The sequence below is a fragment of the Methanothermobacter sp. genome, assembly GCF_030055425.1.
Taxonomy (GTDB): domain Archaea; phylum Methanobacteriota; class Methanobacteria; order Methanobacteriales; family Methanothermobacteraceae; genus Methanothermobacter.
On the sequence record NZ_JASFYE010000001.1, the window covers coordinates 348953 to 434582 of the forward strand.

General features: G+C 48.9%; 83 protein-coding genes and 7 tRNA genes. 55 read left to right on the forward strand and 35 right to left on the reverse strand.

All coding sequences use genetic code 11. The annotated features are described in order from the left end of the window. Positions 1-81 precede the first annotated feature (81 nt). Positions 82-765, forward strand: a complete 684-nt coding sequence (locus tag QFX39_RS01915; RefSeq protein WP_300476919.1) for a TfuA-related McrA-glycine thioamidation protein — start codon at positions 82-84, stop codon at positions 763-765. Next, positions 728-1840, forward strand: coding sequence for an ATP-dependent sacrificial sulfur transferase LarE (gene larE / locus QFX39_RS01920; protein WP_300476921.1), 1113 nt, complete (start codon positions 728-730; stop codon positions 1838-1840). Before QFX39_RS01915 ends, larE begins: the two co-directional genes overlap by 38 nt. 112 nt (positions 1841-1952) lie before the next feature. Here the strand turns inward: larE and QFX39_RS01925 are convergent, their stop codons facing one another. The 8 genes from QFX39_RS01925 to rimI all read right to left on the reverse strand — a co-directional run bounded on the left by QFX39_RS01925 (position 1953) and on the right by rimI (position 11144). Next, positions 1953-2369 (reverse strand): hypothetical protein, encoded by a 417-nt coding sequence (locus tag QFX39_RS01925; RefSeq protein WP_300476923.1) that lies wholly within the window; start codon positions 2367-2369, stop codon positions 1953-1955. After that, positions 2362-3207: a CBS domain-containing protein gene (locus tag QFX39_RS01930; protein ID WP_300476925.1), complete on the reverse strand. Its 846-nt coding sequence runs from the start codon at positions 3205-3207 to the stop codon at positions 2362-2364. Before QFX39_RS01930 ends, QFX39_RS01925 begins: the two co-directional genes overlap by 8 nt. A gap of 40 nt (positions 3208-3247) precedes the next feature. Beyond that, positions 3248-3679 carry a universal stress protein gene (locus QFX39_RS01935; RefSeq protein ID WP_013296175.1) on the reverse strand — a complete coding sequence of 144 codons (432 nt, stop codon included), beginning with the start codon at positions 3677-3679 and terminating at the stop codon, positions 3248-3250. 4 nt (positions 3680-3683) lie between these two features. Beyond that, a complete protein-coding gene (locus QFX39_RS01940; protein WP_300476931.1) occupies positions 3684-4832 on the reverse strand; it encodes an amidohydrolase family protein in 1149 nt (382 codons plus the stop codon). Between the two features lie 121 nt (positions 4833-4953). Continuing rightward, entirely contained in the window at positions 4954-6282 is a 1329-nt protein-coding gene (locus QFX39_RS01945) for a PKD domain-containing protein (protein ID WP_300476933.1), read from the reverse strand. A gap of 67 nt (positions 6283-6349) precedes the next feature. Next, complete coding sequence (carB, locus tag QFX39_RS01950) at positions 6350-9529, reverse strand: carbamoyl-phosphate synthase large subunit (protein WP_300476935.1); 3180 nt, start codon at positions 9527-9529, stop codon at positions 6350-6352. Between the two features lie 23 nt (positions 9530-9552). Then, on the reverse strand, positions 9553-10635 hold the full coding sequence (gene carA, locus QFX39_RS01955; protein ID WP_300476937.1) for a glutamine-hydrolyzing carbamoyl-phosphate synthase small subunit: 1083 nt from the start codon (positions 10633-10635) through the stop codon (positions 9553-9555). 41 nt (positions 10636-10676) lie between these two features. Beyond that, entirely contained in the window at positions 10677-11144 is a 468-nt protein-coding gene (gene rimI, locus QFX39_RS01960; protein WP_300476939.1) for a ribosomal protein S18-alanine N-acetyltransferase, read from the reverse strand. Between the two features lie 18 nt (positions 11145-11162). Between rimI and QFX39_RS01965 the strand changes: the two genes are divergently transcribed. From QFX39_RS01965 to cobK, 3 genes are all read left to right on the forward strand, one after another. Continuing rightward, positions 11163-11549 carry a UPF0146 family protein gene (locus QFX39_RS01965; RefSeq protein ID WP_300476941.1) on the forward strand — a complete coding sequence of 129 codons (387 nt, stop codon included), beginning with the start codon at positions 11163-11165 and terminating at the stop codon, positions 11547-11549. A gap of 257 nt (positions 11550-11806) precedes the next feature. Continuing rightward, positions 11807-14305 carry a calcium-transporting P-type ATPase, PMR1-type gene (locus QFX39_RS01970; RefSeq protein ID WP_300476943.1) on the forward strand — a complete coding sequence of 833 codons (2499 nt, stop codon included), beginning with the start codon at positions 11807-11809 and terminating at the stop codon, positions 14303-14305. Between the two features lie 3 nt (positions 14306-14308). Beyond that, a complete protein-coding gene (cobK, locus tag QFX39_RS01975) occupies positions 14309-15094 on the forward strand; it encodes a precorrin-6A reductase (RefSeq protein ID WP_300476946.1) in 786 nt (261 codons plus the stop codon). Positions 15095-15180: 86 nt separating this feature from the next. Here cobK and glp read toward each other — a convergent pair whose 3' ends face one another. Then, on the reverse strand, positions 15181-16407 hold the full coding sequence (gene glp, locus QFX39_RS01980) for a gephyrin-like molybdotransferase Glp (protein ID WP_300476949.1): 1227 nt from the start codon (positions 16405-16407) through the stop codon (positions 15181-15183). 140 nt (positions 16408-16547) lie between these two features. Between glp and eif1A the strand changes: the two genes are divergently transcribed. The 8 genes from eif1A (at position 16548) to QFX39_RS02020 (ending at position 24810) form a co-directional block, all read left to right on the forward strand. After that, a complete protein-coding gene (gene eif1A, locus QFX39_RS01985) occupies positions 16548-16847 on the forward strand; it encodes a translation initiation factor eIF-1A (RefSeq protein WP_300476952.1) in 300 nt (99 codons plus the stop codon). Positions 16848-16871: 24 nt separating this feature from the next. Continuing rightward, on the forward strand, positions 16872-17723 hold the full coding sequence (locus tag QFX39_RS01990; RefSeq protein WP_300476955.1) for a serine protein kinase RIO: 852 nt from the start codon (positions 16872-16874) through the stop codon (positions 17721-17723). Positions 17724-17911: 188 nt separating this feature from the next. Further along, positions 17912-18478: a KH domain-containing protein gene (locus tag QFX39_RS01995; RefSeq protein ID WP_300476957.1), complete on the forward strand. Its 567-nt coding sequence runs from the start codon at positions 17912-17914 to the stop codon at positions 18476-18478. A gap of 189 nt (positions 18479-18667) precedes the next feature. Next, complete coding sequence (gene top6B / locus QFX39_RS02000; protein ID WP_300476959.1) at positions 18668-20242, forward strand: DNA topoisomerase VI subunit B; 1575 nt, start codon at positions 18668-18670, stop codon at positions 20240-20242. Continuing rightward, entirely contained in the window at positions 20235-21296 is a 1062-nt protein-coding gene (locus QFX39_RS02005) for a DNA topoisomerase IV subunit A (RefSeq protein ID WP_300476961.1), read from the forward strand. Before top6B ends, QFX39_RS02005 begins: the two co-directional genes overlap by 8 nt. A gap of 257 nt (positions 21297-21553) precedes the next feature. Next, the gene (locus tag QFX39_RS02010) at positions 21554-22567 is read left to right on the forward strand and encodes a phosphorylating glyceraldehyde-3-phosphate dehydrogenase (protein WP_300476963.1); all 1014 of its coding nucleotides are present in this window, start codon (positions 21554-21556) and stop codon (positions 22565-22567) included. 42 nt (positions 22568-22609) lie between these two features. Then, positions 22610-23437: a deoxyribonuclease IV gene (locus QFX39_RS02015; RefSeq protein ID WP_300476966.1), complete on the forward strand. Its 828-nt coding sequence runs from the start codon at positions 22610-22612 to the stop codon at positions 23435-23437. Positions 23438-23694: 257 nt separating this feature from the next. Then, on the forward strand, positions 23695-24810 hold the full coding sequence (locus QFX39_RS02020) for an AAA family ATPase (protein WP_300476969.1): 1116 nt from the start codon (positions 23695-23697) through the stop codon (positions 24808-24810). A 115-nt stretch (positions 24811-24925) separates the two neighbouring features. Here the strand turns inward: QFX39_RS02020 and hemA are convergent, their stop codons facing one another. From hemA to QFX39_RS02090, 14 genes are all read right to left on the reverse strand, one after another. Beyond that, on the reverse strand, positions 24926-26122 hold the full coding sequence (hemA, locus tag QFX39_RS02025) for a glutamyl-tRNA reductase (RefSeq protein ID WP_300476971.1): 1197 nt from the start codon (positions 26120-26122) through the stop codon (positions 24926-24928). Further along, positions 26112-26729, reverse strand: a complete 618-nt coding sequence (locus QFX39_RS02030) for a bifunctional precorrin-2 dehydrogenase/sirohydrochlorin ferrochelatase (protein ID WP_300476973.1) — start codon at positions 26727-26729, stop codon at positions 26112-26114. The genes hemA and QFX39_RS02030 overlap by 11 nt, the downstream gene beginning before the upstream one ends. Before the next feature lie 11 nt (positions 26730-26740). After that, positions 26741-27208: a methanogenesis marker 9 domain-containing protein gene (locus QFX39_RS02035; protein ID WP_300476976.1), complete on the reverse strand. Its 468-nt coding sequence runs from the start codon at positions 27206-27208 to the stop codon at positions 26741-26743. A 133-nt stretch (positions 27209-27341) separates the two neighbouring features. Then, entirely contained in the window at positions 27342-28934 is a 1593-nt protein-coding gene (gene atwA / locus QFX39_RS02040) for a methyl coenzyme M reductase system, component A2 (RefSeq protein WP_300476979.1), read from the reverse strand. 94 nt (positions 28935-29028) lie between these two features. Further along, positions 29029-29790: an MJ0144 family RNA dihydrouridine synthase-like protein gene (locus QFX39_RS02045; RefSeq protein ID WP_367185374.1), complete on the reverse strand. Its 762-nt coding sequence runs from the start codon at positions 29788-29790 to the stop codon at positions 29029-29031. Positions 29791-29834: 44 nt separating this feature from the next. Next, complete coding sequence (locus QFX39_RS02050) at positions 29835-30584, reverse strand: GTP cyclohydrolase III (protein ID WP_300476982.1); 750 nt, start codon at positions 30582-30584, stop codon at positions 29835-29837. Beyond that, complete coding sequence (gene cofD, locus QFX39_RS02055) at positions 30581-31486, reverse strand: 2-phospho-L-lactate transferase (protein ID WP_300476985.1); 906 nt, start codon at positions 31484-31486, stop codon at positions 30581-30583. Before cofD ends, QFX39_RS02050 begins: the two co-directional genes overlap by 4 nt. An 8-nt stretch (positions 31487-31494) precedes the next feature. After that, positions 31495-32253 (reverse strand): coenzyme F420-0:L-glutamate ligase, encoded by a 759-nt coding sequence (locus QFX39_RS02060; protein ID WP_300476988.1) that lies wholly within the window; start codon positions 32251-32253, stop codon positions 31495-31497. 14 nt (positions 32254-32267) lie between these two features. Further along, positions 32268-32876, reverse strand: a complete 609-nt coding sequence (gene purO / locus QFX39_RS02065; RefSeq protein WP_300476991.1) for an IMP cyclohydrolase — start codon at positions 32874-32876, stop codon at positions 32268-32270. A gap of 17 nt (positions 32877-32893) precedes the next feature. Next, positions 32894-33280, reverse strand: a complete 387-nt coding sequence (locus QFX39_RS02070; RefSeq protein WP_300476994.1) for a biopolymer transporter ExbD — start codon at positions 33278-33280, stop codon at positions 32894-32896. Positions 33281-33284: 4 nt separating this feature from the next. Next, positions 33285-34124 (reverse strand): MotA/TolQ/ExbB proton channel family protein, encoded by an 840-nt coding sequence (locus QFX39_RS02075; protein WP_013296203.1) that lies wholly within the window; start codon positions 34122-34124, stop codon positions 33285-33287. A gap of 78 nt (positions 34125-34202) precedes the next feature. Continuing rightward, the gene (rnhB, locus tag QFX39_RS02080; protein WP_300477000.1) at positions 34203-34826 is read right to left on the reverse strand and encodes a ribonuclease HII; all 624 of its coding nucleotides are present in this window, start codon (positions 34824-34826) and stop codon (positions 34203-34205) included. Positions 34827-34843: 17 nt separating this feature from the next. Next, positions 34844-35917 carry a rod shape-determining protein gene (locus tag QFX39_RS02085; protein WP_013296205.1) on the reverse strand — a complete coding sequence of 358 codons (1074 nt, stop codon included), beginning with the start codon at positions 35915-35917 and terminating at the stop codon, positions 34844-34846. A 1-nt stretch (position 35918) separates the two neighbouring features. After that, the gene (locus QFX39_RS02090; protein WP_300477003.1) at positions 35919-36551 is read right to left on the reverse strand and encodes a hypothetical protein; all 633 of its coding nucleotides are present in this window, start codon (positions 36549-36551) and stop codon (positions 35919-35921) included. A 267-nt stretch (positions 36552-36818) separates the two neighbouring features. Between QFX39_RS02090 and QFX39_RS02095 the strand changes: the two genes are divergently transcribed. From QFX39_RS02095 to sucC, 11 genes are all read left to right on the forward strand, one after another. Next, on the forward strand, positions 36819-37496 hold the full coding sequence (locus tag QFX39_RS02095) for an archaetidylserine decarboxylase (protein ID WP_300477005.1): 678 nt from the start codon (positions 36819-36821) through the stop codon (positions 37494-37496). A gap of 44 nt (positions 37497-37540) precedes the next feature. Continuing rightward, a complete protein-coding gene (locus QFX39_RS02100) occupies positions 37541-38224 on the forward strand; it encodes an archaetidylserine synthase (RefSeq protein ID WP_300477008.1) in 684 nt (227 codons plus the stop codon). Further along, complete coding sequence (locus QFX39_RS02105; protein WP_300477011.1) at positions 38217-39527, forward strand: DUF515 domain-containing protein; 1311 nt, start codon at positions 38217-38219, stop codon at positions 39525-39527. The genes QFX39_RS02100 and QFX39_RS02105 overlap by 8 nt, the downstream gene beginning before the upstream one ends. A gap of 53 nt (positions 39528-39580) precedes the next feature. After that, positions 39581-40507 carry a hypothetical protein gene (locus QFX39_RS02110; protein ID WP_300477014.1) on the forward strand — a complete coding sequence of 309 codons (927 nt, stop codon included), beginning with the start codon at positions 39581-39583 and terminating at the stop codon, positions 40505-40507. Between the two features lie 31 nt (positions 40508-40538). Then, positions 40539-41261, forward strand: a complete 723-nt coding sequence (locus QFX39_RS02115) for a sortase (RefSeq protein ID WP_300477017.1) — start codon at positions 40539-40541, stop codon at positions 41259-41261. Positions 41262-41281: 20 nt separating this feature from the next. Continuing rightward, on the forward strand, positions 41282-41647 hold the full coding sequence (locus tag QFX39_RS02120; protein WP_300477019.1) for a dihydroneopterin aldolase family protein: 366 nt from the start codon (positions 41282-41284) through the stop codon (positions 41645-41647). A 164-nt stretch (positions 41648-41811) separates the two neighbouring features. Further along, complete coding sequence (locus QFX39_RS02125; RefSeq protein WP_147671569.1) at positions 41812-42015, forward strand: ferredoxin family protein; 204 nt, start codon at positions 41812-41814, stop codon at positions 42013-42015. Continuing rightward, positions 42008-43135, forward strand: coding sequence for a 2-oxoacid:acceptor oxidoreductase subunit alpha (locus QFX39_RS02130; protein ID WP_300477024.1), 1128 nt, complete (start codon positions 42008-42010; stop codon positions 43133-43135). Before QFX39_RS02125 ends, QFX39_RS02130 begins: the two co-directional genes overlap by 8 nt. Before the next feature lie 66 nt (positions 43136-43201). Continuing rightward, positions 43202-44059: a 2-oxoglutarate synthase subunit KorB gene (gene korB / locus QFX39_RS02135; RefSeq protein ID WP_300477027.1), complete on the forward strand. Its 858-nt coding sequence runs from the start codon at positions 43202-43204 to the stop codon at positions 44057-44059. Position 44060: 1 nt separating this feature from the next. Then, positions 44061-44621, forward strand: a complete 561-nt coding sequence (locus tag QFX39_RS02140; protein WP_300477162.1) for a 2-oxoacid:ferredoxin oxidoreductase subunit gamma — start codon at positions 44061-44063, stop codon at positions 44619-44621. Beyond that, positions 44618-45718: an ADP-forming succinate--CoA ligase subunit beta gene (sucC, locus tag QFX39_RS02145; RefSeq protein ID WP_300477029.1), complete on the forward strand. Its 1101-nt coding sequence runs from the start codon at positions 44618-44620 to the stop codon at positions 45716-45718. The genes QFX39_RS02140 and sucC overlap by 4 nt, the downstream gene beginning before the upstream one ends. A gap of 63 nt (positions 45719-45781) precedes the next feature. On the opposite strand, the gene cdhB is transcribed toward sucC, so the two are convergent. Next, entirely contained in the window at positions 45782-46291 is a 510-nt protein-coding gene (gene cdhB, locus QFX39_RS02150) for a CO dehydrogenase/acetyl-CoA synthase complex subunit epsilon (protein WP_300477031.1), read from the reverse strand. Between the two features lie 81 nt (positions 46292-46372). Between cdhB and cdhA the strand changes: the two genes are divergently transcribed. After that, on the forward strand, positions 46373-48724 hold the full coding sequence (gene cdhA, locus QFX39_RS02155; RefSeq protein WP_300477033.1) for a CO dehydrogenase/acetyl-CoA synthase complex subunit alpha: 2352 nt from the start codon (positions 46373-46375) through the stop codon (positions 48722-48724). 4 nt (positions 48725-48728) lie between these two features. Beyond that, a complete protein-coding gene (locus QFX39_RS02160; RefSeq protein ID WP_300477035.1) occupies positions 48729-49109 on the forward strand; it encodes a 4Fe-4S dicluster domain-containing protein in 381 nt (126 codons plus the stop codon). 200 nt (positions 49110-49309) lie between these two features. On the opposite strand, the gene QFX39_RS02165 is transcribed toward QFX39_RS02160, so the two are convergent. The 3 genes from QFX39_RS02165 to twy1 all read right to left on the reverse strand — a co-directional run bounded on the left by QFX39_RS02165 (position 49310) and on the right by twy1 (position 52467). Further along, entirely contained in the window at positions 49310-50395 is a 1086-nt protein-coding gene (locus QFX39_RS02165) for a hypothetical protein (RefSeq protein WP_300477037.1), read from the reverse strand. Between the two features lie 135 nt (positions 50396-50530). After that, on the reverse strand, positions 50531-51391 hold the full coding sequence (locus QFX39_RS02170; RefSeq protein ID WP_300477040.1) for a DUF1002 domain-containing protein: 861 nt from the start codon (positions 51389-51391) through the stop codon (positions 50531-50533). A 164-nt stretch (positions 51392-51555) separates the two neighbouring features. Then, positions 51556-52467, reverse strand: coding sequence for a 4-demethylwyosine synthase TYW1 (gene twy1 / locus QFX39_RS02175; protein ID WP_300477042.1), 912 nt, complete (start codon positions 52465-52467; stop codon positions 51556-51558). 586 nt (positions 52468-53053) lie between these two features. Between twy1 and QFX39_RS02180 the strand changes: the two genes are divergently transcribed. The 22 genes from QFX39_RS02180 (at position 53054) to QFX39_RS02285 (ending at position 70169) form a co-directional block, all read left to right on the forward strand. After that, a complete protein-coding gene (locus QFX39_RS02180) occupies positions 53054-53704 on the forward strand; it encodes a transglutaminase domain-containing protein (protein ID WP_300477044.1) in 651 nt (216 codons plus the stop codon). Positions 53705-53942: 238 nt separating this feature from the next. Next, positions 53943-54611, forward strand: coding sequence for a triose-phosphate isomerase (tpiA, locus tag QFX39_RS02185; RefSeq protein WP_300477165.1), 669 nt, complete (start codon positions 53943-53945; stop codon positions 54609-54611). A 10-nt stretch (positions 54612-54621) separates the two neighbouring features. Then, positions 54622-55842: a phosphoglycerate kinase gene (locus QFX39_RS02190; protein ID WP_300477047.1), complete on the forward strand. Its 1221-nt coding sequence runs from the start codon at positions 54622-54624 to the stop codon at positions 55840-55842. A gap of 92 nt (positions 55843-55934) precedes the next feature. Further along, a tRNA-Thr gene (locus QFX39_RS02195) sits at positions 55935-56008 on the forward strand. Positions 56009-56015: 7 nt separating this feature from the next. Then, positions 56016-56090, forward strand: a tRNA-Pro gene (locus QFX39_RS02200). A 44-nt stretch (positions 56091-56134) separates the two neighbouring features. Then, a tRNA-Tyr gene (locus tag QFX39_RS02205) sits at positions 56135-56207 on the forward strand. Positions 56208-56335: 128 nt separating this feature from the next. Then, positions 56336-56407 (forward strand) — tRNA-Asp (locus QFX39_RS02210). A gap of 8 nt (positions 56408-56415) precedes the next feature. Then, positions 56416-56489, forward strand: a tRNA-Lys gene (locus QFX39_RS02215). A 42-nt stretch (positions 56490-56531) separates the two neighbouring features. Next, positions 56532-56765 carry a DNA-directed RNA polymerase subunit H gene (locus QFX39_RS02220; RefSeq protein WP_013296229.1) on the forward strand — a complete coding sequence of 78 codons (234 nt, stop codon included), beginning with the start codon at positions 56532-56534 and terminating at the stop codon, positions 56763-56765. Between the two features lie 60 nt (positions 56766-56825). Beyond that, positions 56826-58370 (forward strand): DNA-directed RNA polymerase subunit B'', encoded by a 1545-nt coding sequence (locus QFX39_RS02225; protein ID WP_300477050.1) that lies wholly within the window; start codon positions 56826-56828, stop codon positions 58368-58370. A 23-nt stretch (positions 58371-58393) separates the two neighbouring features. Continuing rightward, entirely contained in the window at positions 58394-60205 is a 1812-nt protein-coding gene (gene rpoB / locus QFX39_RS02230; protein ID WP_300477052.1) for a DNA-directed RNA polymerase subunit B, read from the forward strand. Positions 60206-60243: 38 nt separating this feature from the next. Then, complete coding sequence (gene rpoA1 / locus QFX39_RS02235) at positions 60244-62856, forward strand: DNA-directed RNA polymerase subunit A' (protein WP_300477054.1); 2613 nt, start codon at positions 60244-60246, stop codon at positions 62854-62856. A 9-nt stretch (positions 62857-62865) separates the two neighbouring features. Further along, on the forward strand, positions 62866-64221 hold the full coding sequence (gene rpoA2 / locus QFX39_RS02240; protein WP_300477057.1) for a DNA-directed RNA polymerase subunit A'': 1356 nt from the start codon (positions 62866-62868) through the stop codon (positions 64219-64221). Between the two features lie 10 nt (positions 64222-64231). Beyond that, on the forward strand, positions 64232-64528 hold the full coding sequence (locus QFX39_RS02245; protein WP_300477060.1) for a 50S ribosomal protein L30e: 297 nt from the start codon (positions 64232-64234) through the stop codon (positions 64526-64528). Between the two features lie 6 nt (positions 64529-64534). After that, on the forward strand, positions 64535-64966 hold the full coding sequence (locus tag QFX39_RS02250) for a NusA-like transcription termination signal-binding factor (protein ID WP_013296235.1): 432 nt from the start codon (positions 64535-64537) through the stop codon (positions 64964-64966). 18 nt (positions 64967-64984) lie between these two features. After that, positions 64985-65410, forward strand: a complete 426-nt coding sequence (locus QFX39_RS02255; RefSeq protein WP_013296236.1) for a 30S ribosomal protein S12 — start codon at positions 64985-64987, stop codon at positions 65408-65410. Positions 65411-65415: 5 nt separating this feature from the next. Continuing rightward, positions 65416-65976: a 30S ribosomal protein S7 gene (gene rpsG / locus QFX39_RS02260; RefSeq protein WP_300477066.1), complete on the forward strand. Its 561-nt coding sequence runs from the start codon at positions 65416-65418 to the stop codon at positions 65974-65976. 17 nt (positions 65977-65993) lie between these two features. Next, positions 65994-68186: an elongation factor EF-2 gene (locus tag QFX39_RS02265; RefSeq protein ID WP_300477069.1), complete on the forward strand. Its 2193-nt coding sequence runs from the start codon at positions 65994-65996 to the stop codon at positions 68184-68186. 110 nt (positions 68187-68296) lie between these two features. Then, positions 68297-69538 carry a translation elongation factor EF-1 subunit alpha gene (gene tuf / locus QFX39_RS02270; protein ID WP_147671537.1) on the forward strand — a complete coding sequence of 414 codons (1242 nt, stop codon included), beginning with the start codon at positions 68297-68299 and terminating at the stop codon, positions 69536-69538. Positions 69539-69572: 34 nt separating this feature from the next. Further along, positions 69573-69881 (forward strand): 30S ribosomal protein S10, encoded by a 309-nt coding sequence (gene rpsJ, locus QFX39_RS02275; protein WP_237779397.1) that lies wholly within the window; start codon positions 69573-69575, stop codon positions 69879-69881. An 82-nt stretch (positions 69882-69963) separates the two neighbouring features. Further along, positions 69964-70048 (forward strand) — tRNA-Ser (locus tag QFX39_RS02280). A gap of 36 nt (positions 70049-70084) precedes the next feature. Beyond that, a tRNA-Ser gene (locus tag QFX39_RS02285) sits at positions 70085-70169 on the forward strand. Positions 70170-70242: 73 nt separating this feature from the next. On the opposite strand, the gene mtrA is transcribed toward QFX39_RS02285, so the two are convergent. Continuing rightward, the gene (gene mtrA, locus QFX39_RS02290) at positions 70243-70788 is read right to left on the reverse strand and encodes a tetrahydromethanopterin S-methyltransferase subunit A (protein ID WP_300477078.1); all 546 of its coding nucleotides are present in this window, start codon (positions 70786-70788) and stop codon (positions 70243-70245) included. 142 nt (positions 70789-70930) lie between these two features. Between mtrA and QFX39_RS02295 the strand changes: the two genes are divergently transcribed. The 4 genes from QFX39_RS02295 to QFX39_RS02310 all read left to right on the forward strand — a co-directional run bounded on the left by QFX39_RS02295 (position 70931) and on the right by QFX39_RS02310 (position 73011). After that, a complete protein-coding gene (locus QFX39_RS02295; RefSeq protein ID WP_300477080.1) occupies positions 70931-71584 on the forward strand; it encodes a TetR/AcrR family transcriptional regulator in 654 nt (217 codons plus the stop codon). Between the two features lie 81 nt (positions 71585-71665). Then, the gene (locus QFX39_RS02300) at positions 71666-72139 is read left to right on the forward strand and encodes a TIGR00288 family NYN domain-containing protein (RefSeq protein ID WP_300477082.1); all 474 of its coding nucleotides are present in this window, start codon (positions 71666-71668) and stop codon (positions 72137-72139) included. Further along, positions 72139-72585 (forward strand): universal stress protein, encoded by a 447-nt coding sequence (locus QFX39_RS02305; protein ID WP_300477083.1) that lies wholly within the window; start codon positions 72139-72141, stop codon positions 72583-72585. Before QFX39_RS02300 ends, QFX39_RS02305 begins: the two co-directional genes overlap by 1 nt. A gap of 18 nt (positions 72586-72603) precedes the next feature. Beyond that, the gene (locus QFX39_RS02310) at positions 72604-73011 is read left to right on the forward strand and encodes a GyrI-like domain-containing protein (protein WP_300477084.1); all 408 of its coding nucleotides are present in this window, start codon (positions 72604-72606) and stop codon (positions 73009-73011) included. Positions 73012-73092: 81 nt separating this feature from the next. Here QFX39_RS02310 and pscS read toward each other — a convergent pair whose 3' ends face one another. The 6 genes from pscS to hypD all read right to left on the reverse strand — a co-directional run bounded on the left by pscS (position 73093) and on the right by hypD (position 78831). Then, positions 73093-74229, reverse strand: a complete 1137-nt coding sequence (gene pscS, locus QFX39_RS02315) for an O-phospho-L-seryl-tRNA:Cys-tRNA synthase (RefSeq protein ID WP_300477085.1) — start codon at positions 74227-74229, stop codon at positions 73093-73095. A gap of 2 nt (positions 74230-74231) precedes the next feature. Next, the gene (locus QFX39_RS02320; protein ID WP_300477087.1) at positions 74232-74741 is read right to left on the reverse strand and encodes an NTPase; all 510 of its coding nucleotides are present in this window, start codon (positions 74739-74741) and stop codon (positions 74232-74234) included. Positions 74742-74752: 11 nt separating this feature from the next. Beyond that, positions 74753-75745 (reverse strand): radical SAM protein, encoded by a 993-nt coding sequence (locus QFX39_RS02325; protein ID WP_300477090.1) that lies wholly within the window; start codon positions 75743-75745, stop codon positions 74753-74755. Positions 75746-75812: 67 nt separating this feature from the next. Next, positions 75813-77105, reverse strand: a complete 1293-nt coding sequence (locus QFX39_RS02330; protein ID WP_300477093.1) for a TldD/PmbA family protein — start codon at positions 77103-77105, stop codon at positions 75813-75815. After that, entirely contained in the window at positions 77105-77776 is a 672-nt protein-coding gene (locus tag QFX39_RS02335) for a phosphoglycolate phosphatase (RefSeq protein WP_300477095.1), read from the reverse strand. The genes QFX39_RS02330 and QFX39_RS02335 overlap by 1 nt, the downstream gene beginning before the upstream one ends. Beyond that, entirely contained in the window at positions 77776-78831 is a 1056-nt protein-coding gene (hypD, locus tag QFX39_RS02340; protein WP_300477097.1) for a hydrogenase formation protein HypD, read from the reverse strand. The genes QFX39_RS02335 and hypD overlap by 1 nt, the downstream gene beginning before the upstream one ends. 92 nt (positions 78832-78923) lie before the next feature. Here hypD and QFX39_RS02345 point away from each other — a divergent pair, with 92 nt between their 5' ends. Further along, positions 78924-79865: a calcium/sodium antiporter gene (locus QFX39_RS02345; RefSeq protein WP_300477099.1), complete on the forward strand. Its 942-nt coding sequence runs from the start codon at positions 78924-78926 to the stop codon at positions 79863-79865. A gap of 23 nt (positions 79866-79888) precedes the next feature. Here QFX39_RS02345 and QFX39_RS02350 read toward each other — a convergent pair whose 3' ends face one another. Next, a complete protein-coding gene (locus tag QFX39_RS02350; RefSeq protein ID WP_300477100.1) occupies positions 79889-84328 on the reverse strand; it encodes a DUF11 domain-containing protein in 4440 nt (1479 codons plus the stop codon). Positions 84329-84557: 229 nt separating this feature from the next. Here QFX39_RS02350 and QFX39_RS02355 point away from each other — a divergent pair, with 229 nt between their 5' ends. Beyond that, on the forward strand, positions 84558-85217 hold the full coding sequence (locus QFX39_RS02355; RefSeq protein ID WP_300477102.1) for a hypothetical protein: 660 nt from the start codon (positions 84558-84560) through the stop codon (positions 85215-85217). Between the two features lie 20 nt (positions 85218-85237). Then, positions 85238-85591, forward strand: a complete 354-nt coding sequence (locus QFX39_RS02360; RefSeq protein WP_300477105.1) for a hypothetical protein — start codon at positions 85238-85240, stop codon at positions 85589-85591. The last annotated feature ends 39 nt before the right edge of the window (positions 85592-85630 follow it).

An 85630-nucleotide genomic window follows, 5' to 3' on the forward strand; every position in this document is an offset into this window, starting at 1 on the left:
AGGCACTAGATAATCCATATGCACAGCAGAGATCATAATCAGATGAAATGATTAAGTGACCCGAGGCACTAGATAATCCATATGCATGGAAGAAAAATCATAATATTTACAGGGCCATCACTTTCCCACAGTGAGGCATCGGATATCCTCAGGGCAGATTACAGACCCCCTGTAAGGCGGGGTGACGTCCATGAGGCCCTCTCTGAGAAGCCAGACATAATAGGAATAATTGACGGTGTATTCCATCAGAGTCCGGCGGTGGGGCACCGTGAGATCATTGAAGCACTCAGGGCGGGTGTTACCGTTGTTGGGGGCGCCAGTATGGGTGCCCTAAGGGCTTCTGAACTCCATGACCTGGGGATGGTGGGAGTCGGCCGTATATTCAGGGCCTACCTGAATGGTGATCTGGAATCTGATGATGATGTTGCAGTTGCCTTCAACCCTGAAAACCTTGAGGCCCTCTCTGATTCCCTTGTGAGCATTCATTTTAACTTTAAAAGGGCCCTTGAAAGGGGCATCATCGGTGAAGATGACTTCATAGAACTCATGAAAATCGCTAAGAACCTATTTTATCCCCTCAGGAACTACCAGAGGATTCTGAATGATGCAGAGATACCTGAAAACAGGAAGGCATCCCTCATGTCATTCCTTGAATCTGAAGGGAGGGATATAAAAAGGGAAGATGCCCTTGAGGTTATAAAATACATTAAAAGACTTTTAAGCTCTGATGATCACGATCATGGATGTGAAACTCATGGATCTTGAATCAAAGATAAAAAAGGTGAAGGATGCCCTTAAGGGCCGAAGGGTTGCTGTCGGATTCTCAGGTGGGGCTGATAGCACAGCACTGCTTGATATTGCAGGGGATTCTGCTGATGAGGTTGCTGCATTCACAGTTGACACAGGTGTTATGCCCCGTGGCTTCATAGAAAATGCATCATCAATTGCCAGATCCCTTGGGGTGGAGCACTTTATAATAAACAGGCCGCTCCTTGAAAATCAGGAGTTTGTGAGTAACAAACCAGAGAGGTGCCTTGTATGCAAGAACATCATATACAGTTCAATACTCCATGAGGCCAGAGAGAGGGGTTTTGAGGCGGTCCTTGATGGTACAACCGCAAGTGACATGTTTGAGGACCGTCCTGGCACCCTGGTTAACCATCTGCTGGGTATAGAGACCCCTCTACTCGATGCGGGGATTACACGGAGTGACGTCCTTGAATATCTCAAAAAAAGGAACCTTGAATACTCAGAGAATACCACATGCCTTGCAACAAGGATAAAGGATCAGGAGATAACGCCTGAACGGATAAACAGGGTATCATATGCTGAAACCCTCATCAGGGGACTCTACGGTGAGGGCACCGTGAGGGTCAGGCATGAGGGGGGCTCTGCAATAATAGAGGTTGATGAACCTGAGAGGCTCCTCAATGCAGCAAATCTGCGGCATATAGAGAATGAGTTGAGGGCCGTCGGGTTTAAGAGGGTGCTCCTGGACCTCACAGGCTACAGAAGAGGTAAAGATGACATTGTACTCTACAGGCCCTGCAGGGATGCTGAATCAAGGATAATGTTCGAGGTTAAGCTACCCTACCACATCGATATAAAAGAAACCTGTGAAAAGCTGGAGGAGAGAAACCCCCGATGCTCAGAGAAGATGGGTGTTGTCATGGTTGAGGTGGGTGACAGTAACGTGACCATCTTCAGGAACGGAAAGATAGTGGCAAGAAAGGTGAGGGACAGGGAAGATGCTGAGGAGGTGCTCCTTGAAGTGCTGCCACACATCATAAGGGCGCATGAGGACATGCAGTCACAGAATCACTCTCAATCAGAAGCATGATTGTCCAGTCATAATTCATCCAATATCCTGTGAATATGTGGCTGACTGGATCAGATATGATAGTCCAGCCATAAGGTAATGTGGGGCCATACAGGTGCATTGGATTGCCCAGTCATAGAACCCTCTGGACATTCTCATTAACCCTCCTTCTGAAGGAGGTGATCTTCTGAAGAAGGCCCCTTGAATCATCACCCCTTAAAACAAGTCCAGAGGGGGTGCTGAACTCAATCCCATCGGCACTTATCCCATTGAAAATTATCTCAACCTCACTGGAGTCATCAGGGAGGTCATTTGTCCTCACCGTGTAATCAACCAGAAGCTCATCATGGGGGAGTACCTCAGAGATGGACCCCTTCAGTGCCATCTCAAGTACATCCAGCAGTGTCTCAATAACCGGCAGGTCATACCACCAGCAGTAGCCTAGTAGCATCTTGATCTCTATATCCCTTATTGAGACCTCACCATGGTTCTTAGCCGCCATCCTCAGAAGACCCTTTGAGGCCTTCAGTGTTATCCTCTGGTCACTCATTTGAATCAATCAGAGCATTTATAAGGTCATTGGCCCTTGCAAGCCCGGTGAGGTTTCCCTCATAATCTATGATGGGTATCTGTTCAATGTTCCTCCTCTTCATCTTCCTTGCGCAGGAGGTGACCGTGGTTGAGGTGGTTGCGGTGACTATATCTGTGGTTGCAACTTCCCTGACCTCCTTGTCAGGGAATTTGAGCTGGTTTTTTATGACATAGAGCACATTTTTGCTGTCCCAGGACCACCTGTCCCCCTCTGTACCCACGGATGTATTATGAACCGTGCTTTCAGAGACAACCTCGCTTTCATTTATGAAGTCTGTCTCTGTGAGGACCCCTGAGAGTTCACCGCTGTTGTTGAGGGTCAGAAGGACCTTCAGCCCGAAGTACCTCATTATCTCAAATGCCACACTGAGGGGTGTTCTATCCCATGTTGTGGGGATGTTCCTTGTCATGTAGTTCTCCACTGGTTCATCGATTTCCATCTCTGCAATTGCACCTGCGACCAGATCATAGCTTGTCACTATACCCACAAGCCTGTCCTGGTCCACAACAGGGACCCTCCGGATGTTTCGCTCAAGCATCCTCTCTGCAGCCACCCTGACGTCATCGTCTGGGGCTACTGTGACGGGATTCCTGGTCATTATCAGCGCTATCTGCTCCTCATCCGGATTCTCAACAAGGTCTGATCTTGTTATTATCCCCACAAGTTCCTCTGTCCCCTTCTTAACTACTGGAAGCCCTGATACATTCTCCTTTCTCATGAGTTCAAGGGCTGTTGACCTGTTTCCTGGAACAGTTACATAGTGTATTTTCTCTGACATTATCTCCTTTACAAGCATGACCAACACCAGAAGAGAGTCGGTTAAAAAAAAATGGATTTCAGTGAACAACAAGGACCGGGCAGCCTGCGGACCTTACCACCTTCTCTGCCACGCTGCCCAGCAGGAACCTGTCAAGGCCGTGCTTGCCTGAGGTTCCCATGACCACGAGATCCACGCCCTCCTTCTCCACTGTCCTCAGTATGGCCTCTGCAGGTGAACCCTCATCGGTCCTGAGTGTCAGTTTAACACCTGCCCCTGATTCCTCAACAAGCTTCTTAACGGCTTCAAGGGACCTTGATGCCTCCTCCTCAAGCATTTCCCTCAGCCTTATTATAAGGTCGTCTGCCGGGAGACCCACGAGGGATGATGTCTCCATAACTGTTAAAGCAATTATCTCGGCTCCGCTTTCCCTGGCAATCCATATAGCATGTTCAGCTGCCTTGTTGGCATGTTTTGAGCCGTCGGTTGGGAGCAGGATTTTACTGTACATAGCCTCACCTCTTAACTAGTTTACCTTTTATTATTAAATATATTATATTTTTCGATTCAGTACGGTTTATGATGGAGAGGTGGGGGTCAGCGGATAGTTTCTCGGTGATCATGAGGTCCGCCGGAAATCCCTCCTCAATAACACCCCCACCTGTTATCTCCGATGCGTTAACGGTTGCCATCCTCAGCACCTCAAGTGGTGGGAAGTAATCACCTGTGGATCCCCTTGTAACCTTCAGGGTGTACTCCATCTCCCTGAGGAGATCCGGTGAGTTGAACATGACGTTGTCTGTGCCGAGAAGGAGATTTATGCCCATCTCATGCATCCTCTTAACTGGGGGTATACCTGCTGAGAGCGCCCCGTTGGATCTGGGGCACAGCACAACCGAGGCCCCGCTTTCCCTTACAATTTCAAGGTCATCCTTGACTGGGTTTGTGAGGTGCACCAGAAGCTTAAATCCAGCATCCACAGCCCTTTCAACCTCAGTCCTCCCTGTCTCCTCAAGTGACCTCCTCTGGGATTCCGGGTGCTCTGCAACGTGAATCGATGCAACCTTACCCATCCTTTCACATTCATCAACGATTATGCGGGCTGCCTCATCGGTTATCTCGCCCATGCCGCTTGGTGCAAACCCATCAGATACTTGCAAGATCCTCCTCACAGCACGCCTGACCTCAGAATCTGATGCTTCAGGGTCAAAGACGGCAGGGTCCCTTCCAAGTATCATCCCCCTCAGTGGGAGATCAGCCATTGCCTCAGTGAGGAGTTCAGCACCCTCAACACCACCCTCCCTGTAGTCAATGAATGATCCTGTGCCATGTGCCATCATGTCAGCCATTGCATCCTTCATGGACATCTTAAGTTTCCACTGTGGTGATGATTCAAGTATCCTGTGTTTCAGGCCATTTGGGGGTCTCACTATATCCTCAAGTGGCCTCCCATCACCAACATCCATTGCAACTGAATCTCCAAGGTGCACGTGGGAGTTCACAAGGGCCGGTGCAACCATGAGGCCTGATGCATCAATCCTGTTGCTTCCCGGGATCCTATCAGGGGTTATCTCGGTTATGGTGTCGTCCTCAATGAGGAGGTTTGTCCTTTCGGGTCTCAGACTTGCACCGCGGAGGACAGTCCCGTTTTCAACAACAAGCATATTTGATTATTGGTTTTTGCCCTATTTTATTATTTGTGAGTAAGGATAAGAATAAAAAAATGAAGTTTAAATTCAGACGTCTGCTGTGAGTTAATGAAGAAAGAATTAATGGAATAATTGTTCAGAATTTCCTGATGTTGTTTGTTTCTGATTTCTCAGAGACCTTGCCGTAGTAGTCGACCTTAACAGTGCCACGTGAGTATTTGTAGTAGGTCTTTAGTGTGACCGTCGCGCCCGGGTTCAGTGTGCCTGTGTACACCTGTTTATAGTTCCTTGTTGAGTATCTGCCATACCACACCCTTGTATAGAAGTTTCTGGCTGCAGCTGTCCCCTGGTTCTTAACGTATATGTAGAGTGTGCTTCCAGATTTTCTTGTCCCCGTTACCACAAGGTCGGGTTTTGGGTTTCCAACCGTGATTGTCTTCTTCTTAACTGAGATTAATCCATTGCTATCCGTTGCTGTCAGTGAAACTGTGTAGTAGCCCTCCCTTGCATAGGTGTGGGTTACCTCTTCACATGTTGCTGTTGAGCCGTCACCGAAGTTCCATTTGAGTGTTAATGTGTCGTTATCAGGGTCATATGCCGTTGACCTGAAGGTGAATGTTCGAAGTGATGTTGAACCGCTGTAGGTGTATGTGAAGTCCGCCACAGGTTTGCTTCCTGTGAAGTTGGGTTTGACCTTGGTTCTGTACCACTCCTCTGCGGCGGCATCATCATATGGTGTTGTATTGCTGGCCCCTGGGAAGGTGCCGTTCCAGTCCCCCACAAAGGCCGCATATCCATGGTCGTTGCGCCAGATGGTTGTGCCATTGTAAACTGTGCTCTTATTTATAACCTCAAAGTTCTTCTGGTTGGCCTCATAGAAGTTCCTGGAGCCGTTCAGGAAGTCGTAGATTATCTCCGCACCATCCCATGCTGTTGCATAGTAATTGGCGCCTGAACCTGTGAACATCCTTGAGAAGTGGTAGATGGTCTCTATGGGGTTTTTAACCTCGTATTGATCGACCCATCCAGTTGAGAAGCATGCGTGGAGTAATATTACAGGTATTCCTTCCTTGAAGGGCAGGTAAAATGTCTGTCCATTGACCTGCACCATATCCCCTGCACCCCATATGTAGCCGTCACTTGCAACCAGTGAGAATGGGGGGCTGGCATAACCCCCACGGCAGTCATAGTTCCCTGACATGTATCCTCCGTGGCCCGCATATATCACAGCATCTGCACCGTACATACCCTTGAGTATATTCTTAACGGTTGCATTTCCCTTGTAGAGCTCAACTACCTGGTAGCCCCTGTTCTTGAGGGTTGTTGCAACCTTCTTTGCCTCATCATACATGCAGCTGCTATCTGAGAGGCTGTCTGCAACTATGAGTATGTGGGCCTCTGATAGGGGTAATGCAGTGAGTGATAATATTATGAATGCAGCGAGCATGAGTTTTCCATATCTCATGTCCTTCACCGCTACATTCTATAATATCACAATAGTTTAAAATTTAAAAGAAAATTGGTGCCATGGGTCACATCCCATGGTATTCGTCAAGGGACTTCACAGTTATCCTCCCAAGTCGAACAGCCTCAATGGCATTGAGGGCCGCCCTTGCCCCAGCCAGTGTCGTAACATAGGGTATTCCAAGTTCAACCGCCATTCTCCTTATTAGATAGCCATCGTCGGCTGACTGCTTCCCTGATGGTGTGTTGATTATGAGACCAACTTCACCATTGAGTATGGAGTCCCTTATGTTTGGTGACCCCTGGCTCACCTTCCTCACAACCTCTATATCGGCTATGTCACTGACCGCCCTTGCTGTCCCACGGGTTGCCATGATCCTGAAGCCCAGGTCACTGGCCTTCTTAACGATGTCTGCTATCTTGTCCTTATCCTGGTCCCTGACGCTTATGAATACCTTGCCCTCTGTGAGGAGGTCCATGCTGGCAGATAGCTGGGACTTGTAGTAGGCTATCCCAAAGTTCTCATCGATACCCATTGCCTCGCCGGTGGATTTCATCTCAGGACCCAGCACAGAGTCTGCCCCTGGCAGTTTTATGAATGGGAACACTGACTCCTTCACCGCCACATGGTCTATCTCCTTCTCCTCTGTTAATCCAAGGTCACTGAGCTTTGCCCCCATCATCAGCCTGGCAGCAATCTTGGCAAGTGGAACACCGGTGGCCTTGCTGACGAATGGAACGGTACGGCTGGCCCGGGGGTTTGCCTCGAGTATGTAAACTGCCGGGTCAGAGTCGGGTTTCACAGCGTACTGAATGTTTATTAAGCCCACAACATCAAGTTCAAGGGCCAGTTTCCTTGTGTACTCCTTTATGGTTTCAATTATCTCCTGTGGGATGCTCTGGGGTGGTATCACACATGCCGAGTCCCCTGAGTGGACACCTGCCTCCTCTATGTGCTCCATTATCCCCCCAATGTATACGTCGGTTCCATCGGAGAGTGCGTCCACGTCAACCTCTATTGCATCCTCGAGGAACTTATCCACCAGGATGGGATGTTCGGGGGATACCCTCACAGCCTCCTTCATGTACTCCTCAAGCTCCCTCTCATCGTAGACTATCTCCATTGCCCTTCCCCCGAGGACATATGATGGCCGTACAAGTACAGGGTACCCTATGCGTTCAGCCACCCCCCTTGCATCCTCAAAGGATTTGGCAATCCCATAGGGTGCCTGGGGTATCCCCAGCTTATCAAGGACGCGGGTGAACCTTTCACGGTCCTCAACCCTGTCTATGCTCTCATGTGGTGTCCCCAGTATCCTGACACCCTCCTCTGCCAGGGGTACGGCAAGGTTTATGGATGTCTGGCCACCGAACTGTACCACGACGCCCTCAGGTTTCTCCTTATCTATCACAGCAAGGACGTCCTCCAGTGTGAGGGGTTCAAAGTAGAGCTTATCAGATATGTCATAATCTGTACTCACGGTTTCAGGGTTGTTGTTAACCATTATGGTCTCGTAGCCCTCTTCACTTAGTGCCATTGCTGCATGTACACAGCAGTAATCGAATTCTATGCCCTGACCTATCCTTATTGGACCTGAACCTATGATGAGGACCTTCTTCCTGTCTGAAACCTCAGCCTCATCTTCAAGGTCATAGCAGCCATAGTAGTAGGGTGTTTTAGCCTCAAATTCAGCTGCACATGTGTCAACCATCTTGTAGACAGGTTTTATATTATTCTTGAGCCTCAGGGACCTTATTTCGGATTCTGTGAGCCCTGTTATTGATGCCAGCCTTGAATCTGAAAAGCCCATCCTCTTTGCTTTGAGGAGGACCCTGGGATCCCTCAGGGATTCTCTGTTGAGGGATGACTCAAAGTTCACTATGTTCCAGATCTTCTCCAGGAAAAAAGGGTCTATACTCGTAAGTTCATGTATCTCGTCTATACCCATACCTTCCTTAAGGGCTGTGTAGATCTGGAACAGCCTGAGGTCGGTGGGGTTCTCAAGGTCCTTCCTTGTGTAGGGTATCTCCATGAAGCCCTCAGCGCCTATATCAAGGGATCTTATGGCTTTGTTAAGGGACTCCTCAAGGGTTCTTCCTATGGCCATGACCTCCCCTGTGGATTTCATCTGAACCCCTATCTCCCGGCTTATCCCCCTGAACTTATCAAAGGGCCACCGTGGAATCTTTGTCACAATGTAATCAATGGATGGCTCAAAGGATGCCGGTGTCTCCTTTGTTATGTCATTCTCTATCTCATCGAGGGTCATGCCCACGGCGATCTTGGCGGCAATCTTGGCTATGGGGTAACCTGTGGCCTTTGATGCCAGTGCACTGCTCCTGCTCACCCTCGGGTTCACCTCTATGACCTTGTACTCCCCGGTCTCCGGGTGGACTGCGAACTGTATGTTGCAGCCCCCCTCAATCTTGAGGGCCCTTATGATCTTTATTGCCGCGTCCCTCAGTCTCTGGTTGTCCTCGTCACTGAGGGTCTGGGCCGGTGCAACCACCACGCTCTCCCCTGTGTGTATGCCCATGGGGTCGATGTTCTCCATGTTACAGACGATTATGCAGGTGTCGTTGCGGTCCCTCATGACCTCATACTCGAATTCCTTCCAGCCCATGACAGACTGGTCTATGAGGACCTGGTTGATGAAGCTCATCTCAAGGCCCCTGGTGGCTATCTCAATGAGCTCATCACGGTTGTGGGCCACCCCGCCACCGGTACCTCCCAGGGTGAATGCGGGCCTCACTATAACAGGATAACCTATCTCCTCAACAGCTTCAAGGGCCTCTTCAACTGAATTTACCGCTCTTGCTGAGGGTACTGGCTCGTTGAGTTTCTTCATGAAACTGTCAAAGAGGTCACGGTCCTCAACGTTTCTTATGGTCTCAATGGAGGACCCTATAACCCTCACTCCCTCGAGGGCCCCCATCTCTGCAAGGCCCGTTGCAACGTTGAGGCCTGTCTGTCCACCCATGGTTGGGAGTACCGCGTCGGGTTTCTCCTTCTCGATTATCTTTGCAACTATCTCAGGTGTGAGGGGCTCCACATAGACCCTGTCAGCCATTTCCATGTCAGTCTGGATGGTGGCAGGGTTTGAGTTCACGAGTACTGTCTCAATCCCCTCCTCCCTCAGTGATTTGCATGCCTGAGAACCTGAATAATCAAATTCAGCAGCCTGCCCTATCTGTATAGGGCCGGATCCTATGATAAGTACCTTGTTGATGCTTTCATCCCGCGGCATTTTATCCCCATCTTCCTCTTATCCTAGTATTCTTTCATAACACTTACAAGACGATCAAAGATGTTCATGGTATCATGTGGCCCTGGTCCTGCCTCAGGGTGGTACTGGACACTGAAAACCGGGAGTTCCCTGTGCTCTATTGCCTCGGGTGTCCCGTCGTTGAGGTTCAGCTGTGTGATCTCAATATCCGTCCCCCTGACTGAGTCCGGGTCGATGGTGAACCCGTGGTTCTGGGATGTTATTGAGACCGTACCTGTCCTGAGGTCCTTCACCGGCTGGTTTATACCCCTGTGCCCGAATTTCATCTTATATATGCTGGCCCCGAATGCAAGGCCGATTATCTGCTGTCCTAGACATATCCCGAATATGGGAAGCTGTTCTGATAGTGTTCTGACCGTGCTTATGGCCTTCTTCACCCTTGTGGGGTCACCAGGTCCGCTTGATATCAGGAGTGCGTCAGGGTCATATTCCATTATTTCCTCTGGATCCATCCTGTAGGGTACAACAGCAACACCAACATCCCTTTCAAGGAGGGCCTTTATGCTGTTTCTCTTGATTCCGCAGTCAACTATAACAACCCTCCTCTCTGCGTCCTCATTCATGGTGACCGGTTCGGTGACACATACCTGGTCCACAAGGTCAATCTCGGTTATGTCTGGCTGGTTCACTGCCAGTTCAAGGAGTTCATCATCATCAATCTCCTCTGTTGCAAGGGCACCCTTCATGGTACCCCTCTCCCTTATCTTTATGGTGAGGGCCCTTGTGTCAACACCCGCTATGCCAGGGATTTCATATTCCTCCAGAAACTCTGAGAGTGTCTTTTCTGATAGCTGGTGTGAGGGTTTCTGGCATTCCTCCCTCACTATCAGGCCCTCGGCCTTTATACCATCTGACTGGTACCATTTCTCAGATATTCCATAGTTACCCTGCAGGGGGTAGGTTGGCATGAGTATCTGGCCCTTGTATGAGGGGTCTGTGAGCGATTCAACATAACCCGTCATCCCGGTTGCAAATACAACTTCCCCCGTCTTCACTGTTTCAAATCCAAATGCCTCTCCTTTTATTATTGTACCGTCTTCCAAGGCTAATTTTGCTTCCCTAAACATTTCACCACCGTGATCATGACTTCTGACTGGTTAGAGTTAATTTAATATTCATGACCATAAGGAGAATCCCCTCCAGAGTGGAGATCCATCCTCATCACCACAGCGTCCTCTCCATCCTCATAGTAGTTGGCTATAACATTCTCCTCACTGAAGCCAAGGGCCCTGTAGAAATTTATGGCCCCACTATTCTTTGCCCTTACCTCCAGTTTAATATTTTTAATATGAAATTTTTCAAATATACCTATGGCTGTCCTCACAAGTTCCGCCCCGACACCCTGGCGGCGGTAATCTTTATCAACTGCAAGTGAGATAATATGACCTTCATCCTCAAATCGGATCCAGAATATTATGAATCCAACGACCCTGCCATCCTCCTGGGCCACGAGGAAACCCGCTCCAAGGTTGTATATATCCCTCAGGAGGTGTGCCGGGTAGGGATCAGCAAATGATTCCCTCTCAATCTTCAGAACCGTTTTAAGGTCCTGCGGTCTGAATTCCCTTACTATCATCTCTATCTCCGTGGTACAATGTGGAAAGATCTTGCACTTTACATAATCAGGAGTTCGCAGCCATCCGACCGTGTTGTTGAGGTTGGTGCCGGTAGATTCCTGTATGTTTCAGATTATATCATGAAACATTCAAAAGTTGATTTGGTTCTAACAGATATTAAACCTTCCCGTGGAGACATAATTTACGATGACATCACATCACCGGACATGGATATCTACAGGGATGCCGTCATCATATACTCCATAAGACCCCCATCTGAACTCCACAACCCCCTTATGATGGTGGCAGAGGCAGCTGGTGCCCGGCTGATCATAAAACCACTCACCGGGGAAAATATTGCCACAGAAAAGCCCATGAAACTTGTAAATTACAGAAAAACCTTTTTCTACGAGTACAGTCCATAAAACATTCCAATTCTATGATGTCTCAAGTGGCTTAACCTGAGATAATTTTGATTCAGAGGTGATCCCACCACAATCACACCAGTCTACTAAACCAGTCTACTAATGTGATCCCACCACAATCACACCAGTCTACTAAACCAGTCTACTAAATATATACTTTATAAACTGGATAGAATGTCACTGGGTAATCCAATTCAAAAATATCATGATCTAGAGCTTAAGAAAGAATTACCAAAATAAATTGAAAAGTGTTAAAAATGAAATGGGGCAGGATGAGTGTAAAGGAAGTCTTGAAGGAACTTAAAACGTCAGAAAATGGTTTAAATTCAGATGAAGCAGCCCGAAGACTTGAAGCTTATGGGAAGAACGAACTGGTTGAGGAGAAAAAGGCAGGTCCCCTCAGAATGTTCCTTGCCCAGTTCATGGATATACTCATCATACTACTCATACTTGCGGCTGTGGCATCCTACTTTGTTGGTGATGTGCTCGATTCTGCAGTAATACTCTTCGTGGTGGTTGTGAATGCCACAGTTGGATTCATACAGGAATACAGGGCCGAGCAAGCAATGGAGAAACTCAAGGGCCTGGTATCAACTGAGGCCACGGTTATAAGGGACGGCATGACCCAGAAAATACCCGCCTCTGAGCTCACAATAGGAGATATTGTAATCATAGAGGAGGGGGACAATGTACCTGCGGACATCAGACTCATAGAATCCTATGACCTCCGCATAGACGAATCCACCCTTACAGGAGAATCCATACCCGTCCAGAAGACACATGAGAACCCTGAGGATGAAAGGGATGTTATCGCATTCATGGACTCTGACGTTGTATCAGGTCGCGGTAAGGGCGCCGTCATAGCCGTGGGCATGGATACATCGATAGGCAGGATAGCCGAGATGATACAGGAGGATGATGGTAAGACCCCCCTGCAGGAGAAGATAGCCTCCCTTGGAAAAAGTCTTGGGCTCATAGCGGTGGTTGTATGTGCCATGGTATTCGCCATACAGTTCCTCCGCGGACTTCCACTGGTTGACACCTTCATGACCGCTGTTTCACTTGCAGTTGCCTCTGTACCTGAGGGCCTTCCCGCCATACTTACACTGACCCTTGCACTTGGTATGCAGAGGATGGCCAGGAGCAATGCCATTGTAAGGAGGCTCCTTGCAGTTGAAACCCTGGGTTCATGTTCGGTGATCTGCACCGACAAGACAGGTACACTCACCCATAACCGGATGACCGTGAGGGAATCAGAGCTCACCTCACCAGAGATGGCACTCCTTGTATCAGCACTCTGCAACAACGCCACAATCTCAGATGATAGGGTCATAGGTGACCCAACCGATGCAGCCATACTGAGCTTCGCAGAAGAAAATGGATACAGTAGAAAGGAGCTTGAGGAGAAATACCCCCGTCTCATGGAGATACCCCTTGACAGTAAAAGGAAGAGGATGACCACCATAAACCAGCTGGCTGACGGGCGATACCTTCTCATCAAGGGGGCCCCTGAGATAATACTCGGCAGATGCAGTTACGTGAATTATAACGGATCCCTGAAGGCAATGGATGATGATGAAGTGGCTAAATGGATGTCCAGGCTCAACGATATGACATCAAGGGCCCTCCGTGTCCTCGCCCTTGCATACCGGAAACTGCCCGATGGCGATGAGGAGGAGAGGGACCTTGTGTTTGCTGGCCTCGTCGGTATGATGGACCCTCCACGAAAGGAGGCTGCCGAGGCCATAGAGACCTGCAGGAAAGCAGGTATAAAGGTTGTTATGATCACAGGCGACCACAGGGACACCGCGGTTGCCATAGCACGCGAACTGGGACTCATGGATGATGGTCTAGCCCTCACCGGAAGGGAACTCGATGAACTCTCTGATGATGAATTCGAGGAGATGGTGGAGGACGTGAGGGTCTATGCCCGTGTCTTCCCTGAACAGAAGGTCAGGATAGTTGAGGCCCTCCAGAGGAGGGGCCATGTGGTTGCCATGACAGGTGATGGTGTCAACGACGCCCCCGCCCTCAAGAAGGCCGCTATAGGTGTTGCCATGGGTAGCGGGACGGACGTTGCAAGGGAATCCTCTGACATGGTGCTCCAGGATGATAACTTCGCAACGATAGTTAAAGCTGTGAGGGAGGGGCGGACCATCTTCGATAACATAAGGCGCTTCGTTAAGTTCCAGCTTTCAACAAACGTCGGGGCCATCCTCACAATCGTATCGGCATCACTCATCAACCTCCCTGTGCCCTTCAACCCGATACAGATACTCTGGATAAACATAATAATGGACGGTCCCCCTGCACAGTCCCTGGGGGTTGAGCCCCCTGAATCCGATATAATGCTCAGAAAACCCGAGAGGGAGGATATAATGCCAAGACGGAACCTGCTGCGTATAGTAATTGCAGGTGCTGTCATGGCAGGGGGGACACTTGGGCTCTACATGTACATGCTCTCCTCAGGAAACGGTGTTGAGCGGGCGATGACAGTTGCATTCACGGTCTTTGTGATGTTCCAGATATTCAACGTATTCAACTGCAAGTCAAGGACCGGGCTTTCCAACAGGACCCTCATTGTTGCTGTTGCAGCCTCACTCCTTCTGCAGATCCTTGTGGTCTACCTTGCACCCCTGGAGGGCGTGTTCAGGACCGTACCCCTCACGGTTACAGACTGGGTCCTAATAGTCGCAGTGGCTTCCCTCATACTGATTGCAGAGGCCCTCATGAGGTTTGCTGACGGGCGGGAATGACCTATGAATGTTATTGTGATGGCGGGAACCAGGGATGCGAGGAGGATCATAGAAGAACTCTCAAGGGATCCGCGAATTGATATAACCGCCACAGCAACCACCGAATACGGTGCTGAGCTTGCTGAAAGTTCAGGGGCATTAAGAACCGTCAGAGGTCCCCTTGACAGACTTGGACTGGGCGAACTGATAGATGAAATCGGCGCTGAACTCCTCATAGACGCCACCCACCCCTTCGCGGCAAGGGCCACCGAAAACGCACTCCTTGCATGCCGGGATACAGGCATAACCTACCTGAGGTTCCAAAGGCCACGGCTGGATGTTGAGGGTGCCATAAGGGTTGACTCATTCAGGGAGGCCGGGGAGGTGGCCTCATCACTCCTCAGGGAGGGTGAGGTTGCGATGCACCTTGCAGGGGTCTCAACACTACCTGAGGTTCTTGAGTCACTGGATCCAGATAGGGTTGCCGCCAGGGTCCTGCCACGGACCTCATCAATTGAGGCATGCCACAGACTCGGGGTGCCCCCCGAACAGATCATCGCAATGCAGGGCACATTCTCCCCAGAGATGAACAGGGTGCTCATGAAGGAATACCATGCAGGCGCGGTTATCACAAAGGACAGTGGGGAGACAGGGGGCCTCCGTGAGAAGGTTGCCGCTGCATCAGAGCTTGGAATACCAATCATCATCGTTGAGAGGCCAAGGGTTGACATGAAAGGCGAGAAGGCATTCCATGACATTAATGAACTTGTGGAATATGTCAAAGAGATCATGAATAAAAAACACCAATAACTGCTTTTAAACCTTAAAAAATATGCTATAAAAAGATTCAGAATAAAAAAGAACCTAATAAATGCTTTTAAATCTTAAGAATGAGTTCACCGGTTCTCAAAGAGGACAACCTCAACCTTCTCTCCCTCATTGATTATCTCAACGTTCTTAGGCACCTCAATGTATCCATCGGCCCCTGCAAGGGCTGCTATTGCACCGGAATCCCTGAATATTGGCCTTGCATACTGGCCATCAACCCTCACAAGGGCATACTGGACCCTGCCCCTTGATGAGTGGAATCTCTCGGCAAGTTTAAGTGTCTTCACAGAACCCTCAGGGGCTTTTATTCCCGAAAGTTCCCTGAGGAATGGTTCTACAAGTGACCTGAAAACCAGAAGGGCTGCAACCGGAAAACCAGGGAGCCCAACCACCATCTTACCGTCAACCACCCCCACTATGGTGGGCTTACCCGGCTTCATGGAGATGCCGTGAATGACCACCTCACCAAGATCCTCAAGCACATCCGCCAGGACATCGCCCGCCCCTGCAGAGGTGCCACCTGAGGTTATAACGAGGTCCGCTTTACCCAGCCCCTCAATGAGGGCACTTCTGAGTTCATCGTAATCATCCCTAACTATACCCCCACGGCTGACACTGCAGCCGGCATCCCTGAGGGCCGCCGATATTCCCAGAGAATTTGAATCAAATATCTTTGCAGGTTCAAGTCTCCCTGAGGGCTCAGTGAGTTCATTACCCGTTGATATGACATGTACCAGAGGTCTCGATACAACCTCCACCGAGGTGACCCCTGCAGCTGAAAGCGCCGCGATCTTGTCGGGTGAGAGTACCTTCCCGCCCCCCACAAGTACACTGCCCGCATCAATATCAGATCCCGCCGCCGCGATATGCTGCGAGGGGTATGCCGGCCTATGGATGTAGACGTCCTCACCACTAACCTCGGTGTACTCAACCATGACAACTGCATCGGCACCCTCTGGCACCGGGGCCCCGGTGCTTATCCGGGTGCATGAACCGCTTTCAACTCTCCCTGAGGGCAAAGAGCCTGCCTCAACCGTCTCGATACACCTGAGCCTCACAGGTTTCTCATCGCTTGCCCCGAATGTATCTGAGGCCACCACCGCATACCCATCCCTGGAGGCCCTGTCAAATGGTGGCAGGTCAATGGGGCTTTCAACATCCTCTGCAAGTAACCTCCCGAGGGCATCATCAATATTAACGGTTTCAGAACCTCTACTGTAAAGTTCCCTGAAGAGATCAGCCATTATCCTCCTTGCATCGTCCAGATCGATTATATCAAGAAATTCGACTCCCATTGGATCACCATGAAAAGCAGTCTAAGCAATTTATTTATATCTGCACCGGTAATAAATTATACTGTCTATTTCTTTGATTGCTGAATGTGTAATCGCATTAGAATCAAAGTTAATCAACGAAAAAAAGAGGAGGAGAGTATTTGAGTAGAGGACATCAGACACAGGAAGTTAGACGTGTGAGGACGCCCAGGAAGGGCGAGATACCTGGAGTTGTTGAGCAGATAATGGGGCACGGGAAGCTCAAGGTGAGGTGTGCCGATGGCCATATAAGGCTCGGCAGGATCCCGGGCAAGATGAAGAAGAGGATATGGATCCGTGAGGGTGACGTTGTACTAGTGAAGCCATGGGAGTTCCAGAGCGATGAGAAGGCCGATATAGTGTGGAGGTACACCCGTACAGAGTCCAACTGGCTTGAGAGGAAGGGCTACCTCAAACTCTGATTGTCCCGAGAGAAGTTGATTTTAATGGATCCTGAAGAAACAGGGCAGGCCCCTGAACTCAGGGCACTTAAATCAGGGGCTGTGGATAGGGTAGACTCTGATCTTGGACGGATGGAGGCCGTCAAGAGGTTGAAGGGTGTTGAGGACCGAAGGGTGGGAAGTGAGGTCTTTGATGAGCTTACCCTCAAAACACTCTACAAGCTTGCCAACTCAGGTTACCTTGCGGTGCTCAATGGTGCTGTGAGCACAGGTAAGGAGGCGAATGTCTTCAAGGGCATAACAGATAAAGACGAATTTGTTGCTGTCAAGATCTACCGTGTCGCCACATCTGACTTCAAGAAGATGCAGTACTACATACAGGGCGACCCGAGATTCAGGGTGAGGACAACCAACAGACGCCAGCTTGTCCAGGCCTGGGTTAACAAGGAGTTTCGGAACCTTAAAAGGGCCCTTGAAGCAGGTGTCCGTGTGCCAGAACCCGTGGTTGCAAGGGACAACATACTCATAATGGAGTTCATCGGGAATGACGGTGAACCGGCTCCCACCATGAGGGAGGTTCCACCTGATGACCCTGAGAGGGTCCTTGAGTTGATAGTTGAGTACATGCACCGCCTCTACACTGATGCAAGGCTTGTGCACGGTGATCTATCCTTCTTCAACATACTGAACCATTCAGGAGAACCAGTTATAATCGACGTATCCCAGGCAATGGTCCTTGACCACCCACTGGCCATGGAACTCCTTGAAAGGGATATAAAAAACGTGGTCCGTGACTTTAAAAGGCTGGGGGTCAGTGTAAGTGAGGATGATATAAGGAAAAAAATTAAAAAAGAACCGGAGCCCCCTACAAAAACCAGCACCAAGGAAAAGAATTAAAGAACCACGGAAACCAAAACCTTACAGAAAGAATTAAAAAATAAAACCTTAAAACATTATCTGGAACCTGAAGAGAAGGATCCATCCCAGATAACAGAGCAGAAATAGAAACTCCACTGGATACTTTACAGAAAGTTATTGTAGGTTTTATAAACGTTTATCCTTATTTATTCATTGAGGTGAATCAGATGCCCGCCGAGGAATATCTCAAAATACCCCGAGAAAGGGTTGGAGTTCTGATAGGTAAGAACGGTGAGGTCAAGGCACAGATTGAGCGTCTAACGCAGACAGACCTTGAAATTGACAGCGAAACAGGTGCAGTTACACTCATACCCCATGATGAACTCGACGACCCCCTGTCACCATGGAAGGCAAGGAACATAGTTAGGGCCATAGGACGTGGCTTCAACCCGGAGGTTGCCCTAAGGCTCCTGGATGACGATGTTGCCCTTGACATCATCAAGATAACCGACTATGTCGGTAAATCCAAAAAGGCCATAGCAAGGCAGAAGGGCCGTGTAATAGGTAGGGGTGGTATAACCAGACGCATAATTCATGATATGACCGGGGTGGATATATCGGTCTATGGAAAAACCGTTGCACTGATAGGTGAATTTGAAAAACTCTCTGTTGCAAGGGAAGCCGTTGAAATGATACTTAATGGCGCCAGACACAAGTCTGTGTACGCATTTCTTGAAAAGAAGAAACAGGAAATGAAAATGAAGGAGTTTCAGGAAGGCGTTAAATTCATGTAAACTCCGCCATAAACCTGTTTTTTGTGAGGGCGAATTTCAATTATTTCACATCTATCGCCCAACCTATGCTTTCTGTAATAGTTACATCTAGGGGTATAAGTTTATATGCTATAAGTTACACATATGTGTATATGAGCATGGTATCCCATGTGTATTATCCTGTGAAAAATTATTTAAGGAGGCGAACTTTTGGCTAGGCAAGCTTTGGATCTATTTGACGAAGGATTCCAGGAACTCACTCCCTCAGAATTCTTCAGAAAAAACAAGCAGATGCTGGGTTTTACAGGGAAAATAAGGTCACTGACGATAGTTTTTCATGAACTCATAACAAACAGTTTTGACGCCGCAGAAGAGGCAGGCATACTCCCTGAGATCAAAATAGATCTCAAAAGGATTGGTAAGGACCACTACATCCTCAGACACCAGGACAACGGCCCTGGGATACCTGAAAAGTACATCCCGAAAGTATTCTGTACCATGTTCGCCGGGTCCAAATTCAGGAACATCCAGTCCAGGGGGCAGCAGGGACTTGGATGCAGTGGTTGCGTGCTATTATCACAGATGACCACAGGTAAACCCATAAAGGTCATATCAGGGACCAGGGAAAACGGTGAACTCAAGGGGGTCAAGATGACCCTCAAGATGGACGTTAAGAAGAACCAGGGCCTCATACTCGAAAAGGAGGATGTGGCGGTTGAGGACACAGGGGTCTGCATAGAACTCCACTTCAAGGACGTCTCCTACTCACTATCAGAGCAGGGGGCCTACGAGTACATAAGGAGGACAATGATAGCCAACCCCCATGCAAAGATAATATTCAATGACCCCACAGGGAACCGCTACGTCTTCAACAGAGCATCAGACGTCATCCCCCCAATGCCAAAGGAGGTCCTCCCGCACCCATGGGGTGTCACAGCCGATGACCTCATATTCATGGCAAAGCACACCGACAAGAGACGCTTCAGAAGTATGCTCACAAGTAATCTCTCAAGGATGTCCTCCAAGAAGATAAAGGAACTCGAGGAGCTCACAGGCATAGACCTCAACAAGCGCCCCAAGGACATGAAGTGGGAGGAGGCCGAGAAGATAGTTGAGGCCTTCAAGAAGATGAAGTTCATGTCACCACCAACCTCAGGCCTCATACCCATCGGGGAGGAGCAGATTGAGAAGGGTATGAGGGAGATACTCCAGCCAGAATTCACCGCCACCGTGACAAGGAAACCCAAAACCTACCGTGGGGGTATAGCCTTTGTGGTTGAGGCAGGTATAGCCTACGGCGGAAACTCAGGTAGAATGGTCGGTGACCAGAGGAAGGCCGAGATAATGAGGTTCGCCAACAGGGTCCCCCTCACCTTTGACGCAGGTAGCTGCGCAATAACCGAGGGTGTTAAGAGCCTTGACTGGAGGCGTTACGGCATAAGGGACCTTGAAAATACACCGCTCACCATATTCGTGAATATCGTATCAACCAACGTCCCGTACCTCTCAACAGGTAAGCAGAGCGTGGCACCCGAACCTGAAATACTCCATGAGATCAGGCAGGCCACCATGATAGCTGCAAGGAAACTATACAAGTACCTCAGGAAGAAGAAGGCCGCCAAGGAGGAGGCCGAGAGGGCCAAGGTATTTGAAACATACGTTCCGGTGATCATAAAGCAGGCGGCTCTCCTGGCAGAGAGGGAGGCACCTGATTACAGGAAACTCCTGGACACAGTTACAAGAAGGGCAAAACTTGAAATTCTGGGGGAATCACTAGATGAATAGAAGGGAAATAGCCATTAACAAACTTAAAAGTCTTGGAGACGTCATACTCGACGATGTGAGCCGTGGGAAGATCCCCAGGATAAAGGTTCCATCAAGGGGTACATCCAACATAATCTACGATGAAGAAAAGAGGCACTACATCCTGGGTGACCGCTACGGTACACGTTCAATGGGTAATGTGAAGCAGATAAAGAAGATAGGTCAGATGCTATACACCGCCAACTTCTGCAAGGACCTGGTGGCCAGGGAGAAAACCGCGACCCTCAGGGAACTCTACTACATCTCAGAGGGATGGGAGGTGGACTTTGCAGACCAGCAGGAATCCAACATCGTTGGAGAGGACCTGGAGGTTACCCTGGGAATGACCAGGGAGGAGCTGGGCCTCATGCCAGAGGAAGACGGCGCATCTGTCTACGGTGCCCTGACGGTCCGTGAGGGTGATATAGAGATAAACGCCCTCAGATCTGGCAAATCAGGTTATAACATATCACCCACCATAGATGAGGTTGAATTTGTGGATCACGATGTTGAACGTGTAATTGCGGTGGAGACAATGGGTATGTTCCACCGTCTCGTGCAGGAGAAGGCCTACAAGAAGTTCGACGCCCTCATCGTTGGGCTTAAGGGTCAGGCCGCAAGGGCAACCAGGAGGTTCATAAAGAGGGTCAACGAGGAACTGGACCTTCCAGTGTACATCTGTAACGACGGAGACCCATGGGGATTCCATATCGCCATGGTCATAATCTCAGGGAGTGCGAAGCTCGCCCATGTGAACCACCAGCTTGCAACCCCGGATGCAAAGTTCCTGGGGGTTACGGCAAGTGACATCATAAACTATGACCTCCCCACAGATCCCCTCAAGGACATCGATGTAGTGAGGCTCAAGGAACTCCTGAACGATCCAAGGTACAGGGATGAGTTCTGGAAGACCGAAATAAAGAAGATGCTGAAGATCGGTAAGAAGGCAGAACAGCAGTCCTTCTCGAAGTATGGTCTTGAGTACGTGGTTGACACGTATCTTCCAGAGAAACTTGAAGCCGTGGAGAACCAGTAGAAATGTTCTCCATTATGTTTTTTATTTATTTTTCTTATTTAGGATAACAGAATTCCTCATGTCTTAAACTCAACTGGTTTTTAATTGTTATCCACCCAGTCACTCCTTCTTCAGAGATAACTATAAACCCAAAGTCCCCACTCCCCTCAGAGATAACTATATAAAATAATCAATGAGAAATAATATCAGATCACACCTTTAAACTTAAGAGGTTCCTCTGGAAACAAAAGTTTTTCAGGGGATAGGAGGTTTCTTTAATGATATCTGTAGCCATTAACGGGTATGGGACAATAGGAAAGAGAGTCGCCGACGCTGTGGCTGCCCAGGACGACATGAAGGTCGTTGGTGTCAGCAAAACAAAACCTGATTTTGAGGCGAGGGTTGCAATTGAAAAGGGCTATGACCTCTATGTAAGCATCCCTGAACGTGAAAAGCTCTTTGATGATGCTGGAATCCCTGTGAGCGGTACCGTGGAGGACATGCTGGAGGAAGCAGACATCGTGGTTGATGCAACACCCGAGGGCATCGGTGCGAAGAATCTTGAACTGTACCGTGAAAAGGGGATAAAGGCCATATTCCAGGGTGGTGAAAAGCACGACGCCATTGGACTCTCATTCAACTCCTTCACAAACTACGAAGAGTCACTGGGGGCCGACTACACAAGGGTTGTTTCCTGCAACACCACTGGCCTCTGCAGGACCCTCAAACCAATAGATGACCTCTGCGGAATAAAGAAGGTGAGGGCAGTGATGGTCAGAAGGGGTGCTGACCCTGTACAGGTGAAAAAGGGTCCAATAAACGCCATTGTACCAAACCCCCCAACGGTCCCCTCACACCACGGACCCGACCTCAAAACCGTCATGAAGGGTGTCAACATCCACACAGTTGCACTCCTTGTCCCCACAACACTGATGCACCAGCACAACATAATGGTGGAACTGGAGAACCCTGTGGACGCCGATGAGATAAAAGCGAAGCTGGACGAGACAACCAGGGTCATGCTTGTAAGGGCCTCAGAGGGCCTTGCATCAACCGCAGAGATAATGGAGTACGCCAAGGAACTTGGAAGGTCAAGGAATGACCTCTTCGAGATACCTGTCTGGGAGGAATCCATAAATGTTGTCGAAGGGGAACTATTCTACATGCAGGCGGTCCACCAGGAATCCGATGCCGTCCCAGAGAGTGTGGATGCAGTAAGGGCCCTCCTTGAACTTGAAGAGGACAACATGAAGTCCATAATGAAGACCAACAGGGCCATGGGCATACTCTAAAAACCAATTTTTTTCTATTTAACCCTTTAACCGGGTGTTTTTTTGATAAGGGTTGGTCCTGCAGGGAACCCCGTGGGTTACCGTGGCAGTACAGTCAGTGTTTTCAGAAAGATCAGGGCCATGGGACTTGACGCCTATGAGTACCAGGCAACCTATGGTCTCAGGTTGAAAAAGGAAAACGCCCTTAAGATTGGTGAAAATTCAAGGAAGAATGATATACTCGTCTCAATGCACGGCCCATACTATATAAACCTTTCATCATCCAACGAGGAAACCATAAAGAAGTCAATTGACCGGCTCTTTGACTGTGCAGTTGCAGGGGAGTGGATGGGTGCCTACCGTATTGTATTCCACCCCGGCTTTTACGGTGCCCTGGGGAGGAGAAGGGCATTTGAGCTCTGCAGGAAGTCACTTGAAGAACTCATCTCAAGACTTGAAAGTGCCGGTATCAGGGACTTCACACTTGCACCTGAGACCACCGGTAAGAGGTCACAGGTGGGAAGTCTGGAGGAGATTATAAGATTCTCAGAGGAATTTGATAACGTCATGCCCACCGTGGACTTTGCACACATACATGCAAGGGGTGGTGGGTGCATAGGGGGCGCCAGTGATTACAGGAGAATACTTGAGGAAATTGAGGGAAGAGTAGGAGTAGAGCACCTCCACTGCCACTTCACAGGGATAGAGTACACAGATGAGGGAGAGAGAAAGCACCACACCCTATCCGAAGGCTTTGGCCCTCCTGTTGAGCCCCTCCTTGAGGTGCTGGTTGATGGTGGATGGGATGCCACCATAATCTCCGAGACACCCAGAAAGGATGATGATGCAAGGAGGATAAAGGCCCTCCTTGAGGAGTACCTCAGCAGGTGATGCTGGTCCAGAGAAATAAGTGTTCCGACTGTGTCAAAATCCACAACCCAAGTTTTTATATGGCTGCATGAAGTTTACCAGGGACCTAACGGAGGTTCCAGGGTTTCTTGAATTAACTGCATGGAGTGTACCGAAAGTATAGATCCGCGGAGTGTACCTAAAACTTTATACACCCCCATGCACAATTTACCTATGATGAGTTTATTTCTTGAGTATATCACAGTATCAGAACTTGTTTCTGAAGAACAGGTGATGTGGTGAAATTCAATAACATAGTCTATGACCCCCAGCTATCCGATAAAAAGTTTCCTGTGAAGGCCTCTGATCCTGAAAGGGAGGCGAAACTTGTTGTTCTCCAGCCGGTTGGATACCCCTTCGTATGCAACCTGATGGAGTCCCCAAGGATAGATGCCGTTAACAAGGAACTCTTTGAGATCTATGCAAGGGACCAGTGGGAGGGTTTCAGTGCAACTGAGGGTTCCTATCTATTTGACCAGAAACTGCTCCCTGACTATGCATTCAAGATAATAAGGGCCCACCCTGACGGTTCAAAGATAACCAGGAACACCTCCATTATACTGCTGGAGAACGAGAGGGAGGAGTTCCATGAGGTGAAAAGTGATATAACCATGGACGATGTTATCGGTCAGGAGGACGCCAAGATAAAGTGCAGGATAATCATGAGGTACCTTGAGGACCCGGACAGATTCATGGACTGGGCGCCCAGGAACGTCCTCTTCCATGGAAGCCCCGGTACAGGTAAGACAATGCTTGCAAAGTCCCTTGCAAATGAACTCAGGGTACCCCTCTACCTTATAAAGGCCACAAGCCTCATAGGTGAGCATGTGGGTGACGGTGCAAGGCAGATACATGAACTCTATGAACTGGCATCAAAAACTGCCCCATCCGTTATATTCATAGATGAGATGGACGCAATTGGCCTAGACCGGAGATTCCAGTCCCTCCGTGGGGACGTCTCAGAGGTGGTTAACGCACTCCTAACCGAGATGGATGGTATAAATCAGAACTGGGGTGTTGTAACCATAGGCGCGACCAATAACCCTGAACTTCTTGATAATGCCATAAGAAGCCGTTTTGAGGAGGAAATAGAGTTCAGGTTACCCGGAGATGATGAGAGGCGGATGATGCTTGAGAAATACATTGAGACCATGCCCCTGGATGTGGATTTCTCTGTGGACAAACTTGTTAAACTGACAAAGGGAATGTCCGGAAGGGACATAAAGGAGAGGGTGCTTAAAACAGCCCTCCACAGGGCACTGGCAGATGAAAGTCCAAGGGTGGAGCGTGAACACATAGAATATGCTCTTAAGGAGCGTGATCTGAAGGGCGAACCCAGGCACATGTTCGCCTGAATCCATTTTTTATTTATAGAATCCGTTTAAGCTTTGATTTTTCTGGTTAAAGAACTCTGTGAATACAAAAACCAGATTCTCTACAGTTGGAGATATCAGAACACATCCCAAAAACCTAAAGTTCCTCACAATCAAAGAGCTCAGAACACATCCTCAAGAACTCTTTATCATCCCTCTCTGCGGCATCCCTGATTTTGAGTGCGATATCATGGAATATCTTATCAACTATTGACCTTGTGAGACCCTCAACAACCCTCTCAGGGTCCTTGCTGTTTTCAATTTTCTTAATTGCCTTACCTGCCTCCCTCTGTCGGAGGGACTCCATGCGCCCCCTTATTTCAGCAAGAAGTGGCTCCACCTCCCTGTGCTTCATTGCCCTCAGGAGGAGTTCAAGTTCAGCCCTTACTATCCCCTCTGCCTCCCTTGCCTCGGCCTCCCTCCTCTTCCGGTTCTCCTCGGCCACGCCCCTGAGGTCATCGATTGTGAATAGCCTGACTCCAAGTTCCCTCACGGATTCCTCTATATCCCTTGGGTTGGCTATGTCCACCATCACAATGCTGGACCTCCTTTCAGGGGGCACCGCCTCCATGACACGCTCACGGGTGAGTATGTAGTGTGGTGAGCCTGTGGCACTTATAACAACATCTGCATCCCTGAGGGCCCTGTTGAGCCTGTCGAAGTGTATTGCATCACCACCGAGTTCGCATGCAAGCTGGTAGGCCCTCTCATATGTTCTGTTTGCCACCATTATTGCCTTGAGGTGTTTTTCGGCGAGGGCGCGGGCAACCAGTGTCCCCATTTTACCTGCCCCTATAACAAGGACATTCTTGCATTTGAGGTCTCCGTGTATTGACTCTGCAAGATCAACGGCAGCTGATCCTATTGAGACGGAACCCCTGTTTATCTTGGTCTTCCGCCTCACGGTCTGTCCCACATGGACCGCCTTGGTGAACACCATATCAAGGAGGGGCCCACAGGTACCCTCACGTAGGGCCTGTAGCCTTGCAGCCTTTATCTGTCCAAGTATCTGGTCCTCCCCGATTATCATGGACTCAAGGCCTGAAGCCAGCCTCAGAAGGTGCAGAAGGGCATCATCATCTTTTTCAACTGTAAATCCGTTAAAATCAAATTCAGGTGGAACCCATGTGAGATGAAGGTAGTACTCAACCCTGTTGCAGGTCACGAGGGGCACCTTCTCGTTAACGGCTCCAAGGGCCTCAAGTTCACCTACAATCTCCTCTATTCTGCCTGATGCTGTCTCCATTGTCTTCACATCAGAGGTCTTGTGGTCAAGCCTTATGTTAAGAATCACCTGAAGGCCCCCTATCCATGATTATGTCCCGCGCCCTCCTTATGGCACCCTCCAGGTCGCCGGCTTCAAGTTTTTCATGTACCCTTTTATCCTCTGAGATCTCATAGAGAATTCTGCGCCTCTTTCTGTGATCCGGAACCTCTTCCATGAGCACGCGACGGGATACATCCTGAACCTCAATCATTAGTATATCCTCTGGTTTTATGGCCTCCTGGATCCTCCTGCGGAGGTATTTTGCCATCAGTGGACTCTTTTTTCCTGTGAATACTGAGATTGAAACATCCGCTATTTTGAATGTCGATGGAACAACCACGTTACCCCTTGATGGGTCATCTGCCCGGTTAAGGAGTTTACCCCCTGCAAGTTCAGTTACCCTTTCATTGAGGCTTCTATCGGGACTTGCGGCAACTATGAGGTCTGCCTTCTTAACCCACTCCCCGAGTTTTTCCTCGGCTATTGAAACAGCGCCTTCAACTTCCTGTCCAAGAACCGCAACCTCTGCACCGGCCTCGATGAACCTCATCGCCCTTCTTCTTCCAACTTCACCTGAACCCACCACCAGTACCCTCTTACCTTGCATGTCAATGTAGAGGGGTGTGAGGGACATTTTACCATCCGTCAGAGGGATTTCATTCTGAGTATCTTCATGGCTGTTCTGAGGTCATTATCTGCCTCGACAAGGGCCTCCCTGGCCTCCTCAATGGATACCTCAAAGGCTTCTGCCAGGGCCTTCACACTGTCGGTGTCAGGTTTAGAGGTACCCACAAGTTCCTCTGAGAGCCTCTTTTTGAGTTCCATGTACTCCTCGGTTGTCATGTTGATCCTCTTCATGGCCATGTCCCTGAGTGGACAGGGCTTTGAGGGCTTGCAGCACCAGACAAGTGAACCGAAGCATGTCCCCTGGCCCTCGCCGAGCCTCGTATTTCTTGCGAATGACTCCTTGATTTCAATGTAATCCTGTGGTGTCAGTCCCGCCTCCTCGAGTGCTATCATTATTGGGCAGGGCTTCACCGGTGGGCAGCAGAATGTAAGCGCCCTTTTATCACCACCCCTGCAGACATGGGATGGTGCGTCGCTCCATACCAAACACAGTCCTCCTTTATTAATTATGTTTATTCTGTTAATAATAATTCGTTACATTGTGGCTGAAATATACCACTTAATGCCTTTAACAGCTTTTTTGATAAATAAATTGTGGTTTTGCAGATAATAAAGGGGGTTATTCCCTGAGCATCCCCCTCTTCTCATCGGGTGTGAGGTCCCCGACGATTGACTCAGGTTCACCTGTCTTGAGGATCCTGCCCCCCCTCATGAGGGATGCCCTGTCACAGACATCAAGCACGAAGTCCATGTCATGTGAAATTATCAGGAAGGTCTGATTCAGCTCCTCCCTTGCCTTAAGTATTGAATCTGTAACCTGCACCCTGGTTATGGGGTCCATGGTACCTGTGGGCTCATCAAGAATTATTATCCTTGGCTCCCTGATGAGGACCTGGGCAAGGGCAACCCTGTGTCTCTCACCACCTGAGAGCTCATCGGGGTACTTGCCAAGGAGGTTCTCTGCGTACTCCTCATCAAAGCCCACGGCCTTGAGGACATAGATTGCCTTCATCCTGGCAAATTCAGCCGGGAGTTCAAGGCTGATTGCCTCTGTGAGGTTACCCAGCACATCCCTGTGGGGGTATAGGCTGTACTCCTGGTGGAGTATCCCAAGGTAGGGTGTTACACGGCCACGGCCAAGGGGTCCCTTCTCGGTCATGTCTATCCATTCATCACCCAGCCTCACGCAGACCTTCCCGCTGCTTGGCTCGGTTATTCCAATTATTATCCTTGAGAGAGTCGTCTTACCGGCCCCGCTGAGCCCCACTACACCAAAGATTTCCCCCTCATAGACTGTGAGGTCAACACCGTCAACAGCCTTTACAACACCCCTGTCAATGGAGTAGTAGTGCTTCTTAACATCAACCATCTTTATGATGGGGGTTTCCCTTTCAAACTCCTTCACCTTCTCAGGTGCGGGCACCTGATCCATGAAACTGGCAACAACGTCATCAGGGTCTCCCTCCTCAATTATTTCACCCTTCTCAATCCATATGGCATAATCAGAGAGGTCCCTCATGACCTCAGGCCAGTGGGAGGTTATGATCATGGTTATTCCCTTATCCTTGACACCTTCAAGGAGGGCGTCGTGTATGAGCTCCGCTGTCTGGGGGTCGAGGGTACCGGTTGGCTCATCAGCCAGGAAAACCATTGGCTCCTTGGCCAGTTGCCTTGCAAGGACAACCCTCTGCTTTTCACCACCACTGAGATCCCTTGCAATGTGGGTTATCCTGTGGCTCATCTGAACCATTTCAAGGAGGTCAAGGGCATGGTAGAGGGCCGTTTCATATTCAACATCAGGCATTGACTTTATGACGTTATCGATTACCGTGTCGTCCTCATAGAGGGCGAATGTCCTCTGGAGCATTATGGCTATTCTTCTCCTGACGGCGGCGAAGGTCTTCTTGTCACAGTTCCAGAAGTCCACCTCCCTGAGTGAAAATTTTGAGCCGCACCCGCATAACTTACCCTCAAAGGAGGGGGGTTCAACCCTGAGGCATTCAGGGCAGATTGCCACGTTGTAGATGACACGGCCAGAGTCTGGCCTGTATTCCTTCATACCCCTCAGCATGTTTATGAGAACAGATTTTCCTGCCCCACTTCTTCCCAGTATCCCCAGGACCTTGCCCTCATCGATTTCAACGCTGATGTTTTTTAGAACCTCAACACCCTTAAACTTCTTTGTGACATTTTCCAGCTTTATGAAAGACATGTGCTCACCCTCAGTTGCTAAAATTAACGTTACCAGTGAAAGATGAATCTGTATTATTCTTTTGATAAAGGGACTATTAAAATTTTCTAAATTTTTAGTCCAGATTAAATCTGATTTCCCTGAGATTGAAGTCTATCCTGCCAGGCATTGCAGCTCTTGCAATTGATACCGCATCTGCACCTGCAGCAAGCATTGCATCGGCGGATTCAAGGTCTCTCACAGAATTGTTACCTATTAGGACCGCATTCTTTAAGCTCTGTGAAACTTCACCCACAAGTTCAAGGTCGGCCCTATCCTCACCGGGCTTCATGGCGTCCAGGTGAATGTAGCCTACCCCAAGGTCATCAAGCATTTCTGTAATTGCAACCGTATCAACTCCAGGCACATTTCCCCGTATCTTGACAGAGACCTCTGCATTGGCACCCTTCACGACCTCAGATGTGAAGTCCTCAAGAAACTCAGGGTAATGGAGCATCGCCTGTCCGGCACCCAGGGATGTTATCTCTGGCTGTCTGCAGTGTGCATTTATCTCAACAATATCCACTTCCCTGATGGATGATATCTGCATGATGGGTTCAGGGTAAAGGGCCCTGAGGTTCACAGAGACCAGCACCTCAAAACTGTCCTTTATCCTTGATGCCTCAGATTCTACTATGGATTTAAGTTCAGAAGAGTCAAAATCAAATTCAGGTCTGCCCCTCCCGGCTATTAGCCTTCCAGCCCTGGATGTTTCCTCATCTGCATTGTAGCCGCCCAGTGTAACAGCATCGAAACCATAGGGGATAAGTTTCAGGCAGAATTCTGCATCGGTTATACCTGCCATTGGGGCCAGGACAATTATGCTATCAGCAACCATGGGTTTTTGGTTAGAAAATCTTGATAATGCAGGACCTCATCCAGCTATTCCTTCATCACATGGACCAGGTCATATGTGAAGCCGCCCCTTATCTCCTCGAGGGCCAGGTCTGCCAGGTTAGCGGCCTTCTCAGCTGTTGGTGCCTTTCCGATACCCGCCTTGAGTGCAACGTTTATCTCGTCATCTATCTCATTGAGTATGCGAAGCAGACCCTGCGGTTCAAGGCCATTGCAGGGTGACATGAAGTTATCCCCGCCTATGAAGAATAGAAGGGCGCCCTCCTTTATGAGTTTCTTCATCAGGAAGTGCTGGACCCTGTTAACAATGAATGATGTGTCATAGGCCGGCACAATGTCGGTCATGGTCTCTGTGATGCCATTTATATCAATATGCGCAATCTGCACATGGCCCTCTTCCACAAGACCATCTATGGCAAGGACCTCCTTTCTTTCCTCTGACTGGGCTCCCCCATGGCTCTGAAGAGCCCTTGAAGCATTTCTCTGGGCATCATAGGGTGTCTCAGCGGCCCCCACGCCCATGCTCACGGTTATGGGGTAACGGTTACCTATGGACCTCTGTATCCTTCTGTGGTCCTCCACCCCTATACCATTGGTGATGGCGAGCATATTATCGAATCTTGTGAAAAAAACAAGTCCCTGACGGGCAGCAAACTGGCGCTGAAGGTCAGCGTAAAGTTCTGCCTGGAGTATCTGAAGATCAGCCTCATTACGTGGGGCTGGTGTCACTGTCCATGGCCCATAATTGTCTATCTGAATTAAGGTCATCTGTATCATAATATTTCACCCAAAAGTATTCTGGCCAACATTATTTTATCCCCTGTGTTTTCCATGATGGTCTTTGTTATCGTTACCTCTTTTATTAGTTTTTCTATTTCCGTCTTGAGGTTTGAGTCGGCCTCATCAATCACCAGCATGTCAAGAAAATCACTGTACATCTCTGCAAGGCCGAGACTTGAGGCCTCATAGCCTTTAGCTTCCATGAATTTCCCGGCGGGCCCGCTGAATGGTCTCCTGCCTATAAATGGTGATACTGCAGATACCTCTGCATCTCTGAGGGCATCCCTAACACCCTCTGTTTTGAGGATGGGCCCTACGGATGTCACAGGATTGGATGGTCCCACTATGACCCTTTCGGCAGATTCAATCGCCTCTAAAACCCCAGGTGCCGGTTTAACCCTGCTGAACTGAACATCCAGGACCTCGGGCTCTGACCTCCTCTCCACAAGAAACTCGTGGAATCCCATCTCACCCTCATCTGTAATTATCCTGATATCGGATTCCTGGTTGCTCATGGGGATAACCCTTGATTCCACACCAAGGGCCCTGCACTGGTGTTCCACAACCCTGTGGAGTGGCATGTCCCTTAAAAGGAGGGTTTTCTGTATCTTGAATGCCCGGTCAAGGTCGCCTATCCTCAGGAGCTCCGGGCATCCAAGTTCACCAAGCCTCTCATGGGTTATGAATGTGTCATCCCGGACCCCATACCAGGTCTCCTCGTTTATTATCCCTGCAAGGGTGTAAATAACTGTGTCGATGTCAGGTGCGACATATACTCCAGAAAAATAGTCATTCTCAACCGTATTAACTATCACCGTAACCTCAGAGGGGTCCACAACCCTCACAATGCCCTGCAGGAGTTTCGGTGTGCCTGTACCCCCAGAGAGGACTGTTATCATTGAACCACCTAATCCCTGAAGACGTCAAGTTCCCGGGGCCTTAAGAGTTCCCTTGCGCTGCCAGTGGCGCGGAGGTGCCCCCATGGGTAACCCCTTACTATGACGGCGGGTACGCCCTCATCTGCCTGTCCCATCACAAGGGAGGCTGCGGCTGCCAGTTCATCTGCAACCGCCACCCTGGTTGTCTGGAGGCTCCTGCCATAAAGGTCCAGTTCACCCTTCCGATCCCACACCGGTGAAATACCGGCAACTCCAACTGCAACACCGACAGCCCCCTCCCTGAAGGGCCTTCCCTGTGTATCGGAGATTATGACAGCTATTTCCCTCCCTGTGAGTTCATGAAGACCCTCAAGTATCCTTCTGGCGCTTCTGTCAGGGTCCTCTGGGAGTGGGGTTGCCAGTCCATCCTCAACATTTGACTCGTCAATACCTGCATTGGCGCATACAAAGCCGTGCCGGGTTTCGGATACTATGAAGTCATGGCCAACCTTCAGTATCTCACTGGACTCCTCAAGGATTGCCTCAACTAGTCTGGGGTCCTTACCTGTCCTTGATGCTATTTCAAGTGCCTTTCTGGATGGTTCAATCCTCCTGAGGTCAACGGTGTTTCCTTCTGCCTTTGCCACCAGTGTTTCAGCGATTACCAGTATGTCACCATCAAGGAGTTCCATGTTTGAGGACTTCACTGCGTCCACTATGAGGGCTGCTATGTCATCACCCTCTGAGACAAGTGGTAGGCCCTCCACTCCAGTTAGGGTTATCTGCATTTAAGCACCGGACTTCATTTTTCTCCCGTAGCCAGCTTCCAGCCGTCTCCTCTGTTGAATGCTGCTGCCGAGGTAACAGGGTGTGTGAATGTTGCAAAATCTCCTCCACCCAGTATGAACTCTGCCGCCTCCTCTGCATTTCCGGCTTCAAAGGTGGTTTCTGCTGGTTCTGTCTGCTCATAGGTTGAGATGTACATTGAAACGCCTTCAGGGACCCTTCTGATGTTTATCCCATCCTCTGTAACTATTCCTATGAATGCATCCGAGTCATTGATTGCCGCTGCGATTCGTGGGGTGTTTAGTTCATCCTTCTCATAGTCCATTGTAAGGAGGGAGAAGCCCAGGGCGTCCTTCAGGTTCATCCCGAGGGATATCTTATCTGCAATGGTATCGGTATGGGAACCGTTGGATACAACCGCAGTCCCATCAACTATCCTTATACAGTTGTATGCTATGTAGGGGTTTTTGAATACGTCACCCTCACAGCCCTCAACTGGTACAATCGCAACCCTTTCCTCAAGGAGCCTTGCAGTCCTGTTTGGGAAGGATCTGCTGGAGACCCTGTACGCCACGAAGGATCCGCTGCTGTTTCTCCCAACTGCCAGTATTCTTCCAAGATACATCAAATCACCTGCACAAATTATGACGGTGTTTTAACCGCCCTATCGACCGGGAGGTCTGGTGGTGCTGTTATGATTATTGCCCCCTCCCTGGGCCTTATTATTATTTCACCCTCATCTATGACCCGGGTGTGGACTGCCACCGCACTGTTCTTTATGTGGCTGGACATGTCAATGCCATTAACCGTTACCCGCCTCAGGCCTGCGACAGGTATTAGGTAGTACTCTGATGGCCCGGTGTTTTCACTTATCTGGGGCTTTCCTGATGCCTCACCTGCCCCCCCTGAAAAGGTGGTTGTCACCACAAGGAAAATCAGTATTGTGAACAGTATATCAATGAATGGGACCATGTTGAACCTTGGCCTCCCATGAACCTTGTTCCTGTACCTCTCTGTATCCAGGACCATTTTATCACTGCCGCAGCTTACTTTCAATTATCTCGGCGCTCTTACCGCACCTTTCAAGTATTATGTTGTTTATGCTCTTCTCAAGCATGCTGGGCTTGAATGCCACCACAAGGTTTGCCTCAGGGTCATCAACCGTCCTCACGCTGACAACACCATCTGACTCCATGAGGGCCTCGACCACATCATCAACATCTCCATCGACCCTTATCCTCATGATGGCGTACCCCCAGTTTGTCATCTTCTTTATGAGTTCAATCTTGTCTATCTCATCGTCTATCCTGCCTGTTATGTAGGAGTAGAGGGGCATGAGGATTATGGCAACTGCCAGTCCAAGTATTGTGGTTATCAGTGCAACATAGATTCCCTCAGCCATTGCAGCGGGGTCAGCGTTAACACCGAGGGCCCTGAATGTGTACCATATCCCTATGACGGTCCCTATAAGACCCAGCATGGGGGCGACCTCTATTATTGTCCTTAGCGTCCCAAGACCCTTGGTCATGTTGCTCATCTCAACAATGAAAACACGCTCCATTGCATCCTCAACCTCTGAACGGTTCCTGTAGCCTATCTTGAGGGCCTCTGATATTATCTTTGATACTGGATTCTGGTACTGCCCTATCTCCCTGAGTGCCTCAAGTGCTCCGCCCTTCTCCATGGATTCATTGACCTTACCTATTATCTGGGGTGTGCTAACACGTGAAATCTTTCTTAGGTAGTGTATCTTCTCAATGGACGTGATAAAACCATAGACACCTGTGATTGCTATTATGTATGTTATTACACCGCCGCTGCGGAACATTTCAAGTACTGTGCCAAAGAAGTTGAAAACTGGTTCGAGAAACATTTTTCTGCCTCACCTGATGGGTATTTACCGGAGAGGATATATTTAAAAATAGTGGTCTGGCTGTATTAAATGATTAAATCAGTTTTTCCTCCTCTTCTGGACAGTGGCCCATGACTTCCTCACAAAGTCCGGGAGTTCATCGTAACGGAATGATTCCAGAAAAGCCCTGGTGCGTGGGTCGCTGGGATAACCGGAACCCATGTCCCCCAGTTTTCTGTTCAGCTTCTGTATCCTCTCTATTTCAAGGTCCCTTTCAACCTTGGCGATTATTGAAGCCGCTGCAACTGGGTAATACTTTGCATCTGCACCGTGCTCCGCCTTCACCTCGATGTCCCCGAAGTGGGACCTTATCTCCTCCGCCAGCCTCTCCGGTTTAACGTCCACAGAATCTATGATGACAGATTCCGGCTGTGCTTCGGCTATTATCCTCTTTATTGCTATCTTCTCTATCTCATTGAGGTTAAAGCCCTTCTCACGCATCCTGTCAATATCCGATGCAGATATCTTAACCGTGAACACCCTTGAGATCCTTCTTATCTTTCGGGCGAGAAATTTTCTCCTCTCGGGTGTGAGCTTCTTTGAGTCCCTTATACCCATTTTCCTGAGTATCGAGAACTTCCTCTCAGGGATCATGACACCCGCCACGACAAGGGGACCTATTACAGGACCCCTTCCCGCCTCATCAATTCCAAGAACCTTCATCAGATCAGAAAAAATAATTATTTCATTGCCTTGAGCCTTACCTCAGGTTCAAGTGCCCTCGGCTCTGCAGCAACTATTGCGGCTCCCTTGGCAACCACTGTCATGGGGTCATCTGATATCTCGGCAGGAATGCCAACCTCGTCCAGTATCCTCTCCCTGAGACCCCTGAGCTGTGAGGTTCCACCCACAACAACCGTCTTGTTGTAGACCCCTGAGATGAGTTCAGGTGAGAGCCTTTCAAGTACCGCTGCTATGGAGTCCACTATACCCTTTACAACGGGCTCAGCAGCCTCTGCAACCATTTCAGAGTCAATTTCAACCTTTTTAGGTTTGTTTGTCTCCATGCATTTACCTATAACCACCGTTTTTAGGTTTTCAAGATCCTCCTTACACTTGACCATCCCAACCTCTATCTTTGCCTTCTCTGCCTCATGGATGCCTATCTCAACATTGTACTTCTCCTTCACCAGTTCAACAAGGTTGGTGTCAATATCATCCCCGCCGACCCGGATTGTCTCAATGTCGGTTATGCCTCCAAGGGATATCACGACAATGTCACTTGAACCGGCCCCTATGTCAACAACCATGGTCCCTGATGCCTCTGCTATGGGCAGCCCGGCCCCTATGGCGGCTGCAAGGCCCTCACTTATAACCAGGACATAATTTGCCCCGGCCTTCCTTCCTATTTCCTCAACAGCGTTTCTTTCAACCTCTGAGGCATCCCCGGGTATACCTATAACTATCCTGTCAATGGACTCAGAATCTCCCGCCCCCATCTCCATTGCATATACAAGGAGGGCCTCTGCCTGTGCAACGCTCTCAATAACACCCTTCCTCAGTGGTCTCACAGCGATTATGTCCTCAGGTGTTCTTCCCAGCATCATCTTTGCCTCTTCACCCACTGCAAGGACATATGATGGGTCCTCCTTCTTGACGGCCACCACAGAGGGAATCTTGTAGATATCAAATTTATCCCCTGCTGGTTTGGCAACCACGGTGTTGAGGGTACCCAGGTCTATTCCGAGTGTATTGGTGATTGCACTCTTCCTTTCCGGTTTCTCTTCAGATTTTTTCTTTCCAAATGAAAACATGCTACTCCTCCTTAAATATGTCTCTAAAGTCAACTGCAAATATGTTGTTGCGGGATGCTATCTCATTTATCCTCTCAACATCCCCTGCTTCATGAACAGATATCAGCAGTGTTACCAGGACAACGTCTGTAACCTTGAAGAGGGGATCGATTATATTCCTTATAAATGCCGGGAGCCTCTCTGTAAGGTAGACGTCTGTTTCTATAAATCCGCTTGTTCTGTCCTCAAGGATGAATGAAAAACCTATTTTATTCTTCTCGGCCTCCCCTGCAAATCTTTTCATGTAGTTTTCAGGGGCCACCAGAAGCACAAGGTTGGGTTCGTTCTCAACGTAATATGGGGCTATTTTTATATAGGCCCCTCCCTTTTCCTTGCAGATAAGTGAAAGATCTCTTATTTTGTTGCTTTCGCCATAAAGCATTATTAAATCAAAGCGTTTTCTTAAAAAGGAATCCTTGATGGTAACGTGTTCCCTGAAGAGTATCTTTACAAGATCCCTGGATGTGATTGCCTCATATGCCACAGAGTTGACCATCTCCTCATTACCTGCAATCACACACCACAGCCTATCTGAACTCTGGGCCGTTGAAACCTGCGCTGCCTTTCTGAGAACCTTTATTTTACTCTCTATCATCACCATCACATCTACTCTAAAAGGAACTTAAAAGAAAGTTCCCCCGCTCCAGAGGAAAACACATGCATATCAATCACAGATTACATTTAATCTTCAGCACATGACTATATATATGTTTCACTAATATTATTCAACATTCAGTGAGGTGCTGATTTCCTGAAAGACTGCAGTCACAGGAGGTCCATTAAAGGCGCTGATGAGTGAAAACCAGAGTGTTACTCTCTAGGTTCTTCATGTGCCTCTACAACATTATACTAGGTGAATCGTGTGTTTGTGAAGGGAGTTGCAAAAAGGGCCAGTTTCCTCATAAGTGTGGCCACCATACCATTTCTTCTGGGCTACCACGCTGTCAGTATACTCATGTTCACCCTCATAGCCTTCATGATGCAGTTCTTCAGGGACCCTGAAAGGAATATCCCCTCTGAAGATAACCTCATCGTCGCCCCCGCAGATGGAAGGCGCTTATCTGGTGGTATAGACCGCATAAAGAGGGTTGGGTCAGATTACCCCCTTATTGACAGGATATTCCCCGATAGTGAGGCGGGTATTCTCATAAGCACCTTCATGTCGCCATTTGATGTCCATGTTAACCGGTCACCAGTATCAGGGAGGGTGATATACACGGAGCACCTTGACGGCAAATTCAGGATTGCACGTTCACGTGTCCTCACCGAAAATGAAAGGAACCTGATCGTGATAGAAACAGAGCATGGTAATGTTGGGGTGGTGCAGATAGCAGGGTTCATTGCAAGGAGGATCGTTCAGTACGTCAATGAGGGGGACCATGTTGAGAGGGGGGGCCGTATAGGTATGATAAGGTTCGGCTCAAGGGTCGACCTCATACTGCCAGAAAACTGTGAGGTGCTTGTGAAGACAGGTTCAAAACCAGTTGCCGGGGAGACCGTGCTCGCAAGGTTCATAGAAAATGAGGCTGACCACAATTAATACTTAATTAGTCAGACACAATATACATACTGCAGGTGGCGCTGATGAATAACAAGAAAATAACATCCTTCATATCATTACCTGATCTTTTATCGATTTTAAATGCCTCATCAGGCTATTTTTCCATTTTAATGTCCATTCAGGGGGCATTTAGTGCTGCATCTATTCTTATGCTCTTGGCTGTCATTTTCGATTCGCTTGATGGGTGGGTCGCACGTCAAACTGGTAGAGTTGATATTCATGGATTTGGCAAAAACATGGACTCCCTTTCGGATGTAATCTCATTTGGTGTTGCCCCAGCCATCCTTATCTACCTAACAAGTGCCGATTTTCGATATATTAATATATTAGTAGGTCTCTTAATAGTAATATGTGGCATACTGAGACTCTCAAGGTTCAATGTTCTCACAGGGGGTGGGAAGAACTTCACGGGACTTCCAATACCCGTGGCGGCGGTTGTTGTATCATCATTTTATCTCACAGGATTCTACAGTGAGAAGGTTGTAGGGGCCCTGATGCTAGCTGTCAGTATCCTCATGGTCAGCAGCATCGAATACTCGCGTGTGGGGAATAGAATGGCCCCTGTTGCCTTCATGCTCATAATGGCAACAATTTTAACAGGCATAATTGGAATGGCCGCTGCTCCAGCAGCTATCATGCTTTTCATGGCCACTGTGGCATACATTGCAGTGCCTATAACACCAATGAGACGTGATCTGAATGCTTGATAAGATTAAAGGTAATGACAGGGAGAAAAAGAATAATCCTCCTGATCTCCGGAAGAACAACAGAAAAGATGACTCGAAAATTGGGGATAAACTCAAGGGACTTGTGGGTAAATTCAGTGGCGGTGAGGGCTCAGATAAGAAAAAACCCAGGCCCATGCCAAAACCCAAGCCCCGGCTGAAATCCCCTGAAAAGCCAAAGGCCAGGAAAACCCCTGAAAAACCTCTCAAGGGTGGTGAAAAGCCTAAACCCAGACTTACACCACCACCCAAGCGACCTGGAGGTCCATCGGGAGGTATAGGTCGAAAAATCCCGGACGAAGATCAGAAAACCCTTGTTGGCGCCCTCGTATTTGGTGTTATTCTCATGGTCCTAGCTGGTGCAGGCTATTACTTCCTGGTCTACCAGCCATACCAGGAGGTGCTGCAGAACGCCAAGGCCACAAAGATCGCTGAGGTGGACGCACTCTTCAAGGGTCCCCTTGCAACCGATCCCCAGAAGCAGGCCATCCTTGCACAGATAGATGCCGCTGTTACACCAGAGGAGGCCCTGGCGGTTGACGTTGTGGGTCCCGCAACACAGTCATGGCGTACCTATCAGAACCAGCAGATAAATATAAAGAAGGACCGTGTCGGCAGGGTTATGGTTAATTACACGGATAACGGCCAGGAGAAGCGTGTGATAATGAAGGTGGCTGATGCAAAGAAATTTGTGAGTCAGGCCGATGCGACCGTGCTTGCAAATACGCAGATCCAGACCCCTGATACCGTTGCTGTGCCAATAATGATCACAAGACTGCAGGCTGCAGGCGGCCTTATAAGTGTCGGTAACATGGTCGACGTCTACCTCAACCAGAACGCCACCGAGAACAATACATCATCTGCAGCATCAACTCCAAGGATAAGCGGGGCGACTGTACTTGCGATTCTCAGATCCAGGGACAGTGGAACAGTTGACGCACGCATACTAAACACTCAGAGGTTAACACTAAACACAATAACCTCTCAGAGTGAGAATGAGAGGACATCATCAACAGATGTGGAGCAACTCCTGCGGGCGGCTGCCTCAGGTGGTCTGAATGAAGCCGAGATCAATGCTATACTCCAGAACTACGGTATAAGACTATCCAACTATGAGAGGTCAACAAATCTGGGGGAGCTTGATGCCAACTACCTCATAATACTCGAGGTCCCAAGGGAGGATGTCCTCTTCCTGATACAGAACATGAACAGCATCGTTCTGACCGTGCCAACACAGAACGCCCCTGACTGGATGATAAGGGAGCTGCAGAGCATATACGGCTGACTAAGCCGAAAAATTTATTAAATTTTTATTTAATATTTTAGGTGGGGATGTTTATGAAAAAATGGGTGTATGTTGTTATAGCTGCTGTGTTCATGCTTTCCATTATGGGAGTCTCTGATACAGGGTCAGCCGCCAAGGAGACATGGGTTTCTGAAAAACCATCTGCAACCAGTTTCAGGTTGAAGGACCTGACCGCTGTTATAACCGTGAAGATAAAGAACAACGACAACAACGTCCAGTACTTCAAGATAGGGCAGGTATACCAGGGAAGCCTTTCAGAGAACAGTACAATCAAATGGCTCATCCAGTGGACGGATCCAGCGGCAGTTAAAATGGTCAAGTCAAGGACACCTGAACTCGGAGGTGACTACGGCTGGAAGGTGAAACCTGGGGAAACAAAAACAGTGTCATTTGGCCTCATGGCCACGGGGGATATGGGTGAAATACCCCGTTACATCGTTAACGTTGAGTCAGATGACAGCAATTACTGGCCACTTATAAATGAGCCTGGCCTCATGTCCTCATGGTTCATGCCCAATGAGATAGAGGTCCTAAACCCATCACTGGACCTCAAATACTGGAAGGGGACCTTTGGGTTCACTCTGATCAACATCGATGAAGAGAAGGTTTCAGGTATCGTGAGGGCCCCCATTGCCCCTGCAAACTCAAAACTTATATACAGTTCACCAAAGGCCTTTGTGGATGATGACCTCTTTGTGAGCACACAGGTTGCTGCATGGGATGTCACAATGGACCCCGAGACCTCACAGAGGTTTGTATACACCTATGAATGGCCTGCTAAGGTAAGCGGGGGTAACGGTTCAACCAGTGGTGGGGGGTATTACCCGCCAGGCACTCTTCAGGGGACAACCGGTTCATCATCTGTTCCAGGTGCTAAAACGGGTGCCCCCTACGGTCCACTGGTGATAGGTGTGCTTGTGACTGCAGCCGCAGTTGCCTACACAAGGATCATACGTTAATCATCCACCTTAATTTTTTATGGGGACATTCATGAGGCTGGCAACTTTTCTTATAATTGCAGGCATGTTCATAGTGTCACTCTACGCCCTTCTTGAGGTGAGTTTCTACTCCTCACAGGTAATTGTTCAGAACCCTGATATCAGGGCTCCGTTCATTGAGATACCATCCATTAACCTTCAGGAGACCATCAACAACCGATCCGTTTTCTATGGAGTCTACCATGAACCCATGTCCTATCCCCCTGGTAACAGAACCGTCATACTCTTCGGGCACAGGACACTCTACGGCTCACCCTTCCTGAACCTCGATAAGTTGAAGCCAGGGGATGAGGTCAACCTTAACTGGCCTGGTGTTGGCCTTGCGACTTACAGGGTTAATCGATCATTCATCGTGCCAGCATCCTACCAGATCTCAGTGAATCAGGGAGCGAGGCTATTTCTCATCACATGCCACCCCCTCGGGTCGACGAGGGAGAGGCTGATAGTGGAGTGTCAGCTTGAGGACATTAAGGCCTACCAGAGAAACATCAAGGTGGAAAACCCCAAGAGGTACTATGCGATCCTCATAATACTTGGATTCCTTGGGGGTGGCCTTCTGATCACCAGACTCTGTCATGTTTATGAAGATAGGAGGATTCTCCTTGCAGCGGTAATAAGCCTCACAATCTTCCTGCTGCTGGGGTACATCTTCCCGATCCCCCCAGAATTCATATCAGAGAAGCTCATTGAATTCAACAGTATATTTGGACTTTAGTAAAATTTCAGGTGTTTAAAATGAGAGAACCAGGAGAAGAGTACTTTTCAAATCTATCAGATAGGGAAAGGGCCATATTTGAGGGCGGCATAAGTATGGGTGCCCTCTTCCACCAGTTCGTTGGAACCCCTGTTAACCTTGAAACCGTTGAGGTCCTTGAGGGTGCAATTGCGGAATCCATAAAGCTCCAGCCGGCAATCAGGGATGCTGAGGTCAATATAGACAGGGACATGGTAAGGGATGCTGCTGGAGAATTCGGTTATGTCTCCCTCACCGGCGAGATGCTAAGGGTGAGGTTAACAGTGGAATATGGTTCATCAAGGATAACTGTCTGCCTCGAGTACCTTGATGAACTGAGATATCCGCTCATGTATGTGAAGGATTGATTGTAAGGTCTGAGAATCTGCATCCAGCTGCATGGGATATCCCCTCATGTATATGAAGGATTGGCATGGAACCTCAGATCCACTGATGAAACAAAAATCTATCTTGATTAATTATTTAAATTCTGAAAGCAAAGCTATGATAAGAACCTTGATGGAAGATTACCATGATAAAGATAGATTCAGATCTCTGTAAGGGATGCGACATATGCAGGGAGTTCTGCCCTGAAGGGGTTTATGTCAGGTCAGAGGAACTCAACAGAAAGGGCGTACATGAACCCATCCCTAAAAATCTGGATAAATGTACGGGATGCAAGCTATGCATGCTAATGTGTCCTGATCAGGCAATAGTGGTGTATGACGATGACTGAGGAGTACTTTATTCAGGGAAACGATGCCTGCGCCCGTGGTGCCATAAGTGCCGGATGCAGGTTCTTTGCAGGTTACCCCATCACACCATCAACAGAGATTGCTGAGGAAATGGCTGTTCTCCTTCCAAGGGAAGGTGGCGTCTTTGTTCAGATGGAGGATGAGATAGGTGCTCTCGGGGCAGTTATAGGCGCCGTTTGGGGTGGTGTTAAAGGAATGACCGCCACTTCAGGGCCTGGTTTTTCCCTCATGCAGGAACATGTGGGATACGCTGCCATGACAGAAACCCCACTGGTGATTGTGGATGTACAGAGGGGTTCGCCCTCAACAGGACAGCCGACAATGGCATCCCAGAGTGATATGATGCAGGCAAGGTGGGGTTCACATGGGGACTATGAAATAATAGCCCTCTCACCATCCTCTGTGCAGGAGTGCTTCGATTTCACTGTGAGGGCATTCAACATTGCAGAGGAATACAGGGTGCCTGTGGTGGTCCTCAGTGACGAAATAGTGGGTCATATGAGGGAGAAGATAACCATACCCGACAAGGTGGAAATCAGAAAGAGAAAGTCACCCAAAAGTCCCCCCGGTGAGTTCATCCCATTCAAGCCCAATGGAGACTTCGTCCCTGAGATGCCGGCCTTTGGGGATGGTTACAGAGTACCTGTGACAGGACTCACCCATGATGAGAGGGGGTACCCTGATGCTTCAAACCCTGAGGGCCACGAAAAACTCGTGAAGAGACTCTGTGACAAGATACTGAATCACAGAGATAAGATAGTGGATGTTAGGGGTGAGTACACCGATGATGCAGACATAACAGTCATCTCATACGGCGCCCCCTCACGTTCAGTTGCAACCGCAGTTAAGATGGCGAGGTCCGAGGGTGTGAAGGCAGGGTACATCAAGATAAACACACCATGGCCGTTCCCTGAGAATGAAATCCGCAAAGCCGCTGAGTCATCAAGGAAGCTTCTGGTCGTTGAGATGAACCTGGGGCAGATGTTCTACGAGGTTCAGAGAGTTGTCTCAGGCATGGCCGAGGTGGAACTGCTTCCAAAGATTGGTGGTGAGATCCACCGCCCCCATGAGATCCTAAACAAGATTATGGGGATGAAATGAAGGTGCCCAGATGAATGTAAGAAACACACCCACATTATAATGATGATGAAATGAAGGAGTGTTCAGATGAATGTAAAGGAAAACCCATACCTCAAGTACCTCAGGAGGGACAGGCTCCCACATATATTCTGTGCAGGCTGCGGTAACGGGATAGTGCTCAACACCTTCTTTAAGGGCATGGAGATGGCCGGTGTTGACTTTGACACCATTGCAATGGTTTCAGGTATAGGCTGCTCATCAAGGATCCCTGGTTATGTTAAATGCGACTCGCTCCATACAACCCATGGACGGCCCATAGCCTTTGCAACCGGGCTCAAACTTGCCAACCCCTCCCTGAATGTTGTGGTGTTCACAGGTGATGGTGACGCCGCAGCCATCGGCGGAAACCATCTCATACACGGGGCAAGGAGGAACATTGACCTCACAGTTATCTGCATAAACAACAGCATATACGGGATGACCGGGGGGCAGATAAGCCCCACATCCCCGGAGGGAAGTTTCGGTACCACAGCACCATACGGTGCACTTGAGGATCCATTTGATCTCTCTGAACTCGTCAAGGCCGCAGGTGCAAGTTACGTTGCAAGGTGGACAGTCGCCCACCCCCTGCAGCTTGCAAACTCCATAAAGAAGGGACTCAGGAACAGGGGTTTCTCGTTCATAGAGGCTGTTTCACAGTGTCCAACCTACTTCGGGAGAAAGAACAGGATGCGGTCCCCGGTTGAGATGATGAAATTCATGAAGGAGAACAGTATCAACCGGCGGAAGGCCCTCAAAATGGATCCCGAAGAGGTTGAGGGGAAACTCATCATCGGTGAATTTGAAGATGCCCCACGCCCTGAACTATGTGACAGGATCTATGGGATGATTGAAGAAAAATCCGGGAAAATTGATATAACCAAATCAGCCTACAGAGATGATTGAAGTGAGGAAGGAAATCAGAATTGCTGGATTCGGTGGTCAGGGGGTTATACTTGCAGGAATCGTTCTGGGTAAAGCTGCAAGTTTATATGATGGCCTTTACGCTGTACAGACCCAGTCCTATGGACCCGAGGCAAGGGGTGGCGCCTCAAGGGCTGAGGTTGTTATAAGTGATGAGGAGATAGATTACCCCAAGGTCCAGAGCCCTGACATACTCGTTGCAATGTCACACCAGGCACTTCTTACCTACATGGACGATCTCAAAGCCGGCGGGACCCTCATCGTCGACCCTGACATGGTCATTGAGGATGAAATCCAGGACTTCCTTGAGGAAAGAAAGATCAATTACTTCCGCGCGCCTGCCACCAGGACAGCCGAGGAGAAGGTCGGTATAACCATCGTGGCCAATATGGTGATGATGGGGGCCCTGACAGAGGCCACTGGAGTTGTAAGTGTCAGGGCCGCTGAGGAGGCCATAAAGAACAGTGTACCGCCCGGGACTGAGGAAAAGAACATCATGGCATTCCAGGCAGGTCGTGAACTCATCATGGAGGGACAGAAATGAAGTTTTATGAGTACAGCGCCAAGGAATTATTTAGAGCTGAGGGCATACCCGTCCCTGAGGGATCCGTCGCCAGGACCCCCCAGGAGGCATCTGAGGTCGCTGAGAGTATGGGCTCGGAGGTGGCCATCAAGGCACAGGTCCTAACAGGTGGCCGGGGAAAGGCGGGGGGTATACGCTTTGCAACACCAGAAACTGCGTCTGATGTTGCTTCTGATCTTCTTGGATCGAGGGTTAAGGGCGAGGAGGTTAAATCTGTCCTGGTTGAAAGGAAGATCCCCATCGACAGGGAATTCTATGTGAGTGTCGTTATTGACCGCGCGGCCAGGATGCCCCTTATAATGGCAAGCAGTGAGGGTGGAGTTGATATCGAGGACCTTGCAGCCGAAGCCCCCGAGAAGATAGTGCGTTACCATGTAAACCCCCTTGATGAGTTCCTCCCCTATGAGGCAAGGGAGATAGCAAGGAAGATGGGCCTTGAAAGTGAACTCATACCAAAGGTGGGGGGTGTGATATGGAAACTCTACCATCTCTTCAGGAAGTACGATGCGAGGCTTGCCGAGATAAACCCCCTTGTACTTTCAGGTGATGATGTTATTGCGGCAGATGCAAAGCTTGAGGTGGACGATGACTCCATCCACCGTCACCGTGAATTCATGGAACTGGATGAGTATGAACCAGAGGAGTTCGCCTTTGTTAAACTTGAGGGGGACATTGCAGTTATAGGGAACGGTGCAGGTCTGACACTCACAGCCATGGACCTCATAAAACTGAAGGGGGGTGAACCCGCCACATTCCTTGATATAGGTGGTGGTGCCTCAGAGGACATCATAAGGAGGGCCATAAACCTGGTAATATCCCACCCTGATGTGAAGGTGGTGTTCCTGAATGTGCTTGGTGGTATAACAAGGGCTGATGATGTTGCAAGGGGTGTTGTGAATGCCCTGAAGGATGCCGAGAGGGATGTGCCCCTTGTAATAAGGCTCACAGGGACCAATGAGGAGGAGGGGCAGAGGATCCTAACAGATGCAGGGATCCCCTTTGAAACCTCCCTTGAGAGGGCCGCTGAGAAGGCGGTTGAAATATCAAAGGCCCTCTGAAAGAATATTTAATTTTTCATGACCCTGCTGCAATATCAGACCCTGCCATCTATTTTTCATGACCTACTGCTCTAGGGCAACTATGAGTTCATCGAGCCATCTGAGCCATTCTGTGTATTTCATGCTGGGGTATGAGATGTCTGCATTTGGATGCATGTACCTGCAGAGGGTCACTGTTTTAAGGTGGGGTGCAAAGGCCTTGAGGGTTGAGAGACCCTGTGAACCTATGTAATAGGGAACACCTATGAAGCATACAAGGTCATAATTGCCATTTCCATCGAAGCCCTCCCAGTCAGGATTTTTGAGGTTGTTTACAAGTTCGATTACCCCTATTATGTTTTTCCTTCTCAGTTCATTTATCCTGAGACTGGACCCTCCTGTTAGAGCAACCCCCATTTTCCCTTTTTTTATTATTTTAACTATCCTGTCCAGTATATCATGGGGAAGGTCATTTACCAGTGACCCCACCACCATGAGCGGTCTTTCAGACTTTTTTATTGTCAATGCAACCATTTCTGGTGGCATGACGGTTGCATTCCTTATTGATGTTAGAGCTGGGTTCCATGCGGTCATGCTTTCACAACATTTAAATACTGCCTTTACAATTATAATGATTAATAATGATATTTATAGTTGATGGTATATGGTGACAGCATGCCAAGAGCATCAAAGGATACAATAAATGTTAAGGGACTTCGCCTTGAATTCGGTGAAATTGACGAATACCTCAAAAGAAAATCATGCGAGAGTAAGAGGGCGTCTGTGGATTACAATGAGCTTAGAAAATGGGACCTCAATCTCCTATCCCATTTCAAGCCATTCTATGCACCCCTCTGTGACCTATGCTGCATGTGCACCTACGGCAAATGTGACCTTCTGGGTAAGAGGGGAGCCTGCGGTATAAACCTCGAGAAACAGCAGGCAAGGGAGACCCTATCAACTGCAGTTATAGGTGCATCAGCACATGCAGCCCACGCAAGGGACCTCGTGGACACCCTTATCGAGAAAAACCCCACATCAGAACTCCATTATGATAGTTCAATAGACATAAAGACACCAATATCCACCACAGTAACCGGTATAGATCCTGAAACACCAGAGGACCTCGACAGGATAATGACATACATAGAAAGGGAGCTCACAAATCTCATGGCCTCAGTTCATACCGGTCAGGAGGCTGATGTAACCGATTTCGAGTCAAAGGCCCTCCATGCCGGCATGTTGGATATCATGGCCCTTGAGGTGGCCGAGATAGCACAGATAAACCAGTATGGGCTCCCCACAGGCAAAGCAGATACGCACATGCTGGAAATTGGAATGGACGTTATAGACAGTAAAAAACCGGTAATACTCTGCATAGGGCACAACATAGCGCCCTCAGCTGAGATAATAGACTACGCAGAGGATATCGGTGTTGAGGAGGAAATCGAGATCTGTGGCCTCTGCTGCACAGCCATGGAGATGGGCAGGTACTCAAAATCATCGAAGATAGTTGGGCCCATATCAAGGCAGCTCACCTTCCTCAGATCAGGAATTCCAGATGTGGTTGTACTGGATGAACAGTGCATACGCTCAGATGTATATGATGTGTGCAGTGAGATGGGGATGGTTGTGGTTGCAACAAGTGACAAATGCAGTATGGGCCTTGAGGACATGACTGAAGAGAACCCCTACAGGATAATAAACAGGATACTGCAGGAGAAAATACCGGGGGTTCTTATAAAGGATGAAAAAAAGGTTGCCATGGTTGCTGTGAACCTTGCACTTCAGCTTACCCGTGGCAGGGACCCCAAAACATCAGACCGTTTCAGTGTGAACTGTGTGAGGTGCTCACCCTGTGATTCAAACTGCACTCCAGCCAGGAAACCAGAAAAACAAAAAGATCTTGAGCTAAATTCAGTGCTGGGATACTGTGAACTATGTGGGGAATGCAACCGTGTCTGCCCGGCAATGCTGCCCATCATGGAGGCAATATATGATGCAAAGAAGGGTGACTTCCGCGCCATGAGGACCCTCTATGAAAGCTGCAGTGGCTGCGGTCGGTGCATGGAGGTATGCCCTATGGGAGTGCCCATCCTGGATATCATAAGAGAATCACGCGGAGAAACCCCTGAAAGATTCCTCATAAGGGCAGGCAGGGGGCCGGTACAGGATATAGAGATAAGGAGGGTAGGTGCCCCGATAGTGTTCGGTGATATACCCGGCGTCATATCACTTGCAGGATGCTCCAACTACCCCTCAGGTGAAAGGGATGTGCAGATAATCGCTGAGGAGTTCCTCAAAAGGGGCTATATAGTACTTGCAGCAGGATGTGCGGCCATGGATATAGCCCTCACACATGATGACGAGGGCAGAACACTCTATGAAAAATACCCTGGAGACTTCGATAGGGGAGGACTTCTCAACCTCGGCCCCTGTGTCGGGAACTCCCATGCAATTGGAAGCGCCATAAAGATAGCCAACATATTCGCAGGGGTGCCCATGAATGGGAACACCGTTGAAATAGCAGATTACATAATCAACCGGATAGGTGTCTGTGTGATAGGATGGGGTGCCATGTCACAGAAGGCATTTGCAATAGTCACCGGGGCAAACAGGTGGGGTATACCTGCAGTTCTCGGGCCCCACGCATCAAAGTACCGCAGGCTTTACCTGGGTGAATCCAGCGCAAGGGTGATAAGGGATAAATCTAATGACAGCATGGTCACCTCTGAACCGGCCCCACCCCACCTGACCTACGCGGCAGAGAGTATCAACGAATGCCTGGTTATGGCTTCAAAGATGTGCATAAGACCCAACGACACACCCCGAGGGCGAATGGTGAAGCTCAGCAACTACGTTGACCTCCACCTGAAATATTACGGCGATCTACCTGCGGATATTGACCTCTTCGTAAGGAATGAGAGGGAGATCCCCTACAAGCATAAAGATGATATACTGGAGATACTGAGGGAAAAGAACTGGAAACCACGTGAGCCAGTAAAGGAGCCCACGATCATCAGGTGATCCCATGGGCGGAATAGTAATTAAAAATGAGCTGATGTGCTCAGGCTGTGGCCTCTGTGTCAGGGCTTGCCAGCAGGTTCATGGTAAGAAAAAAATGAAGTACGCAGAAAAACCTGTATTCTGCAGACAGTGTAGCAACGCCCCCTGTTTAAGTGCCTGCAGGGTTGGTGCAGTTAAGATAATAAATAATATTCCTGTCATTGACCCTGAAATGTGTGTCGGCTGCAGACTCTGCCTTGAGGCCTGTCCTGAAGGATGCATAATATTTGAAGATCTGGTGGCAGACAAGTGTGCCCTGTGCCTTGATGCTGACGTTCTGATTCCGGCATGTATTGAAGCATGCCCCAGCAGTCTTCTCAGAGTGGAAATCAGTAAACACCACTGAATGGTCCTCTTCACAGCCCCATCGGACTTGAATGATCAGGAAAAACCATGTCATCACAAACATCACTGAATGGTCCTCTTCACAGCCCCATCGGACTTGAATGATCAGGAAAAACCATGTCATCACAAACATCACTGAATGGTCCTCTTCACAGCCCCATCGGACTTGAATGATCAGGAAAAACCATGTCATCACAAACATCACTGAATGGTCCTCTTCACAGTGACTGTATGTGCCATTACAAGGGCTGATATTATTATATAGGTGAGCAGGGCCGATGAGTTAAAGGACCTGTTGAATATAAACAGGCCCACCAGGCTCTGTGAGAGGAACGCCGCCAGTGAACCTATGAGCAGGGCCTCCCTTCCCAGGTGCATTCTGCTCCCATTGAGCCTCTGCTCCTGATATTTTTTAAGAACCCTGAGGCCAGAGAAGGTGACTATCATGACCCAGGCGAGGAGGAAGAGCAGGCCAAAGAAACCTGCATCAAAGGCCACCGCAAATATACCTGGCAGCATGTAGTCTATGTAGTCCTTCTTTACAACCAGAACGCCATAGAATATGTGGTAGGGGAGGCCAAGGTTCTGTATCATGGTAACTGGAAGGGTGATGTAACCATCGGCGCCACCAAGGCAGGCTGATTTCCAGTAACATGACCCCTGGACATGCCCCCAGAATGTGGTATTCTTAAGTACCAGCGAAAGGCTTGGGATGGTGTTCTCCTCAAGCCTTGTGATCCTGAGCATGGGGCTTAGAACACTTTTATGGAGAACCTTCGATAGGAACTCCATCAGTGCAAATGCTCCTGCACCTGCAAGAACAAATGATAGAACCGATTTTCTGGTTATCCTTGTGCTTCTCCTGAAACTCTTTGACATGAGCAGGTACCCGAACGCCCAGCCAAGGAGCCATAAAACCAGGAAGGAGCGGTGCATGAGTCCCCCTGCAATTGCTATTATGAAGAATAGGAGCAGGGAGAGTTTCTTAACCGATGTAGACCTTATACCCGCCTCCGTGAGGAGATTTGATGATGCCACCATTGTAACCCAGAATAGAACCGCAAATGGGCCAAAGGGGTGTGTGAACTCGTGGTGTGAGAGGAATGGCAGGAGGAGAAAGGCGGCATCAAATGAGAATATGAGAGCCAGTATAACCGTTATTACCGTTCCAAGGAACATCACAAGACTCAGAGGTACTGCAACCACATTGAAGAGGAGTATTATGCCAACGTGGATTATCACTGCAACTTCAAGTATGAACTGAAGGTTATTCTGAGCTATAAACATGATAGGGATATTGTATTAACCTATAATATATATCATTCTCCGAGCGGCTATTTGAATTGACTGATAGTCATGACAGATAAAGTAACTGAAAGGATGCCGTCCCATTGATCACTGAACCATGAACAAAAAAAGAGTTTATGGGGACGTCATCCCCACAATGTAGTCATATATGCTCTGGAGAAATGCGTAGATCTGATCAAGGATACTTGAGCCTCCAAACTGCTGACTCACGCTTTCAAGCCTCTGTTTAAATTCCGTGAGGTTTCCCTGGACCCTCTGGGATGCTGAAACCGAATCTGCGACCTGCTGAACCTGATTTTCTGTTAGGTTGATATTCATCTGCTGTGAGACATCAACGACAATGTTCTTTATCTCATCGGGGTTCTGAAGGTTCTGATCCTGTGTCCTGTTCTTGACCTCATCAAAGAGCTGTGCCACCTCATCGCCGGTTGCATTGGTTTCGTTCACAAGCCTGCTCTGGAGGTAGATCTCCTCAACAGATGCCTTCTTGGCCTCCTCAGGTATCTTCTCACCCACAGCAACCTCATATGACTTCAGGACACCCGCAAGGGCTGCCTCTCCTGAAGCGGGTACCGGGGATGTTACAACCACGTATCCGCGGTCAATACCAGACGACCGTAGGGCACTGGCATACATCTCAGGGGTCACGACCCTTATCTTACCGGTATCCACAGAGACCTTGATTCCATCTGAGTATGAGAGGTCAACCATGGCACATGAGAGTATCTGTGATGGCGAATATACACGACCTGTAACTCCCCTGGAGACCTCATTTACCTCAGATGCTGTTACAATCTTTATATTTGCGCTATTGATATCCTTATCTGTCTTTGACTTGAAGTAATCCATCACCGCATTCCGGTATGCTGGGTTGCTGTCTGTTGCCTCCCCGAGTGTCACAGAGAATCCTGAGACTGCAAATACCGGTGCGGTTACCATGAATGCAAGCACAAGCGCAATGATAAGTCGCCTCATAACAATACCTCCATTTATTAATTAATACACGAGGAGATATATATGTACTAATCTGTGGCCACAGCAAAGCACTTACTACATGACAAGTGCCAAATAAAGCAAAAACACCAAAAATAAAAGTAAAGCCCTTATTACATGATAAGCAAAAGCCATAGCAGAAAATCTTATGCCAGGAGAACAACCCTGCTTTCCCTTGACTCGTCAACAATCTCCATTCCACAGCTGTCTGCAATGCTATCTGCAAATTCATGAACCTCATAGAATAGGGGCATGTTATCAATTTCAAGCCTTTTCCTTGAGTACCCGATGTACATGTAGGCCTTGACCTCAACAAAATCTGGCTGGGCCCTTTCTATCATCCTGGCGAACATTCCGGGTTTCTTCATGTTGATGTCCCTGACAGCTGTTATACGCAGAACCTTCCTGCAGCTAAAGGATTGCATGGCCTCAAGGGATCTGTTGAGAAGATCCCATGCGTCAGGAATCTGGGGTCTGCAGAGTTTCTCGTAGGTTTCCCGGTCAGGGGCGTCAAGGGATATGTAGAGCTGTGTTGGCTCAACAGAGAGTGCCTCAAGATTGCCGGATGCAAGGCCGTTTGTCACAAGGAACGTTGTGAAGTTTCTCTTATGGAACTCTGCAAGGAGCCCATCCATGTCTGGGTAGAGGAGGGGTTCGCCTGCAAGGGATATTGCAGCATTCGTGGGATCCTGTGCCTCCAGGACCTTTATCTTATCTGCCCTTTCATTACCGAAGTACCCGCAGAGAAGTTTCCTCTGGGCCTCAATCGCCCCCTCAATTATATCCGACGGCTCATCATGGGGGCCATTCCAGGCTGTTTCTGTTGAAGAGAGATCCCTCCAGCAGAAAAGACATTTTTGCTGGCAGAAAGGTACACTGGGGGACATCTGAAGGCATCTGTGGCTCCTGATACCATAGAACTTCTCCTTGTAACAGACGCCCTCATTGATTATGCTTTTCTTTGTCCAGAGGCAGGTTTTAACTGCTGAATGCCTGTTCTCACCTACAAAACGGTATCCCATTCTTTCCATTCTTCTATGAGATTCTTCCGCATACATTGCCAACCCATCTCAAACTATCCTTGCTGATACACTGTTAATTTTCGTTGTGATTCATGTAATATATATTATAAGATTGATCCTGAATGTGGTTCACATGAACTGATAGACAAATGCTTCATAACTTAATACCTGTGACCACACCAATATTAATATTTGTGATCTTTAACGGTCTCTTAAAATTCCATTCATGCATATACGTCTTTTTAAGTGGTTTTAAGAGCACTGGAGCGTTTAAAAGAAGCATATTTTATCCAAAATTATTGAACAGATTTAAAAGCCATTCAATCATTTTTAAGGCACCATAATTCCCTTTTAGGTGAAATAAAACATTTAAGAAAGGAATTAGGGGTCCACTGTCAATTCTTTACCAGATGCTCCCAAATCCAGAAATAAGCCATATATAAGCCTTTTTGTCTTATTCGGGAAACAAAGGTTTATATATATGCTTGATGTGATTAAGGTCCATGGTAAGGTCCGGCGGGTATAGCCTGCCATTATCGGAGGCGGTAAAATTAAGAGACACTCGCGTTATCTCGCTCTACTTGCACTTGCAGTAGCAGTGAGTACCATACCATTTGGACAGATGGAATTTCTGGAATCCGGTCTGGAATCCGGTGGCGAAAAGATAAAGACAAAATCAGCATCCACCCCAAAGGTTGATGCGGCCTCAAAGTACAGGAAATACAGTAAGGTCTACGCCAAATCAAAGGAAAAGATAAAGAAGAAGTACAGGACAAAGGCAACCTACACCACAACAACAAAGAAGAAGTACAGCACAAGGGCTACCTATAAAACCACAAGTCACAAAAGGTACCGTACAAAGGCAACCTACACAACAACCTCCAAGAGGGCATACACCAGGGCAGCGAGTTCCGAAGATCTGGATGATCTCCAGGGCGACGAGGGACTTGAAAAACTTGCATCATACATCAACAGAAACTTCAACCATCGATCAGGAGGTCCTCACACCGCTGAAGGTGTCGAAAGGACAGGATACGGAGACTGCTGGGGGCTCTCTGACTGGTCAGCAAAGAAACTTGCTGCCAACGGCTACAAAGTTAAGGTAGTCCAGGGAGCCACATCTGCATCATCAAGACACAGATGGCTGCACGTATACTCTGAGGGAAGGTGGACAAGCTTTGAACCGTCACTGGTAACCAAACGTTATGGAAGTAAACATTATACTGCAACCTGTGGGCGCGCAACGACTGTTGTGAAAACCTACAACATGTAGTATAATGTTTACCACCTTTTTTATTCCCCAGCAACAATCTTCTAACCAACATTATACAACTACATAACTCTTTTATTCTCAGCAGCAATTTCCCTGAAAACCTGAAAACATTATAAATTCACTCTGCCCTCTCATTCCATAACAGAAGTTCCCAGCAGACAATCAAGGGATGGCATATTTTTATAACACATCAACCATACCTATGAACATCAGAATCATGCCGGAGGATTTGGAGTTGATGGAAACACCTATCGTCATACTGAATTTTAAAACCTACACTGAGTCCACAGGTAAAAGAGCCCTTGAACTTGCAGGTGCCTGTCAGGAGGTTGCAGATGAAACAGGCGTTAACATCGCGGTGGCACCCCAGCACATGGACCTGCAGCGGGTGGCTGAGGCCGTGGATATACCTGTACTGGCCCAGCACATCGACCCCATAGAGGCGGGGGGGCACACAGGAGGCGTCCTTGCAGAATGTGCCAGAGATGCTGGGGCAGCTGGCACCCTCATAAACCACTCAGAGAAGAGGATGAATCTTGCAGACATTGAGGGTGTCATATCAAGGATGAGGAAACTTAAAATGACCTCAGTCGTATGCACCAACAATGTGAGCACCACAGCGGCCGCAGCAGCCCTCAAACCAGATTTCGTGGCCGTTGAACCTCCTGAACTCATAGGGTCAGGCATACCTGTTTCAAAGGCAGAACCAGAGGTTATAACAGGAAGCGTCAGTGCAGTGCAGGATATAAACCCTGATGTCAGCGTCCTCTGTGGTGCTGGAATATCCACCGGTGAGGACATGAGGGCCGCCCTCGACCTTGGGGCTGAGGGTGTTCTTCTTGCCTCGGGCATCATACTGGCAGAAAGCCCAAGGGACGCACTTCTGGACCTTGTAAGCAAAGTGTGACGGTGATCCCGTGTCCTTCAAATTCAGAACCATGGATGACCTTGAGGTTGAGGGGAAAACTGTACTTGTGCGTGTTGACATAAACTCGCCGGTGGATCCCCAGAGCGGTGCAATACTCGATGATACAAGGATGAGGCTCCATGCAGAGACCATAAGGGAGCTTTCAGATAGGGGTGCCAGGACAGTCATAATGGCCCATCAGAGCAGGCCAGGAAAGAAGGACTTCACAACCCTTGAACAGCACTCCCATAAACTCTCAGAGATACTTGGAAGGCCTGTCAGGTACGTGGAGGATATATTTGGATCCGCAGCAAGGGAGAACATCAGAGAGCTCAGGAACAGCGAGATACTCCTCCTCGAGAATGTAAGGTTCTACTCAGAGGAGGTGCTTAAGAGGGCCCCCGAGGAACAGGCAGAGACACACCTTGTGAGGAAACTCACACCCCTCATTGATTACTTCATCAACGACGCCTTTGCAGCTGCCCACAGATCCCAGCCATCACTGGTGGGCTTTGCCCTGCGGGTACCGTCAGCGGCTGGCAGGGTCATGGAGCGTGAACTCAGAACACTCAGGAGTGCCCTTGAAAATGTTGAAAGACCCTGTGTCTATGTACTGGGTGGTGTGAAGGTGGACGACTCCATCATGGTCATGAAGAACGTCCTTGAGAATGGCAGCGCAGACCTTGTACTCACAACGGGCCTTGTTGCCAACATATTCCTTGCAGGCTGTGGTGTTAAAATCGGGAAGGTGAACATGGAGTTCATCAAAAACAGGGGCTACTGTGATTTCATAAAGGTGGCGAAGAAGCTGAAAAAGAGGTTCCCTGAGAAAATACTGGTTCCCATTGATGTTGCAATCAGCAGGGATGGAAAAAGGGTGGATGTACCCGTGAAAAAGATACCCAACTACCCTATACAGGATATAGGTATGGAGACGATAAAACTTTATGCTGAGAGGATACGTGAGGCCAGGACCCTCTTTGCAAATGGACCCGCAGGTGTATTTGAGAATCCTGACTTCAGCATAGGCACCGAGGATATACTCAACGCCATCTCCTCATCTGAGGGTTTCTCAATAATAGGTGGGGGCCACCTTGCGGCTGCGGCTGCTAAAATGGGCTTTGAGGATAAGATAGGGCACATAAGCAGTGGGGGCGGTGCCAGCATAAGTCTCCTTGCAGGTGAGGAGCTGCCTGCTGTGAGGGTACTTGAGGAGTCCGCGCCCCACTAACCCCATAATTGGAGGTGCTGAACCTCCCCTCCATGGTGCCCGCAGAAATCAACCACAAACTATATAAATGAGTAGTTACTAACATTGGAAATGCCTCGGTAGCTCAGTCTGGTGGAGCGCGAGACTTGTAATCTCGTGGTCGCGGGTTCAATTCCCGTCCGGGGCTTCCTAAGGGGACCATAGGGTAGCTTGGTCGATCCTTTGGGCTTTGGGAGCCTGAGACCCCGGTTCAAATCCGGGTGGTCCCATCCAAAAAGCTTAAATATACATCACCCCCAATGATGTATATCAACCCGCCTTAGCTCAATTGGCAGAGCATCGGACTGTAGATCCGAGGGTTGCTGGTTCAAGTCCGGCAGGCGGGACTTCACCAACAGTGTGAAAGCTTTAAATACTAGAAAAATAGAACTCATAACATGTATGTCATACAGCAATAGTAAAGTATATAAGCAGGTAACGAGAGAACACAATAATGCTCTCATTCTGGAGACCTGCCCTGGTGGTGTAGGGGCTATCATGCGGGCCTGTCGAGCCCGCGACTCGGGTTCAATTCCCGGCCAGGGCGTTCCTTCAGGGCCCGTAGCTCAGTCTGGCAGAGCGCTTGGCTTTTAACCAAGTGGTCGCGGGTTCAATTCCCGTCGGGCCCGCTATCTAATTTTACGGTGACTTTTTATCTGGAGGACTAAATTGTGAAGAGGGAAATCTTGAAACACCATCTGGTTCCGGAACACGTGGTTTTAAATGATTCTGAAGCAAAAAGGGTGCTGAAAGAACTGGATGCCCATCCAGAACAGCTTCCAAAAATAAAAACAACAGACCCTGTGGTGAAGGCCATAGGGGCTAAAAGGGGGGATATCGTGAAAATAATCCGTAAGAGTCCAACTGCCGAAGAATTCATTACATATAGACTCGTGCAGGACTAATTTTTTGGGGTAAACCGTAAGCTCATAATTCAATCATCTAATTTGTTTTGGAGGAAGTCCATGAAAAAAAGTGCATGGGGATTGGTAGACGCGTTTTTTGATAAATACGACCTTGTGGACCACCACATACATTCCTACAATGACTTCGTGAGTAACCGTATACAGGAGATAATCGACACAAGCGAACCCATAGAGCTGGAACAGGGAAAGTACCGTGTGGAGACAGGGAAGGTAAGCATAGAAAAACCCTTCATCAAGGAGGCGGACGGTTCAAAGAGCAAAATATACCCGACAGAGGCAAGGCTAAGGAATTTAACCTACTCAGCCCACATGAGCCTGGAGATGAGACTCATAAAGGAGGGGGGTCCTGAAACAGAATTCGAAAAGGTCTACATCGGTGAACTGCCTGTTATGCTGAAATCAGAGATATGCCACCTCCATGGCCTCAGCAGAAAGGAACTCACTGAAAAGGGCGAGGACCCTGCGGACCCTGGTGGCTACTTCATTGTCAACGGTTCAGAGAGATCAATCGTCACCATGGAGGAAATAGCCCCAAACAAGATAATACTTGAGAGGATAGGGGAAGAGGATGAAAACAGGGCCAGGGCAATAGTTACCTCTATAAGAAGTGGTTTCAGGGCCAGGATATCCCTTGAATACAGGAAGCCAAGGAAGAGCGGAGTGTTCCTCAGGATATCATTCCCCTACGTGCCGGGAGAACTCCCGCTTGTGATACTGCTAAGGGCCCTTGGACTTGCAACTGACCAGGACATCATAACAAGCATATCAGATGACTTCAACTACCAGATGATCGCAGCCGACGACATACAGGTCTCACTGGACAAGCTGAACCTCAAAAAGGATGAAATGGAGAAACTGGACAAGGAGGAGAGAAGGGAGTACCTTGTAAGGAGTGCCATAAGATACATCGGTAACCGTGTCGCCAAGGGCATGACCGAGGACTACCGGATAAAAAGGGCTGAGGATGTCATAGACCGCTACCTCCTCCCCCACATAGGAACAGAACCAGATAAGAGACTGGAGAAGGCGATATACCTGGCTGAAATGACCGAGATGCTCCTCCAGGTTATATCCGGTGAGCGAAAACCCCACGATAAGGACCATTACACCAACAAGAGGCTCAGGGTTTCAGGTGACCTCATGGAGGACCTCCTGAGGGTGGCCTTCACAAGTCTAAGCAGGGACATGAGCTACCAGCTTGAGAGGAGCCTTGCAAGGGGTAAGGAGCCCTCAGTCAAGCAGGCTGTGAGGTCAGACGTCCTCACAGAGAACCTCAAACACGCCATAGCAACAGGTAACTGGGTTGGCGGAAGGGCGGGTGTGAGCCAGCTCCTGGACAGGACAAGTTACATGGGTACACTATCCCACATGAGAAGGGTTGTCTCCCCCCTCAGCAGGAGCCAGCCACACTTCGAGGCAAGGGACCTTCACCCGACACAGTTCGGTAAGATCTGCCCCAACGAGACCCCAGAGGGCCCAAACTGTGGTCTTGTTAAGAACCTCGCCCTCCTTGCAAAGATATCCGAGGGTTCAGATGCCAGGGAGGTTGAGGAGGTAATCAAAAAAATGGGGGTTCTCAACTAATTTTTCCACCGGGAGGCTGTTAAGTGAGTAAAACCAAGATTTACATTAACGGGAAGCTTATAGGGACTTGTGAAGACCCTGAAGAATTCGTAGAGGAGATGAGGGAGAAGAGGAGATCCGGAGAGGTCTCCCCTGAGATGAACATCACCCATTACCCTGAAAACCATGAGATATACATATTCACAGACCCTGGAAGAGCCAGAAGACCCCTGATCATTGTAAAGGACGGCGAACCTCTTTTAAAGGAGGAGCACCTTGAAAAGCTTGAATCCGGGGAAATGGAATGGGATGACCTCATAAAGGAGGGCATAATAGAGTATCTGGATGCTGAGGAAGAGGAAAACGCCTACATAGCAATGAGTCCAGAGGACCTCACAGATGAACACACCCACCTTGAGATAGACCCCTCCACCATGCTGGGGATATGTGCAGGTATCATTCCATTCGCAAACCACAACTCATCACCAAGGAACACCATGGAGGCAGGGATGACCAAGCAGGCCCTTGGTCTATATGCATCCAACTATGACCTCAGGACAGATACGCGTGCACACCTCCTCCACCACCCCCAGGTCTCCATAGTCAAGACAAGGATAATAGATGTGACCGGCTACGATGAGAGGCCATCAGGCCAGAACTTCGTTGTGGCCGTAATGTCCTATGAGGGCTACAACATGGAGGACGCGCTGATACTCAACAAGGCATCCCTTGAGAGGGGACTTGCAAGGTCATCATTCTTCAGATCCTACGAGGCCGCGGAGCGAAGATACCCTGGCGGTCAGGAGGACCGCTTCGAGATACCTGAGAAGGGAGTAAGGGGCTACAGGTCAGAGAGCGACTACAGGCACCTTGACGAGGACGGCATAATAAACCCTGAGGCAGTGGTATCATCAGGTGACGTCCTCATAGGTAAAACATCACCACCAAGGTTCCTGGAGGAAATCGATGAGTTCGGAACAGTGGCGGAGCGGAGAAGAGAAACCTCAGTAACCGTGCGACACGGTGAAAAGGGAATAGTTGACGCTGTACTCCTAACAGAAACCGTTGAGGGGAGCAGACTCGCCAAGATAAGGGTGCGGGAACAGAGACAGCCCGAACTCGGTGACAAATTCGCATCAAGGCACGGTCAGAAGGGTGTTGTGGGCCTCATAGTATCACAGGAGGACATGCCCTTCACAGAGGACGGTGTTGTGCCAGACCTCATAGTGAACCCCCACGCCATACCATCAAGGATGTCAGTGGGGCAGGTCCTTGAGATGCTCGCAGGTAAGGCCGCATGCATGGAGGGCCGCCGGGTGGACGGAACACCATTCACCGGAGAGGACGAAAGGGACATAAAGAAGGCCCTCAGGGCCAATGGATTTGAAAGTGCGGGTGTGGAATCACTCTACAACGGAATAACCGGTGAAAGGATAGAGGCCGAGATATTCATAGGCGTGGCCTACTACCAGAAACTCCACCACATGACAACGGATAAGGTATACGCAAGATCAAGGGGTCCCGTGCAGGTCCTCACAAGACAGCCAACCGAGGGAAGGGCCAGGGAAGGAGGTCTCAGATTCGGGGAAATGGAAAGAGACTGTCTGATTGCCCATGGAGCAGCGCTCGCCCTGAAGGAAAGGCTTCTTGATGAATCAGATAAATACGAAGCACTGGTATGTACCGAGTGCGGTATGATAGCAATCTACGACAAGATAAGGGATAAGAAGTACTGTCCAATATGTGAGGACTCAGAGTCATTCCCTGTGGAGATATCATACGCCTTCAAATTACTCCTTGATGAGCTTAAGAGTCTATGCATCTTCCCAAAACTCATACTGGAAGACAAGGCATGATTACGGATTTGAGGGAATAAATCAAAGGAGAGAATACCTTGAGAGGAATTTTAAAGAAAATTTCCCAGATAAATTTTGGTCTCATGTCCCCTGAGGATATAAGGAAGATGTCCGTTACCCAGGTTGTGACACCGGACACCTATGACGAGGACGGGTACCCCATCGAGAACGGGCTCATGGACCCGAGGCTTGGTGTCATAGACCCCAGCCTCAGGTGCAGGACATGCGGGGCCAAGGGCGGTGAGTGCCCCGGGCACTTTGGAAGCATAAACCTTGCAAGACCCGTTATACACGTGGGATTCGCGGATACAATACACAAGATACTCAGGTCAATCTGCAGGAAATGCAGCAGGGTCCTGCTCACAGAGGTGGAGATTGAAGAGTACAGACAGCGGATACTTGAGGCGATGGAGAAGGAGGAGAGCCTCACACCCATAATAAAGGAGATATACACCGAGGCCAGACGCGAGAAGTGCCCACACTGTGAGGAGGAACAGGAGGAAATAAAACTGGATAAACCCGTCTCCATCGTAGAGGGTGACTACAAGCTAACACCCAGCGAGGTGAGGGAGAGGCTTGAGAGGATAACCGACGATGATGCACTAATCCTCGGAGTCAACCCCGAGGTCGCAAGGCCCGAATGGATGGTCCTCACAGTCCTTCCGGTCCCCCCTGTAACTGTGAGACCATCAATAACCCTTGAAACCGGTGAGAGGTCCGAGGACGACCTGACCCACAAACTCGTGGATATCCTCAGGATAAACCAGCGCCTCAAGGAGAACATGGAGGCAGGAGCCCCCCAGCTGATCGTCGAGGACCTCTGGGAACTCCTACAGTACCACGTGACAACCTACTTCGACAACGAGGCCTCCGGTGTCCCCCCTGCAAGGCACCGCTCCGGCAGACCCCTCAAGACCCTCGCCCAGAGGCTCAAGGGTAAAGAAGGACGGTTCAGGAGCAACCTCTCAGGAAAGAGGGTTAACTTCTCTGCCCGTACCGTCATCTCACCGGACCCAAACATAAGCATAAACGAGGTGGGAGTCCCTGAGATCATAGCCAGGGAGGTCACAGTACCGGTCTACGTTACAGAATGGAACATAGAAAAGATGAGGGAGTACATAGAGAACGGGCCCGACGTACACCCCGGGGCCAACTACGTTATAAGGCCAGACGGCCGCAAGATAAGGATCTACAACGAGACCAAGGACGTTGTCCTTGAGAACCTCAAACCAGGGTACATCGTTGAAAGGCACCTCAAGGATGGTGACATAGTCCTGTTCAACCGTCAGCCATCACTCCACAGGATGTCCATGATGGCCCATGAGGTCCGCGTCCTGCCCTACAAGACCTTCCGCCTGAACCTCTGCGTCTGCCCCCCATACAACGCGGACTTCGACGGGGACGAGATGAACATGCACGTATTCCAGACCGAGGAGTCAAGGGCAGAGGCCAAGACACTCATGCGTGTGCAGGAACACATACTCTCCCCCAGGTTCGGCGGTCCCATCATCGGCGGAATACACGACCACATATCAGGCGCCTATCTCCTTACAAGGAAGAGGGCTGTTTTCAGTGAGGATAAGGTTTTCCAGATCCTCAAGAAGGCGGGGCTGCCCCTACCTGACAGGAGGGGTCGTGACTGGACAGGTAAGGAGATATTCAGCATGGTCCTCCCTGATGACCTCAACATGGTCTACCGGGCCGAGATATGCAGGAAATGTGAAGAATGCCTGGAGATGGACTGTGAAAACGATGCCTACGTTGTCATAGAGAACGGAGAGCTGATATCAGGCGTTATTGATGAGAAGGCCTACGGTGCATTCGCAGGTAAGATACTTGACCATATCGTCAAGGAATATGGGACAGATGAGGCCAGAAAATTCCTTGACTCCGCAACAAAGCTTGCAATTGCAGGTATAATGCATGCGGGATTCACCACAAGTACCAACGATGAGGAGATCCCTGAGGAGGCCCGTGAAAGGATAGAGGCCCACCTGAAGAACGCTGAGGCAAGGGTTGACCAGCTTATTGAGGCCTACGAGAACGGAGAACTCGAACCACTCCCCGGTAGAAGCCTTGAGGAGACCCTGGAGATGAAGATAATGCAGGTTCTGGGTGAGGCCAGGGACAAATCAGGGGAAATAGCAGAGAGTTACTTTGACATGGATGAAAACCACGCGGTAATAATGGCGCTCACTGGTGCAAGGGGGTCAATGCTCAACCTCACACAGATAACAGCCTGTGTGGGGCAGCAGTCAGTGAGGGGTGGCCGAATAAGCAGGGGATACGACAACAGGACACTTCCCCACTTCAAGAGGGGTGAACTCGGTGCCAAGTCCCGCGGATTCGTACACTCAAGTTACAAGGAGGGCCTCGACCCAATAGAATTCTTCTTCCACGCCATGGGGGGAAGAGAGGGGCTTGTGGATACAGCTATCCGTACAGCCCAGAGCGGTTACATGCAGAGACGTCTTGTAAACGCCCTCCAGGACCTCACAGTCAATGAGGACGGAAAGGTCGTTGACAACAGAGGAGTTATAATACAGACGAGATTCGGTGAGGACGGCGTTGACCCTGCCAAGAGCGACTACGGGAAGATAGTGGACCTCGACAAACTCGTAGAGGAAATAAGGCTCAAATCAAAGGGGTAAGGTGATTCTGTGCAGGAAATTATAACTAAGATAGAGGATTACTCCTCAAAGAATGGGATCCTGCTTCCAGATCCTGTGGTGGAATATGTTGCCAGGATCGCTGAGGAGGAAAAACTGAAGGAAGCAGATCTTTATGAAATGGTGAGACTCTTCAGCAGGATCTCAGAGAGAAACAGGGGTCTTGAAGGAGACGATATCCTCGACGCAGTTGAGGACGAATACCAGCGAATCCTGAAGGTCCAGGAACTTGTTAAAAGGAAGAGGACGAAGTTTCCGCCGGGTCTCATTGAAGAAATAGCCGATGCAATGAAGAAACACAACCTCAGCGACGATGAACTGGACGAACTTATAAGAAGGGTCAGAAGGGCCTATGAGAGGGCAAAGGTTGAGGCCGGTGAGGCTGTTGGGACAGTTGCGGCCCAGTCAGTCGGTGAACCAGGTACCCAGATGACAATGCGTACCTTCCACTACGCAGGGGTGGCGGAACTCAACGTTACCCTGGGTCTCCCAAGGCTCATCGAGATCGTGGATGCCAGGAAGAAGATATCCACACCAACCATGAGCATCTACTTTGAGGGTGACCTCCGGTATGATGAGGAGTTTGTGCGCAAAAAGGCCAACAAGATAGGTAAAAGCACCCTCAACGATGTCCTCAAAAACTTCAGTATCCAGTACGCAGATATGGCAGTGGTTGCAGAACTGGACGAGGAGAAGATCCTTGAAAAACACCTCGAATATGATGATATAATAGCAAAGGTGGAAAAAACTTTTAAGAAAGTAGAAATAGATAACAGCATACTGAGATTTGAACCCCAGAAACCCACCATAAGGGAGCTCAGGTTACTGGCTGATAAGGTGAGGAAACTCCAGATAAGTGGAGTTAAAAACATAGGAAAGGTGGTTATCCGTAAAGAGGATGATGAATGGGTAATCCATACAGAGGGTTCAAACCTTGGAGCTGTTCTTAAAGAAGAGGGTGTGGATAAGGTCCGGACGACAACAAACGACATACACGAAATAGAAACCGTTCTGGGCATAGAAGCAGCGAGAAACGCAATAATACACGAAGCAAAAAGAACCATGGAGGAGCAGGGTCTCACAGTGGACATACGTCACATAATGCTTGTTGCAGATATGATGACTGCTGATGGTTCTGTTAAATCCATTGGAAGGCATGGTATAAGCGGTGAAAAGGCAAGCGTTCTTGCAAGAGCTTCTTTTGAGGAAACAGGTAAGCACCTTCTGAGAGCAAGTATCAGGGGAGAGGTGGACCACCTCACTGGTATCATAGAGAACATTATTATAGGACAGCCTATACCTCTGGGTACAGGTTCCGTTAGTGTTGTGATGAAAGAAAGAAAATAGGAGGCAGTAGATGGACATAGATAGAGGAATACGAGTCGCTGTAGATACTGGTAATGTTATCCTTGGATCAAAGAGGACAATTCAGAGCCTCAAACTGGGTAAGGGTAAGCTGGTGGTAATGGCCAGTAACATTCCAGAGGACCTCAGAGAGGACATAGAATACTATGCAGAGCTATCAGATATTCCAGTTTATACCCATGATGGCACCAGCGTTGAACTGGGATCTGTCTGCGGTAAACCCTTCACGGTGGGGGCGCTCTTAATCCAGGATCCGGGTGATTCAACAATACTGGAAATGGTGGGGTAGGTTGCTGTGACCATCAAATTTACCACAAACGAGATAAGATACATTGCACTCTTTGAGAGCATGACCGGTGCAATGGTGAAGGACTGCATTGTGGATGACGAAAACGGCAAGGTAACATTCCTTGTAAAAAAGGGTGATATGGGCCTTGCCATTGGTAAAAAGGGAAGTACAGTGGCCAAGGTTCAGAAGGCGCTCGACAAGGGTGTTGAGGTAATCGAACACTCCAGTGACCCCGTGGAGTTCATAAAGAACCTCATGGCACCCGCCAAGATAAGGAGCATCAGGATACTCCAGAAGGAAAACGGTGAAAAGATAGCCACAGTGGAAACCGATCCAAAGAATAAGAGAATCGCCATTGGACGCGGCGGACAGAACATTGAAAGGGCCAGGCTACTGGCCAGAAGACAGCACAACATAAGCAATATTATAATAAAATAAATATAGGAGGAATCTTATTTGCCAGGATTATTCGCAGCAAAAAAACTCAAAAGCAAGAGGCAGAAATTCAGATGGAAGGACACCCACTACAAGAGGAGATCACTCCGCCTTGATGTTAAGGCTGACCCACTTGAAGGTGCACCCCAGGCAAGGGGTATAGTGATTGAGAAGGTGGGTATAGAGGCAAAACAGCCAAACTCAGCAATAAGGAAATGTGTGAGGGTCCAGTTAATCAAAAACGGTAAGCAGATCACAGCCTTCGCACCTGGAGACGGCGCTATTGGTTTTATTGATGAACACGATGAGGTCGTTGTTGAGGGTATTGGTGGACCATCAGGAAGGTCCATGGGTGATATTCCCGGTGTCAGGTGGAAGGTTACAAAGGTCAACAATGTTTCCCTGCAGGAAATGGTTAAAGGGAAAATAGAAAAACCTGTGAGGTAATCCTTATGAGTCTAGTTTTTGATAAATGGGAACTGGAGGAAGTCAAGGTTGAGGATATGGGCCTTGCAAAGTACATATGCCTTGACAGCATCCTGGTTCCCCACACAATGGGAAGACACGTTAAGAGGCAGTTTGCAAAGTCAAAGGTTTCAATAGTTGAGAGACTGATAAACAAGGTTATGAGGACCGAGAGGAACTCAGGTAAAAAGAACAAGGCCTACAAGATAGTTAAGGAGGCCTTTGAAATCATAAGCCGGAGGACCAAGGAGAACCCGGTCCAGATCCTTGTCAAGGCCGTTGAAAACACCTCCCCGCGGGAGGAGACCACAAGGATCAAGTATGGGGGTATAGGTTACCAGGTTGCAGTTGACATATCCCCACAGAGAAGGGTGGACCTGTCCCTCGGATTCATAACCAAGGGTGCAATGCAGGCGGCATTCAAGAACAAGAAATCCATAGAGGAGTGCCTGGCAAACGAGATAATGCTGGCTGCAGAGTATGACACAAGGAGCTTTGCAATCCAGAAGAAGGAAGAGAAAGAAAGGATAGCCAGATCCGCACATTAAACTTACAGGTGGTTTTAGTGAGCAGACGTGCAAAAATGATTAGCAAGATTAAGGAGCTCATGTACCAGCCGGAATACATCCGTAACATCGGTATAGTGGCGCACATCGACCATGGTAAAACAACCCTTTCAGACAACCTCCTGGCTGGTGCAGGGATGATCTCCGCTGAACTGGCAGGGGATCAGCGTTTCCTTGACTTCGACGAACAGGAACAGGCAAGGGGTATCACCATTGACGCCGCAAACGTTTCAATGGTCCACTCCTATGAGGGAGACGAATACCTCATCAACCTCATAGACACCCCGGGTCACGTGGACTTCGGGGGTGACGTTACAAGGGCCATGAGGGCTGTGGACGGCGCCGTTGTGGTGGTGTGCGCAGTTGAGGGTATAATGCCCCAGACAGAAACGGTACTCAGACAGGCCCTCAAGGAAAATGTGAGGCCCGTCCTCTTCATCAACAAGGTTGACAGGCTCATAAATGAACTCAAACTGGACGCCAGTGAGCTCCAGGAGAGGTTCATAAAGATCATTGCCAACGCAAACAAACTCATCAAGAACATGGCCCCTGAGGAATTCAGGGACAAATGGCAGGTCCGTGTGGAGGATGGAAGCGTTGCCTTCGGTTCAGCATACCACAACTGGGCCATAAACGTCCCGATAATGCAGGAGACCGGTATAAACTTCAACGACATCTACAAGTACTGTACGGATGACAACCAGAAGGAACTCGCCCAGAAGGTGCCCCTCCACCAGGTGCTCCTGGGAATGGTGGTTGAGCACCTACCAAGCCCTGCCAAGTCCCAGGCATACAGGGTGCCCATAATATGGTCAGGGGACCTTGAGAGCGAGGAAGGACAGGCCATGCTCAAAACAGACCCTGAAGGTCCCCTTGCGGTTATGGTTACAGATGTCAGTATAGACAAACATGCAGGGGAAGTCGCAACCGGACGTGTCTACGGTGGTACCATAGAGAAGGGAAGCGAGGTCTTCCTTGTTGGTTCACACAGCAAGGCACGTGTCCAGCAGGTCGGTGTCTACATGGGACCCGAGAGGGTCAACACCGACAAGGTTCCTGCAGGTAACATAGTCGCAATAACCGGTGCCAAGAACGCTGTTGCAGGTGAAACCATCTGTGACACAGGAAGAAAGATAAAGGCCTTCGAGGGTCTCGAACACATATCAGAACCCGTGGTTACAGTTGCAGTTGAGGCCAAGAATACCAAGGACCTTCCAAAACTCATAGAGGTCCTCAGACAGGTTGGTAAGGAGGACCCAACGGTAAGGGTTGAGATCAACGAGGAGACCGGTGAGCACCTCATATCAGGTATGGGTGAACTCCACCTTGAGATCATAGCCTACAGGATAAACGAGAAGGGTGTTGAGATAGAGACCTCAGAGCCCATAGTGGTTTACAGGGAAACGGTTTCAGGAACCGCGGGTCCAGTTGAGGGTAAATCACCCAACAAGCACAACAGATTCTACATAGAAATTGAACCCGTCGAAGAATCAGTGATGCAGGCGATACAGGAAGGTAAGATAAAGGAGGGTCGCGTCAAGGGTAAAGAAGCCGCTAAGGACTTCATAGAGGCCGGTATGGATAAGGAGGAGGCCAGAAGGGTCTGGGACGTCTATGAGAAGAACCTCTTCATCAACATGACCCGTGGTATCCAGTACCTTGACGAGATAAAGGAACTACTCCTTGATGGTTTCGAAAGTGCAATGGACAACGGCCCCATCGCCAAGGAAAAGGTTATGGGCGTTAAGATAAAGCTCATGGACGCCAAGATCCACGAGGACGCAGTCCACAGGGGTCCGGCCCAGGTCTTACCCGCCATAAGGAAGGGTATATTCGGTGCCATGATGTCTGCCGAGCCCACGGTGCTTGAACCCATACAGAAGGTGTTCATCAACGTGCCCCAGGACTACATGGGAAGCGCAACCCGTGAAATACAGAACAGGCGCGGGCAGATCGTCAACATGACCCAGGAGGGTGACATGGTAACCGTTGAATCTGTGGTGCCTGTGGCAGAGATGTTCGGATTCGCAGGTGATATCAGGTCAGCCACCGAGGGTAGATGTCTCTGGTCAACAGAGAACGCTGGATTCGAGAAACTGCCAAATGAACTGCAGCACACAATAATAAGGGAAGTGAGGACCAGGAAGGGTCTAAGTCCTGAGCCATACAGGGCGGACCACTACCTGGGTTAACCCCATTAAACTTATATAATTAAAAGGAATATAGGAAATTACCTTAGACAAACAACACGTGTAGGTGTTGAATCTAGATCAGGCTAAATCATCACATATGGAGGTATAATATGGCTAAAGAAAAAGAACACATGAACCTGGCGTTTATTGGACACGTAGACCACGGAAAATCCACACTAGTGGGACACCTGCTCCTCCAGGCAGGGGCAATCGCCGAGCAGCAGCTGGCTGACGGTGAGGACAAGTTCAGGTTCGTCATGGACAGGCTCTCCGAAGAAAGGGAAAGGGGAGTTACAATCGACCTTGCACACGCAAAATTCGAAACAGACAAGTACGAGTTCACCATCGTGGACTGCCCTGGACACCGTGACTTCGTTAAGAACATGATCACAGGTGCATCCCAGGCAGACGCCGCAGTCCTTGTGGTTGCAGTTGACGACGGTGTAATGCCCCAGACCAAGGAGCACGTCTTCCTATCAAGGACACTGGGTATAAACCAGCTCATAGTGGCCATCAACAAGATGGACCTTGTCAACTACGACGAAGAAAAATTCAACGCCCTCAAGGATGAGGTTGCAGCCCTCATCAAAACAGTCGGTTACAAGCCAAGCGACGTTGAATTCATACCACTCTCAGCCTTCGAGGGTGACAACATAACAACCAAGAGCGACAACACACCATGGTACAAGGGTAAAACACTCGTCGAAGCACTCGACGACCTTGAGGCACCTGAAAAACCCGTGGACCTTCCGCTGAGGATACCCATACAGGACGTCTACTCCATCACAGGTGTGGGTACAGTCCCGGTTGGACGTGTAGAGACAGGGGTCCTCAAGAAGGGTGAAAACGTCATATTTGAACCAGCAGGTGTCAGTGGAGAGGTTAAATCCATCGAAATGCACCACGAGATGATCGACCAGGCAGAACCCGGTGACAACATAGGTTTCAACGTAAGGGGTGTCGGTAAAAACGACATCAGAAGGGGAGACGTTGCAGGACACCTGGACAACCCACCAAAGGTTGCCAAGGAGTTCACAGCACAGATCGTCGTTCTTCAGCACCCTGGTGTCATAACAGTCGGTTACACACCTGTATTCCACTGCCACACAGCACAGGTTGCCTGCACATTCCTTGAACTTGTGCAGAAAATGAACCCTGCAACAGGTCAGGTTGAAGAGGAAAACCCAGACTTCCTCAAAACAGGTAACGCTGCTGTCGTGAAGGTCAAACCAACCAAGCCACTGGTCATTGAAAAGATAAAGGACATCCCACACATGGGAAGGTTCGCCATAAGGGACATGGGACAGACAGTGGCTGCTGGAATGTGTATAGACCTTGTACCAGCAAAATAAACCCCATCCCTTCCCTTTTTAAAGGAGGATTCAGATGCACAAAGCAAGGATTAAACTCACAGGGACAGACCCTGAAAAACTGGCATACGTCTGTGACCAGCTGAAGAAGATCGCTGAGAGGACAGGCGTGGACATGTCAGGCCCAATACCCCTCCCAACCAAGAAACTTGTTGTCCCAACAAGGAAATCACCTGATGGTGAGGGAACCGCAACCTGGGAGAAATGGGAGATGAGGATCCACAAGAGACTTGTGGGTATAGAGGCCGATGAAAGGGCAATGCGTCAGGTCATGAAGGTCAATGTACCTGACAACGTCAGCATAGAAATAGAACTCAAGAGTTAACTGGGGTGCAAACCCCTATAACCAAATTCAGGGACCAAAAACTATATAAATAAGAGTTTATCAATCTCTTTTATCTGATGCTGCCGGGATAGCCTAGCCAGGTAAGGCGCGGGACTTGAGATCCCGTGGAGATTCTCTCCGCCTGGGTTCAAATCCCAGTCCCGGCGCTTAAAAACCTTTTTCTAAAACTAATAACTTATTCTGCCGGGATAGCCTAGCCAGGTAAGGCGCAAGACTGGAAATCTTGTGGAGCCATGCTCCGCCTGGGTTCAAATCCCAGTCCCGGCGTAGAATAAGGATTTAAAATATAGGAGGAAGAGACCGCCTTGAGGGTGGCGGTCTGGACCCTTAAAAAAAGTAATCAGGTGTTTTCATCGGGTTTCTTTTTATTCAGATCCTCAGAAGGCCTTAAAATGAGGGGCTTCTCATCAATTGCCCCTGAGTCATGCACCACACACTCCCCTATTCTTTCTCTTATTGCATTGGGATCCTCAACATCTACCATGTCAACAAGTTCCACCTGCCTTCGGAACCTCTCTATGGCCTCATCAGGCATGTTCTCTATGTAGGGGATGGCGCCGGTGGCCCCGATTATCCTTCCGGTTTCTCCATCAACCCCGTTGCTGTGGAGGGCCTTCATGGTCTGGCCCGTGATGTGACCCATGACCTCTGCACCGCATACAAGGAGGAATCTGAGGTTGGGGTTTGCAATTACATTACCAACGACCTTCTCTATTCCAAGGTTCTCTGTGTGCAGTGGACCTGAAATCGCTGCGCCTGCCCTTACAGGCTCATCTTCCATGTGGGACCCGAGGGTGACAACCGCAACCGGACTTTCGGCATCACCAACCACATAGTCCCCAACTATGTGGGGCCAGTCCTCGGGTACCGGTTTCTTGTCAACCATTACAAACACCTCTTTAACCATCAGTTAATTTTTAACTTATGGTTAAAGTTTAACTTGTAGTTAAAAATATATAAATCTTCCGGTAAAAGTGTTTTAAAGCCGCAGAACAGATATCCTACAGATACAGAAAAGGTGAATCAAGATGGCCCCGACTTCCAGGAGAGAACGTGAAAGGCAGAAAAGACAGATGCAGATAATAAGGGCTGCTGAGAAGGCATTCTTTGAGAGGGGCTACGACAATGTGACCATGGATGAAATAGCAGAAAGGGCAGAGGTCAACAAGGCACTCCTCTACTACTACTTCAAAAATAAGGAGGCCCTTTTCTTCGCCGTTAACCTCTACGGTGTAAGAATACTCCACAGAATGTACTCAGAATGCTCAGGACTTGAAACAGACGGTTACGGCAAGGTGAAGGCCATGGTGGACGCCCTTTACAGATTCTCAAAGGAACATCCGGACTACTTCAGGATATACTGCTACAGTGGCACAGAGAGATTTGAGATGAGCGAAACTGAGGATGCAAGGGAGATAGTGAACCTCCGCACAGGGATGTGGCGGCTCATGGTTGAGGCAATCATAGAGGGTATGAATGATGGCAGCATCCGAAGTGACCTTGACCCTGTTGAGCTATCCATATACATTCATACACTGGCCATAAATTCCCTCAACCTCGACCTCACATCAAGGATGGTTCTTGAGGCCAGAGAAATCGGGAGGGACAGATTCTGGAGGGACCTTGAGATATTCCTTGAATCGGCCCTGAAAAATCAGGAGCCAGAAAGCAGAGACCCATGAATAGCAGCCGCAACATAAATAACTATATAAGGTTTTAGATACAATCTGTATTTAAAGTAACGATAATATGTGAGGAAAAGAATGAATATGGATGATGAAGCTAACTTTGTGATAATAGATAACAGTCAGGAAGATAAAAAGAATCTTGGACTCCTCGTGGATGGTCCAAACATGCTCAGAAAGGAATTCTGCTCAGACCTTGACTTTGTTAAGAACCTTCTGGTTGACAGGGGAAACCTCAGGGTGGGTAAGGTCCTCCTCAACCAGTATGCCTCAGATAAACTTATCGAGGCAGTTGTAAACCAGGGCTTTTCTCCCATGATAGTCGCAGGGGACGTGGATGTCCAGCTTGCAGTGGAGGCCTTTGAACTCATACATAACCCCCACATTGATGTGGTTGCACTGATGACCCGTAATGCAGATTTCCTCCCCCTGATAAACATAGCAAAGGAGAACGGGAAGGAAACCCTTGTTATAGGTGCAGAGCCCGGGTTCAGCATAGCACTCCAGAACTCGGCAGATGACTCCATAAAACTCATAAGCGAAGGTGTCTGATGGTGTACCAGAGAATACTGATACCCACTGATGGCTCAGATGACGCCAGAAAGGCAACAGAACATGCATTCAGAATTGCTGAAATGAGTGGTGCAGATATCCTCGGGATAAGTGTAGTTGACACATCCTACAGGAAGGTCTGGGATGAGGATATCAGCAGACGCATTGAAAGGATACTCAGAAAACAGTCAGAGAAGGCAATATCCATCCTCAAGGACGAATTTTCATCAATGCAGAAAAATGGTAGAATGAAGGAGTGCAAACTCGAAACCCAGATACTTGAGGGCAACCCTGCAGAGGTTATCCTTGAGACAATGGAGGACGAGGATGTGGACCTGGTAGTCATGGGCAGTTCAGGTAAACACGGGCTTGACCGCATAATATCTGGAAGCATAACACGAAAGGTTCTGAAATCTGCAGAAACCCCCATACTGGTCGTTGGTTAAATACGTGAAGGTGATTCAATGATAGGAAAAAGGACATTAAGTGATGAGAAGCTGGCGCTTATAACCTTCAGCGGACCCCTAAGCAAAACCCCTGAACTTATTGAAGAGGTGAGGAATTTCATCTCATCAGAGGGACTTGAAATAGCCGGTGACCCCCTGGTGATATTCTACACAAGCCCCCTCAAGGAAGATGGCCGATATGATGCAGGAATACCCGTAAAGGGCGAATCAGAGGGTGCAGGTGACATTAAAGTTGTTACGATCCCCGAACACGCCGTTATATTTAAAGAATACACTGAAAATCGAAATGAAGCCTATGAGGAGCTCATAGCTTACGCAGAGAAGAACGGAATTGACATAATAGGGGCCCCACGGGAGATATACCGTGAAAAGGTAAGGGAAATACAGTTCCCTGTTATACTATAAGGGAATTCCCTGTTTATTGATTCACTGTTCTTCTTAAGTAAAATGCGGTTCATGATTTAACTGCATTTCCATGACAAAAATTCAATTCCTGTTTTTTTCGAGGATCTCCCTGAAGGAGTCAATGACATACTGAACCTGCTCATCAGTCATTCCATAGACACTGCACTTGAACCACTTGGTCTGACCCCTCTTTATACCGACTATTTTCCTCTTTTTAAGTTCCTCGTAGAGGAAGAAACCCTTTCTGGGATGTGAAGATGCGATATCGTGGAATACAGGGGTTTCAAACCTCACAAGGTCATGTTCCTTGGGCCTCTTACCAATCTGCCTTATACCTCCCATCTCCTCAAGTTCAGAGACAAGTCTCCGGGTTTTTCTAATCTCATCGTCCCACCGGGAAACCCTCTCCACAACGTGCGGAAGGGAAGCCATGAGGGTGGCAAGCGGTGCTCCACGTGATGTACAGCCCAGCATCTCAATCTCCTTCTTCTCATGCCTCCCTGACCTTCTGAGGAGGGTGTCCTCCCATTCAGACCTCATCCCCAGAACACCTATCGGTCCAGAGGCAGCCATGCTCTTGTGCCCGCTTCCAACAACAAAGTCCGCTCCTATTTCTCTGAGTTTAACAGGAAGACGACCCATGGAATAGGCGCAGTTCAAGAGGAGGGGAACACCCATCTTTTTGCATATCCTGGCCACCTCCTCTGCTTCGGTGAGGTTACCGTAATTACCATCCACATGTGTTAGAACCGCAAGTTTAACATCATCCCTGTCAGCGGTCTCCTCAAGGACCTCCCTGTAGGCCTCAGGTTTTATCTCATAGTCAGGGTATCCAGTTGATGGGACCTCAACAATCTCAAGGTCGTTCCTCTCTGCAGCGAGGTGTGTTGTGTAGTGTGCGTTTCCATCTGCAACGATGGTATCGCCAGCCTCGCAGAGGGCATGCATCACCGCAAATTTACCCTCCCTTGCCCCATGAACTGTCCTTACAGCATCTGCGTCTATGAAATCTGCAAGGTCCTCCAGGAAACTGTTAACAGCCGGCCTTGTAACCTGGTCCAGTCTTCCAGCGCAGTAATCACAGACACTGTAGCCATCCCCAAATTCATAGAGGGCCTTCCTGGCGGCTGCAGGTAAAACACCGCCCCTCTGGAGGGGGTTGAGGTTGAGGTTGTCCCTCTCAAGTTCCCTTGTAATACCATAATCAGCGCATTCCATGATCAATCACCCAGTAAATCAATGATCCTCCTATAAACATGATCACGACTCTCAGGATCCACAACAAATACTCTTATGTCACCCCTCTTTCTTATACTTTGAACAAGTTTTCTGTGGACCGCTGCAACCACAGGAACTTCTGAATCCAGCGCCTCCTCCACAGCCCCCCTGAATCTCTCACTCTTAAGTTCCATTGGCGCTATCTCATCTATCAGAACGCAGTCATCCTCCTTCAAAGCCCTCATTATCGCCGGAACAGCGATTTCATCAATCACATCAACGTTTACACCGTACCTTCCAACCCGCGGCCCCCTGCTATCCACTGAGGCAAGAAGACCCCTCCTACCTGATTTTATATCCACGACCTCAAAGCCAACCCTTGATGAGCCTTCCCTTACCTCAGGGGTGAATATACTCCCAGTAGAAAAACCTGAAAGTTCCAGGCGATCCTTTATTCTCTCAATAAGGGTGCTCTTTCCGCTTCCAGGCCTTCCTGTGATTAAGATCTTCAATGAAATCCCCCTCAGATAAGGTTTTCAATACCCTCCTTTAGGGCCCATCGCCTTGCCTCTTCAAGTTCCTCCCTGGAGGGGTAGCGGTTCAGTTCAGGGTACCGTGATGCCCTGTATAGTGGCCTGTACTGGCCCATGATGTTCATTATGGTGTCCTTTCCAAGGTTATCTGCGACCCATGATATGATGGGTTTTGTGCAGCACTCAAGGTGGCCTGGAATCACCAGGTGCCTTATTATCATATCCTCCCCCCTTACTCTGAGGTGATTCTCTGATACGACCTCAAAGTAGTTCCTTACGCCGGCAAGTTTCAATGCACAGTCACTGTTGCCAAATTTGAAGTCGGTGAGGTAGAGGTCCACGATGCCTTTCAGGAGCCTCATGGATTCCTGTGAGAGGTACATGTTGCTGTTCCATACCACAGGTACACTGATGGATATTCGCCGGAGGACACGTAGAATGTAGGGTAGTGCGGGGGTCGGGTCTCCCCCAACGAAGTTGACGTTGGCTGAACCCATCCGCCTCCTCTCCTCTATGAGGGCCGCGAGTCGGTCCTCAGGGATGCTGACACCCACAGACGGGTTCTGTGATATGTCCCAGTTCTGGCAGAAGACACAGTTCATTGTGCAGCCTGAGAAGAAGATGGTGTGACTGGGCACCAGCGGTGCCTCTTCGCCGTAGTGGAGGAACTCCGATGCAACCCTGGGTGATGTAACACGGCATCTTCCAGGTTTCAGGTTACGATCAACACCGCATCTCCAGTGGCATAGTGAACATTTCCTGAGCATCCTATCTGCAATTTCAATTTTCAGATCAAGGAATGATCTTCTGCACTCCCCTGAACACTCAAAGCCCTTCTCTATTCTTTCATGTTCCCGCCAGAGTTCACTGGTATCTGACTCCCTGCTGAATGATGCTGGAGTGGCCTTTGCCTCAAGAAATCCTGCATCCTTCCTTCCATCCCTCACATCAAGGTAGTGGCCAAGAGCATCTTTCAGTGACATCTTAACACCGTCAACCCCACCAACCAGATGAGAATCCTGATGGCCAAAAGCATATTTCAGTGACATCTTAACCTGTTACATGGATTCCCTCAACAATGAGGGGTGCTGTTACAAAGTCTCCAACCTGTCTTATCTCAAGGTCAGTGGATGAGACATTCTTCATGAGGTCGAATATGTTGCCAGATAACATTGCCTTCTTCACAGGCGTGAATTCGCCATCCTCCAAAAGGAAAGCGTTGTTGGCCTCAACCGAGAATTCACCTGAGATGGGATTTGCTGTGTGGGCACCCAGCACATCAGTCACGTATATCCCGCTGAAATCATCAAGTGGAACCTCATCCCCAAATTCAAGGACGAAGTTTGTGGTTGAAACCACGGGTATGTCAGAGTAGCCTCGCAGCCCGTTACCTGTGCTCTCACATGAGCCCTTGGATGCGGTGTAGATGCTGTGGATGTAGCCCTCAAGGACTCCATCGGCAACGAGGAGTGTTCTCTGGGATGGTGTGCCCTCCCCATCAAAGGGTGATGAGCCAAGGCCTCCCCTCAGTGTACCATCATCGTATATGCTGAGGTCAGGGGATGTTATCTCAGTGCCGATCCTATCAGCAAGGATGGACCTCCCCCTCTGAACGTTATCTGCACTGAATGCCGCGGCAAATGTGCCGAGCAACCCTGCAGCTGCATGGTAATCCAGTACAGCTGACCTCCTTCCGCTCTCAACATTTTCACCGCCAAGTGAATCCCTCGCTATCCTGGATGCCCTTCCAGCTATCCATTCCGGGTCTATGTCCATGCTGCATGATGAATCAGACTCATATGCCGTCGTCCTGGACCCATTTTTCTCTGCATTCACCGATATGTATGCTGAGAACCCTGTTGACCTTGATGAAGCCTCAACACCCTCCGAGTTCATGATGAATGTTTCGACCATGGATGCTGAAAAACCGCCGCTTGTTGGTCTGCATCCCTCATCAAGTGTTTTATCAACCATGACCTCTGCGATGCTGGTAGATTCCTCAACGTCCAGTTCCAGGAATGATGTGTCAAAGATCCCCTTCACAGTGGGGTAGCTGGCCGGCTCTGAGAACCCAAAATTTTCATCTGGATCGGCAAGCCTGAGATTCTCTGTGGCCATTTTAACGGCTCGCTGGAGATTCGATGGATCTGAGGTGTATGCAAAGCCCATCCTGCCCCCCTTCAGTACCCTTATACCTATACCTGTCATGGATTCTATCTTCCCAAAGTCTATGAGGTCCCTCTGAACCTGCACCTCAAATGCATGCTCCCTTTCAATGTAGACCTCAGCCATTTCAGAGTTTCTTAAGGCCAGCTTAAGGGCCTTTTCAGCAAAATCCAACATCAGATATCCACCCCAGCAAATTTATGGATAGCCTCCCTAACTCCATCACCATATTCCCCTGAAGTCACATAATCTGCCATTTCCCTGAGCTCAGGGTCTGCATTTCCAACCGCCACGCAGAAACCCGCCCTTTCAAGGAATTCAATATCGTTCTCACTGTCCCCTATCGCCATGACATCAGACATTTCAATCCCCATTGACTCTGCCACAAGTTTCAGGGAAGAGCCCTTATTCACCTGGGGGTCTGTAAGGTGCACTGCAAATCCCGTGTCATAGACCTCAACATCAAATCCCTCAAGGGACTTCCTGATGACCTGAACAGGGATTTCCCTGGTGATTGCCACCTCAGATAATCGAAGATCAGAGAACTGGACCTTCCTGACAGGGTAAATCTTCCTAAGATAATTGTAAGCGGTTTCTGCCTTTTTAATATCACCCAGGACCCTCATATCCCCATCAGAGTATATCACGCCGCCATTTTCAGCCACAACACCACCACTTGTCCCTATAAGGACGGATGTTGCCATTGCAAAGCACAGGACATTCCCTGTCACGATTATGACAGGTAATCCTTTTCTTTCAGCACCTCTGAGGGCCCTGAGAGCGCTGATGCACAGTTTTCTGGTGCTGTCGGTTATAGTGCCGTCTATGTCAACTGCAATGGCCCTCATCACTGCACCCTGAATGAACTGTAGCGGTAGGCTATGTTGCAGGTCCCCTCCCTTGAAACCATACAGGCCCCCACAGGGTTTGTGGGCGTGCACTGGGTCTTAAAGAGTGAGCATTCCTCCGGCCTTGCAACGCCCCTCAGTATTGCGCCGCATATGCAGCCAGTGGGCACCTCAACGGCGTCAGCAACATCAATATCAAATTTTTCCCTTGCATCGAACTCTGAAAATTCATCCCTGATCTCATATACAGATTCAGGTATGACAGGAAATCCCCTCCACTCCCTCTCGGTTATGCGGAAAACCTCATCCATCGCCTGCTGGGCCTTTATGTTACCCTCAGGTTTCACCGCCCTCCTATATTCATTCTCAACCTTTGCCTCGCCCCTTTCGATCTGCCTGAGTATCATGTACACTGCCATGAGTATGTCAAGGGGGTTGAATCCTGCTATGACCTGAGGTATTCCGTAGTCCCGTGAGAAGGGCTCATAGGGTTTCATGCCGATTATGGTTGATACATGGCCCGGCTCTATGAGGGCGTTGAGGTTAACCTCCCCTGATTCTATGAGGAATTTGAGTGCTGGGGGTATCAGCCTGTGGCAGGACAGGACTGAAAAGTTCTCTGGTGGGCCTGACAGTATCTCCGATGCTGTTGTTGGTGCGGTGGTCTCAAAGCCTGCCGCCATAAAGACGACCTCCCTGTCAAGTTTTCTCGCTATATCCACCGCATTTCCCACACCGTAGACTATCCTGACATCGGCGCCTTCGGCCCTGGCATCTGCAAGTGAACCCTCCGAACCAGGAACACGGAGCATGTCACCGAATGTTGTGATCGTAACGCCCTGCCTTGCAAGTTCTATGCACTCGTCTATCTCACGGGCAGGTACGCAGCAGACAGGGCACCCCGGCCCGGCCACCACCTCAACCTCGTCCGGGAGTAGTGATCTTACTCCATGCTGCATTATAGTGTGTTCATGTGAACCGCAGACGTGCATTATCTTAACAGGACGTGATATCTCATGTATCCTTGAAACCAGTTCCCTTGAAAGATTTTTCATAGGCTACCACCACATTACATTTAAGGTCTATTTATCATGATCCATATATATAACTGGCAGCCAATGGATAGTTAGGGAGGGGATTATTAATCATGTCACCTATCATCCTAATATTAATCTTCTGCGCCTCATTAATTGGTGTTATAAGATCCGCGGACATCTTTGTGGACAGGATCGTTGATATCGGGAGGGCGCTTGGAATATCACAGATAATACTTGGAGTTACGGTTGCAGCTGCGGGGACATCTCTTCCTGAGTTCGGGTCCGCCATGATCTCTGTCCTTACAGGTAGCCCTGAACTCGGTGTGGGTGTGGTGATAGGTTCGAACATATGGAACATCGCGGGTATCATAGGGATATCTGCCATTCTCTCCTGTGCTGTTACAACAAACAGGGATGAGATCCGGAGGGATGGACTATTCGGGCTTCTCAGCATCCTGATACTTTCATCTTTCATGCTCATGGGGGCCATTGGCCCTCTTACAGGTGCCGTTCTCCTCAGCATCTATGGTGTTTACCTTTTAATTCTTATAAAGAAGCAGAGGAAATATTACGCGAGCCACCTCATAGAGGGTGGTGACGCTGGCTGGAAGACCATTGTAACTGCAGTTTTAAGTTTCTTCGGGCTTGTGGTGTTCTGCAGGGTACTGGTTTACAGCGCAGTTGAAATTACCGCGGTTCTCCATATTCCTGAGATGATAGTCGGCCTTTTTGCCCTTGCCATCGGGACAAGCCTTGCTGAACTTGTTGTAGCCGTTAACTCCGCAAGGAAGCATATGTGCAGCCTCTCACTGGGCACGGTACTTGGGAGTAACATATTCAATATCCTCATAGGCATAGGGATTCCATCATTATTCGTGAAAATCCCTGTTGAGCCCCTCTTAGTTGTGCTTGATGCCCCCATTTTGATAGTTGTGACAGTTATTGTAATGTACTTCATGTGGACGGATATGGAGCTTAGAAGAGTTGAAGGAGTCGTGCTTCTCATTATATACATAATCTATGCTGCCTTAAGAATAGCAATCACAAGTTGAATAAAAAAATAAAAGGAAAGGGTTTATTTTCTCCTGGATATCGCTGAACCTGCTGCCACAAGAAGCATTCCTGCAATAAGTGCAGTTAAAGGTGCTCCTGTTGGCTTCATTGGTACAGTTCCCGGTCCTGGTGATGGTCCCGGAGATGGGCCTGGACCTGGTGATGGTTCAACATCGATCTCCACATCTGTGGTGTTGTTGCCTCCGCTTGAACCTGAGCTCACGGTTGCAACGTTCACGAATGTGCCGCGCCTTATGAGCTGGACCACGATGTCAAGGACTGCGCTTGAGCCTGCTGGGAGGTCGCCTACCATCCAGACACCAGTTGCAGGGTTGTATGAACCCCTGGTGGCGTTTGATGATATGTACCTCATGGCATCTGGCAGCCTGTCGGTAACCATTGTGTTGAGTGCTGTGTCGGGTCCATTGTTGGTTACTGTTATGGTGAACCTTACGTTCTGACCGATGCGCACAGCCCTTCTATCCACTGTCTTGTTAATGGTGAGCTCTGCCCTTGGGTTAACAGTTACAGTGGCATTGGCGCTTGTATCAGGATTCGGGTTGTAGGTATCCGCCGTCACATCCGCAATGTTAATGAGAGTGGTGTTACTCACAGCAACCCCCGCAACAATCTCAAGCGTTGCAACAGCATCCTTAACCACTGAACCCACAATCCAGGCACCAGTCACACTGTCATAGGTACCCTGACTAGCAACATGGCTCAGATACACAAGACCAGCCGGAAGCAGATCCGTGACAACAACACCCACCGCAGTGTCAGGCCCGTCATTCCTCACTGAAACCGTAAACCTCACAGTATCAGTGAAGTTAGCAACAGTCGCATTGACCACCTTATCAATCACCAGATAAGCAGCCGCAGGCACCCTAACCGTAACCTCAGCAGTATTGTTCTCAGGGTAAGGATCAAACTCCTCACCCACAGCAAGAACCCTGTTTACAACCTCACCAGTTGTATTCACAAGAACAGTGAAGTTCAGAGTCGCTGATGAACCAGGCGCAAGATCCCCAACTATCCATATGCATGCAAGTGGGTAGCATACTCCCTGTGATATCGCATGTGATAGGTAGACAAGTCCCGCTGGTAGTCTCTCTGTCAGTGTGATCCCTGTTGCATTATCCGGTCCATTGTTCATGACAGTCACATAGAAGGTTATCTGATCACCAAAGTTCGGTGTGCTGTTACTAACCGTCTTGGTGACTGAAACATCCGCAGATGGTTTCACAGTGAGTACCGCTGTGGCATTGTTGTTTGAAATATATGGATCATACTGGTCTGCTGATGCATTCACATAGTTGGTGAAGATACCAGCAGCATTTGCAAGTACCTCAAGTACCAAGGTTGCTGATGACCCATTTGCGAGGTTGCCCACTGTCCATACGCCGCCAGCGAAGGTTCCCTGTGATGCTTCTGAACTCACAATTGTGAGTGCTGCCGGTAGTATATCGGTTACTGCAACACCTGTTGCGTCGTTTGGTCCGTTATTTGTAACGGTAACAGTGAAGTTGGTGCTCTGTCCATTGTTGATGGGTGTTAAAAGGACTGTCTTCTGAACTGCGATGTCTGCAAGTGGACGTCCGTTAATTACAGCTGCTGCGTAGTTGTTGGTCATGTCAGGATCATATTCGGTTGCTGTTACTGAGACTGTGTTTATGAGTTCACCTGTTGCGTTAACAAGGGCCGTCAGGTTGAGTGTCTCTGAGGCGCCAGGTGCAAGTGAATCAACAGTCCAGACATAGAACTCTGGGAAGTAAACCCCTGCAGACGCCACATGGGACTGGTATACAAGGCCTGCTGGCAGTCCGTCAACCGTCCTAACAACAGTGGCAGTGTCCGGCCCAAGGTTCGTTACCGTGATGTAAAACACGACGGTTTCACCAAAGTCCGGTGCGGTGTTGCTCACGGTCTTGGTGATCTTAACATCCGCTGATGGCCTCACATCGACTGTGACTGCATCAACATTGTCCTGTGGCATTGGGTCAGGAAGTTCTGATGATACATTGACGATGTTTGTCTGGAATCCCGCCTGGGTTGCCCTCACAAAGAGTGTGAGTGTTGCCTGGAATAGGGCTGGAAGTGATCCCACATTCCATGTGCCTGTTGCCTCACTGAAGGTTCCCTGGGTAACCGTGTATGATATGATGGATAAACCTGCCGGGAGAAGATCCGTTACAACAACGTTTGATGGCGTATCGGGTCCTGCGTTCCTTACGGTTACTGTGAAGGTTGCTGTTTCCCCGTTGTTTATAACGGGTCTGTCGACGGTCTTCTGGATGCTGAGGTCAGCTGATACTGCATTAAGGACTGATATGGCATTATTGTTGGTCCTATCCGGGTCGTATTCATTACCGGTCACTGAGACCGTGTTATTTGAATCTCCCGTGGTGTTAACAAGGACCGTGAGGTTCATCAGGGCTGATGCGGCATAGTTAAGTGTTCCTATGGTCCATATCCCTGTTAATGGGTCATATGAACCCTGTGTAACCGTGTGACTGAGGTAGACGAGTCCAGGTGACAGTATATCAGTCACTGTTACTCCCGTGGCTGTGCTTGGACCCAGATTTGTAACTCCAACTATGAAAGTCACATTGGAGCCAAAGTTGGGCCTCGGGTTATTCACGTTCTTTACGATGCGGAGATCAGCCACAGGAATTCCACGGACATCCAGTGTCACGTTGTTGTTGTCAGGGTTCGGGTCAAAGTTCGGTGATGTTACATTTGCAAAGTTTGTTAAGATGCCAGTGGCGTTGACCTTCGCGAGTATGGTGAGTGTTGCCACCTCAAGGTAGTTGAGTGTCCCCACGTACCATGTTCCCATGGTATAGACGCCCTTGGATGGTGTTGCACTGACCAGTATGAGCCCAGCGGGTAGAATATCCTCCACCACAACCCCCGGTGCATTATCAGGACCCCTGTTGCTCACTGTGATTGTGTACTGGATTGTCTCACCCACGTAGGGTTCAGGATTGTTCACGGACTTGTCAATGGTGAGGTCTGATGCTGGTGGAGAATTCAGTGTTGCTGATGCATAGTTGTTTGCCATGTTGGGGTCAAACACATCACTTGTTACATTTGCATTGTTGACGATTGTTCCTGTTGCTTCAACTGTGGCTGTGATGTTGAGTGTCACCGTTTCAAAGTAGTCGAGGTTTCCTATGGTCCAGATGCCCGTGTTATTATCATAGGTCCCCTTTGATGCCGTTGCTGATACGAACTGTAGCCCTGCTGGAAGTTTGTCAACCACATAAACCCCGGTGGCGTTGTTGGGTCCGTAATTTACAACCGTTATCGTGAACTTAACCGTGTCCCCGATGTTGGGTGTTGCATTGTCAACAGCCTTTGCTATGGCAAGGTCTGCCTTCTCTACGGCCCTTATGGTTATGTTCTCACCGAAGTCTGAGTTGTAGTGGTAACTTGAACCGCTCCTGTCTGTTATAAGGCCAAAGAGCCTTGTTACGCCAGCACCAGTCACGTTGAAGAGCCAGACTGATACAAAGTTTGTCTGACCAGGTGAGTCGAGGCGTACATTGTTGCTGGTGTTGGGACCATATGTTACCGTTACATTCAGCGGCTGAAGAATGGCCGGGTTGTAGTTTGTAAGTGGAAGGTTAACAACATTATAGGTGGCTGAAGCCGTCTTTGATACAACGGTGACAGCGATCACATCCCCTATGGCTGGTGTGGGATTGCTCACGGTTATGGAGACCACATCGTTACGGTTCTGTGATACAAGTTTCTCCACGTATAGTGTACCATTTATAGTGTCTGCTGATCCGGTATTGGTACCACCAACCGTTACTGTGTAGTTAATTGATGTTAGATATGCGGCGGTATTTCTTGAAACCTCCACGAGGTAGAACACGTCTACAGTGGCCCCTGGAGCTATATCACCAATGTACTTGTTTGGGGTCTCATTTGTAGCCAGATAAATGTATAGATTGGTTGAAGTGAATGTTAAATTTGCCGTTACATTGTTTGCAGTTGTCAGGGCATCGTTCCTAACCCTGATCTGGATCAGGTACTGGTTTGGCCCGACATTAACATTGTTGTGGTCAAGTCCAATGATATCCCATGACCCCTTTGTCAGGTTGAGTGATCCAAGCCTGAAGTCAGCTCTTGCCATACCTGATTCATCAAGGGCCACAGTCTTTGATGGTATCACATGCCCTGGAGCAACCGCTGAGACCACAAATGTTCTATCAGGTGACTTGAAGCTTACAGAATAGGCCCCATCAGGACCTGTTACACCTGAAGCAACATTAGAGCCATTCAAAGACGCCACATTTATAACTGCACCCTCAAATGGTTCGGTACTGTTACAGTATGTCACCGTACCGGTGATAACTGAATTCGAGTCGGTCTGGTTGTCAGTGTCTGCAGCGCTTGCAGTTCCAACTGCAACCATTAGAAGAAGAATCGCTAGTGTCAGTGTAAATTTTCTCATTTTTCACCCCCCTTTAATTTTTTTACACAAACTCTTTTATGTAAGCCATTGTATTTATAATGTTCTAAATGATTTCAGTATTACATGAAAATCCTTAAAGTATGGCCTCAGGGCGTAACTGAAGAAAAATTGGCGAAAAGCTCGTATTTTGATTTCATGATATATATGGTCACACCAAAATCCGACGATTTTGCATGAATACTTATATAATAAAAGTGAACACATATTTATGAAATCTGTACTTCTCCTTGGAAGGGGGCTCTCAGAGTACACCGACATGTTCAACCTTAAAGATGATGAACTTGCAGGGAAGAGGATACTTGACTGTGCCGCAGGTGTGAGTTCCTTCAGGAGTGAAATGAATAGAAAGGGTTTTGATGTAACTGCAGTTGACCCAATCTACAGTAGAAAACCAGATGAACTCGAAGCCCTGGCAGAAGAGAGTTTCAAGAGGCACAGAAGATTCCATGGTGATTTCCTCAGTGGAATTAAGGTTAAGGGCGTGCCACTTGAAGATTACAGGAGGACCGTGTTCAGGGAGTTCCTGAGTGACTACAGGAAAGACCCTGCAGGTTACATTGCAGGGGAGCTGCCACATCTACCATTCAGTAACCTGCAGTTTGATCTTGTCCTCTCTGCAAATCTTCTCTTCCTCTATGAGGAGAAACTGAGTTACAGGTTCCATGTTGAGGCGGTGCGTGAGATGTTGAGGGTGGGGCGAGAGATGAGGATATTTCCAGTTACCAACATTCACAGAAGAAGGAGGTCCATATACCTTCAGGGGATAATTGAGGAATTTGCTGATCATGAAATACTTATCCAGCGCGTCCCATACCATGAGGAGACCGGCTGTAATGAAATGTTGATTATAAAATCAATTGATAGTTGATGATTATGGGAGGTGTTTCTGTGAGAAGAGTTACCATCACTGCTTTAATTGTGGCGATTGTTTTTGTCGGCTCTGTGGCCTTCAGTGGATCTTCCTATGGCCTTATATCTCCCTCAAAGGCCATTAAGGTTGTTAAAAAATCCGTTCCCGGGGATTACAGTAAGTTAAAGTTGAAGGCGAAACTGATAAAGAAGCCCCAAAAGTACATATCAGGTTTTAATACGAGGGGGAAGATTGTCCGCCTTAGAATTAAGAGGCCTGTCTACCATGTCCTGGTGTATGACTGGAATCCCTCCAGTCCCACCTACAAAATGGTAATTGGTGAGGCATGGGTTGACGCTGTAAGTGGAAGGTTTCTCTGTGGGGCTGGATGAGCCCTCATTTTTTATTCGTTATAGCTATATATTACGAAA

Bases quoted from the DNA above. Each gene is read 5' to 3' on its own strand.
- QFX39_RS01915 (WP_300476919.1), top strand. From the start codon at position 82: ATGCATGGAAGAAAAATCATAATATTTACAGGGCCATCACTTTCCCAC.
- larE (WP_300476921.1), top strand. From the start codon at position 728: ATGATCACGATCATGGATGTGAAACTCATGGATCTTGAATCAAAGATA.
- QFX39_RS01925 (WP_300476923.1), bottom strand. From the start codon at position 2,369: ATGAGTGACCAGAGGATAACACTGAAGGCCTCAAAGGGTCTTCTGAGG.
- QFX39_RS01930 (WP_300476925.1), bottom strand. From the start codon at position 3,207: ATGCTTGTAAAGGAGATAATGTCAGAGAAAATACACTATGTAACTGTT.
- QFX39_RS01935 (WP_013296175.1), bottom strand. From the start codon at position 3,679: ATGTACAGTAAAATCCTGCTCCCAACCGACGGCTCAAAACATGCCAAC.
- QFX39_RS01940 (WP_300476931.1), bottom strand. From the start codon at position 4,832: ATGCTTGTTGTTGAAAACGGGACTGTCCTCCGCGGTGCAAGTCTGAGA.
- QFX39_RS01945 (WP_300476933.1), bottom strand. From the start codon at position 6,282: ATGAGATATGGAAAACTCATGCTCGCTGCATTCATAATATTATCACTC.
- carB (WP_300476935.1), bottom strand. From the start codon at position 9,529: ATGCCGCGGGATGAAAGCATCAACAAGGTACTTATCATAGGATCCGGC.
- carA (WP_300476937.1), bottom strand. From the start codon at position 10,635: ATGTTTAGGGAAGCAAAATTAGCCTTGGAAGACGGTACAATAATAAAA.
- rimI (WP_300476939.1), bottom strand. From the start codon at position 11,144: ATGATAGTAAGGGAATTCAGACCGCAGGACCTTAAAACGGTTCTGAAG.
- QFX39_RS01965 (WP_300476941.1), top strand. From the start codon at position 11,163: ATGTGGAAAGATCTTGCACTTTACATAATCAGGAGTTCGCAGCCATCC.
- QFX39_RS01970 (WP_300476943.1), top strand. From the start codon at position 11,807: ATGAAATGGGGCAGGATGAGTGTAAAGGAAGTCTTGAAGGAACTTAAA.
- cobK (WP_300476946.1), top strand. From the start codon at position 14,309: ATGAATGTTATTGTGATGGCGGGAACCAGGGATGCGAGGAGGATCATA.
- glp (WP_300476949.1), bottom strand. From the start codon at position 16,407: ATGGGAGTCGAATTTCTTGATATAATCGATCTGGACGATGCAAGGAGG.
- QFX39_RS01990 (WP_300476955.1), top strand. From the start codon at position 16,872: ATGGATCCTGAAGAAACAGGGCAGGCCCCTGAACTCAGGGCACTTAAA.
- QFX39_RS01995 (WP_300476957.1), top strand. From the start codon at position 17,912: ATGCCCGCCGAGGAATATCTCAAAATACCCCGAGAAAGGGTTGGAGTT.
- QFX39_RS02005 (WP_300476961.1), top strand. From the start codon at position 20,235: ATGAATAGAAGGGAAATAGCCATTAACAAACTTAAAAGTCTTGGAGAC.
- QFX39_RS02010 (WP_300476963.1), top strand. From the start codon at position 21,554: ATGATATCTGTAGCCATTAACGGGTATGGGACAATAGGAAAGAGAGTC.
- QFX39_RS02030 (WP_300476973.1), bottom strand. From the start codon at position 26,729: ATGTCCCTCACACCCCTCTACATTGACATGCAAGGTAAGAGGGTACTG.
- atwA (WP_300476979.1), bottom strand. From the start codon at position 28,934: ATGTCTTTCATAAAGCTGGAAAATGTCACAAAGAAGTTTAAGGGTGTT.
- QFX39_RS02045 (WP_367185374.1), bottom strand. From the start codon at position 29,790: ATGGTTGCTGATAGCATAATTGTCCTGGCCCCAATGGCAGGTATAACC.
- QFX39_RS02050 (WP_300476982.1), bottom strand. From the start codon at position 30,584: ATGATACAGATGACCTTAATTCAGATAGACAATTATGGGCCATGGACA.
- cofD (WP_300476985.1), bottom strand. From the start codon at position 31,486: ATGATAACAGTCCTCTCTGGGGGTACAGGCACACCGAAACTCCTGCAG.
- QFX39_RS02060 (WP_300476988.1), bottom strand. From the start codon at position 32,253: ATGCAGATAACCCTAACTGGAGTGGAGGGCCTACCACTTGTCTCAGAG.
- purO (WP_300476991.1), bottom strand. From the start codon at position 32,876: ATGTATCTTGGAAGAATACTGGCAGTTGGGAGAAACAGCAGCGGATCC.
- QFX39_RS02070 (WP_300476994.1), bottom strand. From the start codon at position 33,280: ATGGTCCTGGATACAGAGAGGTACAGGAACAAGGTTCATGGGAGGCCA.
- QFX39_RS02075 (WP_013296203.1), bottom strand. From the start codon at position 34,124: ATGTTTCTCGAACCAGTTTTCAACTTCTTTGGCACAGTACTTGAAATG.
- rnhB (WP_300477000.1), bottom strand. From the start codon at position 34,826: ATGAAGGTTCTTGGAATTGATGAGGCGGGAAGGGGTCCTGTAATAGGT.
- QFX39_RS02085 (WP_013296205.1), bottom strand. From the start codon at position 35,917: ATGTTTTCATTTGGAAAGAAAAAATCTGAAGAGAAACCGGAAAGGAAG.
- QFX39_RS02090 (WP_300477003.1), bottom strand. From the start codon at position 36,551: ATGATAGAGAGTAAAATAAAGGTTCTCAGAAAGGCAGCGCAGGTTTCA.
- QFX39_RS02100 (WP_300477008.1), top strand. From the start codon at position 37,541: ATGAATAACAAGAAAATAACATCCTTCATATCATTACCTGATCTTTTA.
- QFX39_RS02105 (WP_300477011.1), top strand. From the start codon at position 38,217: ATGCTTGATAAGATTAAAGGTAATGACAGGGAGAAAAAGAATAATCCT.
- QFX39_RS02110 (WP_300477014.1), top strand. From the start codon at position 39,581: ATGAAAAAATGGGTGTATGTTGTTATAGCTGCTGTGTTCATGCTTTCC.
- QFX39_RS02115 (WP_300477017.1), top strand. From the start codon at position 40,539: ATGAGGCTGGCAACTTTTCTTATAATTGCAGGCATGTTCATAGTGTCA.
- QFX39_RS02120 (WP_300477019.1), top strand. From the start codon at position 41,282: ATGAGAGAACCAGGAGAAGAGTACTTTTCAAATCTATCAGATAGGGAA.
- QFX39_RS02125 (WP_147671569.1), top strand. From the start codon at position 41,812: ATGATAAAGATAGATTCAGATCTCTGTAAGGGATGCGACATATGCAGG.
- QFX39_RS02130 (WP_300477024.1), top strand. From the start codon at position 42,008: ATGACTGAGGAGTACTTTATTCAGGGAAACGATGCCTGCGCCCGTGGT.
- korB (WP_300477027.1), top strand. From the start codon at position 43,202: ATGAATGTAAAGGAAAACCCATACCTCAAGTACCTCAGGAGGGACAGG.
- sucC (WP_300477029.1), top strand. From the start codon at position 44,618: ATGAAGTTTTATGAGTACAGCGCCAAGGAATTATTTAGAGCTGAGGGC.
- cdhB (WP_300477031.1), bottom strand. From the start codon at position 46,291: ATGACCGCATGGAACCCAGCTCTAACATCAATAAGGAATGCAACCGTC.
- cdhA (WP_300477033.1), top strand. From the start codon at position 46,373: ATGCCAAGAGCATCAAAGGATACAATAAATGTTAAGGGACTTCGCCTT.
- QFX39_RS02160 (WP_300477035.1), top strand. From the start codon at position 48,729: ATGGGCGGAATAGTAATTAAAAATGAGCTGATGTGCTCAGGCTGTGGC.
- QFX39_RS02165 (WP_300477037.1), bottom strand. From the start codon at position 50,395: ATGTTTATAGCTCAGAATAACCTTCAGTTCATACTTGAAGTTGCAGTG.
- QFX39_RS02170 (WP_300477040.1), bottom strand. From the start codon at position 51,391: ATGAGGCGACTTATCATTGCGCTTGTGCTTGCATTCATGGTAACCGCA.
- twy1 (WP_300477042.1), bottom strand. From the start codon at position 52,467: ATGTATGCGGAAGAATCTCATAGAAGAATGGAAAGAATGGGATACCGT.
- QFX39_RS02180 (WP_300477044.1), top strand. From the start codon at position 53,054: ATGGAATTTCTGGAATCCGGTCTGGAATCCGGTGGCGAAAAGATAAAG.
- tpiA (WP_300477165.1), top strand. From the start codon at position 53,943: ATGGAAACACCTATCGTCATACTGAATTTTAAAACCTACACTGAGTCC.
- QFX39_RS02225 (WP_300477050.1), top strand. From the start codon at position 56,826: ATGAAAAAAAGTGCATGGGGATTGGTAGACGCGTTTTTTGATAAATAC.
- QFX39_RS02245 (WP_300477060.1), top strand. From the start codon at position 64,232: ATGGACATAGATAGAGGAATACGAGTCGCTGTAGATACTGGTAATGTT.
- rpsG (WP_300477066.1), top strand. From the start codon at position 65,416: ATGAGTCTAGTTTTTGATAAATGGGAACTGGAGGAAGTCAAGGTTGAG.
- tuf (WP_147671537.1), top strand. From the start codon at position 68,297: ATGGCTAAAGAAAAAGAACACATGAACCTGGCGTTTATTGGACACGTA.
- rpsJ (WP_237779397.1), top strand. From the start codon at position 69,573: ATGCACAAAGCAAGGATTAAACTCACAGGGACAGACCCTGAAAAACTG.
- mtrA (WP_300477078.1), bottom strand. From the start codon at position 70,788: ATGGTTGACAAGAAACCGGTACCCGAGGACTGGCCCCACATAGTTGGG.
- QFX39_RS02295 (WP_300477080.1), top strand. From the start codon at position 70,931: ATGGCCCCGACTTCCAGGAGAGAACGTGAAAGGCAGAAAAGACAGATG.
- QFX39_RS02300 (WP_300477082.1), top strand. From the start codon at position 71,666: ATGAATATGGATGATGAAGCTAACTTTGTGATAATAGATAACAGTCAG.
- QFX39_RS02305 (WP_300477083.1), top strand. From the start codon at position 72,139: ATGGTGTACCAGAGAATACTGATACCCACTGATGGCTCAGATGACGCC.
- QFX39_RS02310 (WP_300477084.1), top strand. From the start codon at position 72,604: ATGATAGGAAAAAGGACATTAAGTGATGAGAAGCTGGCGCTTATAACC.
- pscS (WP_300477085.1), bottom strand. From the start codon at position 74,229: ATGGAATGCGCTGATTATGGTATTACAAGGGAACTTGAGAGGGACAAC.
- QFX39_RS02325 (WP_300477090.1), bottom strand. From the start codon at position 75,745: ATGTCACTGAAAGATGCTCTTGGCCACTACCTTGATGTGAGGGATGGA.
- QFX39_RS02330 (WP_300477093.1), bottom strand. From the start codon at position 77,105: ATGTTGGATTTTGCTGAAAAGGCCCTTAAGCTGGCCTTAAGAAACTCT.
- QFX39_RS02335 (WP_300477095.1), bottom strand. From the start codon at position 77,776: ATGAGGGCCATTGCAGTTGACATAGACGGCACTATAACCGACAGCACC.
- hypD (WP_300477097.1), bottom strand. From the start codon at position 78,831: ATGAAAAATCTTTCAAGGGAACTGGTTTCAAGGATACATGAGATATCA.
- QFX39_RS02345 (WP_300477099.1), top strand. From the start codon at position 78,924: ATGTCACCTATCATCCTAATATTAATCTTCTGCGCCTCATTAATTGGT.
- QFX39_RS02350 (WP_300477100.1), bottom strand. From the start codon at position 84,328: ATGAGAAAATTTACACTGACACTAGCGATTCTTCTTCTAATGGTTGCA.
- QFX39_RS02355 (WP_300477102.1), top strand. From the start codon at position 84,558: ATGAAATCTGTACTTCTCCTTGGAAGGGGGCTCTCAGAGTACACCGAC.